The following is a 113,912-nucleotide window of genomic DNA, read 5'->3' on the forward strand; positions in this document are numbered from 1 at the left end:
TAATATTGTAATTATAATATATAAATTAGAAATATCTATGAAAACAATCTTAAATTTACCTTAAATAATTAGACTGTTGTTATCATTTCTGAAAGTAAACTTTTAAATATTAGTTTACTTTCAAATCCCCGAAACCATTGTCTTTCCGCCAATTCCCCTAATATCCTCAATTTATAAAACGAAATTATACATTCAAAAGACTATAAACAAAGGGATTAAAAATCCCTTTGGATATATTCAGTACAATAACGTATGAATCCATCACAAAGAAAAGAAGCTAACAATAAATTGTTAACTTCTCAGCATGAGGAAAAATAGTACCTTTCCTTATCTTCTACTATCTAGATTGTGATTTAATATTTGTAAGATGTGCATCAAACATATCAATTATTTCAAGAAATCTATCAGCTTCACGAAAAACATGGTCTGCTAATAATGGATGAATGATGCTCTTTATTTTACATTGCTCAATTAAATCACGTGCCGTTTTCTTAAAATCCCGAAGAGATGTGACTGACACACGATTTTGATCTAAAAATTGATCTAAAAGAGGAACTGTTTGCGATTGAGGTTTCATAGATTCTAAGTCAATTGCTTGATACATCAATTCATCGAAATCATTGCTAAAATTCCGGGCTGTATCTACAAGCTTTCTTTCCGATGGATCAAGAAGATGACCAATAAATTTAGCATGGTCTGCCATAATCCTTAAAAAGAAAACATTTTCTTTAATAATAGCATCAGGAAGAGCATCTAATTTACCTTCATTTAATTCAATTAAACGTCTTCTAAAATAATCAGCTTCCCTACTTGTATGGTCAACTAACAGTGGAAAATTATTTTGTCCTGGCAATTTACATGTGAGAATTAATCCTAGAATTTTTCGTTTAAATCCCCAAATATTAGTTGCAGCTTGTTGTACTTCTGAATTAAATCTTTTTATTTGCCCAGGATCTGTTTCATTTGTATAGGAATACGCTATTTGTTCGATATGTTCAAACAATCGATAAAATTGATTAGCCTCTTCAATTAATTGGGTATCCTCACATCTAAACCCCAATCGAAGAAAAAAGGAATGCTCCTTCATGATTCTAGACCAAAAACGAATTTCATTTAATGATCGCTCAACAAACATTACAGACGTAACACCCGTATCAGGATGTAATGAGGTTTCATCCCTATTCATTCTTAATCCCCCCAGTAAATACTAAACTAGTTCCATTCTTATGAGGAGGTACGTATATAAATACCATCAATAAAAAATCATGATAAATCTTGTATACATGTAAAATTAACCTAACCTATCATTATCGATAGCCCCTAAAAGCCCCCTCCTTATCTATCTTTATATAAGAAGGGGGCTTTTTTTTCTATTATTAAACAATGAATTTTTCAGTAAACTTACTAATTTAATTATTATTTCTATAATCGCGATCATAACATTCAATATTAGAAAAACTATGTTTGCCAATGAGGAAAGAAATGAGAATTTACATTTTTAATGCAAATCTGATGTAATGTTAAGGACAGAATTCTTCAGTAATTCCATGTTTTTTTAATGACTTTCCTGTTGTGATTTGTCTCGCATAATCTCTTGTCTTTCATGCTAAATGCATTTATAACAAAACTTTTCGAGCTGGTCCAATTGTTGAACAAAAAAGTACTCTACAAAATAGATCTTTTGATTAAACTTTTTACAAATTATCAATCTTTATTATTAATGATCAAACTGATTTATAAATTATCGAACATTACTGTTGTTGGTTTAAAACAAAGTTTGATTAAGAAAGTGCCACAAACGTTGATTTTATAATAGAATAAACCCTTTTACTTTGAAAAAAGATTGATCAAAATAAGAGGGCTACGTTTTTCTATATAATTCATTTGTAAAAAGACAATAAAGCTATTATATTTTAATACCAAAAACAAGCATAACCCCGTTCTAAATTTAAGACGGAGTTAAAATATAGTTGTTTAATCTTCGATATAAGATATTTCACTGTACTCAAAAATATAACAATAAAGTCGTTTGAAAATCTAAGATTTCTTCAACTGTGGCGCCCGATAGTTGAAGAAGGTTCATTCTATCCCCTTAATCCCCAATATTTTTCAGGAAAATAATTATTTCGTCTATATAATTAAATATATGATTGGACTTTATGATAATTCAACCTAAAATTCTATTCCATATTTTTTTTAGATGCGTAATCACCGTAAAAGTAAGAGTTATCTAAATCATCATATTTAGGAGTAGCAATTATGGTATATTTACCATTTTCATCGACTTCAAACAAAGCTACATTATTATATTCCCATCCCACAAAATGATCTGGATTTGAATCATCTACTAACATATCTATGTTGTATATCCCTTTTGTTAATACCCCACTTTTTTTAAAGTCCTCAATTAGATCTTTGGCCTTTGGAATAGGATGTTTATTTTTATTCATGTCAAATCCAAATTGAAAATTCACCACGCCTACATACCTGATATTATAATTTTTACGTCGGGGATCACTTGGTATTAATGTAGGTAAAAGTCCAGTAGTATCAATCTTTTGAGTCTTTTTAAAATCACCAAGTAGCTCTTGAGAATTATTTATATTTAACTTAATGTTATCGTAAGGAAAGATACGAATAGGGTTATGCCCTTCTAGGACAACTTTATCAGGATATTTCACTAACCCATATTTTTTAATGATCTGTTTCATTACTTGAACTACTTCTGGGTGTTGCTCAATATATGCACCCTTGAATTGTTCGAGATAGACATCGTCACTATCATCTTTTAAGATTTTCAAAGTATCTCTTTCAATCATTAAGAACGGATAAGCACGATACGGCTTTTTCATTTCTACATAAGTTTGATGGCCAATCCCTCCAAACCAATTATTATCTGTCTGAATAACAGAAAACTCACCTTGTATTCCATAGTTTGTTTTTAAATATTCTTGTATGGGTTGATTCAGTTTATCTTTAGGGAAATAACATCCACTAAGAATTAGGAATGATGTACTTACTAAGATGACTTGAATCAATCTTTTAATACTCTTCATTTTCCAAACTCCATTTCTTAAATTTTAATAATATTATAACATTTCCCATTCAACTAAACTGTCACTTTGGCTTAAGTACACTTCTTTACAATCTTAACGAAACAATTAATAAAGTCGTTTAAAACAACTTTATTATGTTTTAAACGACTTTATTGAATTTAAAACAACTTTATTATCTCTGTACATCATTTTTACAACAGAGTTTGATTACAATTTTTATCAACACTACATCTTTTTTGTAATCTAAACTAACAAGAAAGATACTTTCTTTATAAGAATAATATAGCTACCGAATTGTCGACTAGATACCTAGCAAAAACTATCATTATCAATGCATAATCAAAAAGTAAATTTAGCGAAAAAGGAATAAAGATGTAAAGAAACTTTAAACCACTTAATCCGTCTTTCTTTTATGTAAATATGGTAATAATGAAATTACCCCAAGGATAGCTAAACAAGCTCCAATCCATAGCGGAGATACAAAACCATATCCTTTACTGATTCCAAGACCACCTAGTGACGAACCAATAACAATACCTAGCGTAATAAAAGAGCTATGAACGGTATTTATCATCGTTCCATTACTAGCTGTTTTCATGACTCTCGCAACCATAGCTGGATTCATTGCTACACCAGTTAAACCAATAAAAACAGTAGAAATAACGGCAATATATTTATTTTCTGCTCCTAAAGCAAATAAAGACAACGCTACGATTAATATAATTAATCCACCCATAAGTATTTTCATTGTAAATTTATCAGCGAACTTGCCAATTATTATATTCCCAATTACCGTCGCACTACCATAGAGAGCAAGTAAATATGGAATACTTGTGCTTGAAAAGCCTGTAACATTTGTAAAGATAGGAGTGAAATAACTAAATGCTGCAAACGTACCACCAATAATGAACATACTTGTTACGTACGCTGCCCAAAGATGAATATTTTTAAATCGCAGAAGTTCGTCTTTCCAATTTAATTGCTCTTTATTTGAAGATGATGGTAACAACCATTGGATCATAATTCCTGATACTAGAACAAGAACAGAAACAGCCCCAAAGCTAATACGCCAGCCATAATATTGCGAAATAAAGGTTGTTATAGGTAACCCTAAGACAGTTGCAATCATTAAACCTGCAAGTACAATCGATGCTGCTTTACCCCTTGAATCAGAGTGAACCAATGTTGCAGAAAAAGAAATCGCAACTCCAAAAGCTGAAGCTGAAGCGATACCAGTTATAATGCGTGAAACCAGCATAATATCATAGTTCCAAGCAATAGCTCCGATTGATTGACCAATTAAAAATACAAACATTAAAAATAATAATGCTTGTTTACTGCGTATTCGTAAGAGAGTTGCAGTTAAAATAGGGCCTCCTATCACCATTGCTCCTGCATATGCTGTAATTAAATACCCAATAGACGATACAGGAACCTGAAATGCAAGAGCAAGTTCATTCATCATACCTGCAACCATAAATTCTGATGTAGTCATACAAAAGATTGCTAAAGCTAATAAATAAATAATCGATGGCATAAAAACACTCCTTATTTATTATTGTAACGATTAGTACAAAAATAGTACAAAAAAAGAGCGCACTAAGCGCCAAAAATAGACTCCATTGTTCCTTTTATAACCTGTTCAGCTAACATCCGATTTTGCATCGATACATTAAGAACACGGAATCCGTAATAACTGCTTAAAAGCAGACTAGCTAATTCCTCAGCTGATTGCTTCTTTGAAATTTCACCTGTTTGCAATCCTTCCTCCATCACTGTTTCAATAGCTTGTTTAAGAAGCTCAACATGCTTTGAGAAAATTTCTTGTACCATTAAATCGTTTTTAGCACGTTCTACACTGGCATTAATCAATAAACATCCTTTTTGATCAATATTCTCAAAGTCTTCCTTCAATGCCCATTCAAAAAAATTACTTAATCGTTCTTTAACTGGAATTGGAGTATCTAACAATTTCTTTTGTTCCCTAATCCCAATTTCATGGTAGCGTTCTAACACTTGTTTATACAGTTCATGTTTACTACCAAAAGTATTGTATAAACTTCCTTTTCCAATTCCTGTATCACTGCATAAATCTTGTGTAGAACATCCCTCATATCCTCTTATCCAAAATGTTTTCATTGCAACATCTACAATTGAGGAATAATCAAACTCTCGGGGTCTGCCGCGTTTATTCAATCGTATCCTCCTCTCATTTTAAAGATAGCATTAATAGAATACTATTTTTGTACCGAACGGTCAATAAAATTGTTTTATTGTTACTTTAAAATAAAATTGTTTTATTGTTACTTTAAAATAAAATTTGATTATTTTAGATTACGAATTTATTCAAATACAAGTCTTATTTGAATTAACCATTTTATCAAACTTTTTTATAAATGATCAATCTATTTTACAAAGCTACAACTGTAAACCCACAGTAGTTGGAGGAAGGCTGATGCTAACAAATGATACACCTCCAGAAATATGAGAAAAATAAAAAATAGCCTCTTTGAGACATACTGTCCTAAGAGGCCATTCTTATTAGTCTTTATTTTAAATCAACAGTTATAAAGCGATTATATATGGCTTAAGAAAATATTTACTCTGCTTTCTTAAATGTAAGTGATTTACCTTTTGTTTCTTTTACTAACATGATACATGAAATTGAAATAATACTAGAGATAACTAAATAAATCGAAATTGGGATAGAACTATTAAATTTATTTAGGAGACTTAGTGAAATTAATGGTGCCAATGATCCTGCCAAGATTGGTGCTACTTGATAACATAAAGACAAAGCTGTATATCTGATGTGCGTTGGAAATAACTCTGTCATTAATGCGGAGTATGGTGAATACGTCATTGATTGTATGAATAAACCAATAGTAATGGCAGTTATAATTAACCAATCATTTCCTGTATCCATCATTGGAAACCCGATAAATCCCCAAAATGCAGTTAAAACGGCTCCTGTCATATAGATTGGCTTGCGTCCCCACACATCACTTAAGTGTCCCATTAAGGGGATGAGGAAAAAGTGAATTGCATGAGCACCAAACATTAATAATAAAATTTGTGAAGTATCTTTATCGACAACAAGTTTTAAATAACTAATGGAGAAAGTGACAACTATGTAGTATAAGATGTTTTCCGCAAAACGAGCTCCAATACCAGCAATAATCGCTTTTTTATGGTCTTTAAGCACTTCTATAACACCTAATTGTTGTTTTTCTAATTGAGCTTGTTTTTCTTGTGACTCTTTGAAAATAGGGGCATCGTCTACACTTTTACGAATCCAAAGGCCAATTAGGACGACAACAGCAGAGAACCAAAATGCTACTCGCCAACCCCAGTCCATAAATTGCTCTGGGCTTAGATTTTTAGATAAAAGTAACAGAATAATTGTTGCTATTAAATTTCCTAATGGTACGCCTGCCTGTGGCCAGCTTGCCCAATACCCACGTCTATCACTAGGGCTGTGCTCAGATACTAAAATAACAGCTCCACCCCATTCTCCGCCGAAAGCAAATCCCTGAATTAAACGTAAAGTAACGAGTAAGATCGGAGCCCAATATCCAATACTACCGAATGTCGGAATACATCCCATTAAGAAAGTCGTTATTCCAACGATAATTAAACTAAGCTGTAATAAATTTTTACGCCCAAATTTATCACCATAATGACCAAAAACAAGTCCGCCGATAGGTCTAGCTATAAAACCTACCGCATAGAGAGCAAATGCAGCCAGGATGCCGTCAATAGCACTTCCCGTTTGTTGGAAAAATAATTCTCCAAAAACGAGAGCAGAAGCGGTACCATATAAGAAAAATTCATACCATTCAGCCACAGATCCAATCATCGATGCAACAACAACTTTTTTTAGCTGCTTATTATCTGTTTTCCCCATGTTTACTCCCCCAAAAAAGCAGATTCATATTATTATGAATGAACGTACCAAATTACTTTTGTCCGCACATATTGTTCAAAAGCTTCTAATCCATTGTCTTTGCCACCAAAGCCAGATTGTTTAAAACCGCCAAATGGGGTAGTAATATCCCCTTCACTAAAACCATTCACAGAAACAGTCCCAGCTTTAATGGCACGTGCCACGCGCATCGTCCGCTGTACATTTTGGCTATAAAAAGAAGCAGCTAACCCGTAAGAGGTATTATTGGCAAGTGCAATTGCTTCTTCTTCCGTTTCGAACGTACTAACTGCTAAAATCGGACCAAATACTTCATTTTGGAACAAGGTCATGTCAGCGGTTACATTTTCGAAAATAGTTGGTTCTATGTACCAGCCGCTACCCACATCACTGTGAATGTTCCCTCCAGCGACTAAGCTCCCCCCTTCTTGAAGCGTACTATCCAAAAACGATTTCACCTTATTAAAATGTGCTTCTTCAATCATGGGGCCAATGGCAACTGACTCGTCCATCGGATTACCCAATTTCCAGTTTGTTAAGCCAGACTTTAATTTTTCTAATAAGTCCTCTTTGATAGATTCATGCACGATCAAACGGGAACCACAGCTACAGTTTTCACTCATATTCCAAAAGGCAGCTGATAAAATATGCGGAACAGCCGTATCCAAGTCAGCATCTTCAAACACGACTTGTGGGCTTTTTCCACCACACTCTAAAACAATTTCCTTAAGGTTACTTTCTGCTGAATATTTTAAGAAATACCTGCCGACTTCCGTTGAACCGGTAAATGATACAATGTCCACATCCATGTGACGCCCTAATGGTTCGCCTACTTTTTCACCTAAACCACACACTAAGCTTAAAGCGCCTCTTGGAACACCCGCTTCATAAGCAAGTTCAATCATACGGTAAGCACTGAGTGAAGTTAATTCCGCCGGTTTCACAATGACAGAATTCCCTGCAGCTAATGCAGGTGCCACTTTCCAAGCAAACATTTGAGCGGGAAAGTTCCAAGGTAATACCGCACCAACAACGCCAATCGGTTCAGTAACAATCAAGCCCAAAGCATCTTTACCCGTAGGAGCGACTTTGCCAAAGAGTTTATCAATCGCTTCAGCGTACCAATAAAACGTATCGATCGTTGCTGGCATGTCAGTATTTAAACATTCAGTAATCGGTTTTCCAGCATCTATACAATCTAAGGCAGCCAGTTCCTCGCTATGTTCTTCGAGCAATTGTGCCCAGCGAATCATCACTTTCTTACGCTCATTAGGGGATAATTGACTCCAAATTCCTTCTTCAAATGTCTCCCTCGCCACTTTAACAGCCGCATCCACATCCCGCTCATCTCCATCAGCAATGTAGCCAATGAAGCTGTTATCGATGGGAGTGCGATTTTCTAATTTGTCGGCAACACTCTTAAAACCATCAATTAAGTTGCCGGCCCATAGCTTTCCTTCTTTAGCAAGGGCAAAAATTTGTTCTCTTGATACAGTCATTTGTCTCTCCTCCAGATTATTTATTAAAGAAAGCTAAGAATGTCGCCTTTTCCTCTTCTGATAAATCAGATAATGGGAGTCGTACCGCGCCGACGTTGATCTCACCTTTCAGGCAGCCTAGTTTGGCTTTTTGGTTATAGTTTCCAGATTCCATTGAATGAATAGCAGGGTAGATTTCGCGCATAATTTGTCGAGCCTTGTCCCAGTCACCAGATTGCGTAGCATTAAACATGGCAACTTGCTCTTCTGGGAATACATTCCCTGCACCAGCAATCCAGCTTTTCGCACCCCAGAAAAAAAAGTCTACAGCTTGATCATCACAGCCACAAATCACTTCAAAATTCTCAAATGGGGTTTGTAGCAAGCGTAAAGCACGACTAAAGTCACCACTACTCTCTTTAATAGCGACGATATTCGGATTTTTCGACAGATGCACCACAGTGTCATACTCAATTTCAATGCCAATGCGAGCAGGAAAATTGTACATGATAATCGGTAAATCGGTTGATGATGCTACAGTTTCATAATGGGCAATCACACCCGTTTGATCAGGCAAACTATAAGGAGTCGGTGATAACATTAAGCCTTCATAGCCCAATTCTTTCGCTTGTTTGGCACGTTTAACCGCTCCTTCCGTTGATAAATCATTAATACCTGCAATTAAAGTTATGCGGCCATTAGCCACTTCTGCCACAGTTTTTAAAACGGTTTCACGTTCAACTTCGTTTAAAGCGTAATATTCGCCAGTCGTTCCACACACCACTAAACCAGTAACACCTTTATCAATAAATGTGTTAGTCAATTGCTTTAAAGTATCTACATCTAAACTTTTATCATTTTTAAACGGGGTCACCAACGGAACTAAAATACCATGAAAATTCATCCTCATTCTCCTCAAGTGTTTATTTTTTTAGTAATAAAGTGAAACTTTAATCAGTGGGCTTTTGTCCATCCCCTACTGATTATTAGCCCGACTCCCACCTACCTTTTTCCTCTAGCCGATTTTTGAGGTGGGAGTTTTACCGCTCCACAAATAGTGGGATAAATTACTTCAATTTAAAATCATTTTTGAAGTGACACTTCAATTATTTACGATAATAACACACCGAATTTCCATTGTAAACGGAATTTTCGGAATATTCTTTAGAAAATACTCTTCTTTTTTGAGCTATTATCACTTACTATTTAAGTGACACTTCATTTCAAAGTGAATTTTAGTTGATCGATTTCTTGTTATCGTTCTTTAATTAGGGCTAATGTGTTATTCTTATGAACATGTGCTCCTTATATTTAGGCTTTGGACAAAAGTACCAAACCTAAATATAAGGGGTTTTAATATAGCTAATCAGTTCAACAATCTATAAACTAACCATTAAAATATATTTATTCAAAAATATCTTAACTAACTTTTTTATTTTATCGTGAGGTTACATACAGCACCTTACTAAATAAAGTAAAACTTTAATCAGTGAGGGCTTTCTTCCTCCCCCACTGATTATTAGCCGGTACCAATCGGGCGCCCACAAATAGCGGGATAAAATTTCCTAGAATAGTAATCATGATTAATGTCAGTAACGGGAGTGGAGAAAAGTGAACGATTTAATTGGAGTAAAAATAAAGAGTTTGAGAAAAGAGCGTAAGTTAACATTAAAACAAATTGCTGATCAGACGAATCTTTCAATCAGCTTTTTATCACAAGTCGAACGATCAAAATCATCCATAACGCTCGAATCATTGAAAAAAGTTTCTGAAGCACTCGGTGTCAATCCCAGTTACTTTTTTTCAGAGCCAGAAAAGCAGACAACACCAACAGTTATGAGAAACATCATTAGTAAGACGAACACTCTACATAACCAATTTTTTTATAGGGATTTAGCGGGCAACATTGAAAACCCACTATTTAATCCTATTTTAGTTTTGCTTAACCCAGGTGCTAAAAAAGAGGAATCTTATTCACATTCGGGGCAAGAATTTCTATACGTTCTAGAAGGAAAACTGACGATTATCATTGACGAAGAGGAGCATGTTTTGACTCCTTATGATTGTATTTTCCTAGATTCAACAACACCACACAATTGGGTAAATAAAACAGATTCAATTGTAAAATTCCTTTGCGTTTCAAGTATTCCTGTGTAAGTTTCAACAGGTTCATTAGACATGATCCTTGAGGTAGCTGCGAGTCATTCGTCTGAATCACTCACACCCCATCGCCATCAAATTCAGATATCTATTGTTCTCCTAAAACAAAAAAGCTATCTTAGTATATAAACTAGGATAGCTTTTCTATTTAATCGTCTTTCTTGTGAATAATTACAATTATTCACGAGAAAGAATAGAATCAAATTGTACTTTTACTTGTCAGACTTAATTTTTTCGCAATACTCTTCTAAAGTTAAGCCATTTTCTTTTATATAAGTAGCAACTTCTTTTCCTACATAACGATAGTGCCATGGCTCATACTTAATGCCAGTAACATTCTCTTTATCTTTTGGATAGCGGAGAATAAATCCATACTCTGCAGCATGCTTATCTAACCATTTGAATGCATCAGTAGTTTCAAATTTTGCATTTAAATCTTCCACAGTATTCTGCCATTCAACTGAAATAATGTCTAATGCTAGTCCAGTGTGATGTTCACTTGCCCCAGGATACTGAAGATATTCTAATGCCTTAGCACTAGCCTCTTCATCCGACAACCCCTGAGATTTATAGCTTTTAACTGAAGCATCATAATAAGTTTGTTGTAATTTTATAGCTCGATAACCTGACCTTAAATAAAGATTGATTCCATCTTTTTTTGCAGCTGCTACCATATCTTGATAGGAAGTTGCAATTCTGCTATCTATTTTCATATTGGGCTTAGCATTTTGGGTGATACTTGTTAATTCAATCCCTAGCTCCTGTGATAGCATATGTTCTCTATTTACAAGAATAATTCTCCAATCATTAGGATCAGAGATAGGTAAAACCTCTTTTTTATTCGTATTTATTTCATTTTTATTGTTATTGTTATTAGTTGCCTGGGATATTTGTTTTCCACTACAAGCAGCTAAACTCCATCCCACTGCCAATACTAATACTAAAATTATAATTTTTTTAATTGTATCTCATTCCCTTTTTATTTATTAGTCTTTATACCAATTTCCCAACACATCTCTAGGAATATCCTTGAAATCCTTCAAAGAAACGGGGCCGACAAATTCATTAATTCCATGTTTTTTAGAATTTTCATCCGAATAATCTTTTAAAAATTGAATTTCAAACTGTTTCTTACCATCAGCATAGTCGGTTACTGTTGGTACGAATGCAGCTTGTCGTATACCAACAGTTTCATCTTCATACTTGACAAATTGTATATAAGATAGTCCTCCAACCAATGTTTCTAATTTTTCTTGAGCAGAAATAAGATTTCCAAGAGAATAATAGATTAGCGTTTGATGTCCATCTTTATTTTGTTTCCACTCAACTGGCTGAATTACGTGTGGATGATTTCCAATTACTACATCTACACCTAAATCTGTTAAATATTGCGCAACTTCTTTTTGTTGCTTTGAAGGTGTAAAGGTATATTCTACTCCCCAATGCACCATAACAATCACCATATCAGAGTTTTTCTTTGCCTTTTCCACATCATTTTGTATCGCTTTTTTATCCATTAAATTTAATGCCCAAGACTTATCACCTGGGATTTTATTTCCATTCGTACCATATGTATAATTAAGTAGCGAAAAGCGAATACCATTTTTTGTAATCGTTTTTATTTCATTACGTTCTTCTTGACTCTCATTAATGCCTAATGGGATAACATCCGGATATTTCTTCCAGTATTCTCTTGTATTCATAACACCTTTGATACCCATATCCATAGCGTGATTGGTTGCTTGAGTCACTATATTGAAGCCAGTGTCCACTAAAGATTGACCTACTTCTTCAGGTGTATTGAAAGTAGGATATCCCTGTACTTTTAGATTATTTCCTGCAATTGGAGTCTCTTGATTCACTATAGCAAGATCACTTGATTGAACAGCACCTTTTATATTTTTATAAATATAGTGATAATCATATGAACCGTCTTTTTGTTTGCCATCTGCAATTACTGCGTCATGATATAAATTATCACCAGTTGCCATTAAATTCACAACTGATTCTACTTTTTTATCTTCACTAAAATTAGGAGCCTGTTGAATAGGACTATTGTCTACCCACTTTGGTGCTTTTAATGATTTATCTATATTTGATTGAGCCGGTGTTGCTGAAGCTTTAGATGTCTGAACATCTGTATTATCGCAAGCGGTTAAAAGCACTAAAAAAATAAGACATAATAAAAAAAACTTTTTACTTCTTTGTAAATTATCTAACATGTGATCCTCTTTTCTGTTTTATTACTTATAACCAGTTCTAACAAATAACTTTTTAAAACAGTGTATTTTGGTTTTGCACTTAATTATGGAAGGGTTACATCTGCTTCGGAATATGCGGATAATCATTTTCCAACTTCTAACAATCTATCGATTCCATCAGAATTAATAGTTTGCTAGAAAAACATTATCTACTAGGGTATCGACTAGATTCTAATCAACATCCTCCAAATATTGAATTTGATATACCTGTCCCAATTGTAGTAACTAATTAATCTAAGCAAGAGGACGCCTCCTCTCTTGCTTTACGTTTGTGAGTGGCTCCAAAAAGAGGGGATCGTTGCCCTACCCCCTTTAGATATTGTCGAACCTTTATAATTAATTCCTTTAAGTTGAGCGACAATCATTATACCGATAACAACAAGTAAGACCCAAGAACTAATTTTACCAACATCCGAAAAAAGTAGCAATGTTTTCTGCGATCCATATAAAGAAACCAATTAGGAGAAATGAAAAAGGAAGTGGCGTTATCCTTATCTTGCAATTGATAAAGATGGTGTAGCTCAAGTATTAAAAAAGTTAATTTGTACTATTAACAACAGTTAAAAGAATAGAATGGTTACTTCCTATAACGAAAATTATGTGAATTTGTAATATTATCAAACGAATATACGATGATACCGTTACATTGCTATAAAGCTAACAACATAAAATACCACGTAACATTACAAGAGTTACGTGGTATGCGAACTATGAAAAATTAAATTTTCACTGATTGTTCTTCTTGATAAATAATTTCACCATCAATAATAGTTGTTTCTACTTTTAAATCTTTAATTTGGTTTGGATCGACATTTAAAATGCTGTCATTTAATATAACTAAATCCGCCAACTTTCCGGCCTCTATACTTCCTTTTATCTCTTCTTCAAAACTCGCATAAGCGCCATTCCATGTATATAGTTTAATAGCTTCCATTACACTTATAGATTGATTCGCACCAAAATCCGTTCCAGACTTGGTTTTTCTATTTACGGCAACATGAATTCCTAACAAAGGATTGTAGTCAGTAACTGGCGCGTCCGATCCACCTGCTGCAATGATGCCACGATCAATAAAATCACGAGCAGCGTACATGTGGTTAACACGCTCACCATAGTGCCGGTTATAAATTTCTCCAAATTCATATGGGAATGGAGGATTTGGAATTGGAATCACCTCGAGTTTTTTCATTCTCTCTTGTAAATCTGGTGAAGAAATTCCCGCGTGTTCGATTCGATGACGGTGGTCTTTTCTTGGTGATTCCTCAAGCGCCTTTTCTACACAATTTAAATACATTTCAATTGCTTTATCACCTTGTGCATGTACAGTGATCTGATAGCCTTTTTTATGAGCTTCACCTAAAACTTGATAGATTTCTTCCTCACTATAATAAAGAATACCAGAATTGTTAGAGTCACTAGAGTATGGCTCACGTGTTGCAATTGTAGGCCCAGTGCTACTTCCATCTGTAAACATTTTTGCTGGTCCAACTTTGAATCTCTCATCTCCGGTACCAGTTACCACACCCGCTTCGACCATTTTATTAACAAATTCATGGGAGTTATTTATTTGACATATCATTGCGTATATTCGGACACGAATATCCCTACTCTTCACAGCTCGTTGTAGTAAACGAAAACTCTCAGGTCCATCTCCACCTGCGTCATGTATACTTGTTATGCCAGCTGCAACGAAATGATCTGATGCAATTTTCACGGCCTTCATCATTTCACTTTCTGTATAGCTTGCAACCTCGCTCATCCTCATATTTACCGCTTCAATTAACTTTCCTGTAAGCCTTCCTGCCTGATTTTTTTCAATTATTCCCCCATTAGGATCCGGTGTGTTCTCATTAATTTGCGCAATTTCTAATGCTTTGCTGTTCACCACGCTTATGTGATGACAAGTACGGGTTATAATAATAGGGTGTTCAACTGAAATTTCATCCAGCTCAGTAATTGTTGGATAACGCTTTTCCTTCACAGCGGTTTCATTAAAGCCCCAAGCACGTATCCATTCACCTTTTGGTGTCTCTGATGCCTTCTTTTTCAGATCCTCTAACAAAGCATCGATAGAATCAATATGTTCAGCTTTACAACTGACAGCCAACTGATTTAGTCCATAAGAAATGAGATGAAGATGGGAATCAATGAATCCAGGAAGAAGCGTTTTTCCTTGTAGGTCAATTACATCCGTTTTTTCTCCTATAAAACTCTTAACCTCCTGATTTGAACCAACAACTGCGATACGATTATCTTTTATTGCTACAGCTTCGACTACTGTATTCTTTTGGTCAACTGTAATAACTTCTCCATTGATTAATACAACATCAGCTTTCATAAACTCCGCCTCCGCTCTTTCTGAATTACACTTTTTGAGTGATTCATTCCGTATTTAAAGCGATCTCTCTCAATTTGCTCTTCCGCTTTTCAACAAGATTTAGCAATAATTAGTTACAGTTGGGATATACATTCTTTTATTGTTTTCACAATAAAAGTAAAGTCTTCCTCTGTGATGCTTAATGGAGGAGCAAGTTGCAAAATATTATTATAACCTGCAACAGTGTCACCATTTTTACCAATAATTAGCCCTTTTTCTTTACAAGCATTGATGACTTTGTTCATCTTTTCAATCGTAGCAGGTTCTTTTGTTTGCTTATTTTCTACTAGTTCAATGCCTAAAAGAAGGCCCTTTCCGCGAACATCTCCTACGTTTGGATGCTCTTTTACTTCCTCTAGTTCGTATAACAGTCGTTCACCCAATTCTTTGGAACGCTCAATGAGTTTCTCATTCTCCATAATTTCCAAATTCTTTAAAGCTAAGGCGCAAGCAGCAGGATTTCCTCCGAACGTATTCACATGGCGGAAGCGATCATAATCTTCACTGCCTATGTATGCTTCATAAATCTCTCGTCTGACTGCTGTTGCTGACAATGGAAGATACGCACTTGTAATGCCTTTTGCCATTGTAATGATATCTGGTTTGACGCCATAATTCATAAATCCAAACGGCTTCCCTGTCCGGCCAAATCCACAAATCACTTCATCACAGATAAGCAACGCACCGTGCTTCTCGCAAATGTCTTTTACTTTTGCCATATATCCATCAGGAGGCATTAAAATTCCGCCCCCAGTAATAATTGGTTCCATAATCACACCGGCTACCGTTTGGCTTAACTCCCATGTCATGACCCGATCGATTTCATCAGCACTTGCCAGTGTATGAACATCATCTGGATTACGATACGTATCAGGCGGTGCTACATGCAGAAATCCTTGACCCAGTGGTTCATATTTATATTTCCGCTGCGCTTGACCCGTTGCTGCAAGAGCCCCCATTGAGTTACCGTGATAAGCGCGATAGCGTGAAATAAACTTATAGCGTCCATGATCACCTTTTTGTTGATGATATTGACGAGCAATTTTAAACGCTGTTTCATTCGCTTCTGATCCACTGTTAGAAAAGAAAATGACGTATTCATCATCAAGCCATTCATTCAATTTTTCTGCTAATTTAATGGCAGGAACATGACTTTGTGTCAGAGGGAAATATGGCATTTCTTCAAGCTGTTCAAAAGCAGCTCTTGCAAGCTCTTTTCGACCATACCCAACATTCACGCACCAAAGACCAGACATCCCGTCTAAATAACGGTTTCCATCAATATCCGTCACCCATGCCCCTTCTGCTTTTGTGATAATTAAATTCGTTGGACTAGGGGCAGCTCCTCTCATTGCATGCCAAAGGTACTTTTCATCTGCTTTTTTCAAACTTTGTGTTTGTTCTGTCGCTTGCACAATCACCAACTCCATTCTTTTATGGTTTCACATCACTCTATCAATAACGAGCCGTAAGCATTTTCTTGCGAGTATAGAATTCTACGCCATCTTTTCCATTTGCATGGAGATCACCATAGAAGGATTTCTTATAACCTGAGAATGGGAAGAATGCCATTGGAGCGGGAACTCCAAGATTGACCCCAAGCATACCTGCATCAATATCTTCACGGAATTCACGAATGGATTTCGCACTATCGGTGTACAGGCACGCACCATTTGCGAATGGCGATGCATTAGCAACATGAATCGCTTCCCTCAAGTCTTTTACACGTACAACAGAAAGCACCGGTGCGAAGATTTCATCCTGCCAGATTTTCATTTCCTGTGTCACATTGTCAAAAATCGTCGGGCCAACAAAATAGCCTTGGCCATTTGCCTCATCGTCTTCACGTCCGTCACGAATAAGTGTCGCTCCCTGCTCTACACCGGATTGAATGTATCCGAGCGTCCGCTCTTTATGTCCTTCACGAATAACAGGACCAAGGAACACACCTTCTTCCAAGCCATTACCAATCGTAATTGCATTCGCCTCTTGAAGCAGTCTACTAACGAGCTCATCTGCAACGCCTTCTTCCACGACAACAACAGCCGCCGCCATGCATCGTTCACCAGCTGAACCGAAGGCAGCACTTGTAATTTCTTTCACTGCAGAACTAAGGTCCGCATCTTTTAATACAATCGAATGATTTTTTGCACCTGCAAGAGCTTGTACACGTTTGCCGTTAGCTGCTGCCGTTTTATATATGTACTCCGCCACAGGTTGAGAGCCAACGAAAGATACAGCCTTCACATCCTCATTGTCAAGAATGCCATTCACGACGTCATGTGCACCATGCACAATATTTAGCACTCCATCTGGAAGACCTGCTTCTTTAAACAGTTCAGCTATGCGATTCGCCAGCAACGGTGTTCTTTCAGATGGTTTTAATACAAACGTATTTCCGCATGCAATCGCGAGTGGAAACATCCAGCATGGAACCATCATCGGAAAGTTAAATGGTGTAATTCCTGCGATTACTCCGATCGGGTAACGATACATCCCTGATTCAACACCAGTAGCAATATCAGGAAGTTGCTCTCCCATCATTAAAGTAGGTGCGCCTGTGGCAAATTCAACACATTCAATCCCCCGCTGTACTTCACCGTAAGCTTCTTTATAACCTTTTCCGTTTTCCAAGGTAACGAGTTTCGCTAACTCTTCCCAGTTTTCAATCAATAACTGTTGATAGCGAAATAGAATTCTAGCACGCCGAGGCACAGCGACCCTTCTCCATGTTTGGAATGCTTCTTTCGCAGTTGCTACAGCTCTATCTAAATCTTCTTTCGTCGAAAGTGGTACACGAGCAATAATCTCTCCTGTTGCCGGATTTGGTACATCTTCAACTTGTTTACTTGTGGACTCTATCCATTGCCCGCCAATATAGTTTTTCAACGTTTGTACATTTTTCGTTACTACCATGGTGAAACCTCCTATTTTAAGTTAACCGTCTTATGAATACACTCACGAAAGAAAGCGCATTCATAAGACGGTATGTAAACTTATTCGCATAAAATCCTACTACATTTCTTCAACATTACTAATCTGAATTTCTTTTCCATTGCATACGCAGGATCAGTCATCTGATTAGCATTTGTTCACTCCTCAGTTCACATTATTTTAGATTAATCTCATAGTTCATTTTATAGTTCTTTTTCAAAAACACTGGGCAATCCCATTCACAAACAAGATCCTTATCCAAGGAAACGATCCAGTCCTTTGTAATATGATACTTTTTTCCATCAACAGTAATAAACACTTCACCGTCTGTCACATAGAAAACTTCCTGTTCTTCTACATGCCACGTACCTTTATTCGGTTCGCCTACCCATGGTTCCCATGTGTAGACACCTAGTTGCTCAGCTTCTTCCACTGTAAGTTTTTTCGCAATAAACATGATGACCCACTCTCTTTCTTTTTCGTAATTTTGACGGAATATGCTCCTATAAATCTACTGTTTTAACATTGGTATCTGTATTAACATTGGTATCTTTTAAACGTTTGAACTCTTTTCTCATAAAGTATATGGCAATGAGAATACCTGGAATTTCTGCAGCAGGACCTGCATACCATACACCTTCCACACCCCAGAATTTCGGGAAAATAAATAGAAATGGGAACAAGAACAACAACATTTTGCTAACACTAATAAACGTTGCGATCCAATTTCTCTCTTGTGATTCGAAATAACCGGAGATAAGTAAACTGACTGCATTAAGCATAAATAAAGAATTGAATACAACTGTCGTCCAAATGCCCAGTTTCTGCAATTCAGGATTACCACCGGAGAAAAATGACACAATTGGATCTGCAAAAATGATTAGTATGGCTGTCACAATCACAAAGAAAGAAACTGTAAAAATGAGCCCCATCTTAATTGCTTGTTTCACACGATCAAGGTTTCCCGCACCGTAATTATAACTAATAATCGGTTGAAGTCCTGTCATCCCACCGAGCGCTGCTAAGGCGAGCAAATTTGTAATATAACCGTTTTGAATCGTGAAAGCGGCAACGTGCAGCCCACCACCGTAACTTTGTAGTAAGTTGTTGAAGATAATAATGGCAAAAAACATCATGAACTGACTTGAGAAAGAGGCAAATCCCGTCCAAACTACTTCACCAATCTTCTTAAAATTAATCAGCATATCTTTCATTTTCGGCTTAAGTTTTGTTTTACCAAACCAGAAATAAAAGATTAGGAGAACAGGGATTGATTGCGAAATCGTATTGGCCCATGAAGAACCCATCATCCCCATGTCATACTTCGTTACCAAAATCCATTCTGTAACCCCAGCAACAACCGCTGCGACTAACCAACTGTTCATTGATAATCCAGGTTTTTCATCAATATTAGTTAAAATACTTAATACAACGGCCAATATCGTTAATGGCAATGAAATCCATAGTAGTCGGCTATATTGCACCGCATACGGAAGCGCTTCATCACTTGCTCCAAATAGAATCATAATATCATTTTCAAAGACCAATCCAAGTACAGCTATCAAAGTAGAAAGGAAAAGAGTAAACCATAAAGTTTGTCCCATAATACTTCTAGCTTCTTCTATCATCCCTTTCCCCAGTCGAAGTGAAATGACCGCTCCGGCTCCCACACCCAAAAGAACACCAATCATACGGGTAATAACCATGACAGTAAATCCAATTCCGATCCCTTCGATTTCCAGCTCCTGAAAGCCACTGACGAAATAGCCATCGATAACCGATACAACTCCTAGAATTACATTGGCCATAATTCCTGCCAAAGCAAACCGTAAATATAGTAACGGAATACTTTTGGTTCCAAGCACTGAATCATCCACCGGCTTATTCATTTCTTCTGGTTTCTCTATTTTCATGAGCATATCCCCTTACAAATAATTTATATAGCAAGTTAAGCTCAATTAATTCGCATACCAACCTACAGGCTTGGCATGCTGGTGGATATTGATTTGCTTCGTTTCCATAAAGTGCTCCAGCCCATCAGCACCTAGTGCTCTGCCGATTCCACTTTGCTTATATCCGCCCCAAGGACCTTCAACATAAGCAAGATGATAACTATTAATCCAAGTAATTCCCGCCCGCATTTTACTAATAACACGCTTTGCCAGATTCATATCTTCAGTAAATACTGCACCTGCTAATCCATAAATGGAATCATTCGCTTTTTGGATGGCATCTTCCTCATCTTTAAATTTCTGTACAACAAGGACCGGACCAAAAATCTCTTCCTTAACAATACGCATATTCGCATTTACATCAGCAAAGATTGTTGGTGCGATGAAAAATCCTCGATCAAGCCCATTTTCTGTTAAGCGATTACCACCACAAACTAATCTTGCACCTTCTTCGATTCCGCTATTGATATACTGTAAAACTTCATTCATATGAGTCTCGTTTGTTAGGGGCCCCATTTCAATGTTCTCGCTTTCCCCGTTTCCAACTACAATTTTGTTCGCACGCTCGGCCAATCTTTCAACAAACTTATCGTAAATGGTCTCTTGTACAAGTAAACGGGATGCCGCTGAACAAACTTGCCCAGCATTGTGGAAAATACCAAACATCGCATTATCAACTGCAGTTTCAAAATCCACATCGTCGAACACAATAAGTGGAGATTTACCACCAAGTTCAAGTGTGATTTTTTTCATATTACCCGCAGCTGCGCGCATAATACTTTGACCTGTTTTTGTTCCACCAGTAAAGGCAATTTTGTCAACCTCATGGCTCTCTGCAAGCTCATTCCCAACCTTTGAACCAGATCCCAGTACCAAGTTTGCCACTCCATCTGGAAGTCCAACCTCTTCGATAATTTCAAACAGTTTGAATACGCTTACAGGAGTGACTTCAGCAGGTTTAATTACAATTGTATTCCCTGCAGCGAGTGCAGGAGCAATTTGCCAAACGGCTAACATAAGCGGGAAGTTCCAAGGTACAATAAGTCCACAAACACCAATTGGTTCATGAATAATCACTGTTTCCGAAGAATCCTCGCGAGTGTAAGATTCCTTTTTCATACCTTTAATCAAGTCAGCATAATAGCGGAAGCATTGAATCGATACTGGAATATCCACAAAGGTCGTCGCCCGAATAACCTTACCGTTATTTTCCGTTTCCAAACGTGCAATTTCAGCTGTCTTCTCTTCAAGGCGGTCTGCAATCTTATATAGATAATCAGCTCTTTCGTCAGCCGATAACTCCGACCAAATGCCGCTGTCAAATGCTTTACGAGCCGCCTTAATTGCTATCTTCGCGTCATCTGCTGATCCATTTGCAGACGTTGCGATAACCTCTCCTGTTGCAGGATTGATAATGTTTCGTCTAGCACCCGATAATGCTTCTACCCATTTTCCGTCAATAAACATGTTAATTTCCATAAACTTCTCTCCTTTACGCAATAATATCTACGAGTTTAAAACCAATATGTGCTAGATTGACCAGCATCGTTTTCTGATTATAGAACGGGAATGATTTGAGGCGTTCCTTTTCAAATCGATATCCACCTGCACTCCCCGTTGCGATCCATTGTGCCAATAACTTACCAAACAATGTTGAAAGAGACGCGCCGTGGCCCGTATAACCCGTTGCGAAATATGCGCCTTCTTTAGATCTGCCGATAACCGGGAACGTATCAATTGTCACGCCGATAAATCCACCCCACCGGTAATCAATCTTGCTTCCTTCTAGTTTTGGCATTATTTTAACCATAGCATCGTAAACACTTTGATAAACAGCATCGCCTAAGTTCGGGCGAATATCGCCTCCGCCAAATACGATCCGATTATCTGGTGTGCGTCTGAAATAGTAAAGGAAACTACTTGTATCAAAAACCATGCGATCATTAGGAATAACGGCACTCACCAGCGATTCTGGAAGCTGTTCAGTCGCAATAATGCGGGCCGAAATTGGTAGTACGCCTTTATTCAGTTCATTCATGATTTTTCCAGAGTAACCATCTGTAGCTACAATAATGTCTTTCGCTGTAACAGTACCTTTTTCTGTGACAACTTTCACACTGTTTCGACCGTACTCAATAGATAGTGCTTTCGAATGCTCAAAGATTTTTGCACCGATTGACTTAGCTGCTTCTCCCAAACCAATTGCATAGTTTAATGGTTGAAACGAGTAACTTGAGTCGTCGACTAGGCAACCATAATATTGTGGAGAATCAATTTCTTGATGCAACTGACTTCGATTAAGCACGCTACATTCATATCCGAAATTTTTGTTTAAGTATTCGCTTTCAAGTTTCAATCCTTCAAAATGCTTAGCTTTGTAAGCCGCCACAATGTGACCTGTCTTTCTAAAATTACAGTTAATTTGATGCTCATCGATAATGTTTTTTACTAGTTCAACACTAAACAGCGAAAGATCGTTAAGTTGTCTCGCCTCTTCGGCACCATACTTCTTGGCAAGCTCCTGCATCGTTGGCTTATAGCCTGGCAATACCATCCCGCCGTTACGACCACTTGCGCCATATCCGATTGTTTCCTGTTCAAGAACAATGACAGTCTTCCCTAATTTTTGCAAATGGTATGCAGAAGAAAGACCTGTGAAACCTGCGCCAATAATGACAACATCCGCCTCTTCATTTCCTTCAAGAGGTTTTCCTTTGTCATAGCTGTTTGCGGTCGCTGTCCACAGTGAGAGCGTATCCATTCGATCCATCTTATCCATAGCTAATCCTTCTCCTTTCGTGACATGTATGTTACAATACAGTCAAAAATATTCGAAATATTCTCACTTATTGAATTAATAATATGACTTGGAGTGTCCTCCAAGTCAATAGCCATTTTAGAGTTTTTTGAATTTATTTTGCGAAAAAACTGGAGTAACTCCACTTTTTTCATTGGGGGGACATCTATGAAGATTGGTACATTTGCAAAGCTTTTTCACGTTACGACTGATACCGTTCGTTATTACATTGAACTGGGATTATTAATACCTGACAAAAAAAACACCCAGTATCAAATGAACCAATTGTGTTTCGACGACATGGCTTTTATTACTGAACTGAAAAAATTTCATTTTTCATTGCTAGAAATCCAACGAATTTTATCATACCAGCGTGTCACAAACTTCTCGGACCATGAGGATATCGACTATTACAACAACTTGCTCATCGATAAAAAGGACGAGCTGATTAAGAAAAAAGAAGACATATCAAAAGCTATCCAATTGATTGAAAAAGCGATTCAAACCAGCTCTCCTTCTTCCGAAGAAGAGGACCTTACAGGGATTCCACTTTCCTTTGTAGATCTGCTCTATTGTCCGAAGTGCCACATTCCACTTGAAATGAAAGATGTAACAATTAAAAAAGTCTACATTTGTACGGGGAGTTTAACTTGCACTTGTGGATACGAGGCAGTTATCGAGGATGGTATAATCATTACCGCGAACTTGTACGAGACGTCTCCTTACCCGTCTTATTTTTACGATAAAGAAACGATTAAAGAGATTAATCCAAAAATGATTAATTTATTTGAAAAAAGTAACTTTCAATTTCAAAAATTTCTACAAAATATAGATTTGACAAACAAATTAATCGTGGAAACAAGCGTTGATGTTTTTGTGTCACTACCCAAATATATTGATGCTCTTGAAACGAGCGCATCCTATATATTCAGTGGATATTCGCTTGCGATGCTCAAGAAGGTTAGAAATAGAATTGAGCGTATGAATCCGAAGCCACGCGTCCTTTATATTTTAAATACCGATTTAAACCTACCGTTGAAACCGCTTAGCATCGACGTTTTTGTAGATAGTTTTACAATAACTGATTTTTCACTGCTCAATCCGCAGTTCCCAAGTCACGTTCTCAACAACTATTTACATAGCAATTCAACAATTGTCGGTGGGTACTCGTATTATGATAGCTCGGCCAAATCCTTGAAAAATATTTCAGCCTTATATCCAAATTCCCACGAGCAGATTTTATATCCAAAATACTTAGAAGAAAATTTATCAGTCAACGGATTTCAAATCACGCAAAGTGAAAATATCGGTTACTGTACAGATCCAGGACCTTATTTCGATTATCATGTAATAAACGAAAAATTCCACACGCTAATGTATTTGGCTAGTACGAAACAATAGCACACAAAAAGAAGTTATCCGAAAAACAGACTAGCTCAGAGATGAGACAGCACCCTTGTAGCTAAATCATGCTTCATCTAAAAAAGGAGCTCCCTTGATAAAGAGAGCTCCTTTTCTTATTTCTTTTTCTTTTCTGTCGGTTGGCTTTGTTTAGCGAAATTAGATGAATCATCGAAATTCGGTTGCTTTTTACCAGCATTATTACTTCTACCTTTTCCCATATGTAATGCACCTCCCCTCACCCTTACTGTTCCCAATAAAAAAATCCTCTTGCATCCAAGAGAATTTTTTATTGGACTCTTATTAATAATGCCCAACTGCAACGTTTTCATTTTTTGTTTCGCAAAGACCCCTCCGCACCACCATTACTAACGAAAACAGAACAACTACTTTCTATTCGTTCTTCTCAGAGATTATCTTTTCCTTCACTAATTAATTGTAAAAAACAAGCCATCCAACTCATAAAGTATGAATTAGATGGCTTATTCTGTATCAAAAAGAAAATCTGTTATTTGATTACTTCAATTTCCCCTCAAACACAATTTTTCTACCGCACGGTTCCACTACTGTTTTGCTGTCTTTCTTTACTTCATGAAAGATTGGCTCTTCCATACGACGAGACGGTGCGTAGCCCTCTTGTTCCATACGAGCTAAGCAGTCCGTAATTGTTTCGTTTTCGAGTACTTCAAATTTTTTCTTATTAGGTTGTTTTGTCATGCCCTAACCTACTTTCTATTTTTCTTGATGCAAATTGATTTTTCATATAAATAATATATAACATTGCGAGAACACCCATTATAATCATAACCGCAATAAAAAAGCTTGTATACTGTATTTTTTCTATAAATACGCCTCCTAATACAGGCCCCATAATACTTCCTATACTAAAGGCGATTCCGGATAATATATTACCAGCCGGTAGTAAATGTCTCGGTAATAGGTCAGTCATAAATCCAAGGCCTAATGAGAAGCACGATCCAATAGCCATACCAGCTAAAAGCATACACGCGAATACAATCCAGTAATATTGATCAAATACTGCTGCAAGTAAGAAAATGCCCGTACTTATACTGAATGTCCACGTTAAAATACGGTCTCTTCCGTATTTATCACTTAACATACCGAGCGGGATTTGTGTAATAATACCTCCAATCGCGAATGCTGGTATTAAGAAAGAAACATCTGATACAGACCACCCTTTGCGAAGTGCATATACTGGTAAGTTACTATTTATCATTGCTTCAAGCACACCATATGCAAGTGGACCAATAAGTGCAATCCAAGCTAATCCAACGACTTGTTTATAACGAGAAAATGATGACTCACTTTCCGTTTTCGTTTCATCTTGTGCTGGGAATGCATTTTTCGTTGGTAATAGTAAAATCCACCCTATTAAGCAAAGTATAGTAGATACGATAAATGGCGTTGCTAGACCGTACTGAACTGTACTTGCCAGATAAGGGCCAATTGCAAAACCAATTCCGCAGAATACGCCGTATATCGATACTTGCCTACCTATTTTACTAGGGTCTGCCGTTGTTGTAATCCACGTTTGTGTTCCGACATGAAGCATATGATCTCCAACGCCAACTAGGAATCTAAGAATAAACCATACCCAAAATGAAAATATTTGTGTAAAGAAGAATAATGAAATAATAACGAGAAAAACACCAATTACGATAATTGGTTTCATTCCAAACCTTTGCATCGGTTTTTCAAGAAACGGTGAAATAAATAATATCCCGATGTATAATGCCGTCGCATGAATACCGTTAATACTTGAACTAACCCCTTCTTGTTCAAAAATCATGGCGATTGTAGGCAGTAACATTCCTTGCGATAAACCAGAAATTGCTGCAACCCCAGCCATAATCCAAAATGTAAAACGCATTGACATCCTCTTCCCTCCTCTTCTCACACTGTCCACTTTTCATTATAAACGGTTTCTGTAAATGCGTGTACGAATATTCACAATAAAAAAAAAGCTAAAAGAATGAACCTTTTAGCTTCTTATCCTTCCCAAACTTGTGCTTTCACATGGTAATGAAAATGTTTAAAATATGGATTTTCATAAAATGATGGTCCATATAAGTAGTAATGTGCATGGGCGATTGGTGGCTGCTGTACTTGCAAAGGAACTACAGCTGGTGAAACTTGCATATACATCGGATCAATAATAAATTTTATATATTGGTGATGATTATATGGAGAATGATATATTAAAAACGGATTATGCATTGACTCTCTCCCCTTATACATACAAATGCTATAGTATATGCAAATTTTATATTTCGGGAATTATTTATTGTCTAACCAATCCTCTACATGTTTTATAAATACATCTAAACAATCAATAAACGGTGAATGTCCGCAATCTTCTAATACCTTCAACTCTGCGTTTGGCAAATGCTTTGCTAATTCTTCACCGACTACTTGCGGTACGACGTAATCTCTGTCACCTTGTATGACGAGTGTAGGAGCTTTAATACGATGAATTTGCTTATTCCCCTCTACAACTCCATTATGTTCATCCGAAATATTAAATGTAATGAGCGCATAATTCACATCTACGAAATTACGCTGCGTTAACATATCATCTAAATACTTTTCATAACGTGCCGGCTCAGGTTGATTATGTGTATATATTAATAGATTCCATACTGTACGGTAATATAATTTATTCATATTCTTTATCGCGTCTAGTACTGGAGCGATTTGTACTGGATCTTGCGCAATTTCTTCTTTCGTTTTTAATAAACTCGTTACGATCGGTTGCCCGTTAATATCTTTTTTAAAGATTGGATAGCCTTTCATTCCTACGGATTCTACTAAAATTAACTTTTCTACAAAATTCGGGTGATTCGCTGTAAATTGCATCGCAACACCACCGCCCATTGACCATCCCATTAACGAAAACTTCTCTAGCTTTAATTGATCGATAAATAATTTTACATCTTCTGCGAAGTCTTGTAATGAATCTATCGACTTATTATACGTCGATTGTCCAAATCCTCTTAAATCAAGAGCGTAAATATGGTATTGGTTTTGCAGCTTTTCGATAACTAAATCAAAGTGTTGTGACGATGTCATGTTCCCGTGAATGAGTACGAGAGTTTCTGTATTTCGCCTTCCAACTTCCTGATACGCAATCGTTTCTCCGTTCGATAGTGAAACAAACTCCATTGTTGCAGGCTTAATCATCACAAGTCCCCCATTCTTTTTAATAGAAAGAAAATTCTTTACTTAATTAAAGAATACCATGTAGAATGTATGTTCTCAACATAAAACCTATACGAAATTTTTACATAAATCAACATGTCTATTACTAGACAATTATAATAAAAAAGTATATAGTTAGCTAGGTAACTAATTTGAAAGGATCAAAATACATGGACGAAAAACAACATTTTTTTCATATCGTCAGCCAGACTTCTCGAAAGTTTACGAAGAAATTTAATGAACGCGTATCTCCAACTGGGTTGTTTAGTGCGCAATGGGCTGTTATTTTCCGCATTAATCAAACTGGATCTTGTACCCAAACAGAATTGTGCCAGTATTTAAATGTTGAATCACCAACGATGACTCGTACGTTAACACGTATGGAAACGATGGGTTGGATTATACGTACTGAAGGAAAAGATCGCCGTGAGAAGTTGATCTCATTATCTGATACTGCACTAGAAATGATTCCCTTATGGCAAGAAGAAGTTGATTCTTTTGAAGAAAAAACGCTAGAAGGTATTAAAGAAGAAGATTTACATCAGGCTTTTCAAGTGTTACAACAAATTATTAAAAATTTAGATTAAATTGGAGGGATGACGATGCAAAGTGAGAAACTTTGGACGAAGGATTTCCTCGGAACGTGTTTTAGTAGTCTATTTCTCTTTTTAACATTTTACATGCTTATGACTACTTTACCTGTCTATGTAATAGACGGCTTAAAAGGAAAACCTGAAGAAATTGGTTTAGTTGCAACTGTTTTTCTTATTTCATCTGTTTTATGTAGACCATTCACAGGAAAATGGCTCGATGATTTAGGAAGAAAGAAAATATTATTCATTTCACTTTCACTATTTTTAGCCGCTACCGTTATGTATTTCGGTACGCAAAGTTTATTTTTACTACTTGCCCTGCGCTTCTTACATGGCATTGGGTTCGGAATGGCAACTACTGCAACTGGTACGATTGTAACTGATGTTGCGCCAGCTCATAGACGAGGCGAAGCACTTGCTTATTACGGCGTATTTATGAGTCTGCCAATGGTAATTGGTCCTTTTTTAGGTTTAACAATTATTTCTCATTTTTCATTTACTGCATTATTTATCGTTTGTTCTGTATTTTCATTACTCGCATTTTTATTAGGATTATTAGTGAATATTCCACATGAAAAACCAGTAAGTAAACAAAAACGAGAAAAAATGAAATGGAAAGACTTAATTGAACCATCCTCTATTCCAATCGCTCTGACAGGATTTGTTTTAGCCTTTTCTTATAGTGGTATTTTATCCTTTATTCCTATTTATGCAAAAGAGCTTGGTTTAGGAGAGGTTGCTAGTTACTTCTTTATTGTATACGCACTTGTTGTTGTAATTTCTCGTCCATTTACAGGGAAAATCTTTGATCGTTTCGGTGAGAATGTACTTATTTATCCAGCTATTATTATTTTCACAATTGGGATGTTCATATTAAGCCAAGCACAAACTTCATTTTGGTTCCTTGGCGCAGGTATGCTAATCGGTTTAGGCTATGGAACATTAATTCCAAGTTTCCAAACGATTGCAATTTCTGCCGCTCCAAACCATCGACGTGGTTCTGCGACAGCTACTTACTTCTCATTCTTTGATAGCGGCATTGGCTTTGGTTCTTTCATTTTAGGTATCGTCGCTGCGAAATCAAGTTATCATAATATGTATTTTATCGCAGCTATTATTGTTGCGTTCACTTTACTTCTATATTATGGATTACACGGGCGCAAACAAAAATTCAAGAAACAACGTACAGACGGACAAGTATCCGCTTAACATAAATAAGGAAAGTAAACTTCTCCGTTTACTTTCCTTATTTTGTATTTCTTTCAATAGAAGCGTATACTTATAATAGAAAAAAAGGAGGGACATATATGAAACTTAAAAAATCTCCCCTACTCTTACTTATACTTACATTCATATTTGTAATTACAGGGCTTGGTTTTACTTACTTCAAACATAATAAAACGACTCCATCGAAAAATAACGTGACGAAGGAAAATTGGTTAGACGATCCATACTTACGTTGGTCGTACACACATATGAAAGAATTCACTTTAATTAACGAAGTGAATAATAACCCTAATCAAGTTTCCCACTTCCCTACTGCCTTGCAAAACTTAGATGATTTTGCTGTGGGGCGTGCCTTTGGCAATACAACGCCTCTAAAAAAACTTTTAGACGATAACAAAACAGATGCTTTTGTCGTTGTACATAATGGCCAACTTATTTATGAACGATATTTCAACGGGTATAAACAAAATGAACCTCATGGAATGGCATCAATAGCAAAAGTATTTACAGGTGCCATTATACAATCTCTCGCTGAAGAGAATCGTATTGATGTAGAGAAAACGGCTGACACGTACATAAGAGAATTAAACAATACACCGTTTGGAAAAGCTACCATTCAGCAATTAATGGACATGCAAGTTTCTGCTGAGTACCCGACTCACGGATATGTGAAACCTGGACTAGAAAATCAAGATGCGCAACTATATTTAGCTAGCAATATTTTACCCCGTGGCAAGAATTACGATGGTCCGCTGAACATTTATGATATGTTACGCGAAACTGAGGAAACTGCACCGCCTGGTTCTGCCTTTTCTTACAATAACGGATCAGCTGAAACGCTCGCTTGGGTTATTCGAGCAATCACTGGTAAATCATTAGCTGAAAATGTAAGCGAACGAATTTGGTCTCAAATTGGTATGGAAGAAAATGCGTATTACGTTACAGATGAAACAAAAGTAGAACAAGCTAGCGCTGGTTTAAATGCAACTGCTAGAGATATGGCGAGATTTGGTCAACTACTATTAAATAATGGGGAATATAACGGAAAGCAAATCCTCCCTTCCTCAATTACTGAAAGTGTGAAAAATGTACAAGAAGGCGAACTCGCAATCGGCAACGGTGCATCTATTTCTTATCATAATCAATGGTGGATTCCGCACAATGAACAAGGTGCTTTCGAAGTGCTAGGCAGTTACGGACAAACGCTTTACATCGATCCGAAAGCAAATATGGTAATCGTCCACTTCTCTTCTAACGCTGCACCAAGTAATGAAATACATTCGGTTTATTCCGATATGTATGTTGATATTGCCCATCATTTAGAGAAGCTTCCACAGTAGTGGGAGTTTTTTCTTGTTGGGGTGTTTTATTTAAATCAATTATACTTCAGATTTGAAAAGGTAATTATAAATCCCTACCCCATCGCAGTTATTCATAATTACTTTTTTATTAGCAATGCTAGTTCGTAGCACACTCTTATTTTTTCTATCCAACTTAGTATGACATATCCATTTATTAACAATATCAATTTATTAATAAATTACTACCACCTTGAATATCTGAATTTTCTATAAATTAAAGGTTATCACCTAACCAACCTCGAATATTGTAATAAACATACATAAGGAGGTTGATCTATTTTGTTTCGTTCATTTACAAATGGTTGCGTCGCCTTAGTGCAACGCTTCTTGCCAGAACCGTTTATTTTATCATGTTTATTAACTGTTTTTGTTATCTTCTTCGGCATGTTTGCGACTCACCAAACACCTGTAGAAATGATTAATCACTGGGGTAATGGAATTTGGGGCCTTCTCGCCTTTTCTATGCAAATGGCACTTGTACTCGTGACAGGGTCTGCATTGGCAAACGCGCCTCTTATTAAAAAAGGATTAACGAAAGCTGCAAAACTACCGAAAACGAATGGCCAAGGTATTATTGCCATTTCAATTGTAAGTTTACTTGGTGCATACATAAACTGGGGATTTGGTATTGTTGTATCTGTTTTATACGCAAAAGAAGTGGCAAGACAATTAGAAGGATTAGATTATAGACTAGCAATTGCTTCTTCTTACTCTGGATTTCTTATTTGGCATGCGGGGCTTTCTGCTTCTATTCCTCTTACGTTAGCAACAGGCGGCGAAACGTTAATCAAAACGACAGCTGGCAGTATTAAAGAAGCGATTCCAATAACTGAAACGTTATTCTCACCATATGCTCTCGTTCCAGTTATTATCTTTTTAGTTACGATGCCTCTCATAAATAAGGCAATGCATCCAGATGAAAAACATACGATTACGGTAGATCCTAGCGTGTTCCATGAAGAAGCTGCCGCTCAAGAAGTAGAGAAAAATACATTCGCTGAAAAAATGGAAAATAGCATACTTATTACACTTTGCATTGGATTATTAGGTCTCATTTATATTTTTAACTACTTTTATACGAAAGGTTTTAATCTTACGCTCGATATCGTGATTTTCATGTTATTAATTGCCGGACTAATTTTCCACCGGACTCCGATTCAATATATTCGCGCTTTTTCTGACTCAACGAAAAGTGCTTCTGGTATTTTACTTCAATTCCCGTTCTATGCAGGAATTATGGGGATGATGATTGGAGCAAATAGTGAAGGACTTTCACTTGGAGGAGCTATTTCTAATTTCTTTATTAGTATTTCAAACGAAACAACTTTCCCGCTCTTTACTTTTTTAAGTGCTGGCATTGTAAATATTTTCGTTCCATCAGGAGGCGGTCAATGGGCAGTACAAGCACCAATTATGATTCCAGCTGGTGCTGAACTTGGTGTACCTGCTGCGAAAACAGCAATGGCAATTGCATGGGGCGATGCTTGGACGAATTTAATTCAACCTTTCTGGGCATTACCAGCATTAGCGATAGCTGGCTTAGGCGCTCGTGATATTATGGGATTTTGCGTCATTAACTTACTATATGCAGGTTTTATCATTAGTCTATGCTTCTTATTTATTTAAACAAAAAGCTAGTTTTATACTAGCTTTTTTATATAATAAATCATTTATCCCGCATTAACAGTAAACTCCCACACCCACTGATTAAAGTTTCACTTTATTTCCCATGCAATTTATAATTGTTTTCCACTCTATCTCCGTAAGATTTAATGGCTCAAATGCAAAAAAATCTTCACATACTTTTTCAATCAGATGTGGATTTCCCCTTAAGAAATTCCACCGTAATACTTTAGGAAGAAAATGTATTTCATATTCTTTACTTTCCCGTACTACCTCATCAACTTCTCTTTTACAAATCCCTCTTATTAAATAATCATTTCTTAATTGTATTTGAATTTGTTGAAACGATTCGCTACATTTCTTTAATTGAAGTAAACACGTAATATACGTCCGAAAAAGTTCGTCATCATACTGACAACACTTTATAATACGATCAATTTCATTCATAATATACGAGCCTGTTCTTCTCTTCATTGAATACAAGTACTGGATCAAATTGTTCCTTGTATAAATCAAGTACCGTAACCGACTGACTTGTTCTCTCAAGTCCTTTTTGCACATGCTCTAATATTGCACCATTAAAACTTGAAGGATTAGGATGAGCGTATATAATCAGTACGTTCACTACAAAGACCCCCTCTATAGTTACAGCTTCCCCTTCTTTAACATCTTCTCTACAATTTGCACGTTTTTTGAGCTTTGTAATAAACGATTTAATACTGTGAGTAACTCTTCTTTTTCTAAACCGTTCAGTTTCTCTTTAACCGTACTCTCACCAGCACCTTGAATATCATAAACAACTGCCGCCATATGTTTACAATAATTTTCATATGGACACTCGCAACTACTTCCTGCAAAATCTTCAAGATCAATAACTACTTCATAATTTCCTGCATTACCAGTCACAAAAGCAAATACTTTATTATCATGTACTTCAATATCTTCTACATGTCCCTCTTCATAATATTCATAACCTCTATCAACAATGTATTTCGGAATATACCTATGTAGTTCTTTTAATAAATATGCGTACATCACATCACCTCTTCCTTTAATTCCCTTTTGACTTCAAAAACCCTGCATGTTATTCTAATTACTGTTAAGTAGCAAGTCTACGTAACAAAACGACTGACACCTATTCGGCGAAGGTGTCTCTTTTCATTTGCAGCCGATATGAAGTGCCTCTTTCAGGCACATTCAATCTTTGACACTACACACTCAACACCATTCCCTTGTATCAGGCTGCTTTAGCAGTCTTTTACACTACATACTTCAAAAAAAAGAGAGCTTAGCTCCCTTTTCTCGCCTTATAAAATACCCCTTTTTCAGCATAGAGATATTCATCATCAGCTAAAGTAATTTTCCCATCCAGTTTCAGTTCGTCTAATAGTCTTGATAAATAAAATTGATGTAACATTTTTTTTGTGAATTTTCCTTCATGATGCGAGACGATATGTTCTTGAATATCTAACAATGATATCGGCTTATCTTGCTCTATCATATATTCATAAACTGTACTACGCAGTTTTACGTATTTTTCGAGTGTCACAGTACTTCGCAACCCCTTTCTTCTTAATATACATTTTCGTAATCGGTTTTTTTGCAACAAAAAAACCTCTCCGATAAGAAGAAGTTACGTATATATCTTCGTCTTATCTCCCAGAACAAATATGTTCTGCTGGAATTAGCACCTGCATCGCGGTTGCTGGGTTTCATCGGGCCAGTCCCTCCACCTCTCTGGATAAGAAAATATTCACTTTAAACTTAACTATACGTAATTTCGTTTTAATTGTCAAATAAATTGAAACTTTAAATCAATGGAGCACTCCCACTAATTATTCGCCCACATCAATCAGGCATTTACAGGCAGTTGATTTCCCACCTCACTGAATTTTAATGTCCGTTAATGCAGGACAAATATAACAAATTATATTTTTTTCCTTACTGTTCATACTATACATATATGAACATTCAAGGAGGATTATGAAATGCATGAAAATGCTCGCGGATTTGTACAAAATTCTTTTCAATCATTACAAGAAGCAAAACATTGTTTAGAAGAGGCTCTACAGACCGCTGAACAAAATAGTAATCGCGCACGTATTGAGCAATCTCTTTACGCTGTAGAACAAGCTTTACAAAGATGTGATTATACTGCTTATATCTTAGAACAAGAATGAAAACTCCCCATCCTTTGGATGGGAAGTTCTTTCAAATGGCATACTTCATTATTATTGCCGTTATGATTAAAAACTATACAGAATTAACAATTTCTAACTCCCAACTGTTAATACGAGATAATATCCCAAAGATATAAAAAATGCTCCCTACAATTATGTAAGAAGCATGAAAAAGGCAAACGAATATGTAAGTCGCGACCCTACCTTATATAAGTATGCGTTTCTATGTCACGTTATGCTCATCTAATATACCGTATTTCTTTTTAAATCTTGTAAGAATCGTAATCCAAGACGTACTAAATAATAGTAGGAAAATAACATTTGAAATCGCATGACTCAGATCAAAGTAAAAACTTGCGATATAGTACGAAATAACAGTTTCCCACGTTGCTTCTTGTATAAAACCGAGAAGTCCCCAGAAATTCATGATCCAGCCAAATAAAAAGCCAACAATCAATCCATATAGCAATCTTCCCCATAGCTTTTTCATTAAAAACGTATTACGAAGTAAGCCTGCTATAAAGCCAATCATACCCCACGAAAACATTTGCCACGGCGTCCACGGGCCTTGCCCTAAAAAAATGTTAGATACAATAGCCGCTGTTGCACCGATCATAAAACCAGTTTCACTCCCAAACACGATTGCAGAAACGATAATGACAAAAGAAGTGGGTTGTACACTTGGTAAAATAGAAAATGGCACTCGGCTAACCGCTGCAATCGCTGCTAACACGGCAACGAGAACAATTTCACGTGAAACAAATGCCTTCCTTTCAAAACGAACATAGAAAGGTAACATAATAACAACTAATAAAAACAAACTGCTTAACATGTAATACCCGTCCATGATAAGTGTAGTAAACAGTAATGTGCCTATTATAACTGCAAAAATACATATTATGAATGCAACATATCGTTTGGACACGCTTCGTACACATCCTCCCACGTTAATGCATATGGCAATTCTTTTCGAATGAATCGGTTAATAGATGTCGTATAAAAGAAATTACCACTAAAAAATTCTTTCGGTGCATCATTCATAATAACTGTTCCATCAAATAACATCATGCATTGATCAACATATTTCGCTGCAAATTCAATATCATGCGTTGCCATTACAATGGTTGTCCCTTCTTTTTGCAATTTCCTAAATAGCTCGCCTACTCTTTCTTTCTTCCATGGATCCAATCCCTTTGTTGGTTCATCAAGTAATAATAAAGTGGGCTTTGACAATAACGTTGTACATAATGCGAGTAGTTGTTGCTCTCCCCCGCTACAATCATGCGGATGGCGTTCCTTAAGTGAATCTAACCAAAACCTTTTCAACATATCTTCTGCTATTTCTCTTCCTTGTTCTCCGTATAATTCACGCGCACGTTCATAAACTTCTTCCCACACTGTATCAAATGTAAAATGATAGTATGGATGCTGTGATACATACCCGATATTTTTAAATCGTTCTTTCGAATCAATTTTATGTATCACTTTACCATTCCACTTTACTTTCCCTCTTCTCGCTTTTTGCAACCCTGCTAATATCGTTAATAGTGTAGATTTCCCTGTACCATTTTTTCCAACGAGAGCTACCCATTTCCCTTTTTCAATCGATACGGTTAAATCTCGTAAAATAAGCGGACTATTTTTTTCATATTGAAAAGAAATATGCTCTGCATTTAAAATGACTTCTTGCTTTTCACTTTGTGCTATTGGCTCATTCACATATGATATTTCTGAAAAGTTATTCAGTTTCATTTGCGCTTCTCTCACTGTAAAAGGAATATCTCTCGCATTCCACTCTAAAAACAATCTTGGAATTTGCGGAATGAATGGACGGAAGCTTTCTACTTCCCACATTTTCGCTATAACCGTTTTAGGACTACCATCATACAGGATTCGGCCGTTATTCATACAAACAACGCGTGTTGCGAGTGGTATCACTTCATCTAAACGATGTTCACTTAAAATAATCGTAATTCCAAGTTCTTCATTAATACGCTTTAACAATCCTAAAAACTCTTTCGCAGCGATTGGATCTAACTGCGCTGTCGGTTCATCTAATAATAATAGTTTCGGTTGCATCACTAATACCGCAGCTAAATTCACAAGTTGCTTTTGCCCACCAGATAACGTATGAACAGATTGGTGCAATAAATCTTGAAAACCTAAAAAACTAATAAGCTCTGCTATTCGTTTTTGAATAATATGTGATGGTAACCCGATATTTTCTAAAGAAAATGCTAATTCTTGAATCACTGTATCCATTACGAGTTGATTTTCTGGATTTTGAAATACCATTCCAATTTCTTGCGCAGATAATAAATCAGGTACATCTTCTAATAAAATACCGTCATAATATGTATTTCCAGAACGCTTGCCAATTGGAAGTAACTCCTTTTTAAAATGTTTTAATAACGTCGTCTTTCCAGAGCCTGATCCGCCGACAAGTGCAATAAACTCGCCTTTTTGAACAGAAAGAGAAATATGCTGTAACGCGTATTCGTTTTCATCAGCATATACAAATGATAAATTCTTTATTTCTGCATGCGCCACCATATCCATTCCCTTCCTTCCATCATAATTGGTAAACTAATAAACATCGTAAATACGACAAACATCATTCCGTCGTATTGCTGAAATAAAATAGATTCGACTTTCGGATAAATAATTAATTTTCCTCCGCCATAACTACTTAGTATGACAGCAAATATAAATAGAATCATTAAATAACTGAGTGTATACCAATCTCGTCTTTCCATTCTATATCGAATATACGTCGTACGCTTGGTTACACCGAATCCACGAGCCTGCATAGAATCTGCTGTTTGGAGTGCATCTTCTAACGAACAAATTAATAATACTTGCAGCAACTGCATGCCATTTTTCACTCGTTCCACAATGGAGCCTGAATCAACTTGTACACCTTTCGTTTTTTGGACGAGTGTAATTTTCTGTAATCGCCTAATAAACAAAGGTACAAACCTTACTGTAATCATCGTTAACAATGCAACTTTCGGTGAAATTCTAGAAAACAAATATAAAAATTTATGACTTGAAATAATATCATTATAAGACGCGAACGTGAACATAACTGCAACTAACAATAATCCCATTACTAGTCCAAACATAATCGCCTCAAGCTTAATACGACTATCACCTAACCAAAATAACGTAGTTGCACCTCTATGTGTTAATAACGAATTAAATACAATTACCATAAAAAAGAAAATGATCGTACTCGGTAACATCTTTCTTATCTTTTCGCCATTCCCTTGCATCATATTTATAATAACAATTAATATAATTGCTCCAATTAAAAAAAGAGGATGAAGACACATCATACATAGTATCATCACCCCAATATAATAGAAAAAACTCACAAAAGGATGTAAAGAAGAAAAACTTATTTTCATAGTCCTTTACCGAAGTCCCTTTCTTATTTTAATACATACACCCACTCGATTGTATCTCCTGGTTTTACTGTAGCTACACCAGCACTATAGTTTGGAAAAGTACCATTCACACGATATTTCCATCCACTAGTAGCTGTAATATCTTTTTCATATAAATCATTAATACCTTTTACATAAATATCACCTTTAGATCCACTCGCATCAACATCTAGACCTGTGCGTTGTAATACTTTATAAACAGTATCTCCATCTTGTACATCAATCTTTTTCGCACCTAATAAGTAGCCTTCATTACCTTTTACTGAAATAGTAACTTGCTTTTCTTGTGGTTTAGGTACTGGTACTGGATCTGGTTTTGGTGGTTCAGGAGTTGGTACGGGCGGAGTCGGTATCGTTTTATTCTCTTTATTCGGATCTACTTTTTGCTCTTGCTTTGGTGTTTCTTTCGGCTGATTAACAACCTTCGCTTCTTCTTTTGCTTCTGGTGCTTTCGGTTGTTGTTGCTGTGGTTTCTCTTCTTGTGCTTTTTGTTGTTCTGGTTGTTTAGTAGCGGCCGGTTGTTCCTGAGGTTTTTCTTCTTTCTTTACTTCTGGTTGTGTCTGTTGCTTTTCCTCTTTCGGCTTCTCTTCTACTTTTTGTTCTTGTTTCTCTTTCTGCTCTTCTTGCTTACTCTGTTCCGGTTCAGCTTTGTTCTCTTCCGGTTTCAATTCTTCTTTCGGTTCTTCTTGTTTCGCTACCCCTTCTTGCTTTGGTTCTACCTTCTTCTCTGGCTGTACAGCTGCCTCTTCACATCCGGCAAGTAGCCCGAGCGAAAGCATTAAAGAAATGAACCATTTCATCTTACTCATATTATCTCTCACCTTTCATACGAAAATTAGGAGCAAATAATTGCTCCTAATCTTTGTTAAGCTGCTTTACGTCTCCATAATACATATGCAGAAGCAATACACAATACACCCATACCTACTTCTGCAGCCGCACTATGAGAAGATGCTCCTGTTTTTGGTAATTGACTACCATTTCCGGATTTTTCATCTTTAACCGGTTTATTATCTACAACAACTGTTAGATTTTCATCTTTTGTTTCTTGTTGTACTTGTTTTTGTTCTTTCGGTTCTTCTGTCACTTCTTTATCTACTACATTATTTTCTGGTTCAACAACCTTTTCTGGCTCTTCAATTGGTTTCGGCTTAGTCACTTCATCAACGACTACATTAGACCAATCATAAATCGATTTTCCAGGCTCTTTAAACTGAATTAAAGCTAATAACGCTTGCTCTGTAGCCATTCCACTACCATTTTGATCACTTGGTAACCATTTGAATTCACCATTTGGCAGTTGATATGACAGTAGATTTTGCACTGCCTTCTGAAGACGATTTTGATCTACATCTTTAACAAGTGATAATCCAATAATTGCTTGCGCAGTACTATTAGAATTTTCTTGTCCATCCGCAGAAAAACCACCATTTTCTAGCTGCTCTTTATATAAATACGCAGCAGCTTTTTGCACAGCTGGTTTCACATCTGGTCGATCTTGATAAGGAGCTAATGCTGATAAAACCATACCTGTTACATCAACGTTACTAGCACTATCTTTACTACTTTCACTATCATAAGTCCAGCCACCATCTGTATGCTGAGTATTTAAAATTGCCTCTACTAAAGCAACTCGATTCCATTTTGATTCAACTGGAATCTCATATTTCTTCGTATCAAATGCAAGTAAAGCAAATGTATAACCTGTAACAGAATTCACTTTATCTGATTCGTACAATTTTTGAACTAAGTTATGTTCGCCTACCTTTTTAGGGTCTGCATTCATTGCATTCATCATAATAATCGTTCTTGCTAAATCTGTTGCTGAAAAACGATTTATACGCTTTTCCACTTTTTCAGTTACTGCCTTAACATAATTTAATTGCGCCTCAATCGGTACATTCTTTCCAGAGCGAGAAAGCCCTAATGCTACCCAATCACTTTCAATTCCATCTTGTAACATCTTTTCAGACGTTTTAGAAATTGCTTCGTTTACTTGTGCTGCTGGAACTTGAACGTTCTCTTGTTTTGGTTGTTCTGGTTTTTTACCGTCTTGGCCATCTGGATTGTTTCCATCTGGTTTTTTACCGTCTTGGCCATCTGGATTGTTTCCATCTGGTGTTTTACCATCTTGGCCATCTGGATTGTTCCCATCTGGTGTTTTACCATCTTGACCACCTGGATTGTTCCCATCTGGTGTTTTACCACCGTTAGGATCTTCTGTTTTACAAGTGCCAATCTTATCTAACGTTTCTTTCAATGTTTCCTGACTCATATTGCTCCAGTCTACGAAACGGAATACAACAACGTCTCCAGACTCTAATTTATAACTATCTGCTCCAACTTCTGCAGATTTATCATTTACATCATACACCCATCCACTTGTAGCTCCGGCCATTAAGCCGTCAATGCCTTTTACATACGTTCCAAACGACATCGTTTCAGATGCTACTTTGTCCCCCATGACTTTTTGCAGCAAACTTAGAGCTGTTTCCCCATCTTCCATTTTTGCTTCTTTCGGACATAACATAATGCCTTTTTGTGAATCACCAATAATTGCAATCTTTGCTGTATTTCCTTCAGCAAACGTAATATGTACTGTATTCGCAAAAGAAACAAATACAAGTGTAACTGCCATTAACGACGTAAGCAGCCATCTTTTTAACATTGCCATCCCAAAATTTCCTCCCTTACTACCATTTACACAAAAAAAGGCCCTTCAAGGGCGTGCGATTGACACTCTCTTTTTGTAAGTGCCGAACAAAAATGCGCAACACCTCCTACCCACATAATTCGTGGCTATATTTGTATAGGAAAAACAATTTCGTTTATGAACGTATCATTGTGATAACATTCACTTTTCTAGGCAAAACTAACTTCCATTCAAGTTATCGTAAAAACGATAAACCTATACATTCTGTAAATTTTAAATTTCTGTATTATTTTACTATTGACAAAGAAATTTGTCCACGCTTTATCGGATTTATTTTCTAAGAATACTAACTTTCAAACCTACTAACTATGCAAACTATTTTCACTAATAATAACGCCATCTTCATCAGCATAAACATACTCATTTGGCTTCCATTCCACTTGTCCAAATTGCAACGAAATATTTCGTTCTCCTTTCCCCTCTTTTACACTTCTATTTGGCATCGTCCCTAACGCTAAAATACCAATATTAATATTCTTTAGTTCGCCAGAATCACGAACATATCCATTGACAATAATTCCTGCCAGCTTTCTTTCTTCCGCAATCGCAGCCAAATTATCGCCAAGTAATGCACAATTAGTAGAAGCCCCGCCATCAACAACTAATACCGTTCCTTCCGGTAATGTTTGCAACCCTTCTTTCACTAGTACATTATCATCCTTCACTTTCACCGTTGCAATCTTCCCATAGAATTGTTCTTTCTTCCCAAAAGATCGAAAAGACTGGCGACATATTTGTAATTCATTTTCAAACTCATCACATAGATCCGTAGTTTTCCACATCTTTTTCCCTCTTTTCCTTTTTCTTTCTATATAACATATTCTTGGATTATTTTCGTTTCCCTGTCTAATGTTGCAATAATTTGTATGTGGTCAAATAATCTTAGAAAGCCAGATTGCTATTTGCTTCAGCAAAAACTTCTATACTATTGAAACGCTACGAACTACTCCAGTAATAAATAAGAAAACAGCAAATACCCCGAAACAAACAACTTTTGTCGTTCATTTCGGGGTTACTTGACGTTTCTTTACTAGAAATAATTTTATTTATTTGGCAATGTATCGATATACTTTTTAACTACTTCATATACATATTCTTGATTTGCCGCTGCTGTATTTGGATTGTATTTTCCGCCGTTTGTTTTATTGTTCGATAACACTCGAATTCCTAAGAATGGTACGTCATAAGCTTTTGCGATTTGTGCTGCAGCAGCACCTTCCATTTCTTCTACAGATGTACCGTATTTTGTATGGAACCATTTCATTCTATCCACTTCATTATTCCAAACATCTGCTGAACCAATCGTACCTTCAACTACTTTACCTTTTGTATATGTGTCTTTTACCGCATTCGCTGCTGCAAGTAAATCCTTATCTCCCTCGTAGTATCGGACCTTCTCAGCATTTGGATCTTCTCCTGCACTTCCTTCAGAAGCCATTAAATCCATAGCAATCCATTTTGTCGGCTCAATTCCTTGATTCTCATCCATATTTGTTGTTTTTAATGAACCGATGTTTGCTACTTGTTTTCCTAAAACAATATCAAATACATTTAAATTTGGATCATGTCCACCTGATGTTCCTTGGTTAATAATCGCCTGAGGCTTATATTTTTCAATAGCTACTGCTGTAGCGGCAGCTGTATTTTCCATTCCTTTACCTGTTTTCGCTACGATTACAGGATAATTGTCGACAGTTCCTTTATAAAATACGAAAGTTCCAGACTTTTCTTCTTTCACATTTTTTAACCTTTTTGCAAACTTTTCAGCTTCTATCGGCATTGGCCCTTGAATTAAGATTGGTTTTTGATTGCTTTTTGCCTCAACTTGTTTTGGACTCGCATTACATCCCGCAAGTATCGAGAATGACAATGCAACAGTAGTTACTAGGGCAGCACATTTTTTCAACGTATTCTTCTTCATAAATAATCTCCTCTTTCTCTTGTTGTTTTCTATACTCGATACTTTTGGTCCAAACAAAAAAGTTCTAGAAATTGTAGAAGAACCTCTACTTTCTAGAACTACGGTAGTCAAAGTTAATTAAGCACATGCAAAATTATAAATCGGTAGCGTACATTACATAGCACGGCCGAATACTTTAACCCGTAGTCCAGTTCTTTCATTGGGAACTAGGTAGAAACGCTCGGACCATATTACCGAGTATATACGAGTGATGTTATTCAAAATTATTATATGGATAATATAACAAACTATTAGTGTGCGCGCAATAAAAATATGAACATTTTTTATACAAACTTTAAAAACGTTCGTTTTTAAAACGGTAATCAGATGAAAAAACTATTTTTCAATAGAATTAACCAGCAAAAACTTACCGCATACGAAACTAGATTCCCACTCAGCAACCGATCTTTTACAAACAGTTCCTCTCTCCTCCAACTTCCTCACCTAATTTTGATGTAAGAGTCTTACTACCTGTGATAATTTGGTAACTTAATCATTTTCGTTTTATTGTTTTTCCTTTTTTAACTTTTTAATTTTTTCCTTTAAGTCATTTGTATTTATGAATTTTTCTTTAAAATCTTTATTTTGCGGACTCACAGTATCTGTATTTTCATCCACTGGAAATCTCCCTTGGAAATCACCACTAGTTACATATTGACAACTAATTGGGCCTTTATATTTTTCCAAAAAAAGAATTACTTTTTTATTTTCTTTTATAACAGGAGCATTCTCAAAAACTACTTCAAATTGTTGGCCATCTTTCATTGATTGCTCCGTATCAAATGTCTTTTTATTTTTTGGATCGGACTTATATTCGAAAACTCCACCAGTTTGAAGAACCGTTATTTTATCGCCTACTTTAAGCTTATCATTACTTTCTAATACATCTGTGACAACAACTGTTGAAATGGTAAAATATACTTCGTTATATATCGTATATTTATTTTTAACTATATTCCCTTCAATTGCAGAGGAGCTGTCATTTACCAAAGTGGATGTGTCGTCATAGTATTTCACCATTTTTCCACCCATATTAATTACAGGAAAATCATTTGACACGGAGTTATTTGCTACCTCAGCAGTTTTTATCTGAGTTTTATTTACCGTGGCATCAGTTTTACTATTAAACTGAGAACATCCAGAAGCCAATAATACAACTGTTGTTATTATAGAAAATGGAATATATTTTTTCATTTTAAGGTCCTCCTATTAATTATTATGGGTACATCCTTGTAATTTCATCTAAATCAGCTTTACTTGGCGCAAGTACTTGCGGCCATCTAATACGCATTACACTTGTACTAATATCGTTATGAGCAAGACCCATAGCATGCCCTATTTCATGAGAAACAACACGTTCAGTGTTGGTATCGTATTTTTGCATATCTGCATAGTAGTAATCGTTCATATTGATCTTAGACCAACTCCAATTACCTGTTGGTGTTCCTGACCATGAGTTTAGTTTAGTACTACTACGGTACCATTCTGTTGAACCATACCATCCTGTATTCCCAAAATTACTAAACATTATATCAATATCGCTATCTGGTCTGTTAGTAGTTTGGCTAAACCAAATAGGTGTCCAGGTCAGTCCACCATTACTATTATTCCATTTTGTCATTGCGTTTACAGATGAGTTCCTTTGATAAGTATTCGCATTTCCAATGTAATATAATTTATTACCTACACCGCCAATCATTCTATAACTATTATACGCATCTGCTGCATAAACCTTGTTTTGAATGTTAAAACTCAAGAAACCTAAGATTACAAGTAGCGAACTTAAAACAAGAAATCTTTTCCTGCTTCCCCTCATTGATAACCTCTCCTTTTTAAAGTTTGATTATTTTCTAATCATCGAATACCATCTTTGGAGAAAATACGTACCCTCTCTTGTTTATTGGACCCAAAATTGTAACCCCCTAGTTACCGTTTTGTTTATCCTCCTTTCGAACATTATTTAAAATATGTACCTGTACATATTTTAAAATATTCATAATATTCAGACAACGATATCCATTCGTCATTTTCCGTGTGTTTCTACAAATTTTACAGAAGTACGTAGATTTGAAGAACATTTAAATAAACAACAATTTCCTACTCGGTGTATTTTTGTAATAAGCAGATTTTTTCGGCTCGTTTGCTTTTCTGGCCAAGCCGAAGGACAAAAAGCAATTGAAGACCAAAAGACAAGATCAAAACAAAAAAGCACTCCCTCCGAATCCAATAGAAGGAAAGCCTTTCTTTTACCGATGGTTATTTCTTGAACCTTCATTAAAACACGCTCCCATCCTCTATTTATTATTAAGAGTACCTGTAATCTTAATATTGATAATTATGATTGTTTATTTAAGGTCTTCGCGCCGAGGCTTTGTCCTTCTCCCAAAGCCAAACAAATGATTCAAATTACACGTCTATATTACATTGATTAAACCGAATATTTAATCTTTATTCATTTTGTAAATAAAAAAGGACAATCAGCCCCATAATGGACTAACTATCCTATAAATTATTATCTAAATTCAATAAAACTATAACTTCTTTCCCTATGTATATTTACTTCGTTACCTCACCAAACTGCGCTCTTGTCACTTTCGCCAAGTCATCCACTTTCAGCTCAATTTGTATACCGATTTTCCCGCCACTTACTATCATCGTTTCAAGTATTTGTGCGCTCTCATCAATGCATGTAGAAAATAACTTCTTCATGCCGACTGGCGAACAACCACCGCGAATGTATCCTGTCACTTTCGTAATATCTTTTACAGCAATCATTTCAATCTTCTTTTCACTTACTGCTTTTGCCGCTGCTTTTAAATTCAATTCCTCATCTACTGGAATAATAAAAACATGATAATTTTTACTATTTCCTTGAGCAATTAACGTTTTATATACTTCTCTCACTTCTCGTCCAATTTTCTCAGCTACTGATACGCCATCAATTTTTCCGTCGTCTGGATCATATGACATCATCGAATATTCGATTTTTTCTTTATCTAATATTCGCATCGCATTTGTTTTATCTTTTTTCATAGTGATCTGCTACTAAAAATATAGACAAATGTATATTCTTAGAGTATTCCTGCTTCTACGTGTCCTGTCTCGCCAATTACTCGCTACTACAGTTTGCTGTAACACTCCACAGGCGTAAATTCCGATGTAGCCCACCGTACATATATACAATCTATTTACGTTAGTATTGTATATTTTTTTGCTTGTAAAAGGTTGATTGACGCGTTCAAATCTCTATCTATTACATTTCCACAGTCACATTCATATACTCGGTCAGATAGCTTTAAGTCTACTTTCTTTTGACCACAACATGAGCACAACTTTGACGATGGATAAAACCGGTCTACTTGACGTAATTCAATTCCATATTCCTCACATTTAGTCAAAAGCCACGTTTTAAAAGCATAAAAAGACTGCTTGGCAATTGTTTTAGATAGGTGTTTATTCTTCAACATACCTTTCACATTCAAATCTTCCACTGTAATAAACATTGGCTTGATTTTCACCACATTCGTTACAATAGACTTTACATACTCTAGTCGAATATTCGCTAATCGAGCACATAGCTTTTGCACCCTAAGAACATTTTTATCTATATTCGCTCTTTTATTAGTAACAGATTTTCCACCTCTCTTTTTTATATTTTCATATTTCCGCGCTAAAGAGCGTTGTTCACGTTTTAACCGTTTTTCTATCTGTTTTACTTTTATTGTTTTGTTGATGTTTTCGTGAACGATACCATCGCTACGTGTAGCAAAATCCTTCACTCCTAAATCAATCCCTAGACCTATTTTAGTGAGTATTAGCTTTGTTGCCGTCTCTTCCAATTCGCAAAGTACAGATACAAAATATCTTCCTGCTCTTTGATACACTGTGCCACTTTTTACAGTTGCATTTTTAGGGATATACCCATATTCTTTTAACCTTACCCAACCAATTGTGGGGATTTTTACTCTATGCCTTTCTACTGTCCAATCTGTTTTGTTGTTTTTAGGAAAATAGCACTTTACATCTTGCTTTTTCTTTTTCTTATATCGTGGAAATTTAGATAAACCCTTAAAAAATCGCTTAAAAGCTTTATCCCCGTTCATAATCGCTTGTTTTACAGCTTTACTTGATACTTCTTTTATCCACTGATCACATTCTTTTGTATAGACATTGTTCAACCATTTTGAAAAGTCATATCCACTTAGAAACTTTCCTTCTGCTTCATACAACTCTTTGTTTTTAGAGATATACAGGTTGTAAACATACCTACACACACCAATCGTCTGATTTATTTGGGTTATTTGTTCTTTTGTCGGATGAATTTCTATTAGATATGCTCTTTTCATAAATCTTCATCCTCCGATATTTTCTTTTTGTATTTCCTTAACCCGTAAATTCTACAACTGAATACATGAACGATAAATAGTAAATCTTGAATAAGCTCTTCCTGTGAAGATAATTTTTCATTCGTTACAACAATAATCTCTTCCCAAAACTTACTAAAGAATTTTTCAAACCATTCATAACCAAAACGTATGAACCTATCTCTGATAGTCTTTATACTGTTTATCTGTATAATATCTTCTTCCTTTAGGGTTTCGGTAAGCGGTCAATACAGCCTCGTTACCCCATCTCTGTAAAGTTCTTGCAGATACATTAATTATTTCAGCAAATTCTTTTGGTTTATATTGCATCATAGGTAGATTGTAATACATTTGTCTATATTTGTGTAAATTTCATATGACTGTATTTAGCTCCTTAAAAAGTTATTTCATATTATTAAGTTTTCTTTTATTATACACTCTTTTCCATTTCTCCTACATAACTTCACGTATATTTCAAAACTAAAAATATTGATAATTCAAAAATCATCTGATATAATTTGGAAAAACTTATGTTAAGGAGAGATTTGTAATGCGAAATTTTAATACTTCTTTCCAACTTCATCATCATACGTAACGCCGTGTATCCGAAGAAAAATTTTTCTTCGTGGGTACAGGGCTTTTCCTGTTGACCCACGAAGCATTCATAAAGCTATGTGGGTATTTTTATACCTGCATAGCTTTTTTTAATTTAAAAGAGGAGTGATTATGATGGAAATGAAAAATGTAAAAGGAACGAAAGACTATTTACCAGAGGAACAAGTGCTGCGAAATAAAATTAAAAGAGCATGTGAAGATACGTTTGAACGTTATGGCTGTAAACCGTTAGAAACACCAACGTTAAATATGTATGAGCTTATGTCCTACAAGTACGGTGGTGGTGATGAGATATTAAAAGAAATATATACGCTTAAGGATCAAGGAAAACGTGAACTTGCCTTACGCTACGACTTAACAATTCCATTCGCAAAAGTCGTGGCGATGAATCCGAATATTCGCCTCCCTTTTAAACGCTATGAAATTGGGAAAGTATTTCGAGATGGTCCGATTAAACAAGGGAGATTCCGTGAATTCATACAATGCGACGTTGATATAGTTGGAGTAGAATCAGTCATGGCAGAAGCTGAACTCATGAGTATGGCATTTGAACTGTTCCGAACGTTAAACTTAGAAGTAACCATTCAATATAACAACCGAAAATTATTAAATGGTATTCTCCAGTCTATGAACATTCCTCCCGAATTAACGAGTGACGTAATTTTATCATTAGACAAAATTGAAAAGATTGGAATTGATGGTGTAAGGAAAGATTTATTAGCGCGAGGAATTACTACGCAAACAGTAGAGTCAGTATGTAATACCGTTTTATCTTGTATGAAGTTTAAGCTTACTGAATTTGAAGAAGCATTTAATAATCCACTCGTTACCGATGGAATAAACGAATTACAACAATTACAGCAATATTTAATCGCTCTTGGAATAAATGAAAATACGATATTTAATCCGTTTTTAGCAAGAGGACTCACAATGTATACAGGCACTGTGTATGAAATCTTCCTAAAAGATGGCTCAATTACATCTAGCATCGGTAGCGGTGGTCGTTACGATAATATTATCGGTGCATTCCGTGGTGATAACATGAACTATCCAACAGTCGGTATTTCATTCGGTTTAGATGTTATTTATACAGCCCTATCACAGAAAGAAACTACATCATCTACTGCCGATTTATTTATCATTCCGCTTGAGACAGAATTACAATGCTTACAAATTGCCCAGCAATTACGCACTACTACTTCATTAAAAATTGAACTTGAACTAGCGGGACGTAAATTAAAACGTGCCCTTAATTATGCAAACAAAGAGAATATCCCGTATGTGCTTATTATTGGTGAGGAAGAACTTAGTACAGAAACCGTTGTACTGCGGAATATGAAGGAAGGTAATGAAGTGAAGGTTTCCCTTTCTTCTTTAAGTAATTATTTATAATACGAACCATCCTCATTTGGATGGTTTTTCTTTTTAAATTTACATAATATCATTATCGTTAATTGGAAAATGTAAATCATTAAACTAATATCCAATAATCTATTACATTGGGTAATAGATAGATTCGACTCATTTTAGGAGGATTAACTTTGAAAGCAGTCATAAAAGCACTAAAGTGGACTGCAGGTATTTCCCATCTTTTATTAATTCCTTGTTATTTACTTCAAGGACTAGTTGACTTATACGGGATACCGTTACTTATAGTAATTACTTTACATATCATTACAATTTTATTAGCTAAAAAAGAAGGTATGAAAACCTACACTAACTATATAGGTATCCTCACTATTTTAGTCGCTTTCTATCCTTATGTAGCAATCGTTCTACATATTATAGCGGCGATTTTCCTTTTATTAGATGCGGCTTCTACGAACACAAAAGAAGTTTGTGAATCATAGCGGGGTAAAAATTACAAGTACATGCTTATCAAGAAATCCCACTTCTTATCACAACGATAATATATAAAACGCCATTCTTTCCTACGATTGTACAGAAAGAATGGCGTTTTTTCATTGATAGAAACATAGCCTCATCAATATTCTTTGAAGTATATACCCCCCTTACAATTTATCTCCTTATTGCTTTAGCATAATAACCTAAGCAGCCTTCTCTGTTTTAAATACCCACCCGTGAAGAGTTGGTTGATAATACGGGATCATCCACCCTAAAATTTTGCCGATAAAATAGGCGGCAATGAGTGTACCGATTCCGATTGAGCCTAAAGATTGAATAAAAACTATACAGATTGTACCAGCTACACAAATGTTTATTAAATCGCTCAAAATTTTTGCTTTACCAAATTTCAAATTAAATTTTTCACTAATTGCATAAGTTAACGCATCATACGGCATTAATGGTAATTTCGCTGTTGTATAGCCCATTAAACCGACCGCTATAACAAATAAACTAACAATCAAATACACACTTCGAGCAAAGATCGTTTCAGGCGTAGGGAAAAGTTGTACAAGGAAGAGCGTTGCATCCATGAAGAACCCAAATAAAAACGAAATAATGAATTGACTCACAAATTCATTGAAATCCATTCGTTTACTTAATATGACTTGAATAATAATGTATAAAACATTTGCCAGCGCCATTGTCACACCAATCGATAAACCAATCGTTAGCGTACTTGCATATGCTAATGAGGACACAGGCGATACACCAAATCCTGCTTGAATCGACATGCTAATGCCAATCGACATAAAAAATAACCCGAGCACGTACAAGAGGATACGCTTCAAAGTTCTGTTCCGATGATTCATATTATCTCTCACTTCCTAGTTAATATTATTCATATAAAGACTATAGCTATAGAATTAAATATAACGTCAAATTCAACATATGAAAAATATATATATGATAAACTAATCATATCAAAAAACATATAACGGAGAGATACAATGGATTTCAGGCAATTATATTACTTTAAAGAAATTGTGAAACAAGGAAGTATTTCTAAAGCAGCAGAAGTGCTCCATATCGCGCAGCCACCACTTAGTCAATTATTAAAAAAGCTCGAAACTGATCTTGGTACAACTTTAATTCATCGATACCGTCAAAAATGGGAGCTTACAGAAACAGGTGAAATACTATATCAATATGCCACTCAAATGCTAATGCAAGTGCAAGATGTAAAGCAGCAAATTCAAGAAATTGAACAAGGTATAGGCGGGACAGTAAGTATCGGTGTATCGTCTACATGTTCGAATATGCTTATTGACTATGTTAGTACGTTTAGAAATCAATACCCCCATGTTAAAATAAACATAGTAACAGGAAATTCAGAAGAATTATTAAAAAAACTAGAACAAGGAGAAATTGATATAGCTTTACTTTTACGATTAGGAAATAGTGAACAATATGAAATGAAAGTATTAAAAAAACAATCAACCACTGTCATTATCCCAGCGAGTTGGGCAATATCATTTTCATCACAGCATGTGACGATTGAACAGATTGCGCAGTTTCCATTCATTATGCTCGGCGCAATGGAAGGTCTATCCTTCAATAAAACCCTCTTCAAAGCGTTTGATGAACATCAACTCAAGCCAAATGTTATTATCGAATGTAAAGATATAAGTATGGTTGTAGCACTTGTTAGTAAAGGGCTAGGCTTATCCGTTATTCCAAAAATGGATTACACATCACCATTTTCAGAACATATAACGCTTTTAGAGTTGGAACAATTTAATTTTCAACTAGAGCCTGTAATAGTAAAATTAAACGACCAACGAATCTCCAAAGCAGCAGCTCAATTTTGGGAAATCGTTGATTAGAAAATGTAAGCCCAGTTCTACTGAAGCGCAAATCGGACTTTTATGAGCAGTTAATGCGAGAGAAAACTAGACAAGCTATGCAGATATAAAATAATGCCCCTTACGGATAGTTACTTATACTAAAGAAAGATCAGTTGTTTTTCTTATGTATGAATTTGTTTTTTCATGGAAAGATATGTTAGTATGTATACAGTTTGAGTGCTCAATTTTTTAGAGTCGAACAGGAGGAGAATGAATATGTCTGATATTGAAGTTGGCGAAGTGTTTACACTTAGTGATGAGAATAATGAGGATCAGGAAGTAGAAGTACTTGGAGCTATGGATGTCGAAGGCGCAGAATATATTGCAGTTGCCTTCGTAGAAGACATTCAAACAGAAACTGAGGAAGACATTGATATCTTCTTTTTAAAAGTAGAAGAAGATAATGAGTTTTCATACATTGAAAATGACGAAGAGTTTGACAAAGTATCTGCTGCTTTTGATAAGATTTTGGATGAGCAAGAGCAAGAGTAATATGAGTTAAAAACACGAGGGGGATGCATATCCCCCTCTTTTTTATTCATCATTTATCCAGAGACTTATGCAGTAATTCTAATACATCTTTCATCGCAAAAGGACCATCTTTTTTTACATGCTCCGCAAATTCAGAAACGAGACGTAGTGTTCTCACACTTTCGATTGGATGCTCTCCTGATGCACTTTCAGCAGAAAGCATAACTGCATTTGTCCCGTCCAATACCGCTTGAAATACATCAGTCACCTCAGCTCTTGTAGGAATAGAATGATCTACCATAGATTGAAGCATTTGGGTCGCTATAATAACATATGTATTTGTTCGATTACATTCATGAATCATCATTTTTTGTAAAAGAGGAATAAATTGATACGGTAACTCTACTCCTAAATCACCCCTTGCAATCATAATACCATCCGCCTCTTTACATATATCTTGAAAATTCTCGATCGCTTCCATCGTTTCAATTTTTGCAATTACATTTGGAGAAGACTCTTTATGCTGTTGTATAAAACTCCGTATTTCCTTTATATGACTTGATTTTCGCACAAAAGAACACGCAATAAAGTCAACATTCTCTTCTAAAAGAAACTGAATATCTTTTTTATCTTTCTCTGTAATAGCTGGTAAACTAACAATTGCACCTGGTAAGTTCACTCCCTTATGAGATGAGATATTACCACCTGTTTTGACCTTTGTTTCTATTTTGTCCGTACTCACCTTTTCGACGATTAACTCAACTTCTCCATCATTAATCAAAATTCTACTTCCAACTTTCACATCATTCGCAATTCCTACATAATCAACACTTGCTTCTGTATTACTCCCTGTAACTGGTTGCGTATGTACAATAAAAGAATTGCCCGCCTGAAGTGTAATCTGTTCTCCGTTCATTTCACCTAATCTTATTTTAGGACCTTGTACATCACCTAGAATTTTAATAGAATCATCTAAAGATTTCACTAAACGAATGATTTCTTTATGACTTTCATGGGTACCATGTGATAAATTTAACCGAACTATTTTCATACCATTCTTTATTAGCTGCGCTAATGTTTCTTTATTATTACTTGCTGGTCCAATTGTACAAATTCGATCGATTGTCATTCTTGCCACCATCCTTTTTTTGATAGGTTTCCCATTAACTTTAAAATAAACTCTCAACCGAAAAGAAGCCTACTCACACGAGTAGGCTCTTTTCACACTACGATAACTTCGTCAATAACTGATTTAAATCTTTTTTCGTTTTCGTCGTTAATGACTTCATTTTAGTAATATCAATCTTTTCTTTCTCCGCTCCTACAATTAACGGATACATACTTTGTCCGATTGTTTTAAAGTCAGTTGGGTGTGATGCTTCTAAATCTTTCTCTATTACATCCCACTTTTCATTAATTTGTTTTCCAAGCTTATTCACTGTTTCTAATTTAGGATTAGCAGCTAGTTGCTTGTCTAAGCTATCAATTAAAGCAACAACTTCTTTTACATTTGTTTTCACAGCGACATTTTTCTTCGGATCTTTAGTAGTCTTTCCGCTTGTCGTTTGGTCTGTCGTTTTCCCGCTAGTTGATTGATCTGTTTCCTTTCCACTAGTAGTTTGCTCATTCGTTTTGCCTGTCGTTTCTTTTTCTTTTGACGTTTTGTTTTCTGTTCCAGATGATTCTTTCGTATTTTTTGCATCCTTATCTGTTTTTTCATTTGAAGAAGTATTTGTTTCTTTTTCAGTATCTTTCGTTGTTTTTGACGCTTCATCTGTACTTGTCGTTTTTGATGGTTCTTCATTTTGCGCTGTTACTTGTTCTTTCTTTTCTGTATCTTTATCTGCTGAAGGGCTACAAGCTGCCATAGTAAGCATTGTACCAATTGTTATCGATGCGATAGCGACCTTTTTCATTTTCATATAAATCCCCCTATGTTTACTTAATTTATCCTCCCCTTTACGATTCGATTTCCCCTTAAAAAATCCCTTTTCATACGAATTACCATTTTTCCGACAGTAATCTTCATAATAATACGTACAAAAAATGATAAATCGATTTGAATATTCGAGTTTCTTCTACTTCATTTTTCCTCTCTACGGTAAAAGAAAAAGAGTATATTGTCACATGAAGAATTACTATCTTCATATGACGATATACTCTCCTATCAAATTTTTATCTTTCTTGACATTTTATTTATACAAAAAAATAAAATTTTCTTTCATTTTTTCTTTCTCAACGTTTGTTAACATAACATATTTATGAGTAACCACCGTTCGAATGAATAATTTGCCCCGTAACCCATTTCGCCTCTTCACTTACTAAAAAAGATATTAAGCGCGCGGCATCCACAGGTTCTCCTACTCTATCCTGCGGGAATTTCCACTCTAAATGATGCTTTAACTCCTCTGTAATCCATCCTGTATTCGTCGGCCCTGGATCAACAGCATTCACCGTAATCCCCTTCTCCATCGCAACTGGTGCTATAGATTTTGTAAATGCTTCAATCGCTCCTTTCGTTGCTGCGTATGCTAGTTCATCTGGCATTGGACCTAATGATTGCCCTGAAGTAAGATTAATAATACTTCCACTCGTTTTCAGTGCATAATGTTTTATAAATAATGAACTTAATAACATAGTAGCACGCACATTTACTGTATAATGTTTATCTAACTGTTCAATATCAAGCTCCTCAATATTCGTATGAGTAGAATACGCGGCATTATTAATAAGAATAGATGGATCACCTAAACGTTCTGATACCATATAAAACAAACGATTTGGCGAATACGACTGCGATAAATTGATTTCTGCCATTTCACACCGAACGCCGTAACTCTCAATCTCCTTTTTCAACAAAAAGGGTTCTTGATCATTCATTCCCCATGGCATCGCTTTATCATACTGAGGCCAGTACGTGAAAAAAATGTCTATCCCCTTTTGAGCAAGCACTTTGCATACAGCTGCACCAATTCCATTCAGACGAGTTGCCCCTGTTACAATTGCTATTTTCTTCACCTTTTCTCCTCCATCTATGGATGAATCCCCTGCACGAATACAGAGGATCCATCTTTTTATTGAATATTTGACAATATGCGTTCTGCACCTAATTTTAAAATTTTAATAAAAATATAATTTACTATCGTAAACATTACAAATAAAACAATAAACATAACCCAAAGTCCTACTTGAAGGAAGAAGTATAATACACTTACTCCTGCTACAATAACTAAAGCTAGTAAAATATTAGCTAAAAAATTCCACAAAGTTGTATATCGGCTTTTAAATAATTTCTGTTCTGTATCCCAATGTATATCTGCCGTTTGTGCATCCCAGCGTGTTCCGATTAAATTAATTAATAGTAACCCGTTCGCACTTAGCAAGAACCAAAGTATCATGAAGACTGGAGAAACTCCTGCTACAACTGCCATCGTAATACCGAATACCGCTAAAATCGCTATATTAATTAACCAAGCAGTTATCGCTTTTGCGAAAAAGATATCCGAAGCCTTTACCGGTAAATAACGATTCACAAACCAAGAGCTTCCATCTCGAGAGAATGACGTTGTTGCAATGACGTTACTTCCCATTAAAAATAGAGATGCACAAAGCCCTACACCAATCGCAAGACCTGCTGATTTTGGATTATTAATATATTCTGTAATCCATTTTAAATTTCCATCTTGTACAAATAAAACAAAGAACAGCATAATCGGCATAACGAAAGTTTGTACGATACAATTTAAGAAAAATTGTGGTGTACGGAATAACGTTTTAAATTCTTTTTTCACATACGCTTTTAAATGTGAACTTTGTACCGTTGATTTCTGTAAACCTTCTGCTGAGATGACCTCTTTTTTTGCTGTACTCGTTGAAACTCCAATAACCCCTTTTAAATATGTACGCTCTGCAATGTAATAAAACAACACAAAAAATACAAATGAAATAACTGCAAAGATCATTACATATAAAGGACCTTTCCAATTTGCACTTTCTACTAATGCCACAGCCCCAAAATATGTAGTTGGAAAATAATTTGTCATTTGTACTAGAAGAGAAGATTGGTTGTTTGCAAGATAATTCGCAATTGCATCTTCAGAAAACGCACTTTTATTTCTCCACTGCATAAATACATTAATCCCTACAATAAATAGTATACTTACGATTCCAATAAATATATTTCCTCGGTCTTTGTTTTTCGCTATGTTTGTATACCTCATAATAATTGTCATCAGTAACGAAGCTAGTACTAACGGCACAATTGGGAAGAGTAAATAGATAAAAATCATGTATATGTAATATGTAATAAATGCGCCACTTTTTAAACCGTACGTAATAAAGATTGGTAATAAAATGAATGAACTCATTACGTACTGTGTAATGAGTACCGTTAAAAATTTTGCCGAAATAATTTGCGCTGGTTTCAATGGTAACGGCAGTAACATTTCAATGTCATTACTATAGTAAAATACGGTTAAAATGTTTGTAATACTCATTAAAAATACCCATATGCTCGCAATCGCAAGTCCCATTGCGATAATCATTCCTGGATCTTGCCCTAAATGTATCATCCCTTCATACATTACGTGCGTTAAAGAACCGAACATTAAAAAGCCAACAAATAATATTGCGGCAAATGAAAATAAATACGCCCATCGTTTCTTCTTATCTGCTATAAAATCTGCATAATTTAATTTCAACAATACTTTCGTTAACGTCCATATTTTACTCATTGCCCGTCATCTCCAAGAACATTTTTTCAAGTGATTCATTGGATTTAAAATGATCTCTCATTTCATTTAAATTCCCTTTAAACTGCAAATTCCCCTTATTAATAATCGCAACGCGGTCACATATTTTTTCCGCCACTTCTAATACGTGTGTAGAGAAAAATACAATCTTCCCTTTATCTGCATGCTCTCTCATCATTTCTTTTAAAATATATGCAGATTTCGGATCAAGCCCTGTTAATGGTTCATCTAAAATCCACACATCTGGTTCATGTACGAGCACGCCGATAATGACAATCTTTTGTCTCATACCGTGTGAATAACTTTGAATTTGATCAGATAACGCATTATAAAGATCAAACTTCTTCGCTAAAGACTCTATTCGTTCTTGTCGTACTTCTTTCGGCACTTCATACATATCAGCCATAAAGTTTAAATATTCAATGCCTTTTAATCGTAAAAACATATCTGGGCTATCTGGCACATAACCAAACGTCTTTTTCGCTTCCATCGGCTCTTTCATAATATCTTTGCCGTTAATCGCAATCGTCCCTTTGTCCACTCCGTGAATACCAGTAATCATCTTAATTGTCGTTGATTTACCTGCACCATTCGGTCCTAAAAATCCAAAAATTTCTCCGCTAGGTACAGATAAACTTAAATCTTTTACTGCATAATTAGATCCATTATAACTTTTTGACACATTCACAATTTCAATCATTACATCCAATCCTTTCCTTAATTACCAAATAACTATATTAATATTATAGCATACTTCCATTTTTAGATTTTTATATTTTTTCAGTTTTTTTAACCTTTAAAATAAATATATACCCCTAATCCAACGATTAAAACGACAGCTAGTATAATATAAATCATCGTAAGCCGTTTAATATTCCCTTTTGTCGCTTTACTATAATTTGCATCACCATTCCGCCCAATTAACACCGTCGCAATTACAGTAATCACTACAAGTAATACAACAATCATTATCCAACTTAGCATTTCTTCCTCCCCCTCCTTACAACCATTTTACAATATTATCCTCTTCTTTTCGCAGCATATTTCCTCTTTTTACTATTATTATGAAAAGAATTGGAAAACTATTATTACTATACATTTCCATATGTGATATATTTATAACATTATAAGGAGGACCTATCATGAAAACTACTTGGATCAAATATTTAGGATTTCTCGGTTTCTTTGGTTTCCTCGGATTTTTCTATGAAAAAGGATTGTTTACTATGTTCTGTTTTTTCTCCTTTTTCACAACGTATAGAAAGGTTCATCACGATGAGATTTTTGAACAAATCGTCAATAAATCTTGCCGCAATGCTTTTATCGTTACATTACTAACTACCACTATCATTATGTTTATTGAAATGCCGTTTCCAAATAATACGTTACAAGAGGTTGATATTGCGATTATTTTTGGCACACTTATCCTTACATTCGGTTTCTCTATGTTCTTTTACGATAAACCTGTTGATGAAATGGAAGATGCGCCATGGCGTTCGTAACGAAGATAAAAGAATACCGTGCCAAATTACATTTAACGCAAGAAGACTTAGCGAAACAAGTTGGCGTACGTCGTGAAACAATTAGCCATCTCGAAAAAGGTAAATACAATCCTTCCTTACAGCTTGCTCACGATATAGCGAAGGCGCTTCATAGTTCTATTGATGAGATTTTTATCTTTGAGGATTAATTGAGGACACAAAACCAAATAAAAAATACCGGCATTCTTTTCATAAAGAATACCGGTATTTTTCATTTATTCGACTATCACCCATACAAAACCGCATGAAATACGCCTAACAGTAAGTATTGATCCTGTATATAATCCTCATCATATACATTCATCTCGATGTAATACATATCTTCCTCAAGACGAATATTCCAATCTGCGATTAGATATCCCTTTCGTAATAGCTTTCCACTCCCAAGTGCAGTTTTGTGAATAACATATTCTTCTGTCTTATACGTAAAGGTAAATAAGAAATTTGCATCCAATAACTTTCCGTCACATACAATTATTTCATGCTCTGTATCATTATTATCGATGTACGTTACTAAAATCTTTCTTTGGCGCTGCCTACTTACATCCTTTGCAATGACGCGAATATTGTCCTTACTATCCTTTATTTCATAAATGATATTACTACCGACTTTCGGAATGAAGTCTAGCACTTTCATCAACGTATTTTTATAATAGCCCCGTACTACACCTACTTGTTCGCTTCCATTATAAACCTCTATCGACTCCATGTCCGCTTTACTATCACAAAGTCGTTTGTAAGAAAGCTGCATCATTCGCTCTCCTCTTAAGTACTGATCAAACGTCACAGGATATTCTATCGCGCGCAGTTCCTTATTTAGCTCATACAAATAGCGTTGTACGCTCTCTACTAATGTTGTAGTAGATATACGCTCCTGAATTTCAAATTCTTGCCAACTGGAAGAAACCCTCCACTGATTGTCCTCTTCATAGAAGAAACCAAGAATTACCTCATCACGGTCAATCGTTTCATAATTCATAGATTCGTTCTGCCCGTGTTCAACTTGCTCCATCCACTGTCCTAAATAAATACCGAGCTCTGCGACCTTCATGCATGACTTCTGAAAAAGTACTCTGTCACCCACACAAATCGTTAAATCCCCTTCGATAAACCCCTTTTCATAAGCATCATATCGTGGCTCATCCTTCTGCGGGATACTCTTGTCTAACTCAAATGAAAACGTTAACATCCTTTACTCACCTCTAGTTGTTACACAGTTCATACCTAACATTGCATCACTCTGAGAAACTATGTATATATACACATTTAATTCATGTATTATAACACGTAAATGACCTTCGTATAGAAACACTATTTTTGCTTTGCGAACTCCCTCATAATAGAATAACTATCCTTTTATTATTTTTTTCTTGACTTAGAGTTCACTCTAATCATTATAATCAACTCATAGTTCATTCACAATAAAATCAATTGGATAAAACTCAGGAGGGATAGGAAAAGCTAAAATCAAAAGTGGCTGACATTATTGCAGACCTGGATATTGTCATTCGAACCTTTGATTTATCTGTTACTACAATTGTACATTAAGGTACTATTTAAATAAAAACCAACGATTTCCTGTGCGTTAAGAAGTCAGTGATTCTTGTTATTTTTTCCTTATTTTACTTTCTCTTAATAGTCGTAAATCTTCTATAATTTATTTAGTACATATAAAAGAGACGGAACCTTAAAATCAGCAAATTAGAAAATAAAACAGGATGGGAGTCAATTATTATGGATCAATCAAATAAAGCATTTAGCCAAGCATTAGTAAAATCGTTAAGAGGAGAACGAGGACATCTTCCCATCAAAAATGCTTTGTCGGATATAGACATGGCGCTTGCGGGAAAACGCAGAGAGGAACTGCCTTATTCTATTTATCAATTAGTAAAACACATGACCTACTGGCAAGATTTTCTCTTATTATCCGCTCAGGGAAAGAAGCCTGCATTGCCTGCCCATGTAAAAGAGAGCTGGCCTGAAGAGGAATGCCCTGCCAGTGAGGAAGAGTGGCAACAGATTATTCAGTATTTTCTTCAAGGGATTGAACAGGCATGCACGATTGCCCAAACTGTTCAATTGGACAAAACATTGGAGGAATGGCCTGGTGAAACCCCTGGCGGTGTTCTACGTAATATTGCATCTCATAATTCCTACCATTTAGGAGAAATTGTGCTGATTCGCAGATTATTTAGTGCTTGGCCACCGCCAACAGGCGGATATCCGTTCTAAACAAAGAAAGGGTTCCACCCCATACCCATTAACTTAAGATTTTGAATTACCCCCAAAACGAAATTTTTGCCACTTTACAGTTATTTATGAGAATTAAATTCATTTTTTTCATTACTGGGGAACAAACATTTTTTTACTTGATGGAGATAGGGTACAAAAATATATATTTCATCTCCTAAAAAAATAAAAAAAGATTGCTCAGATCCTAAGAAGCAATCTTTTTTATTTTTAAGTTGTTTGTAATTGGTCATTACAAACAGCTTAAAATATTATTTAGTGTTATTTCTGTTTTCCAAAACCTTCTCCACATTAATCCTCAATTTTAATTCCAGCTTGTTTAAATGGTTCTAATTTTATTTCAGTAAAATTGTTTTAACTTGGTGCCATCTTTTTTGTTCCATATTTTAGTATATGAAATTATATTGAAGATTCGACAAATCTCAACACTATTAAAATGAGGCTACCTTTTCTTCCGCCACTTCCACAATTTCTAAAATTTGTAGCAGACTCTCCACTTCATAAGTCGGCTTAACACTCGCCTTGTTCTCTTTCAAACTCGGATTATACCAACACGTATCAATGCCGTAATCTTCTCCGCCTCTCATATCAGAAGTTAACGAATCTCCAACCATTAGTACACTTGATTTATCCGTAATCCCAAACTTCTCAAAAGCATAATCAAAAATCTCACGTGCCGGTTTTTGATGGCCAACCTCTTCTGAAATAATAATATGATCAAAGAAGTTACATAAAGGCGAATTTCCAACCCTAGATTGTTGCACCTTCGTATATCCATTCGTAATAATACCTAACTTGCAATCTTGTAGATTCTCACATAATTGTACTCCACCTTCTATAAGATGTACTTCTTTACCTAAGTTTTCAAGGTATACGTCACTAAATTGCTGCGCATCTACTTCTATATTATGAAGCGCAAATAATTGTCTAAATCGATCTACTGCTAATTCACTTAGCGTAATCATTTTATTTTCTAAATCTCTCCATAACCCATTACTAATTTCTTTATAACTTGCAAGATAATCATCATACCCTCTAGGCATACCGAACTGTACAAACGCATTATGTAATGCGTTTCTTTCCGTTTCAGGAAAATCTAATAATGTATCATCTACGTCGAATAATATAACTTTATATTTCATTTTACTCTCCTCAACTAGTACGTTATTTACAACTTGTAGTTTCTCATTAATTGTCTCTTAAGTCGAACTTTTTGCTTTTACGAACCGTAGCTGTACAGCACTCTTACAGTTGTTTAAGACACAAGAGTCATGTTATTCAAAAATAATCAATTGTGAAAATACTATAAATTTGAGATAATTTGGATAATGGATACTATAGAAGGGGGCGGAAAAATATAGTAAATTCATGGAAAAGACCAAAAATAAATATCCAAAAAACAAAAAGTGAATGGATTGGAGATATCATTGGATATTCATTGTTCTTCGGATCAATCATTTTTTTGATTATCATTTGGGGAAGATTACCCGAAGAAGTACCTGCACATTATAACGCATATGGGGCTGTAGATCGCTGGGGATCAAAGTGGGAACTTTTACTTCTACCAGGAATAGGAGCATTCATACTCCTTTTCATACAGACTTTAGAAAAGTTTCCAGAAGTTCATAACCATCCACAAAGACTTAATGAGTCGAATGCTGAGCAGTTTTATTTAAATAGTAGAAAAATGCTTAATCAATTAAAAAATGTCTGTTTACTTATTTTTGCTCTCATCCAATTTGAAACAATTTCAATAGCTTTAGAGTGGAGCGGCGGTTTTGGAAAATTATTTTTACCTATATTATTAATCGGGACAGCTATTCCAATTGTCATAGGAATAATAAAGCAACGAAAAATTTCATAATACGGACAACAAAATTCGGTTATCAATCACTTTATGGAACAAAATTATATCAACAATAGGAACAGGAGGCTAATCTACATCAGCCTCCCTCCCCATTATTTATCCTCTAACAATAACACTTTCATTTCCTCTAATGACTCTTTCGTAAAGCCAAGAGCTTTTTCAGCATACGTTTCAACTGAGCCGTACTGCTTTTTGATTCCATCAATCGCAGCTTGTAAATATTCAGCGCGTGCTTCAAACATTGCACCTAATATCGCTCTACTTTCATCATTTTGTAGTTTTGCACCTAAAAAGGCCATCATTTTTTCGTTTAATTTTTCACGGAAACCGTTACTTAGTAAGTAGTCTTCCATTACTGTTTTTTCTGGTACACCTAGTAAAAGTAATAATAATGCTGAACCAAATCCAGTACGGTCTTTTCCAGCTGTACAGTGGTTTACTAATGGTAAGTTTTCCGGGTTTTGTGCGAGTTTTAAAAAGCTAACGAAAGCCTCGTTGCCATCGACGAAATCTTGATTCATTTTCACAAGATATTCGCCTGGTTTCCCTAGCATAGATAAGTCACCAACTTGGAAAAACTCGTTTATATTTAAGTCTTTCGCCAACTCTTGCATAACCGGTAAACACACTTGGCGAGCACCTGTAACACTTGGGTTCGGCTTATGCTTCACTTCAAAATCTGTACGATAGTCACAAATTAACTTTAGTCCAGACTTTTGTAAATACTCGATATCCCATTCTGTTAGTCCTGCTAGTTCTTCAGAACGGTACAATTTGCCCCATTTTACTTTACGGCCTTCTGTCGTTTCATATCCTCCCATATCACGGAAGTTAAACGCTCCTTGTAATGGTAATCTACGCTCAGCTACTGTCACTGCTTGTCCATTACTTCCTACTAGTCTAAAATATGGACGCTCATTTTCACTTAAGTTTTCAATTGTGCATGATGATTCTCCATTTACTGTTACGAATAATTCTCCATTTTCTTCAATATGATCTGGTGAAGTACTCCAATAAATACGAACTTCTTCTATATTATTTTCCCACTTTATATGTAACGTATGATCTTCATTTCGTTCTACAGTTGCTTGTAGCCAATTTCTTTGCTGCTCCATTCTTTCACCAACGCTTTCTTTATATAGTCTAATCCTTCTCTATTGTATTATAGGAAAGCTTACTTTGTCGTTTCTATTCTTCTTTTTATCTTACAAACATGTAAAAAGTTCTTTTACTTGTTCAAAATTTGTACACGGATTCCCGCTAAATGAGTTCAAGAAACTACATCATTCATCCTCCTAAAACTTCCTCACATATCGCTCAGTAGAACTTAACAACTGACATCCGTTTTCTTCAAAAACATCCTTCATCCACGCATTTTGCACATTTGCCTCGCCAATATAATAAGATGCGCCTATTTCCTTTAAGACAAACATTGCCCCTGTAAATAATGCTGCTTCGTGCCCCTTATTTCGCATATTTTGAGCAACCGCGAAATACATGAGTTTCCCTTCTTCTAACGTACCTCTTTCAATATGCGGGATTACAATTCCTATCGGCTCTTCTCCCACAACCGCTGTTAAACAATATTCTTTCCATTGCTCACCAATTTCTTGTTCCATCAACTTCACAAATTGATCATAATCGACCTGTTCTTCCGTCACTTCATTCCACAGTGAGTAAAAAGCCTCTTCACCTACTTCTTCAATAAGCTTAAAATCAATTTCACTTTCTACATCTTCTACTTCATATATATCCTTAAATACAATCATGTTTTCAGTAACATATTCAAATGAATACGTTTCGAAACATTTCTTATACACATCATAATTTGGGCTTTTTGAAGAAACCTCAAAATGTAAGTGTTCTAATCCCTCTTTTTCAGCTTCAGTAACGCAATATTGCATTATCTTTTCTAATTTCTCTTCTGTAAAAACCTCTGCATTATTTTCCTTTATCATTATCGAAGTAGTACTTCTTCTTATTTTAAAATGTTTTTCTAACAGTTCTATAGTCGTCATTTTCTTCCCTCATCTATGTCATACTCGAATTTGTAATTGTCTTCCTTGCATGAGCAGGATTGTCCTTGAATATATAGAATACTAGAAAAGATCGCATCTTTAAAGTGCGGAGGAGGTTCTCCATTGGATATTACAGCGCTTCAACAGCAGTTAGAGCTTATACAACAAAATGACTATACGCAACTGCAGCATATAGATATAAATGAGTTAACTGTGAATATGCTTCAGTATATCGGAACGACTGATAGTTACGTTCGTTACCAACTTATATATAAATGTTTTACACATTTTATTCATCATGAATTCCTTATGGATGATCAGCTAAAATTGCTTTTACATACTTGTTTAAGTGATGAGTATTTATATTGTGACATTTACTCCCCACATGCAGATGGGGTTTTCACACGTTCTTACACTGTTTCTTTAATTGCGCTAATACTCCAATTCGCTAACTCGCACTACTTTTTTACTGAAGAGGAAATCGAGGAGATAAAAAATAAACTCATTACATATACAAACTTAGAAATGGACTTTCGGGGCTATATCGAAAATAAAGGATGGGCTCATTGTATCGCTCACGTATCTGATGCCTTTACTGAAATTGTTCACAATTCTTATATGACTTTTCAGTGGTATGAAGAATTAATTCATTGTTTATTAAATAAAATTTTCATTCCATCTGACATTTTTCATAATAACGAAGATGAGCGCATTGTGACTCCGTTACTATCGATGCTGTATCATGATTTCCCGCAAGATGAGTTAGTTTCAATTATTTATAAAAAAATAAAAAGGCTTCCTCAAATTAGAAAACGCCTTTCACTTAATGAGTATTGTATTTTATGTGCGAACATTAAAACCTTTTTACGGACATTATTTTTTAGAACAAAAGATGATCATAACTTAGCCTTTACCGCACGTAAAACAGAAAGAATGTTAAAAGAACTTCCTAATTATTATTAAATGTAAGGAGAAACATTATGGGTTATATTGAAGACATGAGAAAACTAGTAGGAAATCATCCACTTATTTTAATCGGTTCACACGCCATTATATTAAATGAAAAAGACGAAGTATTACTGCAACTCCGGACAGATTTTAACCGCTGGGGCATTATTGGCGGCGCCTTAGAATATAACGAAACGCTAGAAGACGCTCTAAAGCGCGAAGTATTTGAAGAAACCGGACTTATCATCAAAAATCCAGAACTATTCCGTACATACTCAGGACCAGATTTCTTTCAAATCTATCCAAACGGCGATCAAGTACATGGTATACTCGTTGTTTATATTTGCCGAGAATTTCACGGCGAACTTGTATGTGATCAAACCGAATCGAAAGAACTGCGCTTTTTTTCATTTGATGAGTTACCTAGTAATCTTCCACCTGTTATTGAGAGGATTATTACAGATTACCGGCAAAAACAAGGGAACGCTTAACGTTCCCTCTCAAATCCAATCCGTTTTTTAATTTCCGCTAAATTTACCTTCGCAACAGACCGCGCCCTTTCAGCCCCTCGTTCTAACGCTTCATATAATAAATGCGGTTCATTCATATACTTTTCGTATTTTTCGCGAGGTCCAGCTAACTCACGATCTACAACGCGAAATAACTCTTTTTTCACATCGCCCCATCCGATTCCAGTCTCATACTTTTCACGTAACGACTGGATTTCAGCCTCTGTCGCAAATTCTTTATAAATCGTAAATAACGTTTCTAGTTCTTTCGGTTCATTTGGAAGTGAAGAATCTGTTTTTATTTTAAATATCAATTTCCGTAGTGTTTCTTGCTCTGCAAATAATGGGATAACATTCCCGTAACTTTTACTCATCTTTCTCCCATCAAGTCCCGGCAATATTGCCCCTTCTTCTTGTATAACATACTCTGGCAGCGTAAATGTCATGCCAAATGTATGATTAAAATACGTCGCAATATCACGCGCAATTTCAATATGCTGAATTTGATCTTTTCCAACCGGTACATGAGTAGCTTGAAATAATAATATGTCAGCCGCCATTAAAATCGGATACGTATATAATCCCATATTAACTCCTGCATCTACCTCTAATCCCGCTTCTTTATTTTGCTCTACCTTCGCCTTATACGCATGAGCACGATTCATAAGTCCTTTCGGAGTTAGACAAGCTAATATCCAAGCTAGTTCTAGAATCTCTGGCACTTCTGTTTGGCGGTAAAAAATAACATCTTCTCCAAGACCAAGTGATAACCACGTTGCGGCTACCTCTTTCGTATAACTACTGAACTTTTCTGGATCATGCACAGCATTTAACGCATGATAGTCAGCTATAAAATACAATGCTTTTCCTTCATTATTCTTTGACATTTGCAACGCTGGTTTAATCGCTCCAATGTAATTTCCTAAATGCGGATAACCTGTCGGCTTAATTCCTGTTAACATTATTTTTTCACTCACACTAACTCCTCCTTTCTCAAAATAAAAAGAGCCCATCATCCTTAAAAAAGGACGAGAGACTCCCGCGGTACCACCTTTATTAGCTATCATTAGCTCACTTCAACTTCTTAACGTGAAGTAACCGTCTTTACCTACTCATTTCAGTTAGAAGCTCCAGAGCCCATTCCATATTCATCCCTTACTGATTCCCACCACATATCAGCTCTCTGAAAAGTTTTGAATATGTACTCTTCTCTTTCATTGCTTTTTAGTTATTTTTTTACAGTTTACCACATTTCACCTTTTTATAAAACTGAATTTTCTGTTTTATAAAAAGGTAATTGATTTACAATTCAAAAACACGGCGTATTGTAAATCAATTCTTACTCAAAAATCCAGTTACAGCTCCATTTACTTTGTCCAACGAAACTATCTCTTTGAATGATGAAAAGCCCTTATTCAGGGCTTTTCATCATAAACTATATCTTTATTTCCTTGCAGCTTTCACTACAAATGATACAATAAGAATTAAAACGATGGCTCCTAATAATGCTGGCACAACATGAATCCCACCAAATGATGGCCCAAAAGATCCAAATAATCTACTGCCTAACGAAGCACCTAATAAACCTGCGATAATATTGCCGAACATGCCACCCGGAAAATTTTTACCCGTTATAGAACTAGCAATTGCACCCATAATAGCACCAACTATTAATGTGATAATCCATCCCATTTTTAGTCCTCCATTTCTATTATAGTTTGTATGATCAAATACAAGAGTAACAAAACCCTTATATAAGATTACAAATTCATTCATACTAACTATATTCTACTATAAGAGTATTTCATATTTGGAGATACATATATGAAATGCAAAGAAGAAACATCTTGTCAAACTTACCCATAAATCAATTATATTAATATACCATATGTAAAGGAGGCTTTATTAACTTTGATTCATAAACTAAATCCCAGTTCTTTTAAGGTAGCAGCATCCATTTTACATGTTCAGATTCCAGCTTATAAAATTGAAGCAGACTATTTAAATAGTACTGCAATCCCCCGTTTATATGATACTGTAAACGATATTCAAAATTGCGGTGAAACATTCTATGGATATTTTTTAGAAAATAAACTTGTCGGCTTTATTTCTTTTATACAAGAAGAACAACTAATTGATATTCACCGACTAGTTGTATCACCTGATTTTTTTAAAAAAGGTATCGCAACGAAACTCCTACTTTACATTTTTAACATGTTCCCTTCTTCAATGACATATATTGTACAAACAGGAAAAGCAAATACTCCTGCTATTACATTATATAAAAAACACGGCTTCATTGAAGTGACACATACAGAACTCCCTGATGGTCTAGTACTTACACAACTAAAAAAGACAGAAAAAATAAAATAGTTTGACTCATTTACTTATTTATGTTATTTTTTACTTTAACAAACCTTTTGCTGAGTCCAAATTTTGGAGCGGGGGAACCATTTTTGTAGCTATGCTACTTGGGGCGAATCTTTCTTAAGTAGGGAAACTCTCACTTCCCGAGTCCGACAGCTAACCTCGTAAGCGTAATGGGAGAGGAAGGTGCTTTTTGCCTATGTTACACATTCTGCCTCCTTAATTATAAATATGGAATCGATATCAAATAGACACCTATATTTATAGAAAAGGAGATATGTATTATGCTACGTTTATCTGATCACGCAATAAAAATGATGGAACAAAGACTTCGACTCGAACAACACCGCACATATCAAGCAAATAAAGTTGTAGATAACTTACATCACAAATACTTCTTTCAACATATTTTTCAGCCGAAAAGATAAAGGAAATGTTTATTAAAAATAAAAACACAAGGTGTGTCTATAAAGACATTCCTTGTGTTTTTTATTCCTTATACTATTCTCACTACATTTAAACTTGCTATACGCAAATATATACATTTTTATAATCACCAAAGATTTCAAAAGAAATTTAATAACCTGAGTCCATATAAATATAAAAATCGGGTTGCTTAGTTTCGCTTTTTAGGCAGGGATCACTGCAGTGTTACCCCTCTTCTCTACTTAGCAATAAACCGATTTACTTTAATTACGTTTTTCATTTCAATACGTGGTGTTACGCCCTGAATCCAATCTGGGTCAAATCCAATCCAATCTTCTTCTGAGCTTTTTAGCCAATTAAAATCAAAAATATTGGACCATGAAGATATCATTTCTTCTTCAGAAAAACCGTCTTCTTCTAATTGGTTATACTCTTCTTCTGTTTGAGTTAATAGCCACTTGTTTAAAACATAATGCCAAGAGTCAAAACATGACCAAAGAATATCCTCTTCTGGTATGTCTAATGTAATGATAACACCTTTTTGACCTTTAGGTAGCATCCCTGGTCGGTTCTGATCCGGTCTCTTATGCCAAAGCCATACAGGATAAGTTGAACCATCATAATTAGGAAGCCTTTCCTTCATCTGCCCCATCATCCAAGCATACGAAGATTTAAATTCTGGCCAAACATATTTTTCATTACCTTTATAAAAACCGTCGTCTCGCATTTTCCTATATATATGAAGAGGTTTTACTGTGTAGACTATCAAATAAACACTTCCTATCTAACCATTAATCGTCTTTTATTATAATACACAAAAAAATATCCCCTCATCAACCAATATGGGTTGACTATACAGTTTTTGCAATTGGCTGCTTTTTAGTACATTACTTCCTTGCCCTAATAATAAACGTCGTCGGCACCATTCTAGCCTTATATAAAGAATAATACTTCGTAGACGGCTCTGCTACTTCTCCATTAAATACACAAGATGGTTCAGGCTCTTCTATTCTCTCAATTGTAAAACCCACTCTATTTAACTCATTTATGTATGTACTCATTTTTCTCTTATATAATGTCGCTTGTACTTCTTCCCCTTTAAATGTTTCAAACGTAATAGGAGTTTCTTCATGATACGAAGACTTTAAAACAATTTCTTCTGTACCATACTGTAAATTTGAATACACCGGATGTTCCCAGCTGAAAATAAAACTTCCTCGCGGCTTTAAATATGAATAAATAAGCTCTACTGTTTTTCCTAAATCCGAAGTCCAGCCTAATGCATAAATTGAGTATACAATATCAAAATACCCTTTCGGAATATCCCCTTCTTCTTCCATTGCTCCACATATTAACTTTGGATTCCAACGCTTTAACGTTTCATACGCTGTTTCAATTTGCGTACTCGAAAGATCGAGACCCCATAATTCCTTTGCACCACGCTCCGCCATATATTGCAACGAATGCCCACTTCCACATCCAATATCAAGAACCTTCTTATTTCCGATTGAATCAAATAGGTGAATTTCATCTTCAGACGCTGTATACGGACCATATTTAGGTAAACAATCCACTTGAAAGAAATACGGCGCGACTGTATCCCAACACTTTTTATTAATCGCTAACATTTGTGTGCCTTCCATATCCTGCATTCCCCCCATCCATTTTTCTTCCCCTAATATAAATTACACATTATAACTCGATCTCCCTTTTCTCTTCGCTCGATATATATACAAAACACATTTCAATCATACTTAATCTATTAGATGAATTTAGACTCAATCATATACAAAACCTCTTGCCTCTAACATTATCAAAGCAGAGCTACCCTTAAAGTAGATATACAGCCTATTAACATTTTACATATTATGGTATAATTTAAAGGTTGATAGCTATTTATCTACATGCCACACTAACAGTCTAGTAATGAAAAAATCAAAAAACATTTGAAGTTGGGGTGATATTATGAAAAAGATAAAAGGATTAAGTGTTCTTCTATTCGCCGGAATCATATTATCCGGATGTTCAACTGTAGTAGAAAATTCTTTAGAAACTGGAAACGGCAGTATGGAATTATTAACACCAACGATTACAACAAAAGATAATGAATTAGAAATTAAAACCGAAGGCATTGATGAAAATAAAGTAACCTTTATTTATGTTGCCAATAAAAAAGTATTTGAACAAAAAATAAAAAATGATGAATCCTATAAACTTGATATTAAGGGTATCAAGGATGCTCATAGGACAGACTACAAACCAAAAGTTCAACTTTTACAAACGAAAGATGATAATAAAGACGGAGAGATGGTAACCTTTAAACAAGTTAGATATACAGTAAAAAAAGGGTAGTTTTATAGTTGTTTCACTTAAGTGTAGGAGATGTTAACATGAAAAGACGCTGGATTTATTGGTGGATCGGTAACATATCTTGGATTATCATTTTCGGGATTTTGGCAGCCATTATTTGGCTAAGAGAGGTTGATGGCGCTGGTGTTACTCAAACACCTGAGCTTAAGTTAGTAGCATTTATCGTTTTATTAATTGCATTTATATTACCGATAATTATTCAAGCTGTATGGCTAATTGTTAATTTGAGAAAGAGCAGTAAAAAATAATCATACATAATTTTAAAGTTTTTTAGAATTATACGAGAAATATTTTTATAAAAAAGAGAGGAATCTTTTTCAAAATAGATTCCTCTCTTTTCTTACGATGCATGATGATTTTTCTTTTTCATTAACGCTCTCTTCTTCATCGCTTTCGTTAAATATCCACCTTTAAATGAGCGGATTTCATAAGAAGACATAAACGCTTTCGGTGCAATTTCATTAATAATTTCTAAAAGTTCTTTCTCTCTTGAACGCTTTGCAACGATATCTAATCGATAACGTACAGAATTAATGCCTTCGCCTTCAAATACTGTAACGCCAAATCCAGAATGGCGTAATTCATCTACTAATTCATTACAACGGTCTAGTAAACTAACTTGATACGTAATATATCCAATTGCTAATTTATTCTCTATATAACCGCCTAATAATAGTCCCGCACTAAAGCCAATGACGTAGGCGACAATGTTCATCCAATTTGATAAATCTTGAAACACAATACCTAAACTGACAATGTAAATAGCTCCTTCTAACAATCCTACGCCAGCAGCGGATCTTGTTTGATTCTTTACAAGCAAAATCGTACGGATTGTTAATATAGGAACATAAATAATTTGAAGCACAAAAATAAGTAAAGCTTGTAACATTGTTATCCACCTCTTTCAAAAAGTCTTTTGTCATAATAACATACATAACCTTTAGAAATCGATGGGTTTTTTAATTTTTTTAAAAAATTTTTCATACTATTGAAAACCCTCAAAAATAAGCGTATTATATTCGGCATAAATTTGATAAATATCTTTTATTTTCAAACAAAAAAGGAACCTGATTAGGCCCCTTTCATCATAACTCTATATTTTTCGAAGCATGTTCTCTTTGCTTCTCTTCTTCTTTCACTAACTGCATATTCGCATAGGCTAAATTCGCAATCATTAAAAAGTGACCACCTAAAATGCCAGTACCAAATGCCCACATTTCCATTTCATGCTCAATTTCATACATAATGATAGCCCCTAATATAGCGGCCGCAAATCGGTTTAAAACTCCTAATCCAGGAGCCTTTTCTTTCATCACAATACTTCTGCCTATTTTCTCTACTCTGCGAGCTAATAACCAAAGACAGTATGCACTTACAGCTAATCCAATCCCAAACCCTGTCACTTGTTTTCCAAACGGAGTAATCGTCCACATAAGTAGTAAACCACTAAAGATCACATACAATTGCAATCGATATACACGTAAGGCTACTTGAATCAAAATATCCGCTCCTAATTTCTCATTTTTATATTTCGAAAGAAAAGCAGCAACTTACACAGTTGCTGCTTTCTCTTGTTCTTGTTCATGATCCATTTTACGAATTTCAACACGTTTAATTTGATACGCATCTTTTTCTAACACTTTAAATTCGTACCCTTCAGCTTCAACGTGTTGTCCTTCTTCAATCTCATGATTTTGCATCATAATCCATCCACCGATTGTATCTACATCATCTTCTTCAATGTGTAATCCAAACAAATCTTTCACTTCTGTGATGAGCACTTTTCCATCAACAATTTTATGGTGCTCGTTCACATGCTGAATTGGTGGTGCTTCATCTTCATCATATTCATCACGAATTTCGCCGACGATTTCCTCCAATATATCTTCAAGCGTTACAATTCCAGCTGTCCCTCCGTACTCATCATATAAAACAGCCATCGGAATTCGCTTCTTCTGCATTTGCAGTAATAAATCATGAATTGGAGTCGTTTCCATCACTTCAATAATCGGACGCATATACGTGCGAATCGATGATAAATCTTCTTGATCGTTGTTCATATATCGAATAAAGAAATCTTTTACATTGACCATACCGATAATATCATCTTTATCTTCTCCAAAAATCGGATAACGTGTGTATCGTTCATTTTGGATTACTTTCATGTGTTCTTCTACTGAATCTTTAAGATAGAAACCAACGATTTCTGTACGCGGTACCATTATCTCTTTCGCAATACGATTATCAAATTCAAATATATTATTTACATACTTGTATTCAGCTTGATTAATTTCTCCACTTTCATAGCTCTCTGAAAGAATAAGTCGTAACTCTTCTTCTGTATGAGCTACTTCATGTTCAGAAGCTGGCTTCAAACCGAATAAACCAGTTACAACACGAGCAGAACTATTCAATACCCAAATAAACGGATACATAACTTTATAGAACATCATTAACGGACCCGCAAATAACAATGTCACTTTTTCAGCTTTTTGAATTGCCATCGTTTTCGGAGCTAATTCCCCGACTACAACGTGCAAGTACGTCATCGTCATAAATGCAAGACCAAACGTTAATACTTGTGAAAAAGAAGGGTTTAAATTCAATTTCTCAAATAACGGATGTAATAATTTTTCTATCGTCGGTTCACCTAACCAACCTAGTCCCATCGCTGTAACTGTAATACCTAATTGACAAGCTGATAAATATTCATCTAAATTTGTTGTTACTTTTTTCGCTGCTAAAGCACCGCGTTTCCCTTCCGCAACAAGCTGATCAATACGACTTGAACGTACTTTTACAATCGCAAACTCTGCTGCTACGAAAAATCCAGTAAATGCGATTAAAATCGCAACCATGACTAAATTAAATATTCCCAATGAATCCCCTTAGTTAACAAACTAAGGTGTCCACCTCCTGTATACTATAATGTTTTCTTATTTGTTTATGAGAAAACATAGCCCTATACAAAAATTAAAGAGGTCGGATTTCACTTTTTCTATAATAATAGAGCAAGTGTCTGTATTAAAGCTGTCGTTTGACCAGATAAAGATTTCGATATTTTTTCACGTTGTGAATCAGTCAATTCATCTAAAAGCGGCTTTAACTCTGTCAACTCCACTTCTAATCGATGAATATGGTCTGTCACTTCATTCACTTGTTTCGAAACGTGTTCATTGATACCGAGCAGCTTTTTCTTCTCCTCGATTTTCTCTTTAATCTCACAAAGCGGCATATGCATTTCTTTGCACTTCTCAATAAATTGTAATGTCTCAAATGCTGTTTCGTCGTAATAGCGATAATTAGATTGAGATCGCTCCGCTTTTAAGATACCTAGATTCGTATAATAATCAATCGTTCGTTTCGACACGTGAGCCATGAGAGCCAACTGTCCGATTCGATACACCTTCCCAACGATCTTCCCCCCTTGTTTATATTACTTACATCATACAATACATAAACTGTACAGTCAAACGTGACGGTTTCTTATTCACAATTTATGCAAAATTTCATCCCCCTCTCTTCTCTACATAAATTGGATCCAAATAATTACTAACATGCGAATTAATAGCAATATATTTCATAACACCCTTCAATTATCAGAAAATTAAGTTATAATATCTTTATAAAAGAAGAAAGGAGACTACGCTCATGTACTACAACACTTCATTCGAAAACGATCAACCTGTAGGCCGTCTATAAACTAAGACGGGCATTTATATAACACATACACTTTGCCTCGTCTTAGGGAACTGATAATACCCTAAAAATAGACGGAGGTACTTAAAATGAAACAAACAATTTTAGGAGCTATATGCTTATCACTAGCAGCAAGTATTTGGGGCGGTATGTACGTTGTTAGTAAATATGTACTCGACTTTATTCCACCACTGACACTCGTTTGGCTACGCTTTATAATCGCTTTCGTTGTTTTATATTTGATTTTAAAAATAGCTGAGAAAAAGCAAAAGAAAAAAATAACCATTCACAAAAAAGATTGGCTACTATTCGCTTGGATTGGTTTCATCGGATATTTTATTTCGATCACATGTCAATTTATCGGAACAAAATTATCCGACGCTCATACAGGATCCTTGGTAACATCAGCCACACCAGCGTTTATGGTTATATTCGCAGCGCTCATTTTAAAAGAAAAATTAACCACTCGTAGACTGTTATCTACTATCATAGCGACTATCGGTGTCATTATCGTAATCGGATGGGATATTGAAATCGGCTCCTATTTTATCGGTACAATCATATTAGTTGGAGCCGCTATTACGTGGGCTTTACTATCTATTTATGTAAAAATTGCTTCAGCGCAATTTTCATCTTTAGTTATTACAACGTATGCAATATTCTTTTCACTCTTTTTCATAACACCTTTTATGGTATGGGAATTACAATCAGCCTCTATAGAAACAGTAAATACGTACGTAATATTAGGCGTATTATACTTAGGAATCATCTCAACTGCAGGTGCCTTTTTCCTTTGGAATAAAGGATTAGAATTAATGGATGCTAGCATCGGCTCCTTATTTTTCTTCTTACAACCTATTGTTGGATCATTACTTGGCTGGTTCCTATTAAATGAAACATTAAGCAATAATTTTTTTATTGGTGGTATTCTTATTATATGTAGTGTTTTAATTACTACTTTTGAAAAGCGAACATAGTATAAAAAAACAGGCAGAGACTTAGTCTCTGCCTGTTCGCATAATTGGATCTTGATCGTGAAAACTAATACAAATCGGTATATTACTTTGTACATCAATACATGCACTCGTAAAACTACATACCGTTCTTGCAATTAAATATAAAGTTATACCGATTGCTTTTTCACTTATATCAAAGCCATTTTCAGCATACAAATCCGCTAATTCCACCGACCTCGGTCCCTCAATATCATATGTCCATTCAGAAGCCCAATCATCATCCTCTTCCTCAAGTGGAACATACTCCTCACAAATATAAAACTGACTATCCCATTCATTATCCAAATCATACTCAAAATAAAGCGATTTTGCCTCTTCACTAGTAGCGATCTGTATTGCTTCATTCAATCCTACTCGAATACTTTCCTTATATGACTCTAAATCAATTGCTTTAATTCGCTCTGCATATTCTGTTGACGCTAGCATGCTACAAATTTTAAAATACTTCACTTCTATTTGCTCTACTGCCAGCGAAAAGACATCCTCTTGCATCTCTTCTAAATACTGAAACATATCCAAACTAACTCACTCCATGCTCTTTACGCACTCCAATGCGCGGGACGGGACAACAATTCCGGTAATTTCGTATGCTTGTCCCCTTTCGCCGCGTTAATTTGAACTTGCGTAAGAAAAATACTATTTGTAAAATCCGCCCCGCGAATATCTGCATCTCGCAAATCTGCTCCGATGAGATCTGCCCCTCGTAAGTCTGCACCATTTAAGTTAGCCGCAATTAAATAAGCTCCTCTTAAATTCGCACCTTGCAAATTTTTCTTTTTCAGATTCGCTCCCATAAGGTCTGCTCCGCGGTGGCTAATTCGTTTCTTACGTACGACATTCATTTCCTTCCACACTAATTCACTCGTTTCTAAAAGAAGAATATTCACTTCTGCCCTGTGCACCGGAACATATATTTCCATTAACTCATCTGGACTTAAATTCGAAAGACGCTCGGTCTCTTCAATTGCTCTCTTCAGCTCTTTATGAATCGATTGTGTCGCCTTTAAAAGAATCGCCTCATTCAAATACCAAAGCATTTCATGCAGCTGATGCATAACTGGGAAAGCATCAAACATTTTCCTCGCGTGCTCAGCATCATTCCGCCAATCCATTCCTTTAAACGTAACTTGAGAAATCTTTTGTCCAGCACCGAAACATTCAAATACTGTACAGCCTTTATACCCTTTTCCTCTAAGGTCGCTATGTATACTACATTTATAATCTGATTGTAAATTGGAACAAGGTTTGCCCCCATCCTTATTCACCGCGAAATCTACTGATGCTGCGAACGGTAATGCTACACAACATAGACCAAAGCATTTTTCACAGTTTGCTTTTAAATTCTCGTTATGATTAGTCAAAATCTATACCCCCTGTTGTCTTTTGACTATTTCATAATATTCCAACTGTATCAAATAATCAATTTTAAAATAAATGGACCTATTTCATTTCAAACAACAACATAATCCTTTTATTTCTTTTCATTTTGAAAGGACTTCCACTACAATATTAACTATAATTAAATTATGAATATTCGAATAAAAAGGAGGCTACTATGGCATTAGAAATGAAAACAAACTGTCAAATTTGCGATCAATCCCTCGAGCCAGATTCTGAAGCTTACATTTGCGTATATGAGTGCACATTTTGCGCACCATGTACGGAAGAAAGACAAAACGTTTGCCCGAACTGTGGTGGCGAGTTAGTACGTAGACCGAAAAAGAAATAATAAAAAAGGCAAAAACGAACAGGAATATGTTCATTTTTGCTTTTTTATTTAACAATTAACATTACTTCTATTATTGATTTAAATGATTTTTAACTGCTCTTATAACCAATTCATGATCTTCTTCTGGTGGTAATCCTGAGACTGTTACCATTCCAATAACCCCTACGTTTTTTATTTGGATAGGAAAGCATCCACCAAACGCAGCATATTCCGAACCATCTAAAAGGTATTTCTCATGATATGGAATTCCACTTATTTCACTTTCTATCTGCATATAATACGAGCTACGATTATGCAGAGAAACGACCCGTTTTTTACGCTCAATCCATTTCGTATTTTCCTCAGTTGTCCCTGTCATCTTGAAATGAAATAATTGCACACCATTTTTTGTTATATCAACAGCAATCACTTTCCCCTCTTGCTTTGCTGTTTCAACGATAAATAAACCTAATTGCAAGGCATCTTCATTTGTAAAAGAGGAAAATTGAAGTGTTTCCTCCTCTATTAAAATTTGTTTACTTATTCCACTCAGATTTGAAGCACTCATATCTTTAACCTCCCAAATCGTTTTATGCCATATTGGCATTTTTAAAAATTACCAAACTCCAAAATACCACCTCTTAAATAGGCTATTATGAAATATATTGAACACATAAAAAATGTATGTACTAAACTTTTTAGCTCAATGGCTGCAATCCAAATTCATCTAAGGAGTTTTTTACCAATTGAAACAAAAAAAGAACCTAATCAATATTAGATTCTTTTCTACTCGAAAACACTCGCCGTGATTATTGGATTTATTCTATCGACGTTTCGACAAAGGGTATTAACATTTTCATTAATCTAACTCCCCTTTTACGTATGAAATAATGTGCCTTCTAACGCCGCAATATATCTTTCTGCCGAACGTTCCACTGCCTCATTCGCATTTTCTTTTACTACTCGGTGAAAGGCATTATATAGACGATTAAATTGAAGTCGTTTTACTCGATTCGCCATTTCTTCCACTTTCCTCACCGGTAATGGAATTAAGTTCGGATAGCTGTACATGAAACTTACCCACTGCTGATCTGCTACAACTTGAATAATATCACCAGTTAACAAAATACCTTTCCCGTCATTTCCTTCTTCCCAATGTAAAACAGAACCACCTTTAAAGTGTCCTCCTAAGCGATGAATGACTAATCCATCAGCCAATTGTAAAGTCTCCCCAGTCCAGTAAATGATACGGCTACTCGGGCGTACTACCCACTCTTTATCATCTTCATGTATATAAATTGGTACATCAAACGTTTCTGCCCATTCTACTTGTGTTGAATAATAATGAGGATGAGATAGTGCAATCGCATCTAATCCGCCAAGCTCTTTTATTTTCTCGATTGTCGTTTCATCTAAATAAGTAATACAATCCCATAGTAAACGATACGATTCTGTTTTCACCATAAATGCCGTCTGACCGATCGCAAATTCCGGTTTCGTTGTAAAACTATAAAGTCCTTTTTCTTCTAAGATAATTTCATTTTTATACGTACCACCAGTTTGCAAGTTTTTTAAAGTCGTCCAAGACTGCCCTTTCGGATTAATATATTGCCTCTCTTCATCACAAATAAGACAACTCACCGGTTCTTCTACACTCGCTGCATACTGCACGCCACACGTTGTACAAACGAAATTTTCCATAATGATTCCCCTATCCCTTTATTTTTATTAAGCTGATTTTTGTTGATAATGATCTACTTTTTTATTTTCAATTAATAAACCTATTAGAGTCAGTAAATAGACAGCTGTAACTGCCATTGGAATTACAGTAAACCCTTTTTCAGCAAATAGAATCCCGCAAACTGACGTTACGAATACAGTCCCTACTGATAATAAACCATAACTTTTACTTTCATAAAACTGAAGAAAATACGCTTCTTCACGTATCACTTCCGATTCATTCAGCTTTACAACATATTATCCGTCCAGCAAATATACAGTACTTGTCGTTCCACCGCTCAACACTCGCATGCTTTTCGGATAATGTAAAATAACCTTCTCATTAACGAGTTGTTCAGCAATTATTGAAATGTTCATATCCTTCACTCCAAATGCTCTTCATATAATCTAGTAATTTCTATAGTCGAATCCCTCTCTTTTAATTTACGAGCCAAACTTTCTACACCAAACACTTCTGTAAACGTATGACTACCTACAATTAAGTTAATACCTTTAAATTTCGCATGCTGCACTGTATACAATGTTTTTTCTCCTGTTATGTACGTATCACAACCTTTTTCTAATGCACGCTCAATAAGGTTCGTATTGTTTCCTGCACCTGTCAAAATCGCAATTCGTTTTACTGGTCTATCATGATTCCTCCAGCTCTTCACTTTCTCTTCCGTCTTCTCTTCCAGTTTTTCTACTAAGTTTGAAAATGGAATCTCTTCTTTATATTCTCCTATTCCAGGTAACTCTTCTTCTTCATACGTAGAGTATTCTAAGAGTGTATCTATCCCAATTTTCTGAAATAACGACGTACACGTTCCAAATTTCACAAAATCTAACGGCAAATGAATCCAAAAATGATTCATTTCATATTCCTTTAACTTCTCAATACAAGCTTCTTCCATGCCAAATAAAAAACTCCAAGGCGCATGATGTGTAACTATCATATCAACTCCATTTTTATATGCTTCTTCAATAGTTTCTAACGTCAAATTTGTTGTGTAGCCTATTTTGTGAAATTCCTCTTTACTAATGTGAGTGAAGCCATACTCGTCATCACCATATTTATGAAGATGCTCTTCAAATAGTGATGTTATATGCTCTTTAAACTGCGTTATATTCATTTTTATTTCTCCCTTCTTTCACTTTTATATTTCAAAATTAAGGAAATACTAACAATAACGTTACATACATATAGGAGGACAATATGAAACCTGAATTTTTAAAAGCTGTACATACTGCGATTGGAAACGTCGAACACCTTCATATAGAAGAAAGTGGTTCCGACAGCTTACTTATTCACCATGATGATGCACAGCAGTTACAACAAGTTGCTGAAAAGTTAGAACATAACAACTTCCGATCCACAATTCGATCAACCGGAGATGCTTCGTATATTGAAGTGTTGAACAGATAACGTAAAGCCCTGGCTATATGCCAGGCTTTCTTCATTCGTTACTTTTAAAATTCAAATGTACTTTGAATGGCTATAAAATCGTACATTACCACTTCAACTCCCCTACACCCGGTTCAATAAACTTCCCTGAAACGTCCTCATTTGAATCTATTATCCAATCATATATATTTTTGGCCCCTTCAGCAGGAGTCATATCCGCATCAAAAGCTCCAATCTCAGTCTTTAATTTCCCTGGATGGATTGCAGTTACACAAATCCCTTTATCCGCAAACTCTTGTTGTAAACAGAGTGTTAACATGTTTTGTGCAGCCTTAGCGATTCGATATGAATATGAGAACTGACCTTGCTGAAATTCTTTTCCCCCCATTTTATGTAATGAACCTAAACGAGAAGATACATTTATTATTCTCGGATGATTTGCCTTCGTTAAAGTCATATATGTACCTTTTATAGCTCGAATTACACCTAAGCAATGAATATTAAATAGTTCCGTTAACTCTTCTGAATTTGTCCGTAAAATCTCGGTTTCCTTTCCAGGTATCCCAGCGTTATTTATAACTAGATCAATATGCTCCGTATATTTCTCAAGCTGCTCCTTAATACGTTCAGTACTATCATCAGCTGATAAATCTGCTACTATAGGAAAACATCTAGAACTAAATATTTGTTTTAGTTGGTCCCTCGCTACCTCAGTTCTGACTAGAGGATAAACGATATGTCCATGTTCATGAAATACTTTTACTAACTGTAACCCTAATCCACGATTTCCCCCGGTAATAAAGACTCTCATATATCCATCTCCTTATTTTTATAATAAATAAGAAAATCTACCCACTTACCACTCTCCTGAGAAAAAGCCTCTCTCTTACATTCATAAGTAAATCCCGCTCTTTCTGCCAAACGGACGGATGGCTCATTATCAACATGTATATGTAATTCGATTCTATGAAATTGAAGACTACTAAAAAACAACGGTAACGCCGATTTTACACTTTCAATTCCATATCCATTTTTCCAATATTGATTATGAATTGAATATCCCATCATCGCCCATTGATAATCCATACGTAAAATTTTTATAAGTTCTAGCTTTCCAATATTGGCACCATCTTCTTTCTGAAAAATACCTAGAACATACATTTCATCCCGCCGTGCCGCCTCATCAAATCCTCTTATCCATTCCGTGAACCATTCTTTTGTTGAAGACGACATATCATGATAGCCATCATCGTATTTATATTGAGATGGTAACCTCTTATTGAATCCATCTAACCAACTTTCATAATCCTCTTTTTGAAATGGACGAATAATAAGTCTCTCTGTCTCTACTTGTAATAGTGGCAGCTTCATTTATATCTCTTCCTTTGATTATTAATTGAATATTCTTTATTATCTTACACAAAATACAAAATCTAGTAAATTATTATGTTTTCGATAAACAAAAATCCAGTTATGCTTTGTACATAACTGGATTTTTCATCATTTAATAACTTTTTTATTTCGCAAGAACTACATCTCGTAATTCCCTCTTCAACACTTTTCCTAAAGCGTTTTTCGGTAACTCTTCTATAAATACAACTCCAGGTATTTTGTAACTTGCTAGTTTTTCTTTACAATGCTGAATATCTACTATTTTGACCGTATGACATGGGCTCGTTTCCGTGGATTAATTCCAGCCGAAATCATTATGGATCAAACAATTGATACACTGAAAAAGATAGAAAAGAAATAATAGCAAAAGCCGCAATTAGACAGAGTATTTCATTAGGCAACATTCTAAAAAACTACGCTATTCAAAAGTAAAACCGTCCCTAGGGACGGTTTTACTTTTGACATACAACAAACGACTAGCTTATTCAACCTGCACTATATTCTCCTTTAATTACAAAAAACGAACCTCGAATTGTTCCAGCAAGTTTAGACTTCTGCCTAGCAAACTTAAACTTCTCTTCTAACTCCTTTGGTACTTCCATTCCCTCAGAAAGCTTAAATCCAACAGCTCGCTTCTTCGGGTTATCCAATGTATACATGACGTTGACTGCAAGACCATCCTCATAAAAGACATAGGAAAATTTAATATTTTCCACTTGAAAACAAGATGTTTCTAAAGGTTTGGCTGCAAACTCAATATCACGCTCTTCTTTCAAAATGCGGTTCACATAATCAAGAGTCTCCTCGCTTTCACTAGCTGGAACAACCGTAAATTCATGTTTATATTTATTCATAAAGTAACGTGCTTCATGGGCACGTAAACCAGCAAGCGTTTCTGCTACAGGTGAAGACTCTAAGCCAGCTGTAGTTACAGTTTTAAAATCAACGATATTGGACAATTCCATCTCTCCTTTTAATTCCTTACTTCCTAACAACTGGAATCCATATTTCACCAAAAACTAGGCCGTTTCGCTGCCCCATCTCAACTGTTGTATTTGGCCCACCAACATAAGCAAAATCCGTTGCTTCTGCTAATGCTTGACCAAATGCAATACCAGTAAGCTTATTACTTAGCTCCTCAGGTGTCTTGCCTTCCCCTTTCACTACTAAGTATTCTCCCTTTGGAAACTGGATAACTCTAGATTCCTCTTGTATCGTTGCCTCTGTCATGACACCAGCGTAATACATCATCTTGTTATTCACCGCTTCACTCACAGCAAAAATGTAATCATTTGTAGCTAAAGCTTTTAAAGTGTCCAACCTTCCATCTTGTTCGACAGCCAGCCAAAAGTCTGCCTTTTCCTTGTTTATGCCCGCAAAGTCTGTGTAGTGGCTCTTAAGTTCAGTTCCAATACCTAGCACGATAAAGCTATCTTTTTCTTCTATTGTATAATTTTTCATATTCAAAACCTTCCTCACTTTTAAATGAATCAAACAATTTATCTTTTCACTTGATGAGTTTATAATATCCTTAAATCATGTCAAAAAATGATACTGTTTAGGAGACCAAAATGAAAAAAGTTGAACGGATTAATACGATTATGCGGTATATCAACAACCGCTCCCACTTTACAATTTCGGAAATCATACGAGAATTTAACATATCACGATCAACAGCTATTAGAGACATTAGAGAAATTGAAGCTATGGGGATGCCACTCGTCGCTGAAGTTGGAAGAGCTGGTGGATATTTTGTTATGCATAACTCTATCTTACCCGTTGTTCGCTTTACTGATAACGAGGTTAAAGCTCTTTTTATTGCCTTTATGGCTACTAGAAATCAACAACTTCCCTATTTAAAGAGCCGTCAGTCTTTAGCTGAAAAACTACTAGGACTCATCTCGGAAATCCAGCAAGATGATCTTGTTCTTTTAAATCAAATCTTGCTTTTTGAAGGGACTAACCCCCATAATCCTGACCTACTTGAGCTTTCTGACCTCCCCCATCCTATGTTAGAAAAACTCATCCAAATCCTTCTTTTGGATAACCATTTATTGATTACTACCAAAGAAGAGGAAGAAATCAAGTCTTATCCAATTTACTTACTGCACCTTTATCAAGAAAAAAGCCATTGGATAATTGAATGCTTTGACTTAGAAGAAGAAAAAAAGAAGATGTTTCCTGTCGATCATCTCATCAATATCGAACCATATACGCCGCAAAAAAGATTAAGTAAAAAAAAGATTTTAGAAAAACTAAGTAAGAAAGACGAAGGCATCAACCTTGTACTTGAACTTGGTCCAAAAGCGATTGTCCAGTTCAAAAAATATCATCCTTTAAAAGTTTCAATTTCTTATACAAATCCTTACCAATCCACAGCCATTTTAAAAACTTTTATCAATGTTAATAATCTCGATGAATTAACAGAAATAACAAATTGGCTACTTTTCCTAGGTAAGGATATCAAAATCAGGGAAATACCCGCAGAAATATTAGAAGGTCTACAGGAGAGATTATGTTTATACTGCCCCTAAGCAGTGACCAGTTAAACCAAAATAATATTGAGTTTGACTAGATGCCAGTTACATCTATTTAAATACCTAGTAAAAACATTTTATTCGCTACCGCTACTTTAAGCACTCTTCTAGAAATAACGCTAACACAAAAAAGACATGAACTAATCTTTGTTCATGTCTTTTTATATTAGAGTTTAACCCTCATTAAATTGCTTGTTTAATATTCTAATATGGATTTATCTTATCCATCATCTCTTTCGTTCTTTTTTCATGTCCCACTATTTTTGCACAAAAACCAACAATAGTGAATTAGAATAATGACTTAATACTTGCTAGGACAGTAAGTATACCTATAATAATGACAAATACATTGCTCATTTTCCCTCTGTATTTAGCCAGTACTGGTACTTTACGAATCGCATACATCGGTAATAGACATAAGATCGCAGCAACTAATGGACCGCTAAGGGCATCAATAATTCCAAGAATACTTGGATTTGCATAAGCAACATACCAGCATGTTAATACGACAAAAGTAAGAACCATTGTCTTAACTGTTTTTTCTTCGATATCTTTTCCGCGTGTTTTACCGAACTTCATAATCACGTCACGCATTACCTCATATGCTCCTATATAATGGCCAAGGAACGACTTTGTTATAGCCACAAAAGCAATAATAGGAGCTGCAATTGTGATTACAGGAGAATTAAGCTCATTAGCAAGATATGAAAGGATTGATAAGTTCTGTTCTTTCGCCATTTTTAGATCCTCTGGAGTCAAACTTAGTGTGCTACTCCAAACAAAGAACATAACAACAACGAATGTCATGATATAACAAACTTTTTGTATTTGAGCACATTTAGCATCAGTAGCTTCTATTCCATACGTAGCTCTCTGTTTCACAACAAATGATGAAATCATAGGTGAATGATTAAATGAGAATACGATGATTGGTAGTATCATCAATATCGTTCCAAAATATCCTGTTCCTGTTGAAGCAGTAGAAACACCTGAAAAGCTAAGCATTGACGTATTCCACTGTGGAATTAAAGATATTGCGATAAATAGTAGAGAAGCTATGAAAGGATACACTAGCATACTCATGACCTTTACAGTAATATCTTGGCCAAAATTTAGTATAGCGATAAGGCCGAGCACTAACACAAGAGATAAAATGGCCCTTGGAGGCTCCGGCATGTGCAATTGATGCACGATAAAACTACTTGCAGTATTTGTAAGCGCAACCGAATACATCAGTACGATTGTGTAAATTGAGCTGAAATATACGATGTTAAAAATGATACTTGCCTTATTTCCAAAATACTCTCTTATTGTACCTGTAATCCCTTCCTCAGCAGAATTAGAAGCGTATATCATTTTAGCAAGCGCCCTATGTGAGTAATACATAACTGGATATGCAAGTAATGTAATTAGTAATAATGATAATAAACCAACTGAACCTGCATTAATCGGTAAAAAGAGTACTCCTGCCCCAATTGCTGTTCCAAAAAGGCTTAATGCCCATGTAGTATCCTGCTTGTGCCACTTTTTAGGATCTGGATATTGCCCATTTTTGACTGCGTTATTTTCAGCTTGAAATTCTAGTTTCTTTGCAGTATTCCCATTCATATAATAACTCCCCCTCGTATCCTATTCTTGCGTCTCTTTTTAGGCTTAAGAATATAGAGCATTCTTAAAAAATGAATCGCTTACTAGGTGCGCCACATCGGAAACGATTCCACCTAAAGCTGTCCCTTTTAATTTGCGAGGCATTTATTCTCCAACCCTATACTTCGTCAGCATTGATGATATTGTGTACACCAGCTAGTACGATGTCCACTGCTACTAAACTATTTTGAAGAAATTCCCCTTCTGGTCACACACCTTTCTGCAATTAATCTTTTCAGTCTGTTCAATTTTAAAATGTTTGATATTTTCTCCGTAGGTAATCGGTTACCTCTCGACGCCCTCATTATAACGTTTATATTTACGAGTCTAATATTTTTTTATTTTTAGAAAGACAGAATAAACAGAATTATGAATAGATAATAAATTACAATTGGTATATAGTAGTTGTGTCTATTTTTTGAAGCTGTATTAGTTAGCAAAAAGGGGGAAATAATACAGCTACCCTTTTTGCTAACACGTTGATTATATTGGGAACTCATTATAAAGATAGTTATATCCCCCTTTACTGAAACATCTTATTTTAGACGTAAAAACTGTTATAATAAATAATCATTGTAGATATAAAGGAATAAATTAAGAAAACATAAAATCATCCCACTGAATATTTATCACTATTATCGAGTAAATATACATTTTTCAGAAAAAAAGAACTTCTCTCACTTAGTACCAGCGCACCTTCTATACTGATTGACAGGTTAAGCCTGTTAAAAGAATAACACCACAAGTTTCCATTTACTATATGTAATATTTATCAAGTGTAGTTTTTTCTAAATATGCATAATTGCATATTTAGAAAAGGAGAGTATACTTTTATATTGTGTAATAAAGATAAAGCCCACCTATGGAAATAGGTGGGCTTTTCATGTATAAAAATTGCATTTATTATACGGCAATTAGAATTGAGGTCAAAATATTATCTCTTTCCTTTTTACTCTCTCAGTCTGCTTTTTCTCAATACCTGAGCCTACTTACGTACCAACTGCATAACCAGTAAGAATACTAACAAATTATAGCAATAACTAAGATTAATATGATTTTAATCCACTTTTCCAAACATATATTTTATTTCAGAAGATTTAGTTACCATAGGGCACCGAACCGATGGTGCACTTACCCTAACTGACGTTTAAATGTTTTACTAGCGAAGAAGTAAGCGATAACCATAATGCCCACGCACCAAGCAAGGGCGATCCAAATATCGTTGCCAACAGTCCCTTCATATAAGAGGGCACGAATCGCATTCACGATTGAAGTTACAGGCTGATTCTCAGCAAACGCACGAACAATTTTTGGCATCGTTTCGGTAGGCACAAAAGCCGAACTAATAAATGGAAGGAAAATTAGTGGGTACGAGTAGGCTGTTGCCCCTTCCATAGACTTAGCTGTCAACCCTGGAATAATAGCCAGCCATGTTAGCGCCAGCGTAAACATAACAAGTATCCCAGCTACCGCGAGCCAATCTAGAATATTAGCGCTGGAACGGAAGCCCATTAAAAGTGCAACGAGAATAACCACCACCATAGTAAGGACATTAGCAACAAGAGAGGTTAATACGTGAGCCCATAATACCGACGAGCGCTTGATGGGCATAGTAATGAAACGTGCCATCAGCCCGCTCTTTACATCCGTAAACAAACGCACGGATGTATAAGCGACACCAGATGCGATAGCCATCAGCAAAATCCCCGGCAATAAATAATTGACATAGTTATCCGTTCCTGTCTGTATGGCACCACCAAATACATACACAAACAACAACATCATCATAATCGGCGTAATCGCTACTGTAATAATCGTATCCGGACTGCGCATAATATTGCGCATTAAACGACCTAGTAATACCCCTGTTTTACTTTTCATTTTACATCTCCTCCTTTTTTACCGATGATCGCAAGGAATATTTCTTCCAATGTCGGTTGCTTCTCTATATACTCCACTTTCGCTGGCGGGAACATCTCTTTTAGCTCAGTAAGGGTACCGGTTGTGATGATTTTTCCACCATGTAAGATCGCAATACGGTCCGCTAGTTGTTCTGCTTCCTCCAAGTACTGGGTCGTCAACAAAATAGTTGTGCCTCCGCCGGCAAGTTCCTTAACGGTATCCCACACTTCAATCCGTGCTTCAGGGTCAAGCCCGGTCGTTGGTTCGTCGAGAAAAATGACTGCTGGTGTCCCGATCAAGCTCATGGCGATATCAAGGCGGCGCTTCATCCCTCCCGAATACTGGTCTGCCCTCTGGTTTGCTGCATCAGTCAAGCTGAATCTAGCAAGCAAATTGTCAGCGACTTGAGCAGAATTGGAAACGCCGCGCAACTTGGCGATCATTATCAAATTTTCTCTCCCAGTGAGCATACCGTCTAAAGCTGCGAACTGCCCTGTCAAACTGATACTTTGACGAACACAATCCGGTTGACGCTGAACATCAAAACCACAAATACCTACTTCACCGCCATCTTGCTTCATCAGCGTCGAAAGGATATTAACCGTCGTCGTCTTACCCGCTCCATTCGAGCCCAACAGCGCGAAAATTTCGCCACGCTGCACCTCAAAATCTACCCCTTTTAACACTTCCTTATCTTTAAAAGATTTTTTTAATCCTTTTACAGAAATTGCTGTCTTACTCATACTTTTTCCCCCTTATAATAAGCCTTTTACAGAGCTAGATTACTTACGACCCTCTATTCAGTCTCACTGATAATCTGTATTACTTAGTACCGAATTAAAAATATAACTGAATAGCGATGGTGGCAATTCATATTTGTAACCAGCTAATCAGTCGGTATTACTTATTGCATTTATTTTTTTCTCAATTTCTTCATGATACTTTCATTCAAATCTTCACGATACTTGGAGACATAAGTTTTAGCGTTTGCCACTAGTTCGTCAGCAAAGGAAGCCACGTCATCCCCAGTGATTTCAAGCACTTGTCTTCCTTCCGCCGCACCTGCTTCAAACAAATCAATTAATTCATACTGTATGTGTAACATATCCATCCCATTACCCGCTGAGAAATTCCACATGTAGTTTTGAATTTTCTTAAACACAAACTGATAGTCCTCTGGCAAGGCTCCAACTCGTGCCATCATCATTTTATACTCTCTTTTATCACCAATTAATTTTTTGAACATTTCCATCATATTATTTTTCCTCCTTTTTTATAAAGCAGAACAAGAAATCCCAAAAGTATCGGACGCAATATCTTATCTTATGAAGCTAGTTTGACTTCAAGACGTTAATTTTTGATGATACAAAATCCCACTTTCTCCAAAACAATTCAAGCTCCTGGCGACCAGCTTCATTCAGTGAATAAAACTTACGAGGTGGCCCCATATCTGACGGTTTCTTTTCAATATTCACAAGCTTTTTCTTCTCTAATCGTACGAGGATGGTATAAACCGTTCCTTCCACGACTTCGGTAAACCCAAGATCATTCAGGTGACGTGTAATTTCATAGCCATACGTTTCACGGCGACTGATGATTTCCAGCACACAACCTTCCAACGAACCTTTCAGCATTTCAGTTAAATTTTCCATGTTCTGATCCTCCTCTACCCCCTATTCTGTCTGACTTATATTCAGTATCACAGAGTACTAAGGCGAATTTTTTACCGAATAGCTTTTGAGAAACCATACTATTCAGTATTACTTATTACAAGTACATTGTATGACTAAGTAGTGGTGAATGTCAACTCGATTTTATATTTTTTCTAAAATCCGCTATTCCCTATTGTTTACTGAATATATTTTGAGAAACAACACTATTCAGTATCACTCATTACAAGTACATTGTATGACTAAGTAGCGATAGATGTCAACTCGATTTTTATATTTTTTCTAAAATCAACTATTACCTATTAGATACAGCAGATTTTCTTTTTGAAAAAAAATTCTGCCACATACCTACCCCGCTAAGAAAAGAAAATACTCCAAAACAAAAATTCTACATTTTTTATTTTTGAGCGCTAGACTATCGCCTTTCACACGCTTGAGGAAGGAGAATTCTTTCGGATAATGCGTTAAACAAACAGTTATGATTCATTAGATACAGAAATAGACATACAAAAACGCATTCCTTTTCTATCATTCAACAGAAAGAATAGCGTTTTTTTATTTTGAGGAATAATCAATTTTTTAGTTAAAAACTTTTTAAAGACTTTATAGGAAACCTCTTTATTTACAATACATTTACACTATTTTAACATTTTTTATATTATTTATATGATATATTTATATAGAAATTACTTAAGAAATTCCATTTACATTTTATCTTTATGATCTCTTACCTAATTGATAAAGAGATCATGTTATATTTTTATAACAGGGGTGAATTAGGATGACTGAAACTTTAAAGACACTTATAATGCTTGATGTTACTTACGTTATTATAGCAATTATGACGGTACTAATATTTGTATACTTAGAATTAAAATCTCAGTAACTTATGCAAGCGTGATCGACAGCTTCAGCATTTCAATATAGTTAGAAAAAAGAGAGGGGAAATTATTTTCTCCTCTCTTTTGTATGCCAAAAGTTTGTTCCATCTTTTCTTACATATTTTTATTAATCTTTCATTCCATAATTCTCAAACTCTTTCTCATTCCCATAAAATACATTCAAATCAATATACTTTTCTTTTCCATTATAACCTCTTAATTTTCCACGGTTCGTGTATTGCCAAAACGTCCAATTTCTTTTATCGGATATACTCGGTTTCGTAAGTACACTACGAATCCAAATATCACATTCAGAGTATGCATCCTTTATATACAAATCATACGCCTCTTGAGTTGCATACAATATTACTTTCTTGCCATAATGTTCTTCTAGCATTTTCACCATTGCTGACAACTCTTTCGTAACATCTTCACGCTTTGGAGGATTATCTTTTTTATTAGCATAAAACTCAACATCTATTACAGGGGGCAATGCTCGTTCATGTTTTGGAACGGTTCGTATATATTGCGCTGCTTGCGTTTCACCCTTACTATCAAAACTAAAAAAATGATACGCCCCGATGCGCATATTTGTCTTTTCCGCATTCGTCCAATTTTTCGAAAAGTACTCATCCACAAACGAGCTCCCTTCAGTAGCCTTTATAAACGCAAACTTCATATTTTGTTTTTCCAACTCTCTCCAATCTATCTTTCCTTGATAAGATGCGACATCGACACCTTTTATTTCATACTTATCCGCACTTAATTGATTCGGAATAAATATACCTTGAAAAACTAAGTAAGCGACAACACCCATTACACTAATTAAGGTGAAAATCCCTCCTATAATAAGTTTCTTTTTCATTCGTATCCCTCCTCGTTAAATATTAAAATTCCACTTACCATTCACGCTCTTTATTAATCATCATTTTTTCTTCAAACGCCTTCGCTAAATCAATTTCTAATTTATTGGCTAAATCACATACATTCCAAATTACATCAAACATTTCTAAACCAATTTCTCGTTTTGAATCTTGCATTTTATCACGCTTTAATATCGCCTCTGCCAACTCACCTAATTCTGCCATTGCATACATCGTCCGCTCTTCGATTGTTGTATCTTGAAACCCTTTTTCTTTACTGAAATTTGATACATATCTCTGGAATTCCGAAATATTCATACGTAATCTCCCTTCATCACAAATACTTCATTTTTTCTATTAAACTTAAAATCCAAATTGTATTTTGTTAAATTATAACATTCATACTATAATTTATTTATAGCCCATTAATGGAGGTGTTTTCAATGACTCTCTTCGCTTCCCCATCATTATTCATACTAGCAATCATCTCATTTGCACTAGCTTATTTCATCGGAGTAAAACAATATACTTGGCTCTTATCAGGGTTCAATGAACACCGTGTACCTGATAAAATGAAGTTATCAAAAATTGTTGGCCTTTATAATTTACTTGCTGGTGCCATTGCTACAATCGGTAGTGTTTTCAGTACTCCTAATGTCAAAATCATTATTCCTATCATTGTAATTGGACACGTTATTATAGCTGCCTATGTAAATACGCGTATGGTCCAATAAAAAAGACCATCCAATCGGATGATCTTTTTTATCCCGCATTAACGGGCAGCAAGACTCCCACCTCAAAATTCGGTGAATGCAAAGGAGTTAGGTGGGAGATCAACTGCCCGTAAAAGCCCGATTGGTGAGGGCTAATAATCAGTAGGGGATGGACACCCCCCCCACTGATTAAAGTTTCACTTTATAATTTATCAACATATTGCTTCGCTTCTAATAATGAAAAACCAAAAACCTCTCTTACTCTCTTAACTGCCGTAACTGTTTTTCCCTCTTCCACAAGCTGGCGTAATTCTTTATTAATCTCAGGTTCTCTTTCTACAATCCCCATTTCTTTTGTAATTATTTGTAATCTATCTTCAATCCTCTTTAAACGTGTATCTGTTTTCTTTTCGATTTTATTTAACTTTTCAGCAATATAAATAAAACCAAAAGCCGCTATCGATATGATCATCCAAAATTCCATGGCTACTCCCCCTCACTAGCTATCATTTGTTTTATTTAAGTATATTAAGAAAATTTTACCATAATGAACATTTAATGTATAATAGTAATATACAACATTATTGATAAAACCTTTTATCATAGGAGGACACTTCATGAAAAGATTTTTGAAGACATTACTACAATTTGTAGTTCTTTCAATCGTACTACATTTATTATTTGATATAGTTGGTTGGCTTGTTTTCAATGCACCAATTAAAAACAAAGAAATCATTATTTCCTTCATAACAGCCTCATGGCTTATGTACATGTACCGAGATAAATTTTTTAAAGCATTCACTTCGAATTAACTAAAGAACTTCATCGATAAAAGATGAAGTTTTTTCTTTTTCTCTCCTTCTTCCTATTTACTAATGTATACTAAATTTAATATTCTGTTTTTTTAAAACGAAGGGAGTCACTATGAACTTAAAAAGTAACAATCTATATGAGAAAATGAACCAATATTCTGTTGCAGGTTTAAGCCTTGCCGTCATACGTAATGGCAAACTGGATGAAGCGACTGCCCTCGGAACACTTGAATCTAAAACAACTAAAACTGTCACTACAAATTCCATATTCAATTCTTGTTCTATTAGCAAATTCATCACCGCAATGCTCGTATTAACATTATCAGATCAAGAAATCGTTCATTTAGATGAAGACGTAAATAATAGACTCACATCTTGGAACATCCCTACCAATCTATTTACTTCACAGAAAAAAGTCACGTTGCGAAACTTATTAAGTCATCAATCTGGAATTATTGACCCTCCTAATAGTTTTGAGCATTATACAATTGCACAAGGGCGACCAAACATGGCTGAACTCCTTGCCGGTAAAACATCATATTGCTCAATACCCATAGAAACAACTTATATACCAGAAAGCGAATTTCACTACTCTGATGCAAACTTTTGTATTATCGAACTCCTACTTGAAGATATAACTGGAAAACCATTCAACCTTTTACTTGAAGAATATATCTTCGAGCCACTTCAACTAAAAAATAGTACGGTATTCTCTCCTGAAGATATAAATAAAATGGATACCTTTGCTTGTGGACATAATAAAAATGGCACCGTTACAAATAAGAAATATCCATTTTATCCATTCGCAGCCGCTTCAGGCATTTGGACAACACCAACTGACTTATCAACTTTAGTCATTGAACTCATTCATTCCTTACAAGGAAAGGGCAAACTAAAACTTTCTCAAAAAACAGTGCAAGACATGATTTCTCCTCAAGTTTGTTCAAAATGGACTGGACTAGGTGTTTTTCTAGATGATTCTAACGAAAACTTACAAATTTATTCACTTGGATGGGGTGTGGGATTTCAATGTATGATGGTATGCTATCCATACCTTGGTAATGGCGCTGTTATTATGACGAATTCCGATTTAGGTGTTCATCAAATGGAAGGGATTATTGGTGACATATTAAAAACATTATCCTTATAATGAAAAGAAAGAAGCTGTTCCTTCCAGCTTCTTTCTCTATATAACATTTTTCGCAACAATCTTTATATGTTCCGGTGCAATAATTTCCGTTATACTTTCTTGGAAATCTTCATGCAACATTTCTTCAATATATTCTAACTGCACTTCGACATGTGTACATTCTAAATTATGTATATTCAATAGTGCATAATGATCTTTTTTCTTAATTACTAAATATTGATTTTCCTCTGTTACAAGTACAGAACCTAACCTGACTCCTAGTAGGCGTTGATCATCAAACTTCACAATCGTTTCCCCTTCCCGCTTGCAAATGTCATTACTTTGAAAACAATCAAATTTAACGAGGTTATTCCTATATTGACTATATCATAATTTACCAAAATATAACTATCATATTTTCATCAGGTAAAAATCCCTATTTCTTTATATATTTTGATACAAAAAACTTTCTCAACAAAGAAAAGTGAATTTTCAGTTTTTTAATTCATGAAAATCTATTATAATAAAGTTAATAAATGTTTGACCTCTCCTAATTCATGTACATATGGATGATCAGTAGTTGCTGCTACTGATCTATTTTTTTGATTTCAGAAATCAAATCCGCTGCATCCTTTCCTACACCACAAATAAGTGCAGAACCCCTTTGAGATTGCCACGGCAATCCGATATAATACAATCCTCTTACTGGACTTATTCCCTTTGTATGATTAGGAAATCCATTCTCATATTGCATCTAGCATCAATTTCCTCTTTCTTAAAATACATTCTTATATGTTAATATATTTTATCATACGATTTGTTTTTTAATAATTCAATCTGTTTAACAAAATAAAAAAGAGCAGTTCATTACTTTATGAACTACTCTTCATTCCATTCATTTAACACGTAATTACACTACTCAATTTATGAAAACTTGTATATTAATCCCTTCCATTTCTACAATCTTTCCTCATACAGTGTAATTCTATTTGAAAATGGATCAATCACAGTTAATTCGATTGTACCCCAAGGTGTTTTTTCTATATCAGGCTTCGAGTAAGCATATTCTTCACTTGATAATACAGAATAATAATCCTTTACATTATCTATTTTGACCCGAATCGCACCACCTGGTGAAGCATCACCATGATGCTCAGATAAATGTATCACAGCATCTTTTAACGAAATTTGCATATATAATGGCATATTTTCCTCATACCGATGTTCCCAATCCAGTTTAAATCCTAAAAAATTTAAGTAAAACAACTGCGCTTTTTCAATATCAAAAATTCTAAATATAGGCGTAATCATTTATAGTTCCCTCCTATTTATATACATCCGCCGCCAATTCTCTCAAAACATCCACATTCACTACTTCAAAGCATCCATTGTTTTTCTTTATAATCTCTTTATCACAAAAAATATTCAATGTGCGCAATAAATGCCGATAACTCGTTCCTAACAATTCAGCTGTTTCCGTTAAATTCCCGCTAAAAACAATTCTATTTCCGTGCTGAACTGCCCTTTCCCCTGCTGCTAACATGTAACTCGCAAGCCTATTTTCAAGTGGATATAGCAAATTAATTGTACTATTTTTTGAAAGTCGATTTAATTTATGGGCTAAAGAACCACAAATACATCTTAAAAATTTCGCATCATGAAATAGTTGATTTCTCACTTTTCCTAAAGGCAAACCAACACAATATGAATCTGCCATCACTTGTACGTTTGAAGTAATTCTCTGAGAATGAATTAACTCCACATCTCCTAACAACTGCAAACTATCATAAAAACATAATAATACAGATTTCCCGTTACTTAATGTGTTAAACGCTTTCGCTTTTCCTTCAACGAAGAAATATAAATAGTTTATCTCCTCATTCTCCCTACAAATGAACTCATTCTTCTTAAAAAATATAAGTTCCATATATGGTTTCATATCATTACTAAAAAATGAGTCAATATTATTTTGTCTCATATAATCTGCCAGTTTATTAGAATTACATACTTTCTTCATAGTCCCCCACCTTTACAACTACTCCCCAGTGTAATCAAAATTTTCTTCTTTCACTATGACATATGTCATAGTAATACACAATTTTAGCGTGATACAGTCATTACAAATACAAAATATAAAGGGGATATTACATTGTATAACTTTCTTTCTGTCTTTATTGGTGTGCTCATCGCCATTATGCTCCCATTGAATGGGATTTTATCTGAAATAATCGGCAATTATACAGCTAGCGTTGTCATTCATCTCGTTGGCTTAGTAGCAGTTGTTTTCATTTTGTTCATTAACAAAAATAAAATCCATTTTGATAAAGGTATTCCGCTTTATTTATACAGCGCCGGAGCCATTGGGGTTTTTACTGTTCTTTTTAACAATATAAGTTTCTCCGCCCTTGGTGCCTCTATTACCATCGCATTAAGCTTACTTGGTCAATCTATTGCTTCAATTGTTATTGATCATTTCGGCTTATTAGGAATGAAGGTTTCAAAGTTTGAAAAGAAAAAACTAATTGGATTATTATTCATCTCTTCTGGGATTTTAGTCATGACAATTTATTAATGGGGGTAAGAAAATGTTATATATTTGTATCGCTATTTTAGCTGGTGTTTCTATCGTTGTTGCTAGAATTATTAATGCGAATTTAGCAAAGGAAATCGGAAATTGGGAAGGTACATTTTTCAATTATATTACCGGGTTATTTTTCTCCGCGCTATTTTTAATTTTCAGTTCAGATTCATTGTATATTCCTATTCATACGTTGCAATCCATTCCTATCGCTGTATACTTAGGCGGATTAGTAGGCGTTATCGTTATTTCATTATCTAACTATATTACTCCTAAAATATCAGCATTTTATTTAACGTTACTCATCTTTATCGGGCAATTATTTGCGGGGACTATCATTGATTTCTTTCTATCAAACGAGCTCTCAATCGGCAAAATTATCGGTGGAATTCTCGTATTAATTGGGCTAACTTACAATTTACTCGTTGATCGTCCTTTTAAAACTGTGAAGAATAACCAATTTCAATTATAATACTTTACGCTTACCTATCATATATTAATAGAAAAGCTCTTCACACGAAGTAATAGAGAGGAGAAAATCCTATTAAAAAAATTATTTTACTGCTAGGTAGCGTATTGATTATTTCTGGAATCGTATGGTTTTTAAACTCTGGGAAATCTATTCAAGATCTCTATACAGCAAACAAACCAAAAAAGAAAGCGGCTATCATTTCAACTTCACGAGATCCAAATGAACCCCCTGTTTTTTTAGGAAAACAGGAAATAAAAGATATACATGTAGAATCAATTAAAACAAAAAAAGCTATCTTTCTTACTAAAACAAACGAGTTAGAAACGTTCATTACGAGTATGGATACTGCCAAAAAAGGAAAATTAACATTAGATGAAGAAGGATCAGATTTAATAGATTGTGATATGTGGATTACATTTGAGGACGGAACTTATAAAAAATATTTCATATGGATAGTTGATCACAACAGTAGCGAAGTGATGATCGCTCAGCAAGATACTCCTGATGATTTAAACCTCACTTACTATCAATTAAATGAGGGCAATTCGAAAAAAGTGTATAACTTGTTCAAGAAGATTATTTAACTATAACTTTAAAATACAGTTTGGTTAAATTATTATGAATAGACTTGATACAAAAATCAGTCTTAAGGGCATGTTTTGAAAAAGTTGATCAAAACAATACTCATGAACTATTATATTTTGACATAAAATAACCGACTACCTACGTTTTGAGAAAAGGAGTCGGCTATTTTGCTTATTTATTATTGTTTTGCATGCTTTTTATATGCGGTAAACGAGGATTATCAAATGTAATATAACTATTTTAGATTCAATGCTTTTTCACTGAAATATTTCCGTTATGTGTATTTAATTTAATTTGATTTTCTCCCTTTCCAATAACTGCATTCCCATTATATTTATTTAGGATATTCGCGCTGCCATTGTCAACAGAAACATTAAATTGAACATTAGTTGGTTCTTTTTCAGTTTCAATACTGATTTTTCCATTGTGAGTCGTAAAATTGAGGTTTCGATCAAGTTCATTTGTTTTAAGAGAAAGAGTTCCATTTTTAGATTGTCCTTCTAGTTCACCTTCCACATGATCTAGCATGATTCGTCCATTATTCGATTTTACATGAGTATTTTGTGCCATTATATCTTTAAAGTCCATAATTCCATTGTTTGCTTCTGCAGTAATTTTTTGCGAATTAATCTCTCTTAATTCAATACGCCCATTACTTGTATTGATATCAAAGTGCTTTGTATTTAATTGTTTAGCAGAAACATAACCATTATTATTGGAAACTTTTAATGAATCATATTGTCTTTCAGGTAGATGGACATTTAATGTTAATGGGGCCAATACTTCAGATATGTTGAAATTGAACCAGCTCTGTTGCTTTTCTTTGTAAGAAATGAAAAGTGTTGCATCTTTATCATCCGTAGCTAGCGTCCGTTTTGTGTTAGGGGTAACTTCCCCTTCTAATGTTACTTTAATGTTATTATCTTTTGTAGGATAAATGTTAACACGAGTATTATTCGTATCGACAATAACACTTGATATATTATTATTGTTAATGACCTTTTCTTCTGAGATTGGTACTGCGGCAATTGAACGATAAGTGAGTAGACTTCCTACAATCCCAATAATGAAAATAATCCCTGCAATGATTGAAAGATTCTTTTTATTTATCATGCTTTAAACCACCTTTTACTAGTGCTATATTGAACTTTAAATAACGAACAAATCCATTCTTTGCTAGCTTTGTTAAAGATAACATAGCGATTACAATGAAATATCCAAGTCCACAAAGTGCTAAAGAAACGAAAAGGTTAAAAAGTAAGAATGTATTTGGATGCACAATAGTATCAACTAGAACAAGAAGTGGTGAACCCAAAAATGAGATTCCTAGAACCCATCCCGAAAAAATTAATGCTGCTACTGTAATTGCAGGTCCAAGCACTATTACTAAATTGAAAAAACCTAATCCAATTACTGCCCAAATTGCTCGAAAAACATTTCCTGTTGTTGCACTTGTTGTTACTTTCTCAAGATGATAATCCGCTAATAACTCTTTGGCGATTTGAGCTGGAGAACCTAATGAAGCTGTAATTTCTTCTTCGCTTTTCCCTTCCTCTAATCCGAAAGTAAAGTGTTCTTCATAATCTTTCAAAATATCTGCACGCTCTTTTTCAGATAATCTTTTTAGAGATGCATTTAATTGTTGTAAAAATTTATCTTTCGTCATTACGTACACCTTCTTTAATTAATTGATTGACACCCTGTGAGAACTCATTCCATTCATCCAAAAGTTCGTACAAATACGTTCTACCTTTATCTGTCAGTTTATAATACTTCCTTGAAGGCCCTTCTGAAGATTCCTGTAAATACGTTGTAAAATATTCTTCCTTGGTTAATCTGCGAAGAAGAGGATAAACAGACCCTTCTGATATTTCAATTTGATTTGAAATATTTCGAACTAATTCATATCCATAACGATCTTGCTTGTCGAGTAAGACCAGAACACAAAGTTCTAAAACTCCTTTTTTAAATTGTACATTCAATATTCATTCACCCTATTCTAATTGACGTTCACTACTGTTTATTATTCAGTACCATTTTATAACGAGTAACTCATGAGTATAATATACCACTCAGTATTATTCATTGCAAGGTACACTGGAAAAATAAGGTTTAAACTTTTATGAAATCAAAACGATGGCTTTTCTCTTTCAAATAAGGAATTCTAGATACGGTTTAATCCAACTTTTATAACACAGAAAGAATTCTACTTTTTTTACATAACGCCACTTTACCCACTATAATAAAAAAGAACATACTCTTACATTAATGGAGGAAATTAAAATGAAAGCAATTGGTTTACATGAATACTTACCTATTGAAGAAGAAAACAGTTTAATTGATATAGAAGTTGAAAAGCCTGTTGCAACAGGAAGAGATATACTCGTCAAAGTTAACGCTATTTCCGTTAATCCAGTTGATACAAAAGTTCGCTCTCCAAAAGATAAAAAAGAAGATGTAGCAAAAATACTTGGCTGGGATGCTTGTGGTGTTGTTGTACAAACTGGCGAAGGTTGTACATTATTTAAAGAAGGCGATGAAGTATTTTACGCTGGAAGTATTACGAGACAAGGTACATATAGTGAATACCATTTAGTTGACGAAAGAATCGTTGGTAAAAAACCAAAAAATTTAAGTGATGCTGAATCTGCAGCAATTCCTTTAACAGCTATTACAGCATGGGAAGGTTTATTTGAACGTTTAGGCATTGATTATAATAAGAAAGATACGAATACATTTAAAAACATTTTAATTATCGGCGGAGCTGGTGGCGTAGGTTCAATTGCAATTCAGCTTGCGAAATGGGCTGGGCTAAATGTCATCGCAACTGCTTCTCGTGGTGAAACGATAGACTGGGTGAAAAAGTTTGGTGCTGACCATACAATTAACCATCACAAACCGTTAAAAGATCAAATAGTAGAACTTGGCTTAAAAGATGTAGATTACATCTTCTGCTTAAACAATACAGATCAACATTGGCATGCAATATGTGACCTCATTAAACCACAAGGAAAAATTTGCTCTATCGTAGAAAATGAGCATCCTCTTGAGATGGGTATTTTAAAAAGTAAAAGTGCTACATTCGTTTGGGAGTTTATGTTCACAAAAGCAATGTATGAAACTGGCGATATGATTACGCAGCACGAATTATTAAACAAAGTGAGCGAATTATTAGATGAAGGTATCCTTCATACAACTTTAAACGATACGTTAACACCGATTAATGCAGAAAACCTTAGAAAGGCACATGCATTACTTGAGGATGGACGTACAATTGGGAAGATTGTATTAGAGAAATTTTAATAACAACAAGTCCGATTTCTAAATAAGAAATCGGACTTGTTTACTATCTTTATTTACTTGAAACCTCTTGATCATTTTGAACATCTAACGGAACACGTTTCCCTATTCCGAAAGCATAGAAACTAATTGTAACGATAGCTAAGAAAACAATACCTACAATTAGTGAAATACGAGTATCATCGTTAAACCACATTCCGATTAATACCATAATTAAAAAGGCAATCGTTAAATAGTTTGTAACAGGAGCAAATGGCATTTTGAACGGATGATCTTTCATCTCTGCTCCCTTTTCTTTTCTAAAACGAATTTGACTAATTAAAATAACGAACCATGGTACCATACCAGGAAGTACACTTGCACTATATACATATACGAATAAATTTTTCGGTGCAATGTAGCTTAAAACAACACCAACCGCTAAACCGATAATTACGCCAACTGTACCGAATAAAGGTACACCATTTTTAGAAATTTTTGCAAAGTATTTTGGTGCTTGTCCATTTACACCTAACGTATACAGCATACGCCCAGCACTATAAATCCCACTGTTACAACCTGACATTGCCGCTGTAATAACAACGAAGTTAATAAGTCCAGCAGCTGCCGTAATACCGACCTTCGCAAAAGTCGCTACGAACGGACTACCAATTGAACTTAATTGATCCCAAGGATAAACAGTTACAATAACGAAAATCGCACCAATATAGAAAATTAATATACGCCAAATTGTACTTTGAATTGCTCTTGTAAGTGTCTTTTTCGGATCTTTCGCTTCACCAGCAGTGATCCCGATTAATTCCACACCTTGGTATGCTCCGACTACAAGTGATAATGCAAAGAAGAATCCTGAAAAACCACCTGTAAAGAAACCGCCATTTGACCAAAGATTAGATATGCCAATGGCTTCTCCTCCGTTACCAATTCCGAAGAAAATAAGACCGAAACCAGCAATAATCATTAATAGGATCGTAACGATTTTAATCATCGCAAACCAAAATTCAAATTCCCCAAATGACTTAACAGAAATTAAGTTAGCAGCACCAAGAATAACCATTGCAATAATACCTGGTATCCAAGCCGGTAAATCCGGGAACCAATATTGCATATACGCTCCAACCGCGATAATCTCTGACATCCCAACGATTACCCACTGGAACCAGTTACTCCACGCTGTCATATAACCAGCTAACGGGTGAATATACTTATGACCGAACGTCGCAAACGAACCTGTACTTGGCTCCATATACAACATTTCTCCCATGGCACGCATGATGAAGAAGATAAAAATACCTGCAATCGCATAAGCAAGCATTACTGACGGACCTGTCCATTTAATCGTGCTGGCTGACCCCATAAACAAACCAACACCAATTGTTCCGCCTAAAGCAATCATTTGAATATGACGTGCTTCTAAACCTCTTTTCAATTCTTTGTTTGCCACTTCATTTCCCCCTCTTAGATGATTCATAGCCGCATTTTAAAGTAAGACGCTGTACCCTAATTCCTTTCGGCTCGAAAATGATGAAGCAAACGTCATTTTAAGATACCTTTAAAGCTATCTTAAAATCGTTTATTGCCTCTTATAAAATTTCCAAAACCTCTCATTTTCCGATTTTCTATAAATCTGAAAATTTCTTACTTTATATTAATTTATTTATCTGAAAAATTCAATTATTTTTTTAATAAAGTGAAACTTTAATCAGTGGAGTGAGTTTATCCCACTGATTATTAGTTGAACCAATCGGGCTTTTACGAGCAGTTGATCTGCCACCTGACTTCTTTATCCCACCCGAATTTTGAGGTGGGAGTCTTACTGCCCGTTAAAGCGGGATAAATTATTATTCATAAGTTTAATTAATCTTTAACCAAATTAACAATAAAATACATCTATTCAATATGATTCCTGCACTAATATTATTACAATATAAATAACCGAGGAAAGCATATCTTCCTCGGTTTCATACCGCATGTACTTTAATATTTATAGTTGATACCGTCATTTTCCACCATTTACATGCATTTTATTTTCCTTGCTACTATCACGTAAAAATTCTATTTTCACATATCACCTGAGGATTTAGTATATTAGTAAAATTACCTATCTTTGCATACCTAATACATCCGTCCAACCTTAATCACTCAATTCTTATTTCTGAGAATCAATCCTTAGTAGTACGAAAACAAAGAAGTCCAGTAATACATCACTGGACTTCCTCTTTATTTTCTAACAATACTTCCTTATCAAAACGAACAAATTTACTCTGCACTTCCATTCCAGCTGCTTCATATACGCGAGGTGCGCCTGTAATATTCTCAGAATCTACATTCAAATGAATTTTTGAGATCCCCTCTTCGTACAATTGACCGAATGCATGATGTAGCAGTGCTAATCCTAATCCTTGTTTCCGCTTAGAACGCCTTACACCTAAATGAGTAATTTCAGCTTTATCGTCAGCACCCTTTTTACTAAAGATAAAACCTACTACTTCATCATCAAGCATGGCTAGTGACCATAATGTAGGATGAAACCCCTCTCTATCAGTACGCTGTAAAAACTCTTCTAACATAGAAGGTTGCGAATTCCAGTGATCTGCAAAGGCTTCATTAAAAGCTTGATGCAATCTCTCATCATCCACACTAGGTATGTAATGTCGCACTGTAACACCATTTGGCCATAGTGGTGTTTGCACATTTGAGTTCAATTCAATCCCCATCCCCCACCATATACGCGTGGGAATAAAACCACCTTCTCTTAACACTTCTTCCTCATAGAAATTATTTGCTTGTGTTATAATCGTGCCATTCAAGCAAGACGAATTTCCAACAAGCTCCGTAGCACGCCCTTCAAGCTTTGACCATATTACTTGTTCTATGCCTTGATTCATATAATTAGGATGAATAAGTACAGCAGATGGAAACTGTCCTTCATTCCCTGTCAAAATTCCATAAGCGATTATTTCTTCTCCATTCATAACAACATAAGAGCTTTTACTAATATCAATACCTTTCCATGAATTAGTAATATCCTCTATCGTTGTATCAATTTCACCGTAAATAGCTTCATCATAAATTGTACATAGCTTTAAAATTTGTTGTAGATCTTCTTGTGAAGTTGCTTTAACATTTATACCGTTCATATTGTACTATCCTCCTGTCTTTGAGTTAATTAAATTTTAATATTATTCTAATAATCAGTAAATAAAAAATACAAAAGAGCCTCATTTTCCAATGAGACTCTTTTCCTATTACATAATTAAACTGCTTTTTCAACTCGCTTCCCTAAAATAAACACTTTAGTAAACACCATCATGATAACTACTATAGCCAGAAAATAAAGTGGCATCACCATTAGCGAGCCCGTATGAAGCTGGCTCATTCCCAAAATTATCATTGTTACTACTATATAGTACCCTAGGCTAAACAATGCGCCTGCTGTACCAATAACGTCTTGAAAATCTACTAATGCTAAACTTAAACAGTTAGGTAACGCTACCCCAATTCCTAATAGCAATATAAACATCGCTATTAAAAATACAATCATATATATTATGTTCGGATTTGATCCAACAAACGTAATAACAGATAAAAGGATAGCTCCCCCTGTCATTACAAGGCAACCAATATATATAATTTTCTCTGGTTTATAAGTGGCCAGTAATCGTTTTGAAACTTTCGCTCCAATAATAGAAGCAGACGCAACAACAATTCCTAAAAAACCATACATACTAGGCGATAACTGAAAGTATTCAATAAAGATAAATGGCGCTTCTGCATAATAGCTAAATAAAACACCATTTGTTCCTCCAATTAATAGCCCATATGTTACTACTTTTGGATTTGTAATCAACCGTTTTAAAACAGAAAATACATTTATTTGATTCGTTACTGAGCCCGTTTTTGTTTCCGGAAGAGAAACAAAAGTATACAGCAAAATCCCAACACTCATAACAACTAAACTTAAAAATACTATTTTAAATCCAAACATTTGATCAAGAAGGCCACCAATTAGCGGACCTATCGCTGGTGTAAAGGCAATAACTGCTGAAATTTGAGCAAACATAACATGCCTCTTATGCCCATCTAGACTTTCACGAAGAATCGTTTGTGTCACAACTGATCCTGCACTTGCTCCAAACGCTTGAATAAAACGACTTATCAATAAAACTTCAATGGAATTTGCAATAAAGCATAAGAAACTTCCTACACCATATACGACAATTCCAAATAACATTGCCGGGCGACGACCAATTATATCTGATAACCATCCGATAAAAAATACACCTAAAGCAAATCCAGCAAAATACACACTTAGCGTTAACTGTACCTCATTATTACTTACATGTAACGCCTTTGAAATGTCAGGTAAAGACGGTGTGTAAATTGTTTCACTAATTTGCGGAAATGCGACAAGAATAATCATTAACAATAGTGATGGTACTGAGACTTTTTTCATTTTTCATACCCTCCTATAACTTTGAAAATCTCAGAAATAAAAAGACTTTCTTTAGCTACGGAACAGGAGGGGCCATTATAGAAATTCGATCATAAAACAACAAAGAAAACACCTCAATTACGCATGTTAATACTTATAGGAGGGTAATATTAACATTGATTTTAAAATATACTTTTTCAATTATATTACATACTATATTTCTTTTTCTAGTGTTGAGCCTTGGAGGATTTGTTAGAATGATAACTTGATGCCACCACCTTTTTATGGAATAATTAGAAATAGTTTGAATTGATATATCTAATTATTAAACGATAGACTAGCATATTTCTAATGTCGTAAAGTTTACAAACAGGAGGACTTTCGTAATGATTGAAATTTTAAGGACAATATTAAACTTCCTAATTTCCCTATTCTCAGGAGAATTGCCATTTGTATATTATGTGTGGATTATCGCTTTATTTATCATTCAAATAATCCAGACTACTCTAATCCATAAACTCTTTAAAAAGAAAGATAATTTTAGCACTTATATGCTAGAAGGATTACTCGCTTTTACCATCCTATTGTTTGGGGGTATGTTAATATCTAAGTTACTTGCCTACATAATAGACGATCCTACTATTAGTATGACAAATGTAACACATTATTTTATTTCACTTATCATACTAACTATATTTGTCTCTATTGGCTTTATTAAAGACTTTTTACAAACATCTATAAATAATAAAAATACAGCTCTTTTTACCATTTTAGTAGTGTCCTTAATAGCTAGTATACTGTCATTCAAGTTTTTATCACCTTTAATTGCAGGTTCCTTTTCTCTTTCTAAATCTTTTATAACTACTTTAATTATTGTAGTACTCGGGTTAATCGCTCTATTAATTTCTTTAGAGGAAAAATATGCAGATGAAAAGTAATTCTTGAATTCATGCTTTAAAATCGGTGATCCATTCTAGTTTTTCTTTATATCGGCTTAACTAAAAAACGACATTCATTGAATCAGAAATGAGGAAAAGAAAATGAGTATTGAACAGCAATTATATGACGCAGTGAAAAGTTTAATTGACCAAAGATATCCACATGATTGGGGTGGAGCTGCTGCGATTCGCGTAGAAGATGGATCCATTTATACAAGTGTGGCCCCTGACGTAATAAACGCTTCAACAGAACTTTGTATGGAAACAGGTGCTATTTTAGAAGCACATAAATTTCAAAAGAAAGTTACACAGTCTATTTGTCTTGCAAGAGAATGTGAGCATTCTGAATTAAAGGTATTATCCCCCTGCGGTGTATGCCAAGAACGTTTATTTTATTGGGGACCAGAAGTACAATGCGCAATTACAAATTCTAAACAAGATATCATTTTTAAACCGCTAAAAGAATTGCAGCCATACCATTGGACCGAAGCATACCATGATGAATTTGTAAAAGAATGGAGTACAAGATAATAAAGATTATTCATTAAAAAAGCACCGTCACAAGTGACGGCGCTTTTTCTATGTAAGAGCTACTAGAAGGTTTCCTTCTAGCCTACTCCCATTTATAAGTCCAAAATTGTTCAAGTTGCAGCCATTTTAATGTTGCTGCATCTTTGTTTTTGATTTTTGCGTGCGTTTCTTCAAGCATCGCTTCTGTTTGTGAACGATGCGCGCCTAGTGCAGCTAATTTTTGTTCAAATACTTCACTAATATTATTTACAACATCTGGTTCACCAAGTACAGCTTCTCGATTTTTCGTAATCGCAACTGCATGAATGACTGGGCGTTCTTCTTTTTGCATACGTGATACAGCGCGAACGACAGCGCGGCCAAATGCATCATGATCTGGATGTACGCCGTGCTCTGGATAAAATGTAATAATTCGAGATGGATTTACTTCTTGAATGATCGCTTCAATTTTATCTGCAACGAAATCAACATCTTCAAATTCTAACGTTTTATCATGGAAACCAAGCATTCTTAAATCTTGAATCCCCATCGCTTCACATGCATCTTTTAATTCTTTTTCACGGATATTTGGAATCGTTTCACGGTTAGCAAATACGTTCTTACCCATGTTACGTCCCATTTGTCCTAGAGTACCGCACGCATACGTTACAGGTACTCCTTGATCTGTTAATAAGCGAATTGTTCCTCCCGCAGCAAATGCTTCATCATCTGGATGCGGAAATACAACAAGTACATGTCTCTCCATAAGTTTCCCTCCTTCTTACTTAAATGGCGTTAAGCTTAACTCAAGCGCAACTGCTAAGCGACCTTGATTATCGTGCCCTGCAAGTAATAAACGCTCTTTATCGTCTACTTCCCAGTGCGTAATACCTTCTGCATATACCCATCCATGATCCATTTTCAAACCAACTCGGTATGGGTTTGTTCCAGTTATCTTCCCGCGCTCAAAGCGAATAATTGCATTTCGAATGAATGCTCCAACTGTCATCAGCTTTTCATTAAAGTGTGACGCATACGCTCCGTTCGTCGTTTCTAAATGAATATATACATCTTTATTTACAAAACGTTCAATTTCATTTTGAATAAGAGAACTATCTTTTACTATTTCCATCGGAATTCACCTCTTTAAACCATTTTACGCAAAACTAATGTAAATTGCTATCTCTATATTAGAGGACAACGCTCACTTTTCCTAATAATTTGCACTGTGTTTTTTATATTTTTTATATGATATGTAAAAAACACATTTTTTCCTTCACTTTGTGAAATAGTTTTCTTTCTTTTTTGAATTTGCTACAATATAAATTATGCAGAGGGATGCATGTTTACAATTGAATACATACTTTAAAGAAGGTGAAACGATTGGAACAATCAGCACATGAAGTAGCAAATTGGCAATATTATTTTGCAATTGCCGTATTTTTAGTCACATACGGTTTTATTATTTCTGAGAAACTGAATCGTGCTGTAATCGCACTATTCGGTGCTGCTATTATGATTATTTTTGGAATTGTAGATTTACACACTGCTTTCACATCACATATTCAATGGGAAACGATCACCCTTTTAATTGGGATGATGATTCTCGTACATATTACGAGTCAATCAGGCGTATTTGAATTTGTAGCCATTAAAGCAGCTAAGGCAGCTGGCGGAAAACCAATCCGCATTTTATTATTACTATCCCTGTTAACCGCTGTTGGTTCTGCATTTTTGGACAACGTAACGACCGTTTTATTAATCGTTCCTGTTACACTATCCATTACACGTATTTTAAAAGTAAACCCTGTTCCTTATTTGATTTCAGAAGTACTATTTTCAAATATAGGCGGAACAGCAACATTAATCGGTGATCCACCTAACATTATGATTGGATCAGCAAATAAGCATTTAGACTTTAATGCCTTTTTACTTAACTTAGCTCCAATCGTAATTATTATTTCTATCGTTACACTTGGTATTATTTACTTCATGTATCGTAATAAACTAAAAACAACACCTGAGCAAATTAAAATATTAATGGAATTAAATGAAAAAGATTATATTAAAGATCAAAGCCTCCTTTTAAAATCCATTACGATTTTGGGACTAACTATTTTAGGCTTCGTACTTCATTCTATTATTCATGTAGACGCTGCCGTTATTGCGATGACAGGTGCTACACTTCTTATGTTAATCGGGGTAAAAGAACATGATATTGAAGATGTATTCGCTCACGTTGAATGGGTAACCATTTTCTTCTTCGCCGGACTATTCGTTCTCGTTGGCGGGTTAATTGATATCGGACTCATTTCTTCTCTTGCACAACAAGTACTTGACGTAACAAATGGCGACATCGGTTTCGCTGCGATACTTATCTTATGGGTATCTGGCATCGCATCTGCGACAATTGACAACATCCCATTTGTCGCAACGATGATTCCACTTATTCAAGATTTAGCTACAGGACTCGGACTCTCTGTCGATTCTCCGCAAATCGAAGTATTATGGTGGGCATTATCTCTTGGAGCTTGCTTAGGAGGAAATGGAACGTTAATCGGAGCATCAGCAAACGTAGTCGTTGCTGGTATTGCAAAACGTGAAGGACATGGCTTCTCGTATATGGACTTCTTAAAGATTGGTTTACCATTAACTATTATTGCGCTACTGTTATCACATGCTTATATATATTTACGTTATTTAATGTAAAAGTTAAATTATATCTTCAAATTCAAAAGGTATGCAGCACTACGCCGCATACCTTTTTTCATCACCAAAATATACCTATAATTGCTAATCCCCCTAAAATCATACCACCAATTTGTCCGATAATTTTAGAGGATAGTTGAACACCTTTTCTTACTTCAACAACTGGTCTTTCGTGCCTTAGTTGTTGCACTTCACTTTGAAGTTGGTGCACACTTCCATGCAATTCTTTAATTAGTTCTTTTAATTCAGCGACCTCTTCATTTACTGGTTTTGCTTTTTCTAAATTCATTTTGCATAACTCCTTATAAAGTGAAACTTTAATCAGTGGGGGGTTTTGTTCATCCCCACTGATTATTAGTTGAACCAATCGGGCGTTTACGGACAGTTGATCTCCCGCCTAACTTCTTTGCTCCAACTGAATTTTGAGGTGGGAGTTTTACTGCCCGTTAACGCGGGATAAATTCAATCCGCACACTGTAAATTTTCGCCAATTATCATTATATCTCCTGCATACTACATATATAATATTGAATATATTTTCTAATCTTGTAGCTCTATCCATTCATCCCGCAATATCCCCATAATGATACGATCAAAACACTTTCCATCTCTTTGAACTGCTTCCCTCATACACCCTTCCATCTGAAAACCTATCTTTTTATACAGTGTAATGGCAGCTTTATTATAGGAAATAACATCAAGGCCAACGCGATGTAAATTCATTTCATAGAAAGCATACCTTAAAATAAGATGTATTGCTTCTCTTCCATATCCTTTTCCCCTATCATTTGCATCTCCTATACCAATAGCTAATAAACCTGTTCTGTTATTCCACTCTATACCGTGAATTGCAACAAAACCAATTAAACGATCATCTTGAACTGTTCTTAACATGAAAGATACACTATGTGATTTTCGTCCTTTTAATAGTTCATCATTTGATATTTCATGTAAAGATTGTGGGAATGCCAAATCTGTATCTACATTTCTTAAATACTCACTATCCTCTTGCCACATAGCGATTACTTCAGCATCATTTTCTCTAATAGCTGATAATTTAATAGTTTTATTTCGAAAAAGATTCAAAGTCATTTCAAACTCCCCCTTTATTAAATAGCGGGGATACTTATTCTAGCCTATTTATCCCCTAGTTCCATAAACTGTTGTATAAACGGGATACTTACAATAAGCGCTGACATTGGCACATCTCCTCTACATTACATTAAATTCATTGTATAATTTTTTATTTATTCTAACAATAAATACTAAAAAAAGCCCTTCTAACGTTAGAGGGGCTTTCGAAAATTCTTTTTATTTCGCAAACATTTTCTCAGCTTCATCCATTGCCATTTTGTTACCTAAAGCAGAATAGTCAAGCCATGGTTGGTCATTAATAATGTATACGTGCTTACCTTTAACAGCTTTTAAGTCTTTCCAAATTGGTGTTTCTTGTAATTGTTTAAATGCAGCTTTCGCTTTATCGTCTCTATTTACAACAACGAAAATCGCATCTGCATCAAAGTCAGGTAATACTTCTTGTGAAATGACTTCGTAAGGACGGTTTCCATCAATTTTCTCCACACCATTTGCAGGCTGTAATCCTAAGTCTTGGAACAAAATTGGTCCCATCGGTCTTTTCGTACTAAATACACGTAATTCTTTTGCAGTCACGCGAATTGCCATTGTTTTTTCGTTATTACCTAGCTCTTTATCTATTAAACTTTTCACTCGTTTTGATTGTTCTTCATAGTCTTGAATATATTTATCCGCTTCTTTCTCACGGTTTACAAGTTTACCTACTTCTTTTAAATGATCTCTCCACGTACCTTCATCTAAATTGAAAGAATGTGTTGTTGCAATTTTTTCGTATTTCGCTAAATCTTTGCCAGCATATTTTTCATCCACATAAATTTCTGTTGGCTTTAATTGAAGTAACGCTTCCATGTTTGGATCTGTTGCAACGCCAAGTTTCTTCGTATCTTTCAGTTGCTCTTTTACGTGCGGTAAGAAATCTTTTAAATCTCCACCAATAACAGAACCTACTGGTGTAATTCCTAATGCAAGTAAATCATTCGTTAAGTGAATAGACATTGAAGCAATTTTTGGATCCTTACTTTTTTCCGTTTTTTTAGTTGCCTCTTCATTAGGTTTCGTTTGACCACATGCTGCTAATACTAAAATACACATAATGCTAAATAAAATGGAAAGTTTCTTTTTCATATGTTCTCCTCTTTGAAGTATTTATTTTGTTTTTGTAAGTAAATAAAGAAAATACGGTGCTCCTAAAGCCGCTACTACTACGCCAGCCGGAATGGAGTTTGGCTCGAATACAGAACGACCTATCGTATCTGCGAGTACTAAAATAATCATTCCAATAATGCCAGCTAGCGGTAGGAAGTGCTGATATGTACTACCTACTAACTTTCTTGCGATATGCGGAGAAACTAAGCCGATAAAGCCAATTCCCCCTGCCATTGATACACTTGCACAAGACAATCCGACCGCTGTAGCTAAAAGTAGTAATCGTTCTTTTTGAACAGAAACACCAAGTCCTGCCGCTACACTATCACCTAATGACAATGCGTTTAACGTTTTAGATTTCAGCCATGCATACGGAGTTAGTATCAAAATCCAAGGTAATAATGCTAGGACATGAATCCAATCTCTTCCCCACACGTTACCAACTAGCCACCTAGAAGCGAACGTATACGTCTCATCATTTAACTTGAGCGAGAAAAATAACGAAAGTGCACTAAAACCAGCTGAAACCGCAATACCAACGAGAATAAGTCTAATGGGAAGTAACCCTTTTGACCGATCACTCGCAAGTACAATAATAAGAAATGCAGCAAGCACTCCCCCGCCAAATGTAAATAAAGGTATTAAAATCGATGCACTCTCATTAATAGAATGAAAGAGAGTGACGAATACAATAAGTCCGAAAGATGCACCCGAATGCAGTCCAAGAATCCCCGGGTCAGCCAGCGCGTTACGAGATAATCCTTGCAAAATCGCACCGGAAACCCCAAGGCCAATGCCAGCTAACATTGTGATGATAATTCTTGGCATACGATAATCATATAGCACTGTCGCACTCTCAAAATCACCATAACCAAAAAGCGTTTGAATCACTTTGAGCGGTGTAATGCTCAGTGTACCTGTATTTAAGCTAATCAAAATTACAGCGATACTTATACACCCGAAAATTGTAGTTACAGTAATAGCTCTCTTTTTATCCGTGTTAAAAAGATCCTTCACTTATAGCTCACTCCCAACTTTACGTGCTATATAGAGGAAGAACGGAACTCCAACAAGAGCTACCATAATTCCTATCGCAAGTTCTTTAGGAGGATTTACTGTTCTTGCTCCTAAATCAGCTAACACCAATAACATAGCTCCTAATAATGCTGACATAGGAATAATAAGCCGATAATTAACACCAACTAATTTTCTAGCAATGTGCGGAATGACAAGTCCTACAAATCCAATAGAACCAACAGCTGAAACAGACACCCCTGCAAGAATGACTACTATAATCATTCCAAGTATTCTCGTTCGATTCGTTTTTACACCTAAATTCGTAGCAACATCATCCCCCATTGATATGAGTGAAATAGACCGCCCTAGCACTGTCGCAAAAATAATCGTTATGAGAATAATAGGCACTAAAAATTTCAAGTGTTCCCACTTAACCCCCGCAACACCACCAGCAAACCAAAACGCTAAATCTTGGCTTAAATCATAATAAATTGCAATACCTGAACTTAATGAATGTAAAAGCGCGGCCATAACTGCTCCAGCAATCGTTAACCTCATCGGTGTTAACCCTCCTGATGTTGCCGATCCAATAATAAAAATGAGTATGGTACTTAAAACTGCTCCAATAAAGGAAACAATCATTAAGTAGGAATACGGCATATGCGGGAAAAAGGCAAAACTAAGTGTTACTACAAACATCGCACCTGCATTTATTCCAAGCACACCTGCATCAGCTAAAGGGTTTCGTGTTACTCCTTGCATAACAGCACCAGCAACTGCAAAAGCAGCTCCTACAACTGCCGCGCCAATTACCCTTGGGAGCCTTAATTCATAAATAATTTGATGCTGCGTTAATTTCGGATTGTAATCAAAAACCGCTTCCCACACCGTTTGCAAATGAATATCCTTTGCACCGAATGCAACGGCTAAAAATATAGATCCAATTAAACATAAAATTGTTAAGCTCATGAAACATACGAACTTAATATGTATCCAGCGATTATTGCCAGCATGTACAGTAGACTTATGTAACATGTTTCATTTCATCCTTTATATTCAGTTGTTTTTTTATAATCATTTTTTATTTATAATTATTACTGATAATAATTATCATTTTCA

At 35.3% G+C, this 113,912-nt stretch carries 123 protein-coding genes, 6 pseudogenes, 3 riboswitches and 1 other annotated feature; of the genes and pseudogenes, 36 read left to right on the forward strand and 93 right to left on the reverse strand.

From position 1 onward, the window contains the following. Positions 1-337 precede the first annotated feature (337 nt). The 7 genes from COI75_RS03980 to dapA all read right to left on the reverse strand — a co-directional run bounded on the left by COI75_RS03980 (position 338) and on the right by dapA (position 9,363). Positions 338-1,186, reverse strand: coding sequence for a DUF2935 domain-containing protein (locus tag COI75_RS03980; RefSeq protein ID WP_001078040.1), 849 nt, complete (start codon positions 1,184-1,186; stop codon positions 338-340). Positions 1,187-2,180: 994 nt separating this feature from the next. Beyond that, positions 2,181-3,056, reverse strand: a complete 876-nt coding sequence (locus COI75_RS03985) for a hypothetical protein (RefSeq protein WP_000836001.1) — start codon at positions 3,054-3,056, stop codon at positions 2,181-2,183. 394 nt (positions 3,057-3,450) lie between these two features. Further along, entirely contained in the window at positions 3,451-4,593 is a 1,143-nt protein-coding gene (locus COI75_RS03990) for an MFS transporter (RefSeq protein WP_001139230.1), read from the reverse strand. Positions 4,594-4,655: 62 nt separating this feature from the next. Beyond that, a complete protein-coding gene (locus tag COI75_RS03995) occupies positions 4,656-5,252 on the reverse strand; it encodes a TetR/AcrR family transcriptional regulator (RefSeq protein WP_001042186.1) in 597 nt (198 codons plus the stop codon). 403 nt (positions 5,253-5,655) lie between these two features. Continuing rightward, positions 5,656-6,963: a fosfomycin efflux MFS transporter AbaF gene (gene abaF / locus COI75_RS04000; RefSeq protein WP_000520551.1), complete on the reverse strand. Its 1,308-nt coding sequence runs from the start codon at positions 6,961-6,963 to the stop codon at positions 5,656-5,658. A gap of 32 nt (positions 6,964-6,995) precedes the next feature. Next, positions 6,996-8,480 (reverse strand): aldehyde dehydrogenase, encoded by a 1,485-nt coding sequence (locus tag COI75_RS04005; protein WP_000218786.1) that lies wholly within the window; start codon positions 8,478-8,480, stop codon positions 6,996-6,998. Between the two features lie 16 nt (positions 8,481-8,496). Further along, positions 8,497-9,363 carry a 4-hydroxy-tetrahydrodipicolinate synthase gene (gene dapA, locus COI75_RS04010; RefSeq protein ID WP_001009071.1) on the reverse strand — a complete coding sequence of 289 codons (867 nt, stop codon included), beginning with the start codon at positions 9,361-9,363 and terminating at the stop codon, positions 8,497-8,499. 707 nt (positions 9,364-10,070) lie between these two features. Between dapA and COI75_RS04015 the strand changes: the two genes are divergently transcribed. Beyond that, a complete protein-coding gene (locus COI75_RS04015) occupies positions 10,071-10,616 on the forward strand; it encodes a helix-turn-helix domain-containing protein (protein WP_000998748.1) in 546 nt (181 codons plus the stop codon). Between the two features lie 215 nt (positions 10,617-10,831). On the opposite strand, the gene COI75_RS04020 is transcribed toward COI75_RS04015, so the two are convergent. The 10 genes and pseudogenes from COI75_RS04020 to COI75_RS04060 form a co-directional block, all read right to left on the reverse strand. After that, positions 10,832-11,566 carry a M15 family metallopeptidase gene (locus COI75_RS04020; protein WP_080013174.1) on the reverse strand — a complete coding sequence of 245 codons (735 nt, stop codon included), beginning with the start codon at positions 11,564-11,566 and terminating at the stop codon, positions 10,832-10,834. 39 nt (positions 11,567-11,605) lie between these two features. Then, the gene (locus COI75_RS04025; RefSeq protein WP_000886546.1) at positions 11,606-12,841 is read right to left on the reverse strand and encodes a CapA family protein; all 1,236 of its coding nucleotides are present in this window, start codon (positions 12,839-12,841) and stop codon (positions 11,606-11,608) included. Between the two features lie 302 nt (positions 12,842-13,143). Continuing rightward, positions 13,144-13,363 (reverse strand): annotated as a pseudogene (locus COI75_RS26770) (DUF817 family protein); the annotation flags it as partial. A gap of 235 nt (positions 13,364-13,598) precedes the next feature. Then, positions 13,599-15,218, reverse strand: coding sequence for an amidohydrolase (locus COI75_RS04030; protein ID WP_000642578.1), 1,620 nt, complete (start codon positions 15,216-15,218; stop codon positions 13,599-13,601). 113 nt (positions 15,219-15,331) lie between these two features. Beyond that, the gene (locus COI75_RS04035) at positions 15,332-16,687 is read right to left on the reverse strand and encodes an aspartate aminotransferase family protein (protein WP_170958503.1); all 1,356 of its coding nucleotides are present in this window, start codon (positions 16,685-16,687) and stop codon (positions 15,332-15,334) included. A gap of 25 nt (positions 16,688-16,712) precedes the next feature. After that, positions 16,713-18,173 carry a CoA-acylating methylmalonate-semialdehyde dehydrogenase gene (locus COI75_RS04040; protein ID WP_000261831.1) on the reverse strand — a complete coding sequence of 487 codons (1,461 nt, stop codon included), beginning with the start codon at positions 18,171-18,173 and terminating at the stop codon, positions 16,713-16,715. A gap of 193 nt (positions 18,174-18,366) precedes the next feature. Continuing rightward, positions 18,367-18,648, reverse strand: coding sequence for a cupin domain-containing protein (locus tag COI75_RS04045; protein WP_000469221.1), 282 nt, complete (start codon positions 18,646-18,648; stop codon positions 18,367-18,369). A gap of 46 nt (positions 18,649-18,694) precedes the next feature. Then, positions 18,695-20,104 carry an MATE family efflux transporter gene (locus COI75_RS04050; RefSeq protein WP_000687670.1) on the reverse strand — a complete coding sequence of 470 codons (1,410 nt, stop codon included), beginning with the start codon at positions 20,102-20,104 and terminating at the stop codon, positions 18,695-18,697. Positions 20,105-20,149: 45 nt separating this feature from the next. Then, positions 20,150-21,622, reverse strand: a complete 1,473-nt coding sequence (locus COI75_RS04055) for an aldehyde dehydrogenase family protein (protein ID WP_000405153.1) — start codon at positions 21,620-21,622, stop codon at positions 20,150-20,152. A gap of 13 nt (positions 21,623-21,635) precedes the next feature. Beyond that, on the reverse strand, positions 21,636-22,922 hold the full coding sequence (locus COI75_RS04060; protein WP_000359790.1) for an NAD(P)/FAD-dependent oxidoreductase: 1,287 nt from the start codon (positions 22,920-22,922) through the stop codon (positions 21,636-21,638). A 186-nt stretch (positions 22,923-23,108) separates the two neighbouring features. Between COI75_RS04060 and COI75_RS04065 the strand changes: the two genes are divergently transcribed. Next, positions 23,109-24,341: a MerR family transcriptional regulator gene (locus tag COI75_RS04065; RefSeq protein WP_000690186.1), complete on the forward strand. Its 1,233-nt coding sequence runs from the start codon at positions 23,109-23,111 to the stop codon at positions 24,339-24,341. Positions 24,342-24,857: 516 nt separating this feature from the next. Here COI75_RS04065 and COI75_RS04075 read toward each other — a convergent pair. From COI75_RS04075 to phaZ, 4 genes are all read right to left on the reverse strand, one after another. After that, entirely contained in the window at positions 24,858-25,058 is a 201-nt protein-coding gene (locus COI75_RS04075; RefSeq protein WP_000166304.1) for an NETI motif-containing protein, read from the reverse strand. After that, positions 25,042-26,238, reverse strand: coding sequence for an MFS transporter (locus tag COI75_RS04080; RefSeq protein WP_000062774.1), 1,197 nt, complete (start codon positions 26,236-26,238; stop codon positions 25,042-25,044). The genes COI75_RS04075 and COI75_RS04080 overlap by 17 nt, the downstream gene beginning before the upstream one ends. A gap of 113 nt (positions 26,239-26,351) precedes the next feature. Next, entirely contained in the window at positions 26,352-26,579 is a 228-nt protein-coding gene (locus tag COI75_RS04085; protein WP_000551795.1) for a hypothetical protein, read from the reverse strand. A 60-nt stretch (positions 26,580-26,639) separates the two neighbouring features. Further along, entirely contained in the window at positions 26,640-27,542 is a 903-nt protein-coding gene (phaZ, locus tag COI75_RS04090; protein ID WP_000594889.1) for an intracellular short-chain-length polyhydroxyalkanoate depolymerase, read from the reverse strand. 188 nt (positions 27,543-27,730) lie between these two features. On the opposite strand from phaZ, the gene COI75_RS04095 reads away from it, so the two are divergent. The 4 genes from COI75_RS04095 (at position 27,731) to COI75_RS04110 (ending at position 32,367) form a co-directional block, all read left to right on the forward strand. Continuing rightward, entirely contained in the window at positions 27,731-28,147 is a 417-nt protein-coding gene (locus tag COI75_RS04095) for a MarR family winged helix-turn-helix transcriptional regulator (RefSeq protein ID WP_000343672.1), read from the forward strand. 15 nt (positions 28,148-28,162) lie between these two features. Further along, positions 28,163-29,362 carry an MFS transporter gene (locus COI75_RS04100; RefSeq protein ID WP_001190336.1) on the forward strand — a complete coding sequence of 400 codons (1,200 nt, stop codon included), beginning with the start codon at positions 28,163-28,165 and terminating at the stop codon, positions 29,360-29,362. Positions 29,363-29,460: 98 nt separating this feature from the next. After that, the gene (locus tag COI75_RS04105; RefSeq protein WP_000768734.1) at positions 29,461-30,720 is read left to right on the forward strand and encodes a serine hydrolase domain-containing protein; all 1,260 of its coding nucleotides are present in this window, start codon (positions 29,461-29,463) and stop codon (positions 30,718-30,720) included. A gap of 300 nt (positions 30,721-31,020) precedes the next feature. Next, positions 31,021-32,367, forward strand: coding sequence for a short-chain fatty acid transporter (locus COI75_RS04110; RefSeq protein WP_000490003.1), 1,347 nt, complete (start codon positions 31,021-31,023; stop codon positions 32,365-32,367). Between the two features lie 81 nt (positions 32,368-32,448). On the opposite strand, the gene COI75_RS04115 is transcribed toward COI75_RS04110, so the two are convergent. The 4 genes and pseudogenes from COI75_RS04115 to COI75_RS04130 form a co-directional block, all read right to left on the reverse strand. Then, on the reverse strand, positions 32,449-32,811 hold the full coding sequence (locus COI75_RS04115) for a hypothetical protein (RefSeq protein ID WP_001002297.1): 363 nt from the start codon (positions 32,809-32,811) through the stop codon (positions 32,449-32,451). Between the two features lie 10 nt (positions 32,812-32,821). Beyond that, positions 32,822-32,989: pseudogene (locus tag COI75_RS04120) on the reverse strand (NAD(P)H-dependent oxidoreductase); the annotation flags it as partial. Positions 32,990-33,009: 20 nt separating this feature from the next. Then, positions 33,010-33,399: an SWIM zinc finger family protein gene (locus COI75_RS04125; protein ID WP_000271535.1), complete on the reverse strand. Its 390-nt coding sequence runs from the start codon at positions 33,397-33,399 to the stop codon at positions 33,010-33,012. 253 nt (positions 33,400-33,652) lie between these two features. Then, positions 33,653-33,973, reverse strand: coding sequence for a hypothetical protein (locus COI75_RS04130; protein ID WP_002095498.1), 321 nt, complete (start codon positions 33,971-33,973; stop codon positions 33,653-33,655). A 40-nt stretch (positions 33,974-34,013) separates the two neighbouring features. Next, positions 34,014-34,112, reverse strand: a riboswitch (SAM riboswitch). 240 nt (positions 34,113-34,352) lie between these two features. Here COI75_RS04130 and COI75_RS04135 point away from each other — a divergent pair. Next, on the forward strand, positions 34,353-34,544 hold the full coding sequence (locus COI75_RS04135) for a hypothetical protein (protein ID WP_000544997.1): 192 nt from the start codon (positions 34,353-34,355) through the stop codon (positions 34,542-34,544). Positions 34,545-34,767: 223 nt separating this feature from the next. Here COI75_RS04135 and COI75_RS04140 read toward each other — a convergent pair whose 3' ends face one another. The 13 genes and pseudogenes from COI75_RS04140 to COI75_RS04205 form a co-directional block, all read right to left on the reverse strand. Continuing rightward, on the reverse strand, positions 34,768-35,469 hold the full coding sequence (locus tag COI75_RS04140; protein ID WP_002095497.1) for an ECF transporter S component: 702 nt from the start codon (positions 35,467-35,469) through the stop codon (positions 34,768-34,770). Further along, a complete protein-coding gene (locus COI75_RS04145; RefSeq protein ID WP_002095493.1) occupies positions 35,442-37,103 on the reverse strand; it encodes an ABC transporter ATP-binding protein in 1,662 nt (553 codons plus the stop codon). Before COI75_RS04145 ends, COI75_RS04140 begins: the two co-directional genes overlap by 28 nt. Then, on the reverse strand, positions 37,076-37,954 hold the full coding sequence (locus COI75_RS04150; RefSeq protein ID WP_002095492.1) for an energy-coupling factor transporter transmembrane component T: 879 nt from the start codon (positions 37,952-37,954) through the stop codon (positions 37,076-37,078). The genes COI75_RS04145 and COI75_RS04150 overlap by 28 nt, the downstream gene beginning before the upstream one ends. 23 nt (positions 37,955-37,977) lie before the next feature. Further along, positions 37,978-38,802 carry a DUF4430 domain-containing protein gene (locus tag COI75_RS04155; RefSeq protein WP_000041450.1) on the reverse strand — a complete coding sequence of 275 codons (825 nt, stop codon included), beginning with the start codon at positions 38,800-38,802 and terminating at the stop codon, positions 37,978-37,980. 56 nt (positions 38,803-38,858) lie between these two features. After that, entirely contained in the window at positions 38,859-40,667 is a 1,809-nt protein-coding gene (locus COI75_RS04160; protein ID WP_098448246.1) for a DUF4430 domain-containing protein, read from the reverse strand. Positions 40,668-41,008: 341 nt separating this feature from the next. Then, positions 41,009-41,488 (reverse strand): ribonuclease E activity regulator RraA, encoded by a 480-nt coding sequence (gene rraA, locus COI75_RS04165; RefSeq protein WP_000266064.1) that lies wholly within the window; start codon positions 41,486-41,488, stop codon positions 41,009-41,011. Between the two features lie 260 nt (positions 41,489-41,748). Then, complete coding sequence (locus COI75_RS04170; protein WP_000742455.1) at positions 41,749-42,627, reverse strand: 5'-methylthioadenosine/S-adenosylhomocysteine nucleosidase; 879 nt, start codon at positions 42,625-42,627, stop codon at positions 41,749-41,751. A 163-nt stretch (positions 42,628-42,790) separates the two neighbouring features. Then, positions 42,791-42,894, reverse strand: a riboswitch (purine riboswitch). 276 nt (positions 42,895-43,170) lie between these two features. Next, entirely contained in the window at positions 43,171-43,860 is a 690-nt protein-coding gene (locus COI75_RS04175) for a hypothetical protein (protein WP_000760074.1), read from the reverse strand. Between the two features lie 22 nt (positions 43,861-43,882). Next, on the reverse strand, positions 43,883-44,482 hold the full coding sequence (locus tag COI75_RS04180) for a matrixin family metalloprotease (protein WP_001215020.1): 600 nt from the start codon (positions 44,480-44,482) through the stop codon (positions 43,883-43,885). A 207-nt stretch (positions 44,483-44,689) separates the two neighbouring features. After that, positions 44,690-44,941 carry a hypothetical protein gene (locus COI75_RS04185; RefSeq protein WP_000867920.1) on the reverse strand — a complete coding sequence of 84 codons (252 nt, stop codon included), beginning with the start codon at positions 44,939-44,941 and terminating at the stop codon, positions 44,690-44,692. A 281-nt stretch (positions 44,942-45,222) separates the two neighbouring features. After that, positions 45,223-45,699, reverse strand: coding sequence for a Cys-tRNA(Pro) deacylase (gene ybaK / locus COI75_RS04190; RefSeq protein WP_000710853.1), 477 nt, complete (start codon positions 45,697-45,699; stop codon positions 45,223-45,225). 155 nt (positions 45,700-45,854) lie between these two features. Further along, positions 45,855-46,988: an RNA-guided endonuclease InsQ/TnpB family protein gene (locus tag COI75_RS04200; RefSeq protein WP_232288630.1), complete on the reverse strand. Its 1,134-nt coding sequence runs from the start codon at positions 46,986-46,988 to the stop codon at positions 45,855-45,857. Then, positions 46,933-47,363, reverse strand: a pseudogene (locus COI75_RS04205) (IS607 family transposase). Before COI75_RS04205 ends, COI75_RS04200 begins: the two are co-directional and overlap by 56 nt. A 393-nt stretch (positions 47,364-47,756) precedes the next feature. Here COI75_RS04205 and COI75_RS04210 point away from each other — a divergent pair. Both COI75_RS04210 and COI75_RS04215 read left to right on the forward strand, forming a co-directional pair. Then, the gene (locus COI75_RS04210) at positions 47,757-49,037 is read left to right on the forward strand and encodes a histidine--tRNA ligase (protein WP_000970408.1); all 1,281 of its coding nucleotides are present in this window, start codon (positions 47,757-47,759) and stop codon (positions 49,035-49,037) included. 149 nt (positions 49,038-49,186) lie between these two features. After that, positions 49,187-49,495, forward strand: a complete 309-nt coding sequence (locus tag COI75_RS04215; RefSeq protein WP_000648781.1) for a hypothetical protein — start codon at positions 49,187-49,189, stop codon at positions 49,493-49,495. 198 nt (positions 49,496-49,693) lie between these two features. On the opposite strand, the gene COI75_RS04220 is transcribed toward COI75_RS04215, so the two are convergent. Then, a complete protein-coding gene (locus COI75_RS04220) occupies positions 49,694-50,362 on the reverse strand; it encodes a YczE/YyaS/YitT family protein (protein WP_001016537.1) in 669 nt (222 codons plus the stop codon). A 138-nt stretch (positions 50,363-50,500) separates the two neighbouring features. Between COI75_RS04220 and COI75_RS04225 the strand changes: the two genes are divergently transcribed. Then, positions 50,501-51,376, forward strand: coding sequence for a LysR family transcriptional regulator (locus tag COI75_RS04225; protein ID WP_000347552.1), 876 nt, complete (start codon positions 50,501-50,503; stop codon positions 51,374-51,376). Between the two features lie 231 nt (positions 51,377-51,607). Then, on the forward strand, positions 51,608-51,889 hold the full coding sequence (locus COI75_RS04230) for a DUF1292 domain-containing protein (protein ID WP_003271045.1): 282 nt from the start codon (positions 51,608-51,610) through the stop codon (positions 51,887-51,889). A gap of 49 nt (positions 51,890-51,938) precedes the next feature. On the opposite strand, the gene COI75_RS04235 is transcribed toward COI75_RS04230, so the two are convergent. The 6 genes from COI75_RS04235 to COI75_RS04265 form a co-directional block, all read right to left on the reverse strand. Further along, a complete protein-coding gene (locus tag COI75_RS04235; RefSeq protein WP_000151089.1) occupies positions 51,939-52,997 on the reverse strand; it encodes a pyruvate kinase in 1,059 nt (352 codons plus the stop codon). A 97-nt stretch (positions 52,998-53,094) separates the two neighbouring features. Then, the gene (locus COI75_RS04240; protein WP_000782523.1) at positions 53,095-53,790 is read right to left on the reverse strand and encodes a hypothetical protein; all 696 of its coding nucleotides are present in this window, start codon (positions 53,788-53,790) and stop codon (positions 53,095-53,097) included. 337 nt (positions 53,791-54,127) lie between these two features. Continuing rightward, positions 54,128-54,886: an SDR family oxidoreductase gene (locus COI75_RS04250; protein WP_000716966.1), complete on the reverse strand. Its 759-nt coding sequence runs from the start codon at positions 54,884-54,886 to the stop codon at positions 54,128-54,130. Between the two features lie 56 nt (positions 54,887-54,942). Then, positions 54,943-56,601, reverse strand: a complete 1,659-nt coding sequence (locus COI75_RS04255; RefSeq protein ID WP_000036854.1) for a putative ABC transporter permease subunit — start codon at positions 56,599-56,601, stop codon at positions 54,943-54,945. After that, positions 56,594-57,319, reverse strand: a complete 726-nt coding sequence (locus COI75_RS04260; protein ID WP_000570272.1) for an ABC transporter ATP-binding protein — start codon at positions 57,317-57,319, stop codon at positions 56,594-56,596. Before COI75_RS04260 ends, COI75_RS04255 begins: the two co-directional genes overlap by 8 nt. Before the next feature lie 89 nt (positions 57,320-57,408). Further along, positions 57,409-57,603 (reverse strand): hypothetical protein, encoded by a 195-nt coding sequence (locus COI75_RS04265; RefSeq protein WP_000954095.1) that lies wholly within the window; start codon positions 57,601-57,603, stop codon positions 57,409-57,411. Between the two features lie 158 nt (positions 57,604-57,761). Between COI75_RS04265 and COI75_RS04270 the strand changes: the two genes are divergently transcribed. Both COI75_RS04270 and COI75_RS04275 read left to right on the forward strand, forming a co-directional pair. Further along, positions 57,762-58,121 (forward strand): DUF3796 domain-containing protein, encoded by a 360-nt coding sequence (locus COI75_RS04270; RefSeq protein WP_000859229.1) that lies wholly within the window; start codon positions 57,762-57,764, stop codon positions 58,119-58,121. Next, positions 58,109-58,309 (forward strand): helix-turn-helix transcriptional regulator, encoded by a 201-nt coding sequence (locus COI75_RS04275; RefSeq protein ID WP_000896287.1) that lies wholly within the window; start codon positions 58,109-58,111, stop codon positions 58,307-58,309. The genes COI75_RS04270 and COI75_RS04275 overlap by 13 nt, the downstream gene beginning before the upstream one ends. Positions 58,310-58,386: 77 nt before the next feature. On the opposite strand, the gene COI75_RS04280 is transcribed toward COI75_RS04275, so the two are convergent. Next, positions 58,387-59,349 (reverse strand): tubby C-terminal domain-like protein, encoded by a 963-nt coding sequence (locus COI75_RS04280; RefSeq protein WP_000955149.1) that lies wholly within the window; start codon positions 59,347-59,349, stop codon positions 58,387-58,389. A 545-nt stretch (positions 59,350-59,894) separates the two neighbouring features. On the opposite strand from COI75_RS04280, the gene COI75_RS04285 reads away from it, so the two are divergent. Next, positions 59,895-60,392, forward strand: coding sequence for a DinB family protein (locus COI75_RS04285; RefSeq protein WP_000372809.1), 498 nt, complete (start codon positions 59,895-59,897; stop codon positions 60,390-60,392). A 449-nt stretch (positions 60,393-60,841) separates the two neighbouring features. Here COI75_RS04285 and COI75_RS04290 read toward each other — a convergent pair whose 3' ends face one another. Continuing rightward, on the reverse strand, positions 60,842-61,552 hold the full coding sequence (locus tag COI75_RS04290; RefSeq protein ID WP_000875929.1) for a YjjG family noncanonical pyrimidine nucleotidase: 711 nt from the start codon (positions 61,550-61,552) through the stop codon (positions 60,842-60,844). A 296-nt stretch (positions 61,553-61,848) separates the two neighbouring features. On the opposite strand from COI75_RS04290, the gene COI75_RS04295 reads away from it, so the two are divergent. Continuing rightward, entirely contained in the window at positions 61,849-62,274 is a 426-nt protein-coding gene (locus tag COI75_RS04295) for a DUF1648 domain-containing protein (RefSeq protein ID WP_033657991.1), read from the forward strand. Between the two features lie 95 nt (positions 62,275-62,369). On the opposite strand, the gene COI75_RS04300 is transcribed toward COI75_RS04295, so the two are convergent. Both COI75_RS04300 and COI75_RS04305 read right to left on the reverse strand, forming a co-directional pair. Continuing rightward, a complete protein-coding gene (locus tag COI75_RS04300) occupies positions 62,370-63,392 on the reverse strand; it encodes a tyrosine-protein phosphatase (RefSeq protein ID WP_000437809.1) in 1,023 nt (340 codons plus the stop codon). Between the two features lie 180 nt (positions 63,393-63,572). Beyond that, on the reverse strand, positions 63,573-64,295 hold the full coding sequence (locus COI75_RS04305) for a hypothetical protein (RefSeq protein WP_000207369.1): 723 nt from the start codon (positions 64,293-64,295) through the stop codon (positions 63,573-63,575). Between the two features lie 123 nt (positions 64,296-64,418). Between COI75_RS04305 and COI75_RS04310 the strand changes: the two genes are divergently transcribed. Together COI75_RS04310 and COI75_RS04315 are read left to right on the forward strand one after the other, a co-directional pair. Further along, positions 64,419-65,258: a DUF2785 domain-containing protein gene (locus COI75_RS04310; RefSeq protein ID WP_000355447.1), complete on the forward strand. Its 840-nt coding sequence runs from the start codon at positions 64,419-64,421 to the stop codon at positions 65,256-65,258. Between the two features lie 17 nt (positions 65,259-65,275). Next, on the forward strand, positions 65,276-65,734 hold the full coding sequence (locus COI75_RS04315; RefSeq protein ID WP_000540448.1) for an NUDIX hydrolase: 459 nt from the start codon (positions 65,276-65,278) through the stop codon (positions 65,732-65,734). On the opposite strand, the gene COI75_RS04320 is transcribed toward COI75_RS04315, so the two are convergent. Together COI75_RS04320 and COI75_RS04325 are read right to left on the reverse strand one after the other, a co-directional pair. Beyond that, positions 65,731-66,768, reverse strand: a complete 1,038-nt coding sequence (locus COI75_RS04320; protein ID WP_141530758.1) for a tryptophan--tRNA ligase — start codon at positions 66,766-66,768, stop codon at positions 65,731-65,733. The genes COI75_RS04315 and COI75_RS04320 overlap by 4 nt on opposite strands. Positions 66,769-66,773: 5 nt before the next feature. Continuing rightward, positions 66,774-66,979: a binding site (T-box leader), on the reverse strand. Between the two features lie 216 nt (positions 66,980-67,195). Then, positions 67,196-67,444, reverse strand: coding sequence for a GlsB/YeaQ/YmgE family stress response membrane protein (locus tag COI75_RS04325; RefSeq protein WP_000539738.1), 249 nt, complete (start codon positions 67,442-67,444; stop codon positions 67,196-67,198). Positions 67,445-67,663: 219 nt separating this feature from the next. On the opposite strand from COI75_RS04325, the gene COI75_RS04330 reads away from it, so the two are divergent. The 3 genes from COI75_RS04330 to COI75_RS27580 all read left to right on the forward strand — a co-directional run bounded on the left by COI75_RS04330 (position 67,664) and on the right by COI75_RS27580 (position 68,739). After that, entirely contained in the window at positions 67,664-68,125 is a 462-nt protein-coding gene (locus COI75_RS04330; RefSeq protein ID WP_000581424.1) for a GNAT family N-acetyltransferase, read from the forward strand. 38 nt (positions 68,126-68,163) lie between these two features. After that, positions 68,164-68,306, forward strand: a riboswitch (cyclic di-AMP (ydaO/yuaA leader). 97 nt (positions 68,307-68,403) lie between these two features. Continuing rightward, complete coding sequence (locus COI75_RS26775; RefSeq protein WP_000945246.1) at positions 68,404-68,547, forward strand: hypothetical protein; 144 nt, start codon at positions 68,404-68,406, stop codon at positions 68,545-68,547. Between the two features lie 54 nt (positions 68,548-68,601). Beyond that, a complete protein-coding gene (locus COI75_RS27580) occupies positions 68,602-68,739 on the forward strand; it encodes an IS3 family transposase (RefSeq protein ID WP_157260502.1) in 138 nt (45 codons plus the stop codon). A gap of 44 nt (positions 68,740-68,783) precedes the next feature. Here COI75_RS27580 and COI75_RS04345 read toward each other — a convergent pair whose 3' ends face one another. Both COI75_RS04345 and COI75_RS04350 read right to left on the reverse strand, forming a co-directional pair. Further along, entirely contained in the window at positions 68,784-69,314 is a 531-nt protein-coding gene (locus COI75_RS04345; RefSeq protein WP_000637696.1) for a DUF3841 domain-containing protein, read from the reverse strand. A 118-nt stretch (positions 69,315-69,432) separates the two neighbouring features. Continuing rightward, positions 69,433-70,188, reverse strand: a complete 756-nt coding sequence (locus tag COI75_RS04350; protein ID WP_002095474.1) for a class I SAM-dependent methyltransferase — start codon at positions 70,186-70,188, stop codon at positions 69,433-69,435. Between the two features lie 322 nt (positions 70,189-70,510). Here COI75_RS04350 and COI75_RS04355 point away from each other — a divergent pair, with 322 nt between their 5' ends. After that, positions 70,511-70,897 (forward strand): hypothetical protein, encoded by a 387-nt coding sequence (locus COI75_RS04355; RefSeq protein WP_000721285.1) that lies wholly within the window; start codon positions 70,511-70,513, stop codon positions 70,895-70,897. 38 nt (positions 70,898-70,935) lie between these two features. After that, positions 70,936-71,163, forward strand: coding sequence for a DUF3923 family protein (locus COI75_RS04360; protein WP_000830334.1), 228 nt, complete (start codon positions 70,936-70,938; stop codon positions 71,161-71,163). A 92-nt stretch (positions 71,164-71,255) separates the two neighbouring features. Here the strand turns inward: COI75_RS04360 and COI75_RS04365 are convergent, their stop codons facing one another. From COI75_RS04365 to COI75_RS04380, 4 genes are all read right to left on the reverse strand, one after another. Beyond that, a complete protein-coding gene (locus tag COI75_RS04365; protein ID WP_000938440.1) occupies positions 71,256-71,804 on the reverse strand; it encodes a DUF2179 domain-containing protein in 549 nt (182 codons plus the stop codon). Between the two features lie 196 nt (positions 71,805-72,000). Next, positions 72,001-72,414 carry an ATP synthase subunit I gene (locus COI75_RS04370; RefSeq protein ID WP_000616835.1) on the reverse strand — a complete coding sequence of 138 codons (414 nt, stop codon included), beginning with the start codon at positions 72,412-72,414 and terminating at the stop codon, positions 72,001-72,003. Between the two features lie 51 nt (positions 72,415-72,465). Further along, positions 72,466-73,794, reverse strand: a complete 1,329-nt coding sequence (locus COI75_RS04375) for a hemolysin family protein (RefSeq protein ID WP_000510861.1) — start codon at positions 73,792-73,794, stop codon at positions 72,466-72,468. A gap of 119 nt (positions 73,795-73,913) precedes the next feature. After that, entirely contained in the window at positions 73,914-74,321 is a 408-nt protein-coding gene (locus tag COI75_RS04380; protein ID WP_000285639.1) for a MerR family transcriptional regulator, read from the reverse strand. Between the two features lie 382 nt (positions 74,322-74,703). On the opposite strand from COI75_RS04380, the gene COI75_RS04385 reads away from it, so the two are divergent. Continuing rightward, a complete protein-coding gene (locus tag COI75_RS04385; protein ID WP_000814739.1) occupies positions 74,704-75,591 on the forward strand; it encodes a DMT family transporter in 888 nt (295 codons plus the stop codon). A 21-nt stretch (positions 75,592-75,612) separates the two neighbouring features. Here COI75_RS04385 and COI75_RS04390 read toward each other — a convergent pair whose 3' ends face one another. Both COI75_RS04390 and COI75_RS04395 read right to left on the reverse strand, forming a co-directional pair. After that, positions 75,613-76,149, reverse strand: coding sequence for a hypothetical protein (locus COI75_RS04390; protein WP_000367088.1), 537 nt, complete (start codon positions 76,147-76,149; stop codon positions 75,613-75,615). A 20-nt stretch (positions 76,150-76,169) separates the two neighbouring features. Continuing rightward, on the reverse strand, positions 76,170-76,991 hold the full coding sequence (locus COI75_RS04395) for a pentapeptide repeat-containing protein (protein ID WP_000181457.1): 822 nt from the start codon (positions 76,989-76,991) through the stop codon (positions 76,170-76,172). A 194-nt stretch (positions 76,992-77,185) separates the two neighbouring features. Between COI75_RS04395 and COI75_RS04400 the strand changes: the two genes are divergently transcribed. Then, the gene (locus COI75_RS04400; protein WP_001162786.1) at positions 77,186-77,359 is read left to right on the forward strand and encodes a DUF1272 domain-containing protein; all 174 of its coding nucleotides are present in this window, start codon (positions 77,186-77,188) and stop codon (positions 77,357-77,359) included. Between the two features lie 70 nt (positions 77,360-77,429). Here the strand turns inward: COI75_RS04400 and COI75_RS04405 are convergent, their stop codons facing one another. The 5 genes and pseudogenes from COI75_RS04405 to COI75_RS04420 form a co-directional block, all read right to left on the reverse strand. Then, positions 77,430-77,945 (reverse strand): heme-degrading domain-containing protein, encoded by a 516-nt coding sequence (locus tag COI75_RS04405; RefSeq protein ID WP_001123313.1) that lies wholly within the window; start codon positions 77,943-77,945, stop codon positions 77,430-77,432. A gap of 269 nt (positions 77,946-78,214) precedes the next feature. After that, a complete protein-coding gene (locus COI75_RS04410; RefSeq protein ID WP_000427249.1) occupies positions 78,215-79,039 on the reverse strand; it encodes an MBL fold metallo-hydrolase in 825 nt (274 codons plus the stop codon). Positions 79,040-79,066: 27 nt separating this feature from the next. After that, a pseudogene (locus tag COI75_RS04415) lies at positions 79,067-79,267 on the reverse strand (DUF7010 family protein); the annotation flags it as partial. Continuing rightward, a pseudogene (locus tag COI75_RS26780) lies at positions 79,241-79,435 on the reverse strand (aminoglycoside phosphotransferase family protein); the annotation flags it as partial. The pseudogenes COI75_RS26780 and COI75_RS04415, both read right to left, overlap by 27 nt. A 5-nt stretch (positions 79,436-79,440) precedes the next feature. Beyond that, positions 79,441-80,190, reverse strand: a complete 750-nt coding sequence (locus COI75_RS04420; protein ID WP_001027982.1) for a Nif3-like dinuclear metal center hexameric protein — start codon at positions 80,188-80,190, stop codon at positions 79,441-79,443. A gap of 83 nt (positions 80,191-80,273) precedes the next feature. On the opposite strand from COI75_RS04420, the gene COI75_RS04425 reads away from it, so the two are divergent. Continuing rightward, positions 80,274-80,483, forward strand: a complete 210-nt coding sequence (locus COI75_RS04425) for a hypothetical protein (protein ID WP_000801659.1) — start codon at positions 80,274-80,276, stop codon at positions 80,481-80,483. A gap of 85 nt (positions 80,484-80,568) precedes the next feature. Here the strand turns inward: COI75_RS04425 and COI75_RS04430 are convergent, their stop codons facing one another. The 4 genes from COI75_RS04430 to COI75_RS04445 all read right to left on the reverse strand — a co-directional run bounded on the left by COI75_RS04430 (position 80,569) and on the right by COI75_RS04445 (position 83,315). Beyond that, positions 80,569-81,273: an SDR family NAD(P)-dependent oxidoreductase gene (locus COI75_RS04430; RefSeq protein WP_001263468.1), complete on the reverse strand. Its 705-nt coding sequence runs from the start codon at positions 81,271-81,273 to the stop codon at positions 80,569-80,571. Beyond that, complete coding sequence (locus COI75_RS04435; protein ID WP_000775358.1) at positions 81,270-81,833, reverse strand: GNAT family N-acetyltransferase; 564 nt, start codon at positions 81,831-81,833, stop codon at positions 81,270-81,272. Before COI75_RS04435 ends, COI75_RS04430 begins: the two co-directional genes overlap by 4 nt. Positions 81,834-82,339: 506 nt before the next feature. After that, positions 82,340-82,849, reverse strand: coding sequence for a hypothetical protein (locus COI75_RS04440; protein WP_002095469.1), 510 nt, complete (start codon positions 82,847-82,849; stop codon positions 82,340-82,342). Further along, complete coding sequence (locus tag COI75_RS04445; RefSeq protein ID WP_000801054.1) at positions 82,836-83,315, reverse strand: GyrI-like domain-containing protein; 480 nt, start codon at positions 83,313-83,315, stop codon at positions 82,836-82,838. The genes COI75_RS04440 and COI75_RS04445 overlap by 14 nt, the downstream gene beginning before the upstream one ends. Before the next feature lie 110 nt (positions 83,316-83,425). Here COI75_RS04445 and COI75_RS04450 point away from each other — a divergent pair, with 110 nt between their 5' ends. Further along, positions 83,426-84,388: a helix-turn-helix transcriptional regulator gene (locus COI75_RS04450; protein WP_000755030.1), complete on the forward strand. Its 963-nt coding sequence runs from the start codon at positions 83,426-83,428 to the stop codon at positions 84,386-84,388. Between the two features lie 291 nt (positions 84,389-84,679). Here COI75_RS04450 and COI75_RS04455 read toward each other — a convergent pair whose 3' ends face one another. From COI75_RS04455 to COI75_RS04490, 7 genes are all read right to left on the reverse strand, one after another. After that, positions 84,680-85,999 (reverse strand): aromatic amino acid transport family protein, encoded by a 1,320-nt coding sequence (locus COI75_RS04455; protein ID WP_001014194.1) that lies wholly within the window; start codon positions 85,997-85,999, stop codon positions 84,680-84,682. Between the two features lie 1,170 nt (positions 86,000-87,169). Next, positions 87,170-87,919, reverse strand: coding sequence for an ABC transporter permease (locus COI75_RS04460; protein WP_000837836.1), 750 nt, complete (start codon positions 87,917-87,919; stop codon positions 87,170-87,172). Continuing rightward, positions 87,916-88,683 carry an ABC transporter ATP-binding protein gene (locus COI75_RS04465; protein ID WP_000047365.1) on the reverse strand — a complete coding sequence of 256 codons (768 nt, stop codon included), beginning with the start codon at positions 88,681-88,683 and terminating at the stop codon, positions 87,916-87,918. Before COI75_RS04465 ends, COI75_RS04460 begins: the two co-directional genes overlap by 4 nt. A gap of 170 nt (positions 88,684-88,853) precedes the next feature. Then, positions 88,854-89,195 carry a DUF1048 domain-containing protein gene (locus COI75_RS04470; protein WP_000970407.1) on the reverse strand — a complete coding sequence of 114 codons (342 nt, stop codon included), beginning with the start codon at positions 89,193-89,195 and terminating at the stop codon, positions 88,854-88,856. Positions 89,196-89,271: 76 nt separating this feature from the next. After that, positions 89,272-89,592 carry a PadR family transcriptional regulator gene (locus COI75_RS04475; protein ID WP_000429484.1) on the reverse strand — a complete coding sequence of 107 codons (321 nt, stop codon included), beginning with the start codon at positions 89,590-89,592 and terminating at the stop codon, positions 89,272-89,274. 1,026 nt (positions 89,593-90,618) lie between these two features. Next, complete coding sequence (locus COI75_RS04485) at positions 90,619-91,356, reverse strand: glycoside hydrolase family 25 protein (RefSeq protein ID WP_000727823.1); 738 nt, start codon at positions 91,354-91,356, stop codon at positions 90,619-90,621. Between the two features lie 34 nt (positions 91,357-91,390). Beyond that, a complete protein-coding gene (locus tag COI75_RS04490; protein WP_001026772.1) occupies positions 91,391-91,672 on the reverse strand; it encodes a MazG nucleotide pyrophosphohydrolase domain-containing protein in 282 nt (93 codons plus the stop codon). Positions 91,673-91,797: 125 nt separating this feature from the next. On the opposite strand from COI75_RS04490, the gene COI75_RS04495 reads away from it, so the two are divergent. Next, on the forward strand, positions 91,798-92,088 hold the full coding sequence (locus COI75_RS04495; RefSeq protein ID WP_000171749.1) for a DUF3784 domain-containing protein: 291 nt from the start codon (positions 91,798-91,800) through the stop codon (positions 92,086-92,088). Positions 92,089-92,269: 181 nt separating this feature from the next. On the opposite strand, the gene COI75_RS04500 is transcribed toward COI75_RS04495, so the two are convergent. Then, on the reverse strand, positions 92,270-92,551 hold the full coding sequence (locus tag COI75_RS04500; RefSeq protein ID WP_000397711.1) for a hypothetical protein: 282 nt from the start codon (positions 92,549-92,551) through the stop codon (positions 92,270-92,272). Positions 92,552-92,684: 133 nt separating this feature from the next. Here COI75_RS04500 and COI75_RS04505 point away from each other — a divergent pair, with 133 nt between their 5' ends. After that, complete coding sequence (locus tag COI75_RS04505) at positions 92,685-92,879, forward strand: hypothetical protein (protein ID WP_000819600.1); 195 nt, start codon at positions 92,685-92,687, stop codon at positions 92,877-92,879. Positions 92,880-92,991: 112 nt separating this feature from the next. Beyond that, the gene (locus COI75_RS04510) at positions 92,992-94,029 is read left to right on the forward strand and encodes a serine hydrolase domain-containing protein (protein WP_001050179.1); all 1,038 of its coding nucleotides are present in this window, start codon (positions 92,992-92,994) and stop codon (positions 94,027-94,029) included. A 36-nt stretch (positions 94,030-94,065) separates the two neighbouring features. On the opposite strand, the gene COI75_RS04515 is transcribed toward COI75_RS04510, so the two are convergent. The 4 genes and pseudogenes from COI75_RS04515 to yeiL form a co-directional block, all read right to left on the reverse strand. Then, positions 94,066-94,314, reverse strand: a complete 249-nt coding sequence (locus COI75_RS04515) for a hypothetical protein (RefSeq protein ID WP_000666949.1) — start codon at positions 94,312-94,314, stop codon at positions 94,066-94,068. Between the two features lie 280 nt (positions 94,315-94,594). Continuing rightward, positions 94,595-94,753 (reverse strand): annotated as a pseudogene (locus COI75_RS04520) (oxidoreductase); the annotation flags it as partial. A gap of 212 nt (positions 94,754-94,965) precedes the next feature. Next, positions 94,966-95,319, reverse strand: a complete 354-nt coding sequence (locus tag COI75_RS04525) for a glyoxalase superfamily protein (protein ID WP_000632413.1) — start codon at positions 95,317-95,319, stop codon at positions 94,966-94,968. A 13-nt stretch (positions 95,320-95,332) separates the two neighbouring features. Beyond that, positions 95,333-96,025 carry a transcriptional regulator YeiL gene (gene yeiL, locus COI75_RS04530; protein ID WP_000754856.1) on the reverse strand — a complete coding sequence of 231 codons (693 nt, stop codon included), beginning with the start codon at positions 96,023-96,025 and terminating at the stop codon, positions 95,333-95,335. 132 nt (positions 96,026-96,157) lie between these two features. Here yeiL and COI75_RS04535 point away from each other — a divergent pair, with 132 nt between their 5' ends. The 3 genes from COI75_RS04535 (at position 96,158) to COI75_RS04545 (ending at position 97,642) form a co-directional block, all read left to right on the forward strand. Continuing rightward, positions 96,158-96,580 (forward strand): DMT family transporter, encoded by a 423-nt coding sequence (locus tag COI75_RS04535; RefSeq protein WP_000282238.1) that lies wholly within the window; start codon positions 96,158-96,160, stop codon positions 96,578-96,580. 13 nt (positions 96,581-96,593) lie between these two features. Continuing rightward, complete coding sequence (locus tag COI75_RS04540) at positions 96,594-97,058, forward strand: DMT family transporter (RefSeq protein ID WP_000965630.1); 465 nt, start codon at positions 96,594-96,596, stop codon at positions 97,056-97,058. Positions 97,059-97,147: 89 nt separating this feature from the next. Continuing rightward, entirely contained in the window at positions 97,148-97,642 is a 495-nt protein-coding gene (locus COI75_RS04545) for a hypothetical protein (protein WP_033657934.1), read from the forward strand. A 247-nt stretch (positions 97,643-97,889) separates the two neighbouring features. Here COI75_RS04545 and COI75_RS04550 read toward each other — a convergent pair whose 3' ends face one another. From COI75_RS04550 to COI75_RS04560, 3 genes are read right to left on the reverse strand one after another with little or no spacing between them, the layout of a single operon-like run. Next, positions 97,890-98,756: a DUF4097 family beta strand repeat-containing protein gene (locus tag COI75_RS04550; protein WP_000608726.1), complete on the reverse strand. Its 867-nt coding sequence runs from the start codon at positions 98,754-98,756 to the stop codon at positions 97,890-97,892. After that, a complete protein-coding gene (locus COI75_RS04555; protein ID WP_000159075.1) occupies positions 98,746-99,309 on the reverse strand; it encodes an HAAS signaling domain-containing protein in 564 nt (187 codons plus the stop codon). Before COI75_RS04555 ends, COI75_RS04550 begins: the two co-directional genes overlap by 11 nt. Beyond that, on the reverse strand, positions 99,296-99,625 hold the full coding sequence (locus tag COI75_RS04560) for a PadR family transcriptional regulator (RefSeq protein ID WP_001102636.1): 330 nt from the start codon (positions 99,623-99,625) through the stop codon (positions 99,296-99,298). Before COI75_RS04560 ends, COI75_RS04555 begins: the two co-directional genes overlap by 14 nt. 301 nt (positions 99,626-99,926) lie before the next feature. On the opposite strand from COI75_RS04560, the gene COI75_RS04565 reads away from it, so the two are divergent. Continuing rightward, on the forward strand, positions 99,927-100,946 hold the full coding sequence (locus COI75_RS04565; protein WP_000643741.1) for a zinc-binding alcohol dehydrogenase family protein: 1,020 nt from the start codon (positions 99,927-99,929) through the stop codon (positions 100,944-100,946). A gap of 49 nt (positions 100,947-100,995) precedes the next feature. Here the strand turns inward: COI75_RS04565 and COI75_RS04570 are convergent, their stop codons facing one another. The 3 genes from COI75_RS04570 to COI75_RS04580 all read right to left on the reverse strand — a co-directional run bounded on the left by COI75_RS04570 (position 100,996) and on the right by COI75_RS04580 (position 105,399). Next, positions 100,996-102,387: an amino acid permease gene (locus COI75_RS04570; protein WP_001284403.1), complete on the reverse strand. Its 1,392-nt coding sequence runs from the start codon at positions 102,385-102,387 to the stop codon at positions 100,996-100,998. Positions 102,388-103,147: 760 nt separating this feature from the next. Further along, a complete protein-coding gene (locus COI75_RS04575) occupies positions 103,148-104,083 on the reverse strand; it encodes a GNAT family N-acetyltransferase (RefSeq protein WP_001013347.1) in 936 nt (311 codons plus the stop codon). Between the two features lie 116 nt (positions 104,084-104,199). Further along, positions 104,200-105,399, reverse strand: coding sequence for a multidrug effflux MFS transporter (locus COI75_RS04580; protein WP_098448247.1), 1,200 nt, complete (start codon positions 105,397-105,399; stop codon positions 104,200-104,202). Positions 105,400-105,764: 365 nt separating this feature from the next. On the opposite strand from COI75_RS04580, the gene COI75_RS04585 reads away from it, so the two are divergent. After that, positions 105,765-106,316 (forward strand): DUF5823 family protein, encoded by a 552-nt coding sequence (locus tag COI75_RS04585; protein WP_000569999.1) that lies wholly within the window; start codon positions 105,765-105,767, stop codon positions 106,314-106,316. 102 nt (positions 106,317-106,418) lie between these two features. Beyond that, the gene (locus tag COI75_RS04590; RefSeq protein ID WP_000021275.1) at positions 106,419-106,847 is read left to right on the forward strand and encodes a cytidine deaminase; all 429 of its coding nucleotides are present in this window, start codon (positions 106,419-106,421) and stop codon (positions 106,845-106,847) included. Positions 106,848-106,929: 82 nt separating this feature from the next. On the opposite strand, the gene bshB2 is transcribed toward COI75_RS04590, so the two are convergent. Both bshB2 and COI75_RS04600 read right to left on the reverse strand, forming a co-directional pair. Next, a complete protein-coding gene (bshB2, locus tag COI75_RS04595; protein WP_000439467.1) occupies positions 106,930-107,592 on the reverse strand; it encodes a bacillithiol biosynthesis deacetylase BshB2 in 663 nt (220 codons plus the stop codon). 15 nt (positions 107,593-107,607) lie between these two features. Beyond that, a complete protein-coding gene (locus COI75_RS04600) occupies positions 107,608-107,958 on the reverse strand; it encodes a YojF family protein (RefSeq protein ID WP_000407037.1) in 351 nt (116 codons plus the stop codon). 251 nt (positions 107,959-108,209) lie between these two features. Here COI75_RS04600 and COI75_RS04605 point away from each other — a divergent pair, with 251 nt between their 5' ends. Next, a complete protein-coding gene (locus tag COI75_RS04605; protein WP_000438014.1) occupies positions 108,210-109,535 on the forward strand; it encodes an ArsB/NhaD family transporter in 1,326 nt (441 codons plus the stop codon). A gap of 61 nt (positions 109,536-109,596) precedes the next feature. Here COI75_RS04605 and COI75_RS04610 read toward each other — a convergent pair whose 3' ends face one another. From COI75_RS04610 to COI75_RS04630, 5 genes are all read right to left on the reverse strand, one after another. Then, positions 109,597-109,824: a hypothetical protein gene (locus COI75_RS04610; RefSeq protein ID WP_001047306.1), complete on the reverse strand. Its 228-nt coding sequence runs from the start codon at positions 109,822-109,824 to the stop codon at positions 109,597-109,599. Positions 109,825-110,075: 251 nt separating this feature from the next. Beyond that, positions 110,076-110,627 (reverse strand): GNAT family N-acetyltransferase, encoded by a 552-nt coding sequence (locus COI75_RS04615; RefSeq protein WP_000174332.1) that lies wholly within the window; start codon positions 110,625-110,627, stop codon positions 110,076-110,078. 219 nt (positions 110,628-110,846) lie between these two features. Then, positions 110,847-111,755 (reverse strand): iron-hydroxamate ABC transporter substrate-binding protein, encoded by a 909-nt coding sequence (locus COI75_RS04620; RefSeq protein WP_000728112.1) that lies wholly within the window; start codon positions 111,753-111,755, stop codon positions 110,847-110,849. A gap of 21 nt (positions 111,756-111,776) precedes the next feature. Then, on the reverse strand, positions 111,777-112,793 hold the full coding sequence (locus tag COI75_RS04625; protein WP_000653824.1) for a FecCD family ABC transporter permease: 1,017 nt from the start codon (positions 112,791-112,793) through the stop codon (positions 111,777-111,779). Then, positions 112,794-113,828: a FecCD family ABC transporter permease gene (locus COI75_RS04630; RefSeq protein WP_000902734.1), complete on the reverse strand. Its 1,035-nt coding sequence runs from the start codon at positions 113,826-113,828 to the stop codon at positions 112,794-112,796. Between the last annotated feature and the right edge of the window lie 84 nt (positions 113,829-113,912).

This window comes from Bacillus cereus (assembly GCF_002564555.1).
GTDB lineage: Bacteria > Bacillota > Bacilli > Bacillales > Bacillaceae_G > Bacillus_A > Bacillus_A cereus_K.

Bases quoted from the DNA above. Each gene is read 5' to 3' on its own strand.
- COI75_RS04350 (WP_002095474.1), bottom strand. From the start codon at position 70,188: ATGGAAGGCACACAAATGTTAGCGATTAATAAAAAGTGTTGGGATACA.
- COI75_RS04080 (WP_000062774.1), bottom strand. From the start codon at position 26,238: ATGTCAATGCGTTTTACATTTTGGATTATGGCTGGGGTTGCAGCAATT.
- COI75_RS04185 (WP_000867920.1), bottom strand. From the start codon at position 44,941: ATGAAGGTTCAAGAAATAACCATCGGTAAAAGAAAGGCTTTCCTTCTA.
- COI75_RS04040 (WP_000261831.1), bottom strand. From the start codon at position 18,173: ATGGTAGTAACGAAAAATGTACAAACGTTGAAAAACTATATTGGCGGG.
- COI75_RS04510 (WP_001050179.1), top strand. From the start codon at position 92,992: ATGAACTTAAAAAGTAACAATCTATATGAGAAAATGAACCAATATTCT.
- COI75_RS04460 (WP_000837836.1), bottom strand. From the start codon at position 87,919: ATGAAAAGTAAAACAGGGGTATTACTAGGTCGTTTAATGCGCAATATT.
- COI75_RS04405 (WP_001123313.1), bottom strand. From the start codon at position 77,945: ATGCCAATATGGCATAAAACGATTTGGGAGGTTAAAGATATGAGTGCT.
- COI75_RS04170 (WP_000742455.1), bottom strand. From the start codon at position 42,627: ATGAAGAAGAATACGTTGAAAAAATGTGCTGCCCTAGTAACTACTGTT.
- COI75_RS04235 (WP_000151089.1), bottom strand. From the start codon at position 52,997: ATGACAATCGATCGAATTTGTACAATTGGACCAGCAAGTAATAATAAA.
- COI75_RS04135 (WP_000544997.1), top strand. From the start codon at position 34,353: ATGCATGAAAATGCTCGCGGATTTGTACAAAATTCTTTTCAATCATTA.
- COI75_RS04495 (WP_000171749.1), top strand. From the start codon at position 91,798: ATGACTCTCTTCGCTTCCCCATCATTATTCATACTAGCAATCATCTCA.
- abaF (WP_000520551.1), bottom strand. From the start codon at position 6,963: ATGGGGAAAACAGATAATAAGCAGCTAAAAAAAGTTGTTGTTGCATCG.
- COI75_RS04435 (WP_000775358.1), bottom strand. From the start codon at position 81,833: ATGAAGCTGCCACTATTACAAGTAGAGACAGAGAGACTTATTATTCGT.
- COI75_RS04275 (WP_000896287.1), top strand. From the start codon at position 58,109: ATGGCGTTCGTAACGAAGATAAAAGAATACCGTGCCAAATTACATTTA.
- COI75_RS04565 (WP_000643741.1), top strand. From the start codon at position 99,927: ATGAAAGCAATTGGTTTACATGAATACTTACCTATTGAAGAAGAAAAC.
- COI75_RS04060 (WP_000359790.1), bottom strand. From the start codon at position 22,922: ATGGATAAGATGGATCGAATGGATACGCTCTCACTGTGGACAGCGACC.
- COI75_RS04230 (WP_003271045.1), top strand. From the start codon at position 51,608: ATGAATATGTCTGATATTGAAGTTGGCGAAGTGTTTACACTTAGTGAT.
- COI75_RS04265 (WP_000954095.1), bottom strand. From the start codon at position 57,603: ATGCTAAGTTGGATAATGATTGTTGTATTACTTGTAGTGATTACTGTA.
- COI75_RS04180 (WP_001215020.1), bottom strand. From the start codon at position 44,482: ATGAGGGGAAGCAGGAAAAGATTTCTTGTTTTAAGTTCGCTACTTGTA.
- COI75_RS04490 (WP_001026772.1), bottom strand. From the start codon at position 91,672: ATGAATATTTCGGAATTCCAGAGATATGTATCAAATTTCAGTAAAGAA.
- COI75_RS04580 (WP_098448247.1), bottom strand. From the start codon at position 105,399: ATGAAAAAAGTCTCAGTACCATCACTATTGTTAATGATTATTCTTGTC.
- COI75_RS04145 (WP_002095493.1), bottom strand. From the start codon at position 37,103: ATGGATATGGTGGCGCATGCAGAAATAAAGAATTTATCATTTGTATAT.
- bshB2 (WP_000439467.1), bottom strand. From the start codon at position 107,592: ATGGAGAGACATGTACTTGTTGTATTTCCGCATCCAGATGATGAAGCA.
- COI75_RS04630 (WP_000902734.1), bottom strand. From the start codon at position 113,828: ATGTTACATAAGTCTACTGTACATGCTGGCAATAATCGCTGGATACAT.
- COI75_RS04320 (WP_141530758.1), bottom strand. From the start codon at position 66,768: ATGATGGGCTCTTTTTATTTTGAGAAAGGAGGAGTTAGTGTGAGTGAA.
- COI75_RS04225 (WP_000347552.1), top strand. From the start codon at position 50,501: ATGGATTTCAGGCAATTATATTACTTTAAAGAAATTGTGAAACAAGGA.
- COI75_RS04255 (WP_000036854.1), bottom strand. From the start codon at position 56,601: ATGAGTAAAATATGGACGTTAACGAAAGTATTGTTGAAATTAAATTAT.
- COI75_RS04055 (WP_000405153.1), bottom strand. From the start codon at position 21,622: ATGGAAATTAACATGTTTATTGACGGAAAATGGGTAGAAGCATTATCG.
- COI75_RS03985 (WP_000836001.1), bottom strand. From the start codon at position 3,056: ATGAAGAGTATTAAAAGATTGATTCAAGTCATCTTAGTAAGTACATCA.
- COI75_RS04400 (WP_001162786.1), top strand. From the start codon at position 77,186: ATGGCATTAGAAATGAAAACAAACTGTCAAATTTGCGATCAATCCCTC.
- COI75_RS04540 (WP_000965630.1), top strand. From the start codon at position 96,594: ATGTTATATATTTGTATCGCTATTTTAGCTGGTGTTTCTATCGTTGTT.
- COI75_RS04485 (WP_000727823.1), bottom strand. From the start codon at position 91,356: ATGAAAAAGAAACTTATTATAGGAGGGATTTTCACCTTAATTAGTGTA.
- COI75_RS04475 (WP_000429484.1), bottom strand. From the start codon at position 89,592: ATGGAAAATTTAACTGAAATGCTGAAAGGTTCGTTGGAAGGTTGTGTG.
- COI75_RS04505 (WP_000819600.1), top strand. From the start codon at position 92,685: ATGAAAAGATTTTTGAAGACATTACTACAATTTGTAGTTCTTTCAATC.
- COI75_RS04360 (WP_000830334.1), top strand. From the start codon at position 70,936: ATGAAAAGACGCTGGATTTATTGGTGGATCGGTAACATATCTTGGATT.
- ybaK (WP_000710853.1), bottom strand. From the start codon at position 45,699: ATGAAAAAAGATAAAACAAATGCGATGCGAATATTAGATAAAGAAAAA.
- COI75_RS04585 (WP_000569999.1), top strand. From the start codon at position 105,765: ATGATTGAAATTTTAAGGACAATATTAAACTTCCTAATTTCCCTATTC.
- COI75_RS04125 (WP_000271535.1), bottom strand. From the start codon at position 33,399: ATGTACGCATATTTATTAAAAGAACTACATAGGTATATTCCGAAATAC.
- COI75_RS04300 (WP_000437809.1), bottom strand. From the start codon at position 63,392: ATGGAGCAGCAAAGAAATTGGCTACAAGCAACTGTAGAACGAAATGAA.
- COI75_RS04150 (WP_002095492.1), bottom strand. From the start codon at position 37,954: ATGAAAATAAGTTTTTCTTCTTTACATCCTTTTGTGAGTTTTTTCTAT.
- COI75_RS04620 (WP_000728112.1), bottom strand. From the start codon at position 111,755: ATGAAAAAGAAACTTTCCATTTTATTTAGCATTATGTGTATTTTAGTA.
- dapA (WP_001009071.1), bottom strand. From the start codon at position 9,363: ATGAATTTTCATGGTATTTTAGTTCCGTTGGTGACCCCGTTTAAAAAT.
- COI75_RS04005 (WP_000218786.1), bottom strand. From the start codon at position 8,480: ATGACTGTATCAAGAGAACAAATTTTTGCCCTTGCTAAAGAAGGAAAG.
- COI75_RS04260 (WP_000570272.1), bottom strand. From the start codon at position 57,319: ATGATTGAAATTGTGAATGTGTCAAAAAGTTATAATGGATCTAATTAT.
- COI75_RS04325 (WP_000539738.1), bottom strand. From the start codon at position 67,444: ATGGGATGGATTATCACATTAATAGTTGGTGCTATTATGGGTGCAATT.
- COI75_RS04270 (WP_000859229.1), top strand. From the start codon at position 57,762: ATGAAAACTACTTGGATCAAATATTTAGGATTTCTCGGTTTCTTTGGT.
- COI75_RS04410 (WP_000427249.1), bottom strand. From the start codon at position 79,039: ATGGAAAATTTCGTTTGTACAACGTGTGGCGTGCAGTATGCAGCGAGT.
- COI75_RS04155 (WP_000041450.1), bottom strand. From the start codon at position 38,802: ATGAGTAAGATGAAATGGTTCATTTCTTTAATGCTTTCGCTCGGGCTA.
- COI75_RS04355 (WP_000721285.1), top strand. From the start codon at position 70,511: ATGAAAAAGATAAAAGGATTAAGTGTTCTTCTATTCGCCGGAATCATA.
- COI75_RS04550 (WP_000608726.1), bottom strand. From the start codon at position 98,756: ATGATAAATAAAAAGAATCTTTCAATCATTGCAGGGATTATTTTCATT.
- COI75_RS04285 (WP_000372809.1), top strand. From the start codon at position 59,895: ATGGATCAATCAAATAAAGCATTTAGCCAAGCATTAGTAAAATCGTTA.
- COI75_RS04075 (WP_000166304.1), bottom strand. From the start codon at position 25,058: ATGACAAAACAACCTAATAAGAAAAAATTTGAAGTACTCGAAAACGAA.
- COI75_RS04100 (WP_001190336.1), top strand. From the start codon at position 28,163: ATGCAAAGTGAGAAACTTTGGACGAAGGATTTCCTCGGAACGTGTTTT.
- COI75_RS04175 (WP_000760074.1), bottom strand. From the start codon at position 43,860: ATGAAAAAATATATTCCATTTTCTATAATAACAACAGTTGTATTATTG.
- COI75_RS04030 (WP_000642578.1), bottom strand. From the start codon at position 15,218: ATGAAAGCTGATGTTGTATTAATCAATGGAGAAGTTATTACAGTTGAC.
- COI75_RS04105 (WP_000768734.1), top strand. From the start codon at position 29,461: ATGAAACTTAAAAAATCTCCCCTACTCTTACTTATACTTACATTCATA.
- COI75_RS04280 (WP_000955149.1), bottom strand. From the start codon at position 59,349: ATGTTAACGTTTTCATTTGAGTTAGACAAGAGTATCCCGCAGAAGGAT.
- COI75_RS04220 (WP_001016537.1), bottom strand. From the start codon at position 50,362: ATGAATCATCGGAACAGAACTTTGAAGCGTATCCTCTTGTACGTGCTC.
- COI75_RS04160 (WP_098448246.1), bottom strand. From the start codon at position 40,667: ATGGCAATGTTAAAAAGATGGCTGCTTACGTCGTTAATGGCAGTTACA.
- yeiL (WP_000754856.1), bottom strand. From the start codon at position 96,025: ATGAAGAAAGTATGTAATTCTAATAAACTGGCAGATTATATGAGACAA.
- COI75_RS04555 (WP_000159075.1), bottom strand. From the start codon at position 99,309: ATGACGAAAGATAAATTTTTACAACAATTAAATGCATCTCTAAAAAGA.
- COI75_RS04590 (WP_000021275.1), top strand. From the start codon at position 106,419: ATGAGTATTGAACAGCAATTATATGACGCAGTGAAAAGTTTAATTGAC.
- COI75_RS04315 (WP_000540448.1), top strand. From the start codon at position 65,276: ATGGGTTATATTGAAGACATGAGAAAACTAGTAGGAAATCATCCACTT.
- COI75_RS04470 (WP_000970407.1), bottom strand. From the start codon at position 89,195: ATGATGGAAATGTTCAAAAAATTAATTGGTGATAAAAGAGAGTATAAA.
- COI75_RS04450 (WP_000755030.1), top strand. From the start codon at position 83,426: ATGAAAAAAGTTGAACGGATTAATACGATTATGCGGTATATCAACAAC.
- COI75_RS04115 (WP_001002297.1), bottom strand. From the start codon at position 32,811: ATGAATGAAATTGATCGTATTATAAAGTGTTGTCAGTATGATGACGAA.
- COI75_RS04525 (WP_000632413.1), bottom strand. From the start codon at position 95,319: ATGATTACGCCTATATTTAGAATTTTTGATATTGAAAAAGCGCAGTTG.
- COI75_RS03980 (WP_001078040.1), bottom strand. From the start codon at position 1,186: ATGAATAGGGATGAAACCTCATTACATCCTGATACGGGTGTTACGTCT.
- phaZ (WP_000594889.1), bottom strand. From the start codon at position 27,542: ATGATTAAGCCTGCAACAATGGAGTTTGTTTCACTATCGAACGGAGAA.
- COI75_RS04575 (WP_001013347.1), bottom strand. From the start codon at position 104,083: ATGAACGGTATAAATGTTAAAGCAACTTCACAAGAAGATCTACAACAA.
- COI75_RS04045 (WP_000469221.1), bottom strand. From the start codon at position 18,648: ATGTTTATTGCGAAAAAACTTACAGTGGAAGAAGCTGAGCAACTAGGT.
- COI75_RS04600 (WP_000407037.1), bottom strand. From the start codon at position 107,958: ATGGAAATAGTAAAAGATAGTTCTCTTATTCAAAATGAAATTGAACGT.
- COI75_RS04420 (WP_001027982.1), bottom strand. From the start codon at position 80,190: ATGAATATAACGCAGTTTAAAGAGCATATAACATCACTATTTGAAGAG.
- COI75_RS04500 (WP_000397711.1), bottom strand. From the start codon at position 92,551: ATGGAATTTTGGATGATCATATCGATAGCGGCTTTTGGTTTTATTTAT.
- COI75_RS03990 (WP_001139230.1), bottom strand. From the start codon at position 4,593: ATGCCATCGATTATTTATTTATTAGCTTTAGCAATCTTTTGTATGACT.
- COI75_RS04085 (WP_000551795.1), bottom strand. From the start codon at position 26,579: ATGCATAATCCGTTTTTAATATATCATTCTCCATATAATCATCACCAA.
- COI75_RS04035 (WP_170958503.1), bottom strand. From the start codon at position 16,687: ATGGAGTTGGTGATTGTGCAAGCGACAGAACAAACACAAAGTTTGAAA.
- COI75_RS04365 (WP_000938440.1), bottom strand. From the start codon at position 71,804: ATGTTACAAGCTTTACTTATTTTTGTGCTTCAAATTATTTATGTTCCT.
- COI75_RS04465 (WP_000047365.1), bottom strand. From the start codon at position 88,683: ATGAGTAAGACAGCAATTTCTGTAAAAGGATTAAAAAAATCTTTTAAA.
- COI75_RS04065 (WP_000690186.1), top strand. From the start codon at position 23,109: ATGAAGATTGGTACATTTGCAAAGCTTTTTCACGTTACGACTGATACC.
- COI75_RS04615 (WP_000174332.1), bottom strand. From the start codon at position 110,627: ATGACTTTGAATCTTTTTCGAAATAAAACTATTAAATTATCAGCTATT.
- COI75_RS04455 (WP_001014194.1), bottom strand. From the start codon at position 85,999: ATGAATGGGAATACTGCAAAGAAACTAGAATTTCAAGCTGAAAATAAC.
- COI75_RS04385 (WP_000814739.1), top strand. From the start codon at position 74,704: ATGAAACAAACAATTTTAGGAGCTATATGCTTATCACTAGCAGCAAGT.
- rraA (WP_000266064.1), bottom strand. From the start codon at position 41,488: ATGTGGAAAACTACGGATCTATGTGATGAGTTTGAAAATGAATTACAA.
- COI75_RS04305 (WP_000207369.1), bottom strand. From the start codon at position 64,295: ATGACGACTATAGAACTGTTAGAAAAACATTTTAAAATAAGAAGAAGT.
- COI75_RS04095 (WP_000343672.1), top strand. From the start codon at position 27,731: ATGGACGAAAAACAACATTTTTTTCATATCGTCAGCCAGACTTCTCGA.
- COI75_RS04610 (WP_001047306.1), bottom strand. From the start codon at position 109,824: ATGAATTTAGAAAAAGCAAAACCAGTAAATGAAGAGGTCGCTGAATTA.
- COI75_RS04425 (WP_000801659.1), top strand. From the start codon at position 80,274: ATGAAACCTGAATTTTTAAAAGCTGTACATACTGCGATTGGAAACGTC.
- COI75_RS04050 (WP_000687670.1), bottom strand. From the start codon at position 20,104: ATGAAAATAGAGAAACCAGAAGAAATGAATAAGCCGGTGGATGATTCA.
- COI75_RS26775 (WP_000945246.1), top strand. From the start codon at position 68,404: ATGCTACGTTTATCTGATCACGCAATAAAAATGATGGAACAAAGACTT.
- COI75_RS04210 (WP_000970408.1), top strand. From the start codon at position 47,757: ATGATGGAAATGAAAAATGTAAAAGGAACGAAAGACTATTTACCAGAG.
- COI75_RS04290 (WP_000875929.1), bottom strand. From the start codon at position 61,552: ATGAAATATAAAGTTATATTATTCGACGTAGATGATACATTATTAGAT.
- COI75_RS04445 (WP_000801054.1), bottom strand. From the start codon at position 83,315: ATGAAAAATTATACAATAGAAGAAAAAGATAGCTTTATCGTGCTAGGT.
- COI75_RS04430 (WP_001263468.1), bottom strand. From the start codon at position 81,273: ATGAGAGTCTTTATTACCGGGGGAAATCGTGGATTAGGGTTACAGTTA.
- COI75_RS04240 (WP_000782523.1), bottom strand. From the start codon at position 53,790: ATGAAAATGAAAAAGGTCGCTATCGCATCGATAACAATTGGTACAATG.
- COI75_RS04025 (WP_000886546.1), bottom strand. From the start codon at position 12,841: ATGTTAGATAATTTACAAAGAAGTAAAAAGTTTTTTTTATTATGTCTT.